The organism is Oerskovia sp. 140933 (assembly GCF_059651515.1).
Genome location: NZ_JAMXIO010000002.1, coordinates 115,344 through 227,929 on the forward strand (window position 1 = coordinate 115,344; position 112,586 = coordinate 227,929).

The following is a 112,586-nucleotide window of genomic DNA, read 5'->3' on the forward strand; positions in this document are numbered from 1 at the left end:
GTAGCGGATGCCGAGCCCGAACTGCGCCGGACCGCTCCGGCGGTGGTTGTGGCCCGATACCTGGACGGGCACGCACCCGGACTCGAGGGCCTCGTTCCCGGCCCGCGGCGTGTGGACCAGGAGCAGGTCGACCCCGTCCTGCGCGTCGCACGCGGTCTGCGCGAGCCGCTCGGCCTGCTCGGAGGGCGTCTCGGGGCGAGCCGTCTTGGAACCGGCCCCGATCCTCGTCTCGAGCGCGTCCCGGTCGCCGAGGATGCGGACGCCGTCGACCTCGACCACGTCGCCGTCGAGGATCTTGACGCCTCGCCTGCGCTCCTGCGCCGAGGTCTCGACGCTGTCGTGGTTCCCGTCCGCGACGACCATCGTGGCGCCGTCGGGCACCGCGGAGATGAACGAGTTGACGCAGAACTGCTCGACGCTCGTCCCGTTCATCGTGGTGTCGCCCGCGTTGAGGACGATGTCCGCGCCGGAGCGCAGGCCCGCGGTCCGGATGAGCGGTGTCATGCCGGTGTTGCAGTGCAGGTCGGAGATCACCAGCATCGTGACGAGGTCGTCCTCGGGCGTCGCCGTCGGCTCCTCGGTGGGGCTCGCGCCGTCCCGGGCGTCGCCCGCCTCCGTGTCCGGCGACGCCGTCGCCCCGGCGGGGCCCTCGGGACCTGCCGTCCCGTCGAGGGGCGCACCCGTCGCGCCGGTCGGGTCCTGCGTGCCGGCCCCGTCCGTGCCGTTCCCGGCGTCATCGGCGGCGTCGAGCTCGGCGGCGGCGGCCGCCTCGAGCGCGTCCCGCTCGTCCCACGCGGCCTCGAGCGCGTCGTCGGCCGCCGCGTAGAACGCCTCGTTGTCCTTGTAGGCGGTCATGAGCATGCCGCCGTAGGTGTCCACGACGCCCGCGAGCCGACCCGTGATCCTGGCCCCCTCGAGAGCGGTGCCGGCGAACACCGCGGAGGCCGGGCGGGAGCTCGTGTCCTCGGGCTCCTCGCCGGACGCCGAGACCACGCCGAAGACGAGCGAGACCACGACGACGCCCGCGGTGATCTCCCAGGTCCGCGGAGCGAGCGCCGCGGAGAGCTCGGCGCGTCGAACGCGGCCCAGCAGGAGGTAGAGCGCCGCGCCGCCCGCCGCGACCACGAGGATCGCGAGCCCCGTGCGTCGCAGCGCGTCGACGACGAGGGCACGCGCGACCTGGTCGATCGTGTCCTGCGGACCGCTGAAGAACTGGAGGTAGCCCTGGAGGTCCTGGGTGAGCGCGGCGATCGTGGTGGCCTGGTCGAACGCCGTGAGGTCCGCGGGGATCTCCTCGACCGTGATCCTGGCGCCGAGCCCGGCGGGCAGCGGCGAGTCGATCTCGAGCGTGCCGAGCGGACCCAGGTCGACCACGACGAGGCTGTCGTTCGTCACCTCGTAGCGAGCCTCGTGGGGGCCGAGGCTCAGGTCCGCGGTCGCGGTGGTGACGCCGAAGACGAGGCAGGGGATGAGGAGGGCGAGCCCGACCAGCGTGCGTCGGACCCAGCGGGGCGGGGTGTGACGGGGGCGATTCATCACCTCTCACCCTTCCTGATCCATCACCCGGATGCCAGCGGGCTCGCTCGCCGGCATCCGGGTGAATGTCACGAACGTGCCGTGCGCAGCGCGACGAGCGCGATCCCGGTCGCCACGAGCATGAGCGCGAACCCGATCCACGACGTGGTCCCGACCCCGCTGCCGAAGGCCTCGTGCGCCGAGGCGAGCAGCGCCTGCGCCTGGTCGGCGGGCAGGGTCTGCGCGACCTGGGTCGCCCCGCCGAGGGTCTCGGCGGCCGCCGTGGCGTCCGCCGCCGCCACGCCGTCGGGCACGGCGACGTTGCGGTGGTACGACGCCGTGAGGATGCTCCCGAGGACGGCCGTGCCGAGCACGGCGCCGACCTCGTACGCGGTCTCCGAGATGGCCGAGGCGGCTCCTGCCTTGTCGGCCGGCACCGCGGACACGATCAGGTCGTTCGACACCGTCTCGGCGGCACCGATCCCGATCGCGAGGATCACGAACGCCCCGACGAGGCCCATGAGGGTGCTCGCGCCCGCGCTCAGGGCGACGGCCGCGTACCCCGCGGCGGCGAACAGGAGCGCACCGGCGACGACGAGCGCGGGACGGACGCGGCGGACCACCCGGACCACGAGGAGCCCTGCGACGATCATCGCGACGAGCCCCGGCAGGAGCGCATAGCCGGCCTCCATGGGGCTCAGGCCCAGCACGAGCTGGACGTCCTGCGACACGAAGAACAGGAAACCGACGAGGGAGAACACCGACAGCAGGTTGATGACGACCGCGCCCGAGAACTCTCCGCGCCGGAACAGGCGCACGTCGATCATGGGGTCGGGACGCCCGAGCTGGCGGCGCACGAACGCCCACCCGGCGACCAGGCCGAGGACGAGGGCGCCGACCGCGAGCACGCTCGGGCCGGACTTCGCGAGGGTCTTGATGCCGAGCACGATCGGGGCCATGGTCGCCATGGAGAGCACGATCGAGACGACGTCGACCCGGCCCGGGTGCGCGTCCTTCGACTCGGGCACGAAGATCGGCGCGAGCACCAGGAGCAGCACGAGCACCGGGACGGCGAGCAGGAAGACCGAGCCCCACCACGAGTGCTCGAGCAGGAACCCGCCCGCGATGGGTCCGATCGCGTTGCCGGCCGCGAAGCCGGCCGCCCACACGGCGATCGCGAGCCGCCGCTCCTCCCGGTCGGTGAAGATGTTGCGCAGCAGCGAGAGCGTCGGGGGCATGATCATGGCGCCGAAGAACCCGAGCCCGGCCCGCGAGGCCACGAGGGCCTCGGCGCTCGGCGCGTAGGCGGCGACGACCGAGACGGCGGCGAACCCGACCGCGCCGGTCAGGAGCAGCCTGCGCCGACCGATGCGGTCGGCGAACGAGCCCATCGAGACGAGCAGGCCCGCGAGCACGAGCGGGTAGACGTCGATCATCCACAGCAGCTGGGTGCCGGTGGGTCGCAGCGCCTCGGAGATCTGGGGCAGCGCGAAGGTGAGCACCGTGTTGTCGATCGAGACGAGCAGCACGGGAAGCATGAGCACGGCGAGCGCGACCCAGCGGCGGTTGCGGGTCAGGGGCGAACCGGGGGTGCTGGTCGCGACGCCCTGCGAGGCGCCCGGGGTGCCGTGGGGGTCCCGGGGCGTCCGGTGGACCTGGACGAGAGTCACGGGAGTGTCCTTTCACGTACGAGGACGGCTGGGGCGACGCTGTGGCGTCGGACTTCCAACCGTCCAGACGGTATAGTAACCGTCCGGACGGTACACTTTCAAGATGCCGCCGCCCCCCGCTGCCCGCGCCAAGGTCCTCGAGGCGTTCGCCACGCTGCTCGTGACCCAGGGAGAACGTGCCGCCACGCTCGACGCGGTCGCCGCCGAGGCCGGGGTCTCCAAGGGAGGCCTGCTCTACCACTTCGGCTCCAAGGCGGCCCTCGCCGAGGGGCTCATGGAGCTCCTGCGCGAGCTGACCGCTGCCGACGTCGAGGCCATGCGCACGGCCCCCGCAGGCCCGGTCGACTACTTCATCCGGACCTCGGCCGACTCCGACAGCGGCTTCGAGCTCGTCTACGTCGCCGTCTCCCGGCTCGCCCAGGGCAGCTACCCGCAGGCCCGCGCCGCGCTCGACGACGCCCACGACGCATGGTCCGGAGCCGTGCTCGAGGTCGTCGGCGACCCGGTCCTGACGCGCGCGATCATGCTCATCGGCGACGGTCTCTACGCCCAGGCGAGCGACCACATCGCGAGCGGCTCCTCGCCCTCCGCGACGGAGGCGGACCGAGCGGGCTCGATCGACGACCTCCTCGACCTGATCGACGAGATGGTCGCGCTCCGCACCCACGGCTGACGCCACGGGCGGGCACCCCGGGCTCGACCTGCGCGGCGCCGTCGGGCGTCCGCACCCAGCCTGGACGTGCGGGAGGCGTCGGCCGCCCCCAGTGGCAACCGACGCCCCGTCCTCCCGCACACCTCATGCGGTCCCCCGCCCTGCACGCAGAGCAGGGAGATCCCGTACCCCACCCCGGTCCCACGGTCCGTAGCGTGGAAACCCCCGGGGCGACGCCGGTCAGGGAGTGCCCAAGGGACACCCAAGGACCAGTGTCACCCCTCACGCCCCCGTTCGCCAGACCACGTGCCCCGGCAGTTGCGCGATGCACACCGCGCCGGAGGTCGACGCACGCCGTCCTCAGCCCAGCCGCACCGCTGCGAGCCAGGCCTCGGCGAGGAGGTCGTGCCCCGCGGGCGTGGGGTGCACGCCGTCGTACGCCCAGGCCTGCGGGCCGAGCCCGCTCGTCGCCACGGCCTGCGCGAACGGGCCGTCGGTCGCGACCAGGGCGAGCCCCTGCTCCGCCGCGAGCCGCCGCACGACCTGGATCTTGGGGTCGAGGTCCTCGCGCCACCCCCACTGCTCGGCGCGGACGGGCACCAGGAAGGGCTCGACCAGGACGATCGCGGCCTGCGGAGCCCCCGCGCGGGTACGGTCCAGCAGGTCGCGGTACCCGGCCTCGAACGCCTCGGCGCTCGTCGCGTCCTCCCGGTCGTAGCGTCGCCAGGTGTCGTTGATGCCGATCTTGATCGACACGAGGTCCGGCTCGAGGGCGAGGACGTCGTCGTCCCACCGAGCCTGCAGGTCCACGACCCGGTGACCGCTCACGCCACGGTTGAGCACCTCGACCCCGTGCCGGCCGCACACGCCCGCGACCCGGGCCGCGTACCCGTGCCCCAGCCCGAACTCCCCCTCGGTGAGCCGCCCCGCGTCCGTGATCGAGTCGCCGACCAGCACCGCGCGCGAGCCCGCCACCAGCACCGGGCGGTTCACGCCGTCCCCTCCGCGGCGCCCGCCGGACGCGCGCCGCCGCGCACCGGGGCCGCGGCCGTCCGCGAGGCCTCGACCGTCGCGGCGACCTGGTGCAGCGCGTCCTGGAGCGGGGCGTAGTGCGCGATGACCGCCTCCCGGTAGGCGTCGGCGTCCCCCGCCTCGGCCGCACGGAGCATGGCCCCGTGCGCCTTCGCAGTGAGGTCGATCTGCTCGGGGGCGGGCAGCCCCAGCTTGGGCGAGACCACCTGGTGCACGTCCCAGAAGGCCGTGCCGAGCTGGGCGACGAGGAAGTTGTCGAGGTGGGCGAGCAGGTGCGAGTGGAACTCGCGGTCCTCCTCGAAGAAGTCCTCGCCCTTCTGGGCCTTGCGCTCCATCGCGGCGACGAGGCTCTCCAGGTCGGGGTTGGAGGTGCCGGCCATCTCGGTCACGATCTGCTCGGCCATCGACAGGTCGAGCGCCTGGCGCACCTCGACGACCTCCCGCAGCGCCGAGAAGTCGTCGCCCGGGATGAGGACCCCGCGGAAGACGAGCCCCTCGACGAGCGGCTTGAGCGAGAGCTGCCCCACGTAGGTGCCGTAGCCGTGCCGCACCTCGACGATGTCGAGCGCGGCGAGCGTCCTGATCGCCTCGCGGACGTTCGACCTGCTGACGCCGAGGAGCGAGCAGAGCTCGGCCTCGGTCGGCAGCAGGTCGCCGGGCCGCAGGTGGGCTCGCAGGATGTAGTCCTTGATCTGTTCGGTAGTCGTCGGGGGACGCACCCCCTGACCTCCGAAGCCCAGATGTGACACGGGCTCGGTAGCTGTCATGCGCCTTGACCTCCTCAGAAATTGCCTCTACGGTTCAACCCTACCAGCGTCAGACATCAGACGTCCTATATCTGGAGAGTTCATGGCTACCTCGATGGCGAATAGCACGAACGCGACCGACACCTCCCGCCGGAGCTTCCTCAAGCTCGCCGGCGTGATCGGCGCCGGAGCGGTGATCGCAGGCACGATCGCCGCCTGTGGCGGACCCGCGTCCACCTCGTCCGACCCGCAGACCACCCCCGCCGGCGGCGGGGCCAAGCCCAACCTCGACGGCACGATCGAGGCGGGCATCTCCTACGCCCTCTCGACCGGCTTCGACCCCATGACGACGTCCGGCGCCGTGACCATGGCCGCCAACTGGCACGTCCTCGAGGGCCTCGTCGAGCTCGACCCGGCGGCTCGCACGCCCTACGCCGCGCTCGGCAAGGAGCTGCCCAAGAAGATCGACGAGACCACGTGGGAGGTCACGCTGCGCGACGGCGCCACCTTCCACGACGGCTCCCCCGTCACGACCGACGACGTGGTGTTCAGCTTCAACCGCGTCCTCGACCCGGCGAACGCCTCGCTCTACTCCCAGTTCCTGCCGTTCCTCGCCTCGGTCACGGCCAAGGACGACAAGACGGTCACGTTCACGCTCAACTACCCGTTCGGGCTGTTCGTCGACCGCGTCTCGGTCGTCAAGATCGTCCCGAAGGCCATCGTCGAGGCCGACCCCCAGGCCTACGACTCGCTGCCCGTCGGCTCGGGCCCCTACAAGCTCACGAGCGCGACGGTCGACGACAAGATCACGTTCGAGCGCTTCGACGCGTACAACGGCGCACGCCCGGCGCTCGCCAAGACCATGACCTGGAACCTGCTGTCCGACGCCGCGGCCCGCGTGACGGCCGTCGAGTCGGGCCGTGTCCAGGCCATCGAGGATGTGCCCTACCTCGACGCCGACCGCCTCGCGAACGCCGTCACGGTCGAGTCCGTCCAGTCGTTCGGCCTGCTGTTCATGATGTTCGACTGCTCCAAGGCGCCGTTCACGGACAAGCGCGTGCGCCAGGCGTTCTTCCACGCGCTCGACATGGACAAGATCATCAGCACGGGCCTGCTCGGCAACGCGACCGCGGCGACGAGCTTCCTGCACAAGGAGCACCCGTCCTACGTCAAGGCGAGCACGGTCTACTCGCACGACCCCGCCAAGGCCAAGAAGCTCCTCGCCGACGCGGGCGTGAGCAGCCTCGCGATCACCCTCCTGACGACCGACACGAGCTGGGTCAAGGACATCGCCCCGCTCATCAAGGAGGACCTGGACGCGGTCGGGATCGCCACGACCCTCGACATCGGCCAGTCCGGCGGGCAGTACAAGAAGGTCGACGACGGCACGCTCGACGTCATGGTCGCCCCCGGTGACCCGTCGGTCTTCGGCAACGACCCCGACCTCCTGCTGCGCTGGTGGTACTCGGGCTCGGTGTGGCCGGTCAAGCGCTACCGCTGGGCCAGCACCCCCGAGTTCGCCGAGGTCACGCGCCTGCTCGACCAGGGCGCCGCCGAGCAGGACGCGGCCAAGCAGAAGAAGACCTGGGGCGAGGTGTTCGACATCCTCTCCGACGAGGTCCCGCTGTACCCGCTGCTGCACCGCAAGCTCCCGAGCGCGTGGGAGGACTCCGCGCTCGACGGGTTCAAGCCCCTGCCCGTCACGGGCCTGTCCTTCCTGGACGTCTCCCGCACCGCCTGACGTCCGTGTCCCGGGTGGCGGTGGCGCTCCCCTGCGCGCCGCCGCCACCCACCCCGACCCCGAGGAGTACCGCGTGACCGCGCTCCTACGACTGACCGGACGACGGCTGGTCGCCCTGCCCGTCATGATCCTGGGCATCACCCTGCTCGTCTTCGTCGTCATGCAGTTCGCGCCCAGCGACCCGGCGACCAACGCCCTCGGCGAGTCCGCGACCGACGCGGCCAAGGAGGCCTACCGGGCGGCCAACGGGCTCAACGACCCGATGCTCGTGCAGTACGGCAACTTCCTGGCCGGCCTCGTGCGCGGCGACCTGGGCATGACCGTCCCGCCGAGCCAGCCCGTGAACGAGCTCATCGCGAACGCGTTCCCGCTCACGCTCCAGCTCACGTTCATGGGCCTGATCATCGCCGTGGTGCTCGCGCTCGTGCTCGGCGTGACGGCGGCGCTCTACCGCGACCGCTGGCCCGACCAGGCCATCCGCGTCCTGTCGATCGCCGGCGTCGCGACGCCGTCGTTCTGGCTCGCGATCCTCCTCATCCAGCAGTTCTCGCTGCGCCTCGACTGGTTCCCCTCGGGCGGCTACACCAACCCCGCGGACGACTTCGGGAAGTTCCTCGCCTCGATGTTCCTGCCTGCGCTCTCGCTCGCGATCCCCGTCGCCGCGTCGCTGACCCGGGTGGTCCGCACCGCGATGGTCGAGGAGCTCGACCGCGACTACGTGCGCACCGCGATCGGCTCGGGCCTGCCCCGCGGCGTGGTCGTGGGTCGCAACGTGCTGCGCAACGCCCTCATCACGCCCATCACGGTGCTCGGCCTGCGCGTCGGCTACCTCATGGGTGGCGCGGTCATCATCGAGGTCATCTTCGACCTGCCCGGCATGGGCAAGCTCATCCTCAACGGGGTCACCGCGAGCGACACCGCGCTGGTGCAGGGAGTGACGCTGACCGTCGCCCTGACCTTCGTGATCGTCAACATCCTGGTCGACCTCCTGTACCTCGTCGTCAACCCTCGAATCCGGACGGTGTGACATGCGTCGGAAGCTGACAGAACGACTGTCCCGCCCGGGTATGCGCCTCGCCGCTCTCCCCCTGGGCTCCAAGATCGCCCTCGCGTTCGTGCTCCTGGTCGCGGTCCTCGCGATCTGCGCCCCGCTCGTCGCGGCGTACGACCCGCTGCAGTCCGGCACGCCGGCCCAGCCGCCGTCGGGCGAGCACTGGTTCGGCACGGACCGCATGGGACGCGACATCTTCTCCCGCATCGTCTACGGTGCCCGCTACTCGCTCGTGATCGGCCTGGGGGCCACCGCGGTCGCCCTGGTCGCCGGTGCGATCCTCGGCTCGATCGCCGCGACGGCCCACAAGGCCGTGAGCGAGACCCTGATGCGTGTCCTCGACATCATCATGGCCTTCCCGGGCATCGCCCTGGCCGTGGTCTTCGTCGCCGTGTGGGGCAAGTCCCTGCCCGTGCTCATCTTCACGATCGCGTTCCTCTACACCCCGCAGATCGCCCGGATCGTCCGGGCCAACGTGCTGAGCCAGTTCGGCGAGGACTACGTGTCCGCCGAGAAGGTCATCGGTGCGCGGACCTCGCTGATCCTCGTCAAGCATGTGGCCCGCAACTGCATCGCCCCGATCATGGTCTTCGCGACCGTGCTGGTCGCCGACGCGATCGTGTTCGAGGCGAGCCTGTCGTTCATCGGCGCGGGCGTGCAGGACCCCGAGCCCTCGTGGGGCAACGTCATCGCGTACGGCCGCAACCTGCTGCTCAACGGCGGCTGGTGGGCCACGTTCTTCCCCGGCATGGCGATCCTGCTCACGGTCCTCTCGCTCAACGTCCTGTCCGAGGGCCTGACCGACGCGATGGTCCGCCCCGCGGCCCGCAAGCCGGCCGAGGCACGCGGCGCGGCAGCCGTCGCCGCCACGTCCGCCGCCGCCGAGGACGCCGCGCACGCCACGGACCCCCTCACGGAGCACGACGCCGACGCTCCCCTCGAGTACACGGGCGCGGCCGACCTGCGCGAGCCGCGCGTGCTCGACGAGCTGGTCGCGGACACCTCGGTGATCCCCGACCCGCAGATCGCGGTCGCGGCCGCCGCCGCCCAGCGCGAGGCGCTCGCGGTCCAGCTCGACCGCCTGCGGGTCGCCGAGCAGAACCGGACGGACCGGCTGGTCTACACGGGCGACGCCGCTCCCCTGCTCGAGGTCAAGAACCTCTCGATCCGCTTCCCGGAGCGCCACGGCGACGTGGCGGTCGTGGACGACATCAGCTTCTCGGTGCGTCCCGGCGAGACCATGGCCCTGGTCGGCGAGTCCGGCTGCGGCAAGTCGCTCACGAGCCTCGCCGTCATGGGCCTGCTGCCCTCGTCGGCGCAGGTCACGGGCGAGATCCTCCTCGACGGCGTCGACCTGCTCACCACGCCACCTGCACGCCGCAACGCTCTGCGCGGCCACGAGATGGCCATGGTCTACCAGGACGCCCTGAGCTCGCTCAACCCGTCGATGCTGATCCGCTCGCAGATGGCGCAGCTGATCAAGCGGGGCGGGACGCGCACCGCGGTCGAGCTCCTCGAGCTCGTGGGCCTCGACGCGGACCGCACGCTCAAGAGCTACCCGCACGAGCTCTCGGGCGGGCAGCGCCAGCGCGTGCTCATCGCGATGGCCCTGACGCGCGACCCGCGTCTGGTCGTGGCCGACGAGCCGACCACGGCCCTCGACGTCACGGTGCAGAAGCAGGTCGTGGACCTGCTCAACGAGCTCCGTGAGGAGCTCGGGTTCGCGATGGTCTTCGTGAGCCACGACCTGGCGCTCGTCGCCTCGCTGGCCCACCGCGTCACGGTCATGTACGCGGGCCAGGTCGTCGAGTCGGCCCCCGTGCCGAGCCTGCTCATGAACCCGCAGCACGAGTACACGCGCGGCCTGCTCGGGGCGGTCCTGTCGATCGAGTCGGGCGCGGAGCGCCTGCACCAGATCCCGGGCACGGTCCCCTCGCCGCGCGACTTCGCGACGGGCGACCGCTTCGCTCCCCGGTCCTCGCGGCCGCAGGACGCGTTCGTGCCCCGGCCCCCGCTGCGCACGCTGCCGGGGACCGACCACCGCTACGCGAGCCACACCGAGACCGACAGCGGTCTCCTGGTCCAGGAAGGTGCCCGATGAGCGACGACACTCCTGTCCTGGAGCTCAAGGACGTGCACGTGGTGCACAAGGCCCGCACGGGCAAGCTCTTCCGCCCGGACCGCGTCCACGCGGTCGCCGGGGTCGACATGGCCGTGCGGCGCGGCGAGACCATCGGGATCGTGGGTGAGTCGGGCTGCGGCAAGTCGACCCTCGCCAAGGTCATGGTGGGCCTCCAGGCCCCCACGAGCGGCGACGTCGTGTTCAACGGCCGCAGCGTCCTGCGGCGCAACGCCCGGACCCGCAAGGAGTTCGGTCGCGCGATCTCGATCGTGTTCCAGGACCCGTCGACGGCCCTCAACGGACGCATGCTGGTGCGTGACATCCTGCGCGACCCGCTCGACGTGCACGGGATCGGGTCGCCGCGCGACCGCGAGAAGCGCGTGAGCGAGCTGCTCGACCTCGTGGGTCTGCCCCAGTCGGCGCTCGACGTGCTGCCGAGCCAGGTCTCGGGCGGTCAGCGTCAGCGCGTGGCGATCGCCCGTGCGCTGGCCCTCGACCCGGACGTGATCGTCGCGGACGAGCCCACGTCGGCTCTCGACGTCTCGGTGCGTGCCCAGGTGCTGAACCTCCTGACGGACCTCAAGGCCCGCCTGAACCTCGGCCTGGTGTTCATCTCGCACGACATCCAGACCGTCCGGTACGTCTCCGACCGCATCGCGGTCATGTACTTCGGGAAGGTCGTCGAGGAGGGCACGGCCGAGGAGGTCTTCGACCGTCCCACGAACGACTACACCCGGACCCTGCTCGGCGCCGCGCCGACGCTGCTCTGACGGTCCCCCATCCACCCGGCGCCGGGCGAGGCATCCCGCCCGGCGCCACCGCACCATCCTTGGAGTCCGCTGTGCCCACCACGACCACCTTCTCCGGTGTCATCCCTCCCGTCGTCACCCCGCTCACGGCGGACGGCGAGCTCGACCGCGCGTCGTTCGAGCGCCTCATCACGAGCCAGCTCGACGCGGGCGTGCACGGCCTGTTCGTGCTCGGTTCCTCGGGCGAGGTCGCGTACCTCGACGACGCCCGCCGCTCCCAGGTCATGGAGGCCGCGGTCGAGATCACGGCCGGCCGCGTGCCCGTCATGGCGGGCGTGATCGACATCTCGACGCGCCGCGTCGAGGACCAGGTCCGCCGCGCGGCCGACGCGGGCGTGGACGCCGTCGTCGCGACCGCCCCGCTGTACATCCGCACGAACGACGACGAGATCGAGCGCCACTTCCGCGGCGTGGCCGCGGCGAGCGACCTGCCGCTGTTCGCGTACGACGTGCCCGTGTGCGTGCACTCGAAGCTCGACCTGGGCATGCTGGTCCGCCTGGGCTCCGAGGGCGTCATCGCGGGCGTCAAGGACTCGAGCGGCGACGACGTCGGCTTCCGTCGCCTCGTCGCGGCGAACCGTGCCGCCGGCAGCCCGCTGCGCCTGTTCACGGGGCACGAGGTCGTGGTGGACGGCATGCTGCTGCTCGGCGCCGACGGCGTCGTGCCTGGCCTCGGCAACGTCGACCCGGCCGGCTACGTGCGCCTGTGGGACGCGGCGCAGGCGGGCGACTGGGCCGCGGCCCGCGACGAGCAGGACCGTCTCGCGGCCCTGTTCGAGATCGTCTTCCAGCCCCGCGGCTACAGCGGCGGCGCGAGCGGCCTGGGCGCGTTCAAGACGTCGCTCCAGCTCCTCGGCGTGATCGGGTCCAACGTCATGACGACCCCGGCCCCCGCCCTGGAGGGCGAGGTCGTGGACCAGATCAAGGTGATCCTCGCGGAGGCCGGGCTGCTGTGACGAGCTCCCCGATCAGCCACCGCACCGCCGTCGGGATCGACCTGGGCGGTACCAAGATCGCCGCAGGTCTCGTCCGCGACGACGGCACGGTCCTCGCCCGGGCCGGGGTCCCCACCCCGGCCCGGGAGGGGGCGGCCGCGATCCTCGACGCGGTCGCGCGCCTGGTCGCGCTCCTCCTGCCCGACGGCGCCGCCTCGCCCGGGTCGGCCGGCTCGCCGGCCGGGCTGGTCGGGGTCGGCATCGGCTCGGCCGGGGTCATCGACTCCGGCCGCGGCCGGGTCGTGGCCGCCACCGATGCCCTGACGGGCTGGGCAGGCGCCGACCTCGCGGGCGGGATCTCGTCCCGCCTCCTGGCCGCGGGCGGCCCCGCGGCGGGCCTGCCGGTGCACACCGACAACGACGTGCACGCGCACGCGCTGGGCGAGCACTGGCTGGGCGCGTGCGCGGGGACGCGGACCGCGCTCGTCGTCGCGGCGGGCACGGGCGTGGGGGCGACGCTCCTGCTCGACGGCACGCCCCAGCACGGGGCCCGGCACGTCGCCGGTCACCTGGGGCACCTGCCCGCCGCCGAGGCGGCGGGGCTGCGGTGCACGTGCTCGCGCACCGGGCACCTCGAGGCCGTCGCGTCGGGTCCGGCGCTGCACGCCCTGTACCTGCGTCTCGGTGGCGACCCGACGGTCGAGACCGCCCGGGTCGTGTGCCAGATCACCGACGTCGATCCCGTCGCCCACCAGGCGGTGGTCCTCGCGTCCACGGCCCTGGGGCGGACCGTGGGCGGCGTCGCGAACATGCTCGACCCGGAGGTCGTCGTCATCAGCGGCGGGCTCGCGGGCGCCGGGAGCCTGTGGTGGGACACCCTGAGCGAGGCGGTGGCCTCCGAGCTCATGCCCGCCCTCGACGGCCTGCCCGTCGTGGCCGCGACCCTCGGCGGCGACGCCGCCGTGCTCGGTGCCGCCCGGCTCGCGTTCCTCGCGCACGCGGGCGACGACCCGCGGGGCACGAGGGCCGCGCACGACTCGGCCGGGCTCTCGCTGCCCTACCTCGCGAGCTCGTGACCGGGGTCCCGATCCCCCGCCGACCCGCCAGCACACCCCACCCGGAGGAACTCGTGACCGACCGACCGCCGACCTCCCTCGCCGGCACCGACCCGTCCCCCGACCCGCTCGTCGCGCTGCGCGGCGGGCTGGTCGTCTCGTGCCAGGCCTACCCGGGCGAGGCCATGCGGGACCCGCGCACCATGACCCAGGTCGCGCTCGCAGCCGTCGAGGGCGGTGCGGTCGGGATCCGGGTGCAGGGCATCGAGGACATCGAGCACGTCACGCGCGCGTTCGCCGAGGCCGGCATCACGGTGCCCGTCACGGGGCTCTGGAAGGACGGGGCCGACGGCGTCTTCATCACCCCGACCCTGCGGCACGCGGTCGCGGTCGCCCGGGCGGGAGCCACGATCGTCGCGATCGACGGGACCCGGCGCCCTCGCCCCGACGGGCTGAGCCTCGCCGCGACCGTCGCCGGGCTGCGCGAGCACACGTCCGCGCTCGTCATGGCGGACTGCGGGAGCCTCGACGACGCGCTCGCTGCCCGCGACGCCGGGGTCGACGCGGTCGGGACCACGCTGTCCGGGTACACCGGAGAACGCCCCCGCACCCAGGGACCCGACCTCGAGCTGCTCGCCCAGCTCGTGGAGCGCATCGACCTGCCCGTGATCGCCGAGGGACGCGTCCACTCCCCCGCCCAGGCGCGCACCGCGCTCGACGCGGGCGCCTGGGCCGTGGTCGTCGGCACCGCGATCACCCACCCCACGACCATCACGGGGTGGTTCGTCGACGCGCTCTCGGCCTGAGCCCCGCGGGCCACGCCCGCACCGGTCGACCGGCCCACCCCACCCGATCCCCACCCGGGTCCTGCGCACCGCCGCGGAGGACCCGGGGGCACCGGGACCACGACGGTCCCGCACCTGCCCGCCCGACGCTCGCTCCGCCGTCGGGCACCTCGCACCCGGAGCACCCACAGACCGGACCCCCGCACCCGACTCGGTGCCGAGGCGGAGGTCCGCGCCGCGCCCGCCCCGCGCCGGGGCACGGCGCCGCACCCGCAGGACCGCACCGTGCACCAAGAGCTCTGACCCGACGAAGCCAGGAGTATCTGATGCCACTGCACCCATCCACCCCGACCACCCCGCCCGGCTCCCAGCCACCCGCGTGCACCCGCCGAGGGTCCCGCGCCGCGCTCGCCGCCGGGCTCTCCCTGCTCCTCGTGGTCCCGGCCGCGAGCGCCCAGGCGTTCGACCCGTTCCCGCCCGCAGCGACCGACGGTCCCGGGACCTTCTCCGAGCAGACCCTCGCGGTCGGCGGCACGGGGGGCTATGCGAACTACCGCATCCCCGCCCTGACCACCACGAACGACGGGACGATCCTCGCGTCGTACGACGGCCGCCCGTTCCACGCGGGTGACGCCCCGCAGCCCAACTCGATCCTCCAGCAGGTCAGCCGCGACAACGGCGCGACCTGGGAGCCCGCGACCGTCGTCGCGGCCGGGTACGGCACGAACTCGTCGCCCGACAAGTACGGGTTCTCCGACCCGTCCTACGTCGTGGACCGCGAGACCGGCACGATCTTCAACTTCCACGTGAAGTCGTACGACCAGGGCTTCGGCGGGTCGGCCACGGGCATCGACCCGACCAACCGCCAGATCCTGCACGCCGCGGTCAGCGTCTCCGAGGACGGCGGCCAGACGTGGGAGGGCCGCGTCATCACCGAGGGCGCCAAGGACCCGTCGTGGGCCGGCATCTTCGCGGCCTCGGGCGAGGGCATCCAGCTGCGCTACGGCGAGCACGCCGGACGACTCGTCCAGCAGTTCACGGCCCGCACGGGCGGCACGTACAAGGCGTACAGCGTGTACTCCGACGACCACGGCGCCACGTGGCAGCACGGCGAGGCGTTCGGCACGGGCATGGACGAGAACAAGTCGGTCGAGCTCTCCGACGGACGCGTCATGATGAACTCGCGCGACTCCGCGGGCAGCAAGTACCGCAAGATCGCGTACTCGACCGACGGCGGGCACACGTACGGGCCCGTGACGCTCGACCGCCAGCTCCCCGACCCGACCAACAACGGGTCGGTCTCGCGCCTGTACCCCGACGCCCCCGAGGGCTCGGCCGAGGCGAAGATGCTGCTGTTCAGCAACTCCAACAGCACCACGGGCCGCGAGAACGTGACCGTGCGCCTCTCGTGCGACGACGGCGCGACGTGGCCGGGCTTCCGGGTCGTCAACCCGGGCTCGGGCGCCTACTCGACGCTCTCGCCCATCGGCGACGGGCGCTTCGGGCTCCTGTACGAGACGCAGGGCATGAACGCGATCTCGTTCGCGAGCTTCGACCAGGAGTGGTTGAACGCGACGTGCGCCTCGACCGTCGTGCCGGACACGACCGTCGCGACGGGCGCCACCGTGCAGGTGCCCGTCCAGGTCACCAACCAGAACCAGGCGCCGCTCGCCGCGTCGCGCCTGACGATCGACGCCCCCGTGGGCTGGAGCGCGACCACGGTCGACGTGCCCGCGATCGCTGTCGGCCAGAGCGCCACGGTCCGGGTCGCGCTCACCGCGTCCGCGACCGCCGCCGCGACGACGGCGAACAACCCCGTCCGCGTCCAGAGCGTCCTGACGACGGCCGACGGCACGCAGGCGCGCGCCTACGGCTACGTGACCGTGACGGGCGGCCCTGCGGGTCCCGTGACCTCGCTCGCGGTGTTCGGGAAGTACACGACCGACCGTGACGTGGCGGCGCAGCCGTACACCGTCGGCGAGCGCGTGCCCTACTCGTTCCGCGTCTACAACACCGGGACCACGGCCTACCGCTCGACCGCGACGGGCAACCTGACGAACCTGTCCCCGGGCTGCAACTGGAGCAGCCTGCCCGCGGGCGGCACGTACCTGTGCTCGCTCGCGTACCGCGTCGTGACGGCCGACGACCTCGCGGACGGGTTCTTCGTCCCCGAGACCCGCTGGTTCATGAACGCCACCCAGGCCACGTCGGTCCCCCTCACGGGCGACCCCGTCGACCTGGTCGACCGCCGTCCCTCGCTCGCCGTCACGGCCGGCGAGCCCACGGTCGAGGACACCGACGCGAGCGGGACCGTGAACGCGGGCGACGTCGTCGTCAACGCCCTCACGGTCCGCAACACCGGGAACGTGCGCCTCACGGGCGTCGGCGCCGCGGACGTGTGCGCCGTGCCCGCGCTCGCTCCCGGGGCCGAGGCCGCGTGCGGCACGGTGCGACGCACGCTCACCGCGGCCGACGTCGCGGCGGGCTCGCTCGCGGGCCGTTCCGTCGCGGTGGCCGCCTCCAACGGCGACCGGTCCGTGACGGGGCGGGTCGACGTCGCCGCCTTCGACGTCCCTGCGCAGCCCGCCGTGCCGGTCGCGGTCACGGCGAGCGTCCAGTGCGTGGCGGGCACGGTCCAGCTCACGGGCCGGGCCGTCAACGAGGGCGACGGGGCCGTGGACGTCACGATCCGCTCGACCGCGGGCACCAAGGCGTTCGCGGCAGTCGCCCCCGGGCGCAGCGCGTCGCAGCGGTTCGCGACCCGTTCTGCCGGGGTCGGGGCGGGAGAGGTCACGTTCGAGGTGTCGTCCGCGACGCTCGGTACGCAGACGCTGACCGCGCCGTACGACGCCCGGACCTGCTGACCGGCTGAGCCGGGCGGGCGCCGTCGGCGTCCGCCCGCGCTCGTCGGCGCCACCGACCTCGGCCCTCGTCCCCATGCCGGTGGGGACGGGGGCCGAGCCCGTGCACGGACGCCGTCAGCTCGCGGGGTCGTCCAGGAACGCGCGCACCTCCTGCGCGCACCGGCACGCGGCCGCGATCCTGGCGGCCCACCCGAGCGCCTCCTCGCGCGTCGGCACCTCCAGCACCGTCCAGCCGCCGTCCAGCCCTCTCGTCCGGGGATAGGCGCCCTCGGCGACCGTGCCATCACCGTCCACCAGGACGGGCGGGACGCTCTCGTCGATGCCGCCGCCGAACACCCAGACGCCGGCGGCCTTCGCCTCCTCCACCACCGCGTGCGACGCGTCCGAGACGGCCCGCATCTGGTCGTCCGGCACGATCATGGCCTCGCTCGGGAACGAGATCAGGTACTTCGTCACGGTGTCCGCCTTCCCGTGGCCGGTGCCCTAGCTGCCGGCGAACGCGGCCCGCAGCGCGGGCATCTCGAGCTTGATCATCTGCATCATGACGCCCATCATCCGCGCCACGGCCTCCTGGTCGTCGGACTGCGCGAGCTCCTCGAACTCGACGGGCACCACCTGCCACGAGAGCCCGTAGCGGTCCTTGAGCCAGCCGCACTGCGACTCGGTGCCGCCCCCCGAGAGCAGGGCGTCCCAGTAGTGGTCGACCTCCGCCTCGTCCTCGCAGCGCACGATGAACGACACGGCCTCGCTGAACGGGAACAGGTGGTCGGGGCCGCCGTTGATCAGGTTGAAGGGCTGGCCCCGCAACGTGAAGTCGATGGTGACGAACGTGCCGTCGGGCATCTTCAGGGAGTCCCCGACGGTGCTGTCGGGGAACACCGAGGTGTAGAAGGCCACGGCCTCCTCGAGGCCGCCGTTGAACCACAGGCTCGGGACGATCGGTCGCATCGTTCTCCTCCTCCCGCGCGGCGCGCGGTGCGTCGCACTCTCCAGGTCCGACCGGCCGGGGCCGGCGAACTCATCGGTCCCCGCACCTCGAGAGACGGCGGCCCGGTCCGGCGGCGACCTTCACGCGGCGGTCCGCAGGAACGTCCCCAGCGCCTCGACCACGAGCAGGTGGTCGTCGCGCTGGGCCAGGCCGGACACGGTCACGACGCCGATCACCCCGACGCCCTCGACCCGCAGCGGGAACGCCCCGCCGTGGGCCGCGTACTCCTGGAGCGGCAGCTCGTGCTGCGCCGTGAACGTCGTGCCCCGGGCCTTGGCGCGCAGGCCCATGAGGTACGACGACGCACCGAACCGCTCGACCACGCGCACCTTGCGCTGGACCCAGGTGTCGTTGTCGGGTGTGGTGCCCTCGGTCGCGGCGTGGAAGACCTGCTGCGGCCCGCGGCGCACGTCGATCGTGATCGGCAGGGACCGGTCGGCCGCGAGCTCGACGAGCAGGCAGCCGAGCCGCCAGGCGTCGTCGTGCGTGAAGCGCGTCAGGACGAGGTCGCGCTCGTGCTGCTCGGCCTCGGCGACGAGGCGGGACAGGTCGGGGTTCTCGGGCTGGTCGTGGGTCATGGCGTCAGCCTGGCACGCCGGGGCACGTCACGCCGAGGCCTTCTTGCGGGTCGTCTTCTTCTTCGCGGGCTCCTTCGTCGAGGCGGGCGCCGTGGTCGAGGCGGCCTGGTCGTCCGAGGCGCGTGACGTCGTCGGGCGCTCGCTCTTCTTCCTCGTGGTGCCCGACGACGCAGCCTCCTTCGAGGGCTTCTCGCCCTTCGCGTCGCCCGACTTCTTGCCGCGCGAGCTCTCGACGCTGCGGCGCAGCGCCTCCATGAGGTCGATGACCTCGGCGCCCTCGCCGCCCTTCTCCTCCTGCTCGCCGAAGGTCTCCTCGGTGCTGAACGTGTCGCCTGCCTCGATCTTGGCCTCGATGAGCTGACGGAGCTGGGCCTGGTAGTCGTCCTGGTACTCCTCGGGCGTGAAGTCGGCCGCGAAGGACTCGACGAGCTGCGACGACATCGCGAGCTCCTTGGCGCTGACCTTCGCCGGCTCGTCGAGCGTCGGGAACGCGGCCTCGCGGACCTCGTCGGCCCACAGCAGCGTCTGCAGCACCAGCACGTCGTCGCGCACGCGCAGCGCCGCGAGCCGCGTGCGCTGGCGCAGCGCGAACTTCACGATCGCGGTGCGGTCGGTCTCCTCGAGCGTGCGGCGCAGCAGCACGTAGGCCTTGTTCGAGGAGGAGTCGGGCTCGAGGTAGTAGCTGCGGTCCAGCAGCATGGGGTCGATCTGGTCGGTGGGCACGAACTCGACGACCTCGACCTCGCGGCTGCGCTCGGCGGGCAGCGACCCCAGGTCCTCGGCCGTGAGCACGACCGTGCGCTCGCCGTCGTCGTACGCCTTGTCGATGTGCTCGTACGCCACGACCTCGCCGCAGACCTCGCACCGCCGCTGGTAGCGGATCCGGCCGCCGTCCTTGTCGTGCACCTGGTGCAGCGGCACGTCGTGGTCCTCGGTCGCCGAGTACACCTTGATCGGCACGTTGACGAGACCGAACGTGATGGCACCCTTCCAGATGGCCCTCATGTCTCCATGGTGCTCCCGGGGCCGGGGCCTGGCGAGTCGTCAGACGGGCTCGAGGCGGTGGTGGGGGCCGCGCGGGAGCTCGATCTCGATGCCGTCGCCGACCGTGACCGTCCCGCCGCGCGCGACCACCGACATGATCCCGATCTTGCGGACCACGCCGCCCGCGCCGTCGGGCACGATGAGCCGCTTGACCAGGCCCGAGCGGAAGTCGTTGACCTGCTGGCAGGGGCTGCGCAGCCCGGTCACCTCGAGGACGACCGTGTCGCCCAGGTGCAGGCGGGTGCGGCGCGGAAGGCCCAGGAGGTCGACCCCGCACGTCGTCACGTTCTCCCCCAGGTCGGCGGGCCCGACGTCGAAGCCCGCCTCGGCCAGCTCGGCGAACACCTCGGCGTGCAGGAGATGGACCTGACGCAGGTTGGGCTGCGACGGGTCGGCCCGCACCCTGCTGCGGTGCTTGACGGTCGCCCCGGCGTGCGCGTCGCCGACGACCCCCAGCCCCTCGACGACCCGGACGCTCGGCAGCCTGGTCTTGCTGAAGGCGTGGGTCGGGCTGGACGCCACCGCCACGACGCGGGGTGCTGGGCCGGTCACGGGCACATGATGGCGTGCCCGCCCGGACGGCGACGATGCTGTCCGGCGTGCGGACCCGCCTGTGGGCGGCGCCCGGCATCATGGGCGCATGGCCGGCACCAGGTACGAGTTCGAGGCGGAGCTGTGGCGGTGGACCGCGCGCAGCGACACGTGGGTCTTCGCGGCCCTGCCCACCGACGTCAGCGACGAGATCGCGGACTCCCCGCTGCCCCCGGCGGGGTTCGGGTCCGTCAAGGTCGAGGTCACGCTCGGCGGGTCGCGCTGGACCACCTCGGTCTTCCCCGACGCCGAGCGCAGGACGTTCGTCGTGCCCGTCAAGGCTGCGGTGCGCCGCCGCGAAGGGGTCGACGTCGGCGACACCGTGCGGATCGGCGTCGAGACGCTGCTCTAGCGGGTGGTCCCCTCGTCCTGCCTGCCCCGCAGGTACGAGTCGAGCAGCTCCCACGAGGGCGCGAACGGGCTCGGGCTCCTCTCCCCCGCGGGGTGCGCGGTCGCGGTGTCACGCGAGTGCTGGAGGACCTCCTCGTGCAGCCGCTCCATCTTGGCGTCGAGCTCGGAGGCCGCGACCGACGCCTCCCGCAGCTCGTCGATGAGGCGCTCGGGCACGGCCTTGTCGTACTTGTAGTAGATCTTGTGCTCGAGGCTGGCCCAGAAGTCCATGGCGATGGTGCGGATCTGGATCTCGACGACCACGGGCTGGACCCGGTCGGACAGGAACACGGGCACCTCGACGATGAGGTGCAGGGACTTGTACCCGTTGCCCTTGGGATGGGCGATGTAGTCGCGCTCCTCGAGGACCACGACGTCACGCTGACCCGCGATCATGTCGCGGACCGTGTAGATGTCGGACACGAAGCTGCACGTGACCCGGACGCCCGCGATGTCGAAGATCTCGGCGCGCAGCGCCTCGATAGTCAGGTCCACACCCTTGCGCCGGGCCTTCGCGAGCAGGGACTCGGGCGACTTGAGCCGCGAGGAGACGTGCTCGATGGGGTTGTACTCGTGGGCGTAGGCGAACTCGTCCCGCAGGATGGTGATCTTCGTCATCACCTCGTCCATGCCGAAGCGGTAGGTCATCATCAGCCGCGTGAAGTGCTCCCGCAGCGCTCGGAGCTCCGCCCCCACCTGGGGGTCGTCGTGCATGGGTCCTCGCTGGTCGCGCCCGTCGTCCACTGTCCCGATCCTTCGCCGTCTCGATCTCCCACGGTCGCACACCGTGGGCGGTCCGGGCGTACGCGTCCGCCGCGGCCCCGCGCGCGTCTCAGGTCGTGGCCCGGTTCTCGCGCCGGGCGGCAGGCCCAATGTCCTCGGGTCCCGGGACCAACGTCCTGACCTCGGACGGCGCTATTGACGCTGTGTCAATAGCGGTCCTAGCGTCGAGACGACAGCTCAGGAAGGGGCCACGATGACCGACGTGACGACGCGAAGGCGACGACGTTCAGCACCCGAGGTCCGCGCCGAGGAGATCGTGCACGCGGCCCGCGAGCTGTTCGCCGAGCAGGGCATCGCCCGGACCTCGACCAAGGACGTCGCGGAGCGCGCGGGCGTTGCCCGCAGCCTCGTCTACTACTACTTCCCCGACCAGGACGCCCTCGTGGACGCCGTGCTCGAGGGCTACGTCGCGGAGTTCGTCGAGTCCGTCCGGGCCTGGGACGCCGCCCGCGAGCCGGGCAACATCGACAAGGCGCTCGTCGACTGCATCGCGATGTTCCGCACCCACCTGCGGGCGGTCGCGCCGCTGCGCGACGACATGCAGCGCACCGAGAGCGCGGGCCTGTACAACCGCTTCCTCGACCAGGCCGTGCGGGCCGTCGTCGAGTGCATCGGCACGACGACGGTCGAGGCCTACGCGGCCCGGCACCGCATCCGCATCGAGAACGTCCCCGAGACGTTCTACGTCCTCGTCTACGGCCTGGTCGGGCTCGCCCGGAACACCCCCGACGTCGACGACGCGGTGCTCGTGACGATCGTGCGGCAGGTGCTGCACCTCGAGGAGGCGCGTTCCGGCACCGAGTGACGCGACGGCCCGGGTCCCGACGGTGCGCCGGGACCGGGCTCGCCCACCAGGCGCACCGTCCCCCCACCCCGGGCGGCCACCGGCCGTCCCGTCGTCCTGAGAAAGGGAGCGACGTGTTCCTCTTCGATTCCATCCCCTGGCAAGCAGCCGTCATGTGGTTCGTGGTGCTCGCTGCCCTCGTCGGCCTCAACGAGCTCGTCCGCTGGTCCAAGACCGCCGCGATCGGGATCTTCGTCGTCCTGCCGGTCCTGCTGACGATCTTCGTCTGGCCGCACACCGCGGGGGCAGGGTCCTCGACCGGCACCTGGTTCCACTGGGTCAAGGTGTACTCGGCCCTCGCCGGGTGCATCGGCTTCATGCTCATCCGCTACAACAAGCGCGTCGGGGCGATGAAGTACGCCCTGCTGTTCCCCCCGGCGATCCTCGCGCTCAACATCGCCGAGGCCGTGATCCGTGACTTCCAGGTCTACGGCATGGACGGCATGGTCGACGGCGTGTTCATGGTCGGCGGTTCGTGGAACATCATGAACGGCATCGCGGGCATCCTGAACCTGCTGACGATCTGCGGCTGGGCCGGCATCTACATCACGCGCGACCGGTTCCAGGACATGGTCTGGCCGGACATGATGTGGTTCTGGATCATCGCGTACGACCTGTGGAACTTCGCGTACGTCTACAACTGCGTGGGCGACCACGCGTTCTACGCGGGTGCCGCGCTGCTCATCAGCTGCACCATCCCGGCGTTCTTCCTGCGCAAGGGCGCCTGGCTCCAGCACCGTGCCCACACGCTCGCGTTCTGGATGATGTTCACGATGGCCGTGCCGACGTTCGTCTCGGACTCGGCCTTCGCGGTGGACTCGTCGCACGACCCCACGGCGCTGTTCGTGGTGAGCCTGGTCTCGCTGCTCGCCAACGTCGCGGTCGCGGTCTACCAGGTCAAGGTGATCGTGACCAAGCGCCGCAACCCGCTGCGCGACGAGCTGTTCACGGACCACAAGTCCTACCAGGAGCTCGCGAAGGACCGCCCGGCACCGGAGCTCGCCACCGCGGGCGCCACGACCGCCTGACGGCCCCGGACGCGACGAAGGGTCGCCCGACACGTTGTGTCGGGCGACCCTTCGGTCGTGTGCGGCAGGAGGGGGCTACCGCTCGGGACGCGTCCCGGCGCTCACGTCCTCCGTCTGCCCGACGGCGTCGCTCCCCTCGTCCGCGTCGGTCACCAGGAGCTGGCCCTCGGCCAGGGACTCCGCGGCGATCTCGTGCTCGACCGAGGTCGCGAGCGGCTTCTCGTGGACGAAGCACAGGGCGATCGCCGCGATGATCGCGAGCGGCACCATGTAGAGGAAGAGCGGCACGAGCGCCTCGTTGTAGGACTCGATCACGAGGGCGCGCACGCCGTCGGGCAGGGACTGGACCAGGTCCGGGGTGAGTGAGCCCGTCCCGCCCGCCGACCCCGTGCCCTGGGGGAACTTCTCCGCGAGGAGCGTGGTCAGACGGGCGATGAACACGCTGCCGACCACGGCCGAACCGAGCGTCGCCCCGACCTGGCGGAAGTAGTTGTTGGCCGCGGTCGCGGTCCCGACCTCGCGCAGCGGGAACGAGTTCTGCACGATGAGCGTGAGGATCTGCATGCTCCCACCCAGACCGATGCCGATCACCGCGAGGAACACGCAGATCATGGGCGTCGCGGTGTCGGCCTCGACCGTCGAGAGCAGGGCCAGGCCCACGCCGAGGATCAGCGAACCGACGATCGGGAGGACCTTGTACCTGCCGGTGCGCGAGACCATCTGGCCCGTGACGACCGAGGTGACGAGCAGCGACCCCATCATGGGGATCATGAGCAGGCCGGCGACGGTCGCGCTGGCACCGGTCGCCACTGCAGGTAGGTGGGCATGTAGCCGATCGCGCCGAACATCGCGATGCCCGTCGCGAGCGCCGCGATGGTCGTGACCGTGAAGTTGCGGTCGGCGAACAGGTGCAGCGGGATGATCGGCTCGTCGGCACGCTTCTCGACGAGCACGAACGCCACGGCGGCCACGACCGCCAGTGCGACGAGCCCGAGGATCGTCGCCGAGCCCCACGCGTACTGCGACCCGCCCCAGGTCCCGACCAGGACGAGCGCCGTGGTCGCCACGGCCATGAGGGCCATGCCGAGGTAGTCGTGGCGCACACGTTCGGCGCCGCGCGCCTTCTTGGGCAGGTGCAGGAGGAAGATCGCGGCGAGCGCTGCGACGACGCCCAGCGGGATGTTGATCCAGAAGACCCAGCGCCAGCCGGGGCCCTCGGTGAACCAGCCGCCGAGCAGCGGTCCCGCGACCGAGGAGACCGCGAAGACCGCGCCCATGATGCCCATGTACCTGCCGCGCTCCCGCGCGGGGATGACGTCGGCGATCGCGGCCTGCGACAGGATCATGAGCCCGCCGCCGCCGAGGCCCTGGACCGTGCGCCCCACGATGAGTACGTTCATGTCGCCCGCGACGGCGCCGATCACGGATCCCACCATGAACAGCAGGATCGCGGTGAGCAGCAGGGGCTTGCGGCCCAGGACGTCGGAGACCTTGCCGTAGATCGGCATGGTGATGGTCGAGGCCAGGATGAAGGCCGTGATGACCCAGCTCATGTGCTCGACGCCGTCGAGCTCGCCCACGATCGTGGGCAGCGCGCTGGACAGCACGGTCTGGTTGAGGGACGCGAGCAGCATGGTGACCATGAGGCCCAGGAACAGCAGGACGATGCCGCGGTCCCTCGGGGACGCCGGCGGGGCGTCGGGCGCAGACGGGTGCGTGGGCGCGGCGGTGGTCGCGCCCCGGGTGGGTGCCGGAGTGCTGCCGGCTCGGGGGGTGGTGGTCATAGCGTGGCCTCGAAGACTTCTCGGAAGATGATGATCGCTTCGCTGATGTCGGCCTCGGCGTCGGAGCCGCTCAGGGCCGTGCCAGGGTTGCGCGAGTACGCGAAGCGCATGATGGTTCCGGCGAGCATGAGGAGCGCTCGCGCGGTGTCGGGGCTGTCGGGCAGGCCCAGCGACGCGAGCTCGCTGAACCCCGTCCCGTCCTCGGCCCGGTCGGACAGCAGGTCGTTGACGAGCGACTCGACCTGGGAGACGGAGCCCATGGCGTGCTTGCGCAGCTCGGGGTGCTCGCGCACGAGCGCCTTGCGCTCGGCGAACGGGACGCCGGGGTGCAGCGTGGACCGCAGGATCGAGAGCAGGAACCGCACGACCCGCTCGAACGCGGGTCCCTCGGTCTCCGCACGGAAGGCCGCGAGCGCCTCGTCGGAGACTCGCGGGGGCACGAGCCCCAGGATCGCCTCCTCCTTGGTCGCGAAGTAGTTGAAGAACGTCCGTTGCGAGATGCCCGCCGCGGCGGCGATCTCCTCGACGGTCGCGTGGTGGAGCCCTTTCTCGCGGACCAGGGCGGCGGCCGCCTGGTGGATCGTGAGCCAGGTCTCGGCACGCTTGCGTTCGCGGAGGGACGTCGGAGCGGTCTGCATGACTGCACTGTATGCAGGACTGCAATAATTGCACAACTGCACGATTGTCATCGGGACGACCCCGCCGAGCGCGGCAGCCCGCCCCGGACGACCATGGACCCATGGCCCCCTCGACGGCGGCGCAGACCGTGAGCGTCGACGGTCACCGCCTCAAGCTCACCAACCTGGACAAGGTCCTGTACCCCGCCACGGGGACGACCAAGGGCGAGGTCCTGGCCTACCTCGCCGCGGTCGCCGACGTCCTGCTCCCCCACGCCTCGAACAGGCCCGCGACGCGCAAGCGCTGGCCCAACGGCGTCGAGGGCCCCGTGTTCTTCCAGAAGAACCTCGACGCCGGCACCCCCACGTGGGTCCGGCGCCGCACGATCCAGCACAAGCACAGCACCAACGCCTACCCGCTCGTCAACGACCTCGCGACCCTCACGTGGCTCGGTCAGATCGCCGCCCTGGAGATCCACGTGCCGCAGTGGCAGTTCGGCCGGACGGGGGTCCAGAAGAACCCCGACCGGCTCGTCCTCGACCTCGACCCCGGCGAGGGCGCAGGCCTGCGCGAGTGCGCAGAGGTCGCCCGGCTCGCCCGCGAGGTCCTGCGCGGCATGGGCCTGAACCCCCTGCCCGTGACGAGCGGCTCCAAGGGCATCCACCTGTACGCCGCTCTCGACGGGCGCCAGACCACCGACGAGGTCAGCGCGGTCGCGCACGAGCTCGCCCGCTACCTCGAGGCCGAGCACCCCGACCTCGTCGTGAGCGACATGAAGAAGTCGCTGCGCGGCGGCAAGGTGCTCGTCGACTGGAGCCAGAACAACGGCAACAAGACCACCATCGCGCCGTACTCGCTGCGCGGCCGCACCCACCCCACGGTCGCGGCCCCGCGCACGTGGGACGAGCTCGACGACCCCGACCTCGCGCACCTCGACAAGGACCAGGTCGTGGAACGCGTCGAGCGGATCGGCGACCCGCTCGCAGCGCTGACCGCGGGCCACCTGGCCTCGCTCGAACCCACGCCCGAGCGCATGGCGACGTTCGCGCGCAAGGGGGCGACGCCGTCGGGCGGCACGGGCTCGAGCAGCGGCGAGACCGGCACGGCGCCCCGGCGCGACCGCCTCGAGACCTACCGCGCCAAGCGCGACGCCTCCCGGACCCCCGAGCCCGTCCCCGAGGACGTCGCCCCCAGCAGCGAGGGCAGGTCCTTCGTCATCCAGGAGCACCACGCACGCCGCCTGCACTGGGACTTCCGCCTCGAGCACGACGGCGTGCTCGTGAGCTGGGCCCTGCCGCGCGGCGAGCCGACCGACACGAGGAAGAACCACCTCGCGGTCCAGACCGAGGACCACCCGCTCGCGTACGGCTCGTTCGAGGGGACCATCCCCGCGGGCGAGTACGGCGGCGGCGAGGTGACCATCTGGGACGCGGGCACCTACGAGCTCGAGAAGTGGCGCGACGACGAGGAGGTCATCGTCACGCTGCACGGCGAGCAGCACGGCACACGGCGCCTCGCGCTCATCCACACGGGAGGTCACGGTGCCTCCGACACGTCGGACCGAGCCGAGGAGAACAGCTGGCTCATCCACCTCATGGCCCCGCGCGACGAGGCCCACCCCACGGGCCACGCGGCACCTCGCAGCAAGGCGCCCCGGCAGCGCTCGTCGGAGACCGACGACGAGCCCGTCGGGGTCGCGCTGCCGCGCCCCATGCTCGCGACCGCCGGGACGGTCGAGACGCTGACCGCCGAGGGCGACCCCGACGACTGGGCCTACGAGATGAAGTGGGACGGGTTCCGCGTGGTCGCGCAGGTCACGGGCCCAGCCGACGGATCGGCCGACGGGGCCTCGGTCCGCCTCGTGAGCCGCAGCGGCAAGGACATGACGCTCACCTACCCCGAGCTCCAGGACCTTGCCGCCCGTGTCCCGCACGCCGACCTGCCCGTGGTCGTCGACGGCGAGATCGTGGCGCTCGACGCGCGCGGGCGACCGAGCTTCCGCCGCCTGCAGCAGCGCGCCAACCTCACCAAGGCAGGCGACGTCGCAGCGGCGCGCGCCAAGGTCGGGGTCGAGCTCATGCTGTTCGACGTCCTGTCCGTCGGCGGGCGCTCGCTCGTCCGGCGCACGTACGACGAGCGGCGCGAGATCCTCGAGGACCTGGTCGACCAGTCCTCGACCGTGCACGTCCCGCCCGCGTTCGACGGCGACCTCGCGGAGGCCGTGGCGACGAGCAGGCAGCTCGGCCTCGAGGGCGTGGTGGCCAAGCGGCGCACGAGCACCTACACGGCCGGGCGGCGCTCGCGGAGCTGGATCAAGGTCAAGCACTCGCACACCCAGGAGGTCGTGGTGGTCGGGTGGCGTCCGGGGCACGGGGACCGGTCGCACCTGGTGGGCTCGCTGCTGCTCGCGGTGCCCGACGACGAGGGGCTGCGCTACGTGGGCCGCGTCGGGTCGGGCTTCACCGAGAAGGACCGGCGCGACCTCGTGACGCGGCTCGGCCGGATCGAGCGGGTCACGAACCCGGCCCTCGACGTGCCCGCCGCGGACGCCTCGGACGCCCGGTGGGTCACGCCGCACCTGGTCGGCGAGGTCGACTACGCGGACTGGACGAGCGCGCCCGAGGGCGACGGCAAGCTGCGGCACGCGGTCTGGCGCGGCTGGCGCCCGGACAAGTCGCCCGAGGACGTGCGCCGGGAGGGCTGAGCCCTCAGCCGCGCGCCGGGGTCTGCGCGCGTCGCGCACGCGCCGCGTCCCGGCTCGTGCGCAGGTGCCCGACGGCGAGCCGCGCCGCCTCCTGCCCGTCGCCCGCGCGGATCGCGGCCAGGAGCCCGCGGTGCTCGTCGACCATCTGCTGCAGGTCGTCGTGCTGCCCGAGGAGCCAGCGCAGGCGGCTCGCGGTGATCGCCCCGATCTCGTCGAGGAGCGGGCTCGCGGCCGTCGCGGCCACGAGCTCGTGGAAGTCCGCGCCCGCGCGGTGGGCTGCCGTGGCGTCCTCGTCGCGGGCGGCTCGGGCCTCACGGTCGAGCACGGCCCCGAGCCGCGCGAGGCGCTCGGGCGTCCGCCGTTCGGCCGCGAGGCGGAACGTGAGGGTCTCGATCGCCGAGCGCACCTCGATGAGGTCCTCGATCTCGTCGTCGGTGAACGTGCGCACGACGGCCCACGTGCGGGGCCGCGGGGTCACGAGGCCCTCGGCGATGAGGGTCTTGAGCGCGTCGCGGACCGGGACGCGGCTCACGCCGAGCTCGGCCGCGAGGTCACGCTCGACGAGCCGGTCCCCCGGGGCCCGCTCGCCGTCGATGATCTGCTCGCGCACGATCCGGGCGACGCGGTCGGCCTCGGGCTCGAACGGCTGGTCTGCGCTCATGCGTCCATCCTCTCGGAACCCGGAGGTCAAAATGGTATACCGTTTGTGGTCGGCGGGCTGCTCAGGGGGCGAGCCCTCCGCCGGACCGTCGAGCACCACCCGTGGAAGGAACCCCCGCATGCCCCCGATCCCCACCAGCTCCCCCGCCAACGTGACCGTGCTGCGCAACGTCCGGCCCTGGGGCGGCGAGGCCGTCGACCTCCACGTCGCCGACGGACACATCACCCGGGTGACGCCGCACCTCGCGACCGACGCGGCGCCGTCGGGCAGCACGACGCCCGCGCCGGGCGAGATCGACGGGCGCGGGTTCCTCGCCCTGCCCGGGTTCGTCAACGCCCACGCGCACGTCGACAAGAGCTGGTGGGGCAAGCCCTGGGTCAGCTACGGCGGCGAGGCCACCACGCAGGGCCGCATCGCGCACGAGCGCGAGCACCGCGACGAGCTCGGCATCCCCGGCGTCGACGTCACGGTCGCGGTCCTGCGCGAGTTCCTGCGCCACGGCACGACCGCGATCCGCACCCACGTCGACGTCGACCTGGGCCTGGGCCTGCGCGGCATCGACGTGGTCCGCGAGTCGCTGTTCGTGCTGGGCGGCGCGATCGACGCCGAGATCGTCGCGTTCCCCCAGGACGGCGTCCTGCGCCGGCCCGGCGTGCTCGACCTGCTCGACGCCGCGGCCGCCGCGGGGGCCGAGCACATCGGCGGGCTCGACCCCGCCTCGATCGACCGCGACCCCGTGCGCCAGCTCGACGGGCTGTTCGAGATCGCCGAGCGCCGCGGCGTCGGGATCGACGTCCACCTGCACGACGGCGGCGAGCTGGGCGCGTTCCAGATCGAGCTCATGATCGACCGCACGGTCCGCGCAGGCCTCCAGGGCAAGGTCAACGTGGCGCACGGCTTCGCGGTCGGGCAGCTGCCGGCGACCCGCATGGCCGACCTCGTCGCGGCCATGGGCGAGGCCGGGATCAGCATGACGACCGTCGCCCCGATCGGCGCGACCCCGCTCCCGCTGGACCTGCTGCGCGAGCACGGCGTGCGCGTGGGCCTCGGCACCGACGGCATCCGCGACCTGTGGGCGCCCTACGGGACGGGCGACCTGCTCGCCCTCACGACGCGCCTGGCGCAGCTCGCACGCTTCCGCTACGACGAGGACCTGGTCCGTGCGGCCCGGCTCGCGACGAGCGACGCCGGGTTCTTCGCGGGGCACGACGTCCACGACCTGGTCGAGGGGGCGCGCGCGGACATCGTGCTGGTCGACGCCGAGAACACCCAGGACGCCGTGGTGCGCGCTCCCGCCCGCGCGCTCGTCGTGGCCGGTGGCCAGGTCGTCGCCCGGGACGGGGAGGTCCTGGTCTGACGCTCGCGCCGATGAGTTCCCCGGGGGCCACCGGTCTACACCGACGACACCCGTCCTCGCCCTGCGGGACACCGCGGCGACCCGTCCGAAGGAGCACGTCATGGCCGGAACCCAGATCTTCGTCAACCTCCCCGTCGCCGACCTCGAGAAGTCCAAGGCGTTCTACACGCAGCTCGGGTTCTCGATCAACGAGCAGTTCACCGACGAGAACGCGTCGTGCGTGGTCATCAGCGACACGATCTACGTGATGCTCCTGACCCACGAGTTCTTCCGCCGCTTCACGCCCAAGTCGATCGTCGACGCGCAGGACGCGACCGAGGCGATCAACGCGATCAGCGCCGAGTCCCGCACGGGCGTCGACGACCTCGCGGACCGTGCGCTCGCCGCGGGCGGCGCGCAGACCAACCCGCCGCAGGACGAGGGCTTCATGTACTCGCGCAGCTTCTCCGACCTGGACGGCCACCTGTGGGAGGTCATGTACATGGACCCGAGCACGATCGAGGGCTGACCTGCAGGGACGCGACGGGCGGCGATCGTCGGGGAATGCCCCGGCGCCGCCGCCCGTTGCCGCCTGCATGCGAGCCATCACCTACTCCCGCTACGGCGGAGCCGACGTCCTCGAGCTCAGCGAGCTCCCCACCCCCAAGGTCGGGCCGGACTCCGTCCTGGTCCGGGTCAGGGCCACGAGCGTGAACCCCGTGGACTGGAAGGTCCGCGAGGGCTACCTCGACGCGATCATGGACACCACGTTCCCCGTGGTACCGGGCTGGGACGTCGCGGGCGTGGTCGAGCAGGTGGGCCTGGACACGCCCGAGCTCTCGGTCGGTGACGAGGTCTTCGGCTACGTCCGCAAGGACGTGGTCTCCGGCGGCACCACGGCCGAGCTCGTCGCGGCCCCGGTCCGCACGCTGGCCCGCAAGCCCTCGTCCTGGACGTGGGAGCAGGCAGCCGGCGCGCCGCTCGCCGGGCTCACGGCCCTGCAGACGATCGACCGCGCCGGGGTGACGAGCGGCCAGACCGTGCTCGTGCACGCGGCCGCGGGCGGTGTCGGGTCGATGGCCGTCCAGATCGCGGTGACGCGCGGGGCGCGCGTGATCGGCACCGCGTCCGAGCGCAACCACGAGTACCTGCGCTCCCTGGGCGCCGAGCCCGTGACCTACGGCGAGGGCCTGGCCGAGCGCGTGCGCGCCCTCGCGCCCGACGGCGTCGACGTCGTCCTCGACTACATCGGCGGCGAGGCGCTGGCCACCACGCCCGACGTCCTGCGCGAGGGCGGCACGGTCGCCTCGGTCGTCGACGCCGCAGCCCGCGACGAGCTCGGCGGGCACTACGTCTGGGTCCGCCCCGACGTCGCGGGGCTGACCGAGCTGGCCCGCCTCGCGGACGCCGGTCAGCTCACGGTCGACGTCGCCGAGGTCTACGACCTGGCCGACGCCGCGAAGGCCCACGAGGCGAGCCGGACCGGGCACGTGCGCGGCAAGGTCGTCATCACGGTCTGACCTGCCTGGCCGCACCGTGGGTGCGGAGTTCTGGTGCGACCCGCCGGGCGTCTCGCGCACGAAGACCGCGCTCGGCGGCACGCCCGGGCCGGTACCGTGAAGCCCATGCCCGCCACCGTCCCCGCCCTCGTCGCAGCCGACACCGCACGCCTGCGGACCCGCGCAGCGCGGCACGCTCGCTCGCTCCCGCTGGCCGCAGCCGGGGTCGCCACGCTCGTGATCACCGGACTGAGCCTGCTCGCAGGCGACTGGTTGTGGCTCATGGTGCTCGTGCCGCTCGCGGCGTTCCTGCTGACGTTCCTGGCGGCTTTCGTGCTGCGACTGCCCACCGGGGTGGGGGTCGGGAGCGACGGGTACGGGATCGCGATCGTCCTGAGCGCCGTGATCGCCTTCCTGCTCCCCTCGATCAGCTTCTGGATCGGCGTGCCGTCCATCCTGGGGATGGGCCTGGCGGTCCTGGGGCTGCGCGCCTCGGACCGCTTCCTGTGGCTGGCGGGCATCGCGACGATGGCGGTGTCCTTCGTGCTCACCGCGACGGGTGACGCCCTGTTCGACCCGTCCGTGCCCACGGCGCTCGGCGGTCTCGCACTCGGCCTGGGCCTCCTCGTGGTCGCGGGCATCGCGCTCCGCGGCGAGGAGCAGACCCTCGTGTCGGGCGACGGCGCCCTGAGCATCGGCGACCCCGCGACCGACAACCTGCGCGTGCTCGCGGTGCTCGGCGACGCCGACGAGGCCGACCAGCCCGCGCTCGCCCGCCTCACGGACATCGAGGAGCGCAACCTCGCGGCCCGCCTGCACGACCTCACCGAGGCGGGATTGGTCCACGCCCGGATCACCAAGAACCGGAACTGGGCACAGATCACCCGCGAGGGTCGCGAGGAGCTGCGGACCCGGCGCGAGGCGCTGCGCGGGGTCGCCGAGCGCCGCAAGGCCTGAGACCGCACCACCCCTCCGGACCGGCAAAGGTCCACGCAGCCCGACGACGAGGAAGTGGGCCGACCTCGCGGGCCGCGCTCCGCCGTCGGGCACCCCGCTCGTCCGGCGCACCCGAGCGGCCGGTGGCAGGCTGGCCCCATGAGGGAGTTCACCGCACAGGACTTCGCCGCGCGCATCGACCGCGCGGCCGCCCAGGCCCGCGACGCAGGGCTCGCCGGGGTGCTGGTCACCCCCGGCCCGGACATGACGTACTTCACGGGGTACACGCCCACGGCCATGACCGAGCGCATCACGCTGCTCGTGGTCCCAGCTGAGGGCGAGGCGTCGATCGTGGTGCCCGTCCTGGAACAGCCTGACCTCGACCGCGCGGTCGGCGCGGCAGCTCTGCACGTGACCCCGTGGACCGACGGCGTCGACGAGTACGCGGTCACGGCCGACCTGCTCGACCCCGCCGGGCGCTACGCGATCTCCGACTCGGCGTGGGCCATGCACCTGCTGGGGCTCCAGCGCACGCTGCCGGACTCGTCGTACTCGGCCATGACGCAGGCCCTGCCCATGCTCCGCGCGGTCAAGGGACCCGACGAGATCGAGCGGCTCGCGTCCGCGGGCGCGGCGAACGACGCGACGTTCGCGGACATCGTCGAGATCCGCTTCAGCGGGCGCCGCGAGCTGGACGTCGCCGCGGACCTCGCGGGCTTCCTGCGCGACCACGGGCACTCGCAGGTCGACTTCACGGTCGTCGGCTCCGGGCCCAACGGTGCCAACCCGCACCACGAGGCGGGCGACCGGGTCATCCAGGAGGGCGACATGGTCGTGCTCGACTTCGGCGGCCTCAAGGACGGCTACGGCTCGGACATGACGCGCATGGTGCACGTCGGCGGCGACGTCACGGTCCAGCAGCGCGAGGTCTTCGAGATCGTGCGCGCCGCGCAGCAGGCCGGCGTCGACGCGGTCCGGCCCGGCGCGACGTGCCAGGACGTCGACCGCGCCGCCCGCGCCGTCATCACCGAGGCCGGGTACGGCAAGCAGTTCATCCACCGCACGGGCCACGGGATCGGCCTGACGACGCACGAGCCGCCGTACATGATCGAGGGCGAGGAGCAGCCGATCGTCTCCGGGATGTGCTTCTCGGTCGAGCCGGGGATCTATCTGTCGGGGAACTTCGGGGTGCGCATCGAGGACATCGTGGTCGCGTTCCCGGACGACGTGCCCGACGGCGCCCGTCGCCTCAACAACGCGCCGCACGACCTGCACGTGGTCGAGTAGGCGGCGCTGCGGACCCATGTCGGACGGGGTCGCCCCCGTGCGCGCCCCGACGGGCTAGGTTCGTCGCATGACTTCGGATGCATCGACCGCAGACCAGGGCACGGCCAGCACGTGGCGCGGGCTCGCGGTGTGCGGGGCGGCGACCGTCGGTGCGACGCTCGTCGGAGCCATCCCCGCTCTCGTCATCGGGCTGTCGGTGGCTCGGTTCCGCTACGTGGAGCACTGGGAGTCCGCGTCGAGCGGCCTGCTCGAGGGCGAGCGCGAGCGAGCGCTGCTCGTCCTCGGGGTCGGGGTCCTGCTCGCCCTCCTGACGACTGTCGCGGTGTTCCGGTTCGTCGCGCGTGCGGGGCGGGACACCCTGCCCGCCCCGCGGGTCGTGGCCGGGTGCATCGTGCTCGTCGCAGCGAGCGTCCTCACCGCGCTCGTCCTGGCCGTGCTCGGCTCGCCCGCCGCGTCCGGGCTCGTCGACGGGAACGTGCCCGCGGCAGGTTCGATGGTTGACCTCCTTCACTCTGCCTGACAGAGTTCACGCATGACGACCACCGCCCAGTACGTCGCCGGCCTCCAGGCACAGCAGCGCGCACTGCGCCACGCGGCGTCCCTCCCGCTCCTCGTGACGACTCTCGGCACGGGGTTCCTGGCGTGGTGCGAGATCGCCACCGACTGGTGGATCTTCCCGCAGGCGCTCGTCCCGGCGGTCGCCTTCGCGGCGCTGTTCATGGGTATGCGCGTCCAGCGGCAGCTGCTCGGGATCGGCACGGGCCGCGACGCGTACGGGCTTCTCGCGTTCGCCACGATCCTCCTGACCCTCTTCCCGGGACCCGTCCTCTCGATCTTCCTGGGGGCAGGCTTCTTCCTGGGCATCGGGCTCGTCGCGCTCGGCTGGCGTGCGCGGGACCCGTGGCTGCTGGCACCGGGGCTCGGGCTCCTGGTCGTCAGCCCGCTCGTCACGCTCGGCACGCTCGAGGGCTACCTGCCCGTCCTGGGCAGCCGCGAGGGCGGGCTGGTCCTCAGCACGGCCGTCCTGCTGCTCCTCACGGTCGCCGCCTTCGTGCGCGAGCGCCGTGTCGTGACGGCGGACCCGGCGGACCCGGCGGACCCGGCGTGAGCGCGTCGCCGGAGCAGCACCCGCTCTCGCGGCTCGACGAGACGGTCCACCAGCGCGCCCGGCTCGGCATCCTGGCGATCCTCGCCGAGACGCGCGACGCGGACTTCGCGCACCTCAAGCGCGCGCTGGGCCTCACGGACGGCAACCTCGGACGGCACCTCGAGGTCCTCGTCACGAGCGGGTACGTCGAGCTCCGCAAGGGCAGCGACGGCCGCCGGGCACGCACCTGGGCCCGCATCACCCCGCACGGACGACAAGCCCTGATCCTCGAGGTCGAGCTCCTGCACGGCCTCCTCGCGTCGGTGGGGCGCCCCACCGACGCGTCGTGCACCGAGGCGCCGGGCGCACGCCGCGGCGACGACCCTGCCGCGGACCAGGGCTCTCCTCCCTGACCCCCGGGCCACGGCCACCCGGAGCCCCATGGACCGCGCGGGCAGCGCTCACCGGCTGCCGCGACGTCCGGCCGCCTCAGGCCCCCGACGCCTCCCCGGCCGTCGCGTCCTCGCTCCCCGAGGGCCTCGGCCCGGACCTCGCGGCCACGACCTGCTCGTTGCGGATGCCCGCCCAGCTCACGAGGCCGCCCGCGACGAGCAGCGCGGCCGTGACGATCAGGGCCCGGTGGAACCCGGCGACGTCGAGCACGGGTCCGATGACGATCCCCGCGCACGCGATGACCACGAGGCCCGCGATGCGGGACACCGCGTTGTTGACGGCCGACCCGATGCCCGCGTCCGCAGCCGGGATGGACCCCAGGATGGCCGCGGTCAGGGGTGCCACGGTCACCGCGAGCCCCAGGCCGAACAGCAGGATCCCGGGCAGGATCTGCGTGACGTAGCTCGCCTCGGCGGTCGTGGTGAGCATGAGCAGGTACCCGCAGCCCGCGACCAGGGGACCCACCGTCATGAACAGGCGCGGCCCGTACCGGCCCGCGAGCGCCCCGAACCGCGAGGACAGGAACAGCATGAGCAACGTGACGGGCAGCAGGGCGAGACCTGCGAGCGTCGCGCTGTAGCCGGCGACCTGCTGGACGAACAGCGTCACGGCGAACCCGCCGAACGCGAGCGCCCCGTAGATCGCGGCCGTGGCGACGTTGCCCGCGGCGAAGTTGCGCACCGAGAACAGGGACAGCGGGAGCATGGGGTCGGGGGCACGCCGCTCCCAGGCGAGGAACGCCGCGAGCGCCACGATCCCGACGACGAGAGGCACCCACACGACGGGGCTCCCCCACCCGAAGCGCCCGTGCTCGATGAGCGCGAAGACGGGCCCGGCGAGACCGACCGCCGCGAGCACCGCGCCGCGCACGTCGATCCGCCGCCCGGTCTCGGTGTCGCCCTCCTCGAGGCCACGCAGGATCCACAGCGTCACCGCGACGGGCAGCAGGTTGATCCCGAACACCCATCGCCACGACAGGGTGTCGACGAGGACGCCCCCGAGCAGCGGACCCGCGATCATCGCCGTGCCCGTCCAGGCCGTCCAGGTCCCGATCGCCCTGGCCTGCGCGGGGCCGCTGAACGACGAGATGATCATCGCGAGCGAGCTCGGCACGAGCAGGGCCCCCGCGATGCCCTGGAGCCCGCGCGCGACCACGAGCACCACGCCCGTCGGGGCCAGGGCGCACAGCACCGACGTGACCGCGAACCCGAGGAGCCCCCACCACATGACGCGGCGCCGCCCGTGGACGTCGGACAGCGAACCGGCCACGAGGATGAGGGAGCCGAGCGTGATGAGGTACGCGTCGACGACCCACTGCTGCAGGGCGAGCCCGCCGAGCGCCCCACCGGCCAGCTCGTCCGCGATCGCGGGCAGCGCGACGTTGACCACCGTCCCGTCGAGGAAGGACACGAACGAGGCGAGGATCGCGACGAGCAGCACGCGGCGTCGAGCGGGCGTCACGCCTCCACGCTAGTCCCGTCACCGAACCGCCACCGGGTCGCGGTGTAGTCCTCGCCGCGCCCGTAGGCGTGGACCGTGACGGGGCGGACCTGGAAGACGTGGGCCTCCCCGGCGGCAGGCGGGTCGGAAGACGCGCTCTCCGAGGGCGCCTCGCTGTCCCAGAACGCCCCGTCACGCACCTCGAAGCGCCAGTCGTACTTGCACGCCCAGCGGTCGGCCAGGCGTTGGAGCACATGGTCCTCCGTGAGGCGTTCGGCGGCTCCGGCGAGCACGACGTCGAGCCCCTCGTTCATGAGGTTGGTGCCGGTGGTCAGCACGCACCAGGGGTTCTCCTCGAGGTTGCGCGCCTTGCGCTCGGTGCGGCCCGTGCAGAAGTGGAGCGCACCGTCAGCCCAGACGGTGATGAGCGGCGTGACGTGGGGGCGCCCGTCCGGGCGGACCGTGGACAGCCAGAAGATCTCGGCGGCCTGGAGCACCTTCAGGGCGTCCGCCCAGGAGGTGGGGGCCGCGCCGGGGGACGAGAAGTCCGTCATGAGCTCGCCCGCGGCGCCACCGTCGGGGGTGGGCGCCGGGTCGGGCTGCGCGATCGATGCCGTGGTCATGGAGGCCCTCCGTCTCTCGGTCGGCGCCGTCGCCGCTCCGTCCTCCTTCGACCGGCCCAGGCCCTCGAACTCATCGGTGGGGTCCGCAGATCATCACCGCCGACATCACGACGAGGACGGCGAGCGGGAAGGCCACCGACCAGGGCGGCACGACGTGCCAGACCTGCGCCAGGGCGGCAACGGTCCCCGCGGCCCCGAGCCCGGTCCCGAGGACGACGGCCGCACGGCGCACCCCCGTCCGGGCGGTCCGGAAGACAAGGTTCGCCATCGCTCCGAGCAGGCTCGCGACGAGCGCCGCGGCCGACCCCGCGAGCGCCCCGAGGAACATCGACCAGGAGGCCCAGGCGGGGTCGGTCAGCCCGAAGGCCAAGCCGGTCGCCGCCCCGATCAGCGGACCCGCCGCGAGTGACGCGACCGGTCGACGCCAGACCTCGGGCAATCCTCGGCCGGCATCGTCGACCACGGTCGGTGTCTTCGGGCCGTCGACGTTCATGGCGGCCATCCTGCACCGAGGACGCCGTGGACACGAGTCGCGGCCGCGTGCCGGTCGCTACCCGAGAGTGATGGGGTCTCACGCGTTGGGGGCGACGGACGTCCCAGGGCCGCGACGCCGGACCGTCACGCCGGTCTCGCCCGACGTGGCGCCGGCGCCGCGCGCCACGGCCGTCGTGGTGGGCTCGCCCGGGACTGCCGCGGCCCGTCCGTCACCGTCGGCCCCCTCCACCACGAACCCTCCGCCGGCGAGCAGGTCGAGGTCCGCCTGCGCGGCCTGCCCCTCGCTCGTGAGGTAGTCGCCCAGGAAGATCGAGCTCGCGATCTCCAGGGCCAGCGGCTGGAGCGAGCGCAGGTGCACCTCGCGGCCGGCCGCGAGGCGAAGCTCGGCGGTGGGGCACACGAACCGCACCATCGCGAGGATGCGCAGGCACCGCTGGGGCGTGAGGTCCCAGGTGCCCGCGAGCGGCGTGCCCTCGAACGGTACGAGGAAGTTGACGGGCACGGAGTCGGCACCCAGGGCGCGCAGCGCGAGGGCCACGTCGACCAGGTCCTCGTCGCTCTCGCCCATGCCGGCGATGAGGCCCGAGCAGGGCGAGAGGCCAGCTCCCCGCGCCCGCTCGACGGTCTCGACGCGGTCGGCGTACTCGTGCGTCGTGCAGATGTCGGCGTACGTCGCCTCGGACGTGTTGAGGTTGTGGTTGTAGGCGTCGGCGCCCGCCGCGGCCAACCGTTCGGCCTGGCCCTCGCGCAGCAGGCCGAGGCACGCGCAGACCTCGACGTCGGCATGCTCGGTCTTGATGCCGCCGACCATCGCGGTCACGCGCGTCAGGTCGCGGTCGCTCGGCCCGCGTCCGCTCGCGACCAGGCAGACACGACGCGCTCCGCCCGCGATCCCGGCCCGAGCCGCCGCGACCGCGTCCTCGGTGCTCAGCCACGAGTACTTCAGGACCTGGGCCGTCGAGCCGAGGCGCTGCGAGCAGTACGTGCAGTCCTCGGGGCACAGACCAGACTTCAGGTTGACCAGGTAGTTGAGCCGCACGCGTCGGCCGAACCACTGACGGCGGACCCGACCGGCAGCGGCCACGAGGTCGAGCAGGTCCTCGTCGGGCGTCCCCAGGACCGCCAGCGCTTGGGCGCGGGTCGCAGGCTCGCCGCGCACGCCCTGTGCGACGAGCACGTCGAACAGTGCGCGCGCGTCGTGAGCACGGTCGAGGACATCAGGTCGGGGCGTGGGCGTCTGGTTCACGACCAACGATCCTTCTCGCCGGGGCGCGCCCGCTCCCCGGCCGACCTCCACAAGGTGACCTGCTGCTCGTTGGGCGGGACCGCAGCACGTCGTCTGCTTCCTCCAAGTACCTGGCCCACGGGTTGGCGTCGACCTATCCCTCGACACCATACCTAGAGGTAGGTATGGTGTCGGCATGGACGATCCCGACCTCCCTCGCCGCGAACGCCTGCTCCGCGCGGCCCGTGACCTCTACTGGGCCCAGGGGGTCGAGGGCACGAGCCCCCGCCAGGTCCTCGAGGTGAGCGGCGTGGGGCAGGGCAGCCTGTACCACCACTTCCCCACCAAGCACGACCTCTCGCTCGCCGCGATCAGCGCGACGACGCAGGAAGCGCTGGACTCCGTCTCGGGCGAGCTCACGGACACCGACCGTCCGCCCGCGGAGCGGCTCGTGGCCTACCTCGAGCGGCCGCGCCCCGCGCTCGCCGGGTGCAAGATCGGGCGCCTGACGAGCGACCGGTCGGTCATGGCGGACGACGAGCTGCGCTCGCCCGTCCACGACTACTTCGCGGGCCTGGTCGCGCTGGTGCAGGAGGTCTTCGAGGAGACCGGCCTGCCCGACGTCGTCGCGCACGACCGCGCGTACGCGGCGGTCGCGATCGTCCAGGGCGGGTACGTGCTCGCGCGCGCCCTCGACGACCCGGCAGCGCTGAGGGCCGCGGTCGACGGGTTCGTGTCGATGCTCGAGCCGGCTCTCCAGGCCGGCACCGTGGTGGCCCGATGAACGGCGGGCCGGGCAACGACGAGGGGGCTGCGCCCGGCGACGCACGGACGGTCGGACCGACCGCGGACGCGGCGGACGGACCGAGCCTCCGCGAGCGGCTGCGCGCCCTGCCGACGTTCGGCCTTGGGCTGCCCCCGCTCGACCCGAGCGAGGCTCCGCCGGAACCCGTGACGCTGTTCCTCGAGTGGATCGGTCAGGCGATCGACGCCGGGGTGCCTCTCCCCCACGCCATGACCCTGTCCACCGCGGGCTCCTCGGGCCGGGTGACGGCACGCACCGTGATCCTCAAGGACGTCGACGCGTCGGGATGGTGGTTCGCGACCGGTTCGACGAGCCCCAAGGGCCGCGACCTCGCGGAGAACCCGAACGCGGCCCTCACGTTCCTCTGGCCTGCGCTCGGGCGCCAGGTCAGGATCGTCGGGCCTGCGCTCCCCGCCGACACCTCGACGAGCGCCGCCGACTTCCTCGCCCGCTCCGACGGTTCGCGCGCCGCCGCGCTCGTGGGTCACCAGAGCGAGACCCTCACGTCACGGCAGGAGTACTGGGACACCTTCGCCGTCACGCTCGCAGCCGTGCAGGAGGACCCAGCGCTCCTGGCACCCGCCTGGACCGCATACACGCTCGCACCCACGTCGGTCGAGTTCTGGCAGGCCTCGGACGACCGCGGACAGACCCGGCTGCGCTACCGCGCGGCAGGACACCACTGGGAGAAGGGGCTGCTCTGGCCATGACAGGGACAACGCAGGACATGACATCACCGCACGCCGTCGACCCGGCACCCACGAGCCCGCTCGACGCCCCACAGGCAGCGCCCCGCGACGACCTTCCGGCGATCCGACGTGACGCGGCAGCCGCGCTGCGCGCGCTGACCGAGGCCGTCCTGGGTCTCGACGACGAGACACTCGGGTCCCCGAGCTCGCTCGACGGATGGACCGTCGGGCACGTGCTGTCGCACGTGGCGATGGTCGGCGACGCCCTCGCCCGCCAGGCCGAGCTCGCCGCCCAGGGCGAGACCGCCGAGGTCTACGAGGGCGGGGCCGAGGGGCGCGCGGCGGGCATCGAGGCCGGCGCGCACCGTACCCGGGACGAGCACGTCGACGCGCTCACCGCTGCGGGCGCGAGGCTCGAGGCCGCGTGGTCCCTCACGGACAGCACGGGGTGGGGTGCACGCGTGACGTACCGCGACGGTACCGTCGCCGACGTCCTCGACTGCTGGTGGCGCGAGGTCCGCATCCACGCGACCGACCTCGGTGAGGTCGGCACGGTCCGAGACCTCACGCCGTCGGGAACGTGGGGCCTCGCCTTCACGGACCACCTGCTCGACTTCCTGAGCCCGCGCCTGCCCAGCCCCGCGCTCGTGGTGCGGCTCGAGGACGGGGCGCGCTCCGTCGTCGGGCCCGAGGGCGCGCGGCCTGCCGCCGAGGACGCGGGCGACGACGACCTCACCACCGTGACCGGCAGCGCGGCGGACGTCGCCGCGTGGCTCGCGGGACGCGAGACGGCCACCGACCCGACGGCACGCCGTCACGGCGAGACCGTCGACCTTCCGGCGCTCGGCCCGTGGCCGTCGGGCGTCCCCGTCCGGCGTTAGTCGCGGCTCACGCCCGGACCAGGACCGTCCCGTCCTCGACCGCCACCTCGAACGTCCGCAGCGCCTCGGGCTCCTTGCCGCTCGGGTCGAGGCACTCGCCCGTCGTCAGGTCCCACACCTGCTTGTACATCGGGGACGTGATGGTCGGGGTCTCACCCACCGAACCGACGATCCCGCGAGAGAGCACGTTCGCCCCCGAGTACGGGTCACGCTGCTGGACCGCGAGCACGCGGTCGTCGGCCAGCCGGTAGACCGCGACCTGGGTCCCCTCGACGAGCGCGGCGACTCCGCGCTCGGGGACGAGCCGCTCGAAGGGGCAGACCGTGGTCCATGCCGTCGCGCTCACTTGCGAACCTCCACCGTGCGGGCGATCACCGGGTTGTTGTCCGACGGCTCGCCGGGGCGGGCCGGGCGCACCTGCCCGCGCACGCCCACGTAGGCGAGGTCGGGGTCGTGCTGGTCGGGGGCGTTGACGAACGACACGAACCGCGACAGGCGGTCCGGGTCGTCGAGGGTCTGCGCCCACTCGTCGACGTACGACTCGACGTGCTGGGCGATCTCGGCCTCGAGGTCGGCCGCGATGCCGAGCGAGTCCTCGACCAGGACCTTGCGCAGCTCGACGATCCCGCCCGGGAAGTCCGCGACCCAGGGGGCGGTGCGCTGCAACCGGTCCGCGGTCCGCACGTAGTACGCGAGGAACCGGTCGATCACGGCCACGAGACGTTCGTCGTCGAGATCCTCTGCGAGGAGCTCGGCGTGGCGCGGGGTGAATCCGCCGTTGCCGCCCACGTAGACGTTCCAGCCCTTCTCGGTCGCGATCACGCCCACGTCCTTGCCGCGGGCCTCGGCGCACTCGCGCGCGCACCCCGAGACCCCGACCTTGAACTTGTGCGGCGAGCGCAGCCCGCGGTACCGCAGCTCGAGGCGCACGGCCATGCCCACCGAGTCCTGGACCCCGAACCGGCACCAGGAGGAGCCGACGCACGACTTCACGGCCCGCAGCGACTTGCCGTAGGCCTGGCCGGACTCCATGCCGGCGTCGACCAGCCGGCGCCAGATCTCGGGGAGCTGGTCGATCCGCGCCCCGAACAGCCCGATGCGCTGCGCACCCGTGACGCGCGTGTACAGACCGAAGTCCTGGGCGACCTGCCCGATCACGATGAGCTTCTCGGGCGTGATCTCCCCCGCCGGGACACGCGGCACCACCGAGTAGGTCCCGTCCTTCTGCAGGTTGGCGAGCGCCCGGTCGTTGGTGTCCTGGAGCGCGGCCTGCTCGCCGTCGAGGATGTACCCGCCCCACAGCGACGCAAGGATCGAGGCGACGACGGGCTTGCAGACCACGCAGCCGCGGCCCGTGCCGTGCGCCGCGACGATCTGCGTGAAGGTCCGCAGCCCGTCCTGGCGCACCAGGGCGAACAGCTCGGCGCGCGACATCGTGAAGTGCTCGCACATGGCCTTCGACACGGAGATGCCGCTCGCCTCGAGCGTCGTGTTCACGATCTTGGTGAGGATCGGTACGCAGGACCCGCAGACGGTCCCGGCCTTGGTGCACGTCTTGACCTCGCCCAGGCTCGTGCAGCCGTGCTCCGTGACCGCCCCCCGGACCGTGCCGGCCGTGACGTTCGCGCACGAGCAGACCACGACGTCGTCGGGCAGGTCACCCCCGAGCACGGGCGCCCCGCCCTCCGGGGCGAGGAACGCCGACGGGTCCGCGCCGAGCGAACGTCCGAGGAGGGGGCGCAGCGACGAGTAGAGTGCCGCGTCACCCACGAACACGCCGCCGAGCAGCGTCCGCGCGTCGTCCGAGACGACGAGCTTGCGGTAGGTGCGGGCGACGGGGTCGGCGAACGTGACCTCGAGCGCGCCGGGCGTCAGCCCGAACACGTCCCCGAAGCTCGCCGCCTCGATGTCGACGCCCTTGAGCTTGGTCCCCTCCGGCGCCGGGGAGTACGTCGCGACACCCCCGAGCAGGCGGTCCACGACGACGTCGGCCATGGCGTTGCCGGGGGCGACCAGGCCCACGCACTGGTCCTCGAACGACGCGCACTCGCCGATGGCCCACACGGCCGGGTCGGAGGTGTGGCACGCCGCACCCACGACGACGCCGCCGCGCTCGCCGATCGCCAGGCCCGCCTCGCGCGCCACGCGGTCACGCGGGCGGATACCCGTCGAGAAGATCACGACGTCGGCCGGGATGCGCGAGCCGTCGGACAGGTCCATGGTCCCCACGGCGCCGTCACCCGCGGCCGTGAGTCCCGTCGCGCCGGTCGACGTGCGGACCTCGATGCCGCGGTCGGTCACGAGGACGCGCAGCGCCTCGCCGCCCGCGTCGTCGAGCTGGACGCTCATGAGGCGGTCGGCGAACTCGACGACCGTCGCGGCCGTGCCGAGGGCCTGGAGGGCGGCCGCGGCCTCGAGCCCCAGCACGCCGCCCCCGACGACGACCCCGTGCAGCGGACGCCCCAGGCGTTCGGTGCGCAGCGCCACGTACTCGCGCAGACCTTCGAGGTCGGCCAGGGTCCGGTAGCTGAAGACTCCCGGCAGGTCGGTGCCCTCGGTGCGCGGCGTCCAGGCCCACGACCCCGTCGCCAGGACCAGGTGGTCGTACGCGAGGACGCGGCCGGAGCGGGTCGTGACGGTCTGCGTCTCGCGGTCGACGGCCGCGACGGCGTCGCCCGTGACGAGCTCGGTCCGCTGGTCCTCCCAGACGGACGGGTCCATCGTCAGGTCGTCCGCGGTGCGTCCGGTGAAGTACTCGGACAGGTGCACGCGGTCGTACGGGGCACGGTCCTCGTCGCCGACGACGGACACGTGCCACGCCCCCTCGGGCGAGCGTGCGATCATCTGGCTCACGAAACGGTGGGCGACCATGCCGGCGCCGACCACCACGACGCGGCCGGGGGTGGGTGTGCTCATGTGGGGGCCTCACGAGATGAGTCGGGCGAGTCGGACTGACCGGGTCGCCGGGGGCATTCGCGACCGTCGGGACCATCCTCGCCCATAGATACGAGAGATCTGGTCAAAACCCCAGATCAGCGTGTTGCGGTGACCTAGGAGGCGCCCCACCGGGACTTTGGTCCCGAAAAAATGTGACGCACGACCGTGACGGACCGCACAGCATGTGCACTCCTTCACAAGCGTAAAATCGAGCGGTGGCGACTAAGAAGACATCGGGTCAGAACACCATCGACGTAGCCCTCATCGGCGGCGGCATCATGAGTGCGACCCTCGGCGCCCTCCTGAAGCTCCTCGAGCCCACGTGGACCATCAAGGTCTTCGAGCGCCTCGACGCGGTAGCCCAGGAGTCCTCCAACCCGTGGAACAACGCTGGCACCGGCCACGCCGCGCTCTGCGAGCTGAACTACACCCCCGAGAAGGCCGACGGCACCGTCGAGATCGCCAAGGCGGTCGCGATCAACGAGCAGTTCGAGGTGTCGCGCGAGTTCTGGCACCACCTGCTCACCGGGGGCCACCTGCCCGAGCCCGCACGCTTCATCAGCCACACCCCGCACATGACCTTCGTGCGCGGCGCGGCCAACGTGGACTACCTCAAGCGCCGCTTCACGGCGCTGAGCGCCCACCCGCTGTTCAGCGAGCTCGAGTTCACCGACGACCCCGCGGTCATCGCGCAGTGGGCACCGCTGCTCGTCCTCGACCGCGACGGCGACGAGGCCGTCGCCGCGACCCGGGCGACGAGCGGCACCGACGTCGACTTCGGCGCCCTCACGACGCAGCTCTTCGACTTCCTCACGGCGCACGACGTCGAGCTGAACCTCCAGCACGAGGTCAACAAGCTCAAGAAGCGCAAGGACGGCACCTGGGACGTCACCGTCAAGGACGTGTCCTGGAACGCCACGCAGGGACCGCGCACGGTCAACGCACGCTTCGTGTTCGTCGGCGCGGGCGGCGGCGCGCTGCCGCTGCTGCAGAAGGCCGGCATCAAGGAGGCCAAGGGATACGGCGGCTTCCCGATCAGCGGCGAGTTCCTGCGCACCGACAACCCGGAGCTCGTCGCCCAGCACCAGGCCAAGGTCTACGGCAAGGCCGACGTCGGCTCGCCGCCCATGTCGGTCCCGCACCTCGACACGCGCGTCGTCGACGGCAAGACGTACCTGATGTTCGGCCCGTACGCCGGGTTCAGCCCCAAGTACCTCAAGAAGGGTTCGCTGCTGGACCTCTTCACCTCGCTGCGGACCCACAACATCGGTTCGATGCTCGGTGCGGGCCTCAAGAACATCGACCTCACGCAGTACCTGATCGGCCAGCTCGTCGCGAGCCCCGAGGCCAAGTTCACCGCGCTCCAGGCGTTCATGCCCACGGCGCACCCCAAGGACTGGGAGAAGATCACCGCGGGCCAGCGCGTCCAGGTCATCAAGAAGGACCCCAAGAAGGGCGGCGTGCTCGAGTTCGGCACCGAGGTCATCGCGGCCGCCGACGGCTCGATCGCCGGGCTCCTGGGTGCCTCGCCGGGCGCCTCGACCGCGGTCCCCGCGATGATCGACGTGCTCGAGCGCTGCTTCCCGCAGCAGTTCGCCACGTGGCGCCCCGCGCTCGGCGCCATGATCCCGAGCCTCGGCCAGGCCGCGTGGGAGGCCACCGAGCTCGACGCGCTCTCCGCGACCGCCGGCCCCTCGGAGGAGGCGGTCGGCGCCCGCTGACCTCGACGTCGCAGGACGCACCGGCGCCCCGGCCCCCGCACGGAGGCCGGGGCGTCGTGCTGTGAGGGACGCACCGACCGGGGGGTCGTCGCGCCCGGGCACCGCCGGGCCCTCGCACCCGGGCCGCGGCTACCGCCTCGCCTCCGCGAGCACCGCGTCGACCGCGTCCCAGAAGTCGACGCGGGCCTGGTGCGTGGCGCCCGGCGTCGCCCCCGGTTCGTCGAGGCCGAGCGGCCGGTAGGGCGCGACCACGAGGAAGTGCCCGGCATCCTCCTGCTCGACCGCCGTGACCAGCCCCTGGTCGTCGAAGCGCGGCCTCACGTCCCGCAGGAGCCCGCACGCGTCCCACTGCGGATCCGCCGTCCCGCAGGCCAGCACGACCGGGCCCTCGATCGCCTCGACCGGCACCTGGGTCTCGGGCGGCGTGCCGACCGCGCTGCCCGGCTCGCACGGCAGACCCACCCCGTCGAGCGTCCAGGCCGACACCCTCCAGTTCGGGTAGCCGCAGTACAGGCTGCCCGCACCGGTCGGTGCGAACGCGCCATGGACCTGGTCCGGATGGTTGGCCGCCAACCACAGGGCCATCTCCCCACCTCGCGAGACGCCGAACGTGAAGACCCGGTCGGTGTCGACCCCCGGCTGCTCGCGCAACCAGGAGAGCCCGGTGAGGAAGGTCTCGACCGGCACCTCCGCGAGCTCGGTCGGCTGCCCCGGGCTCTTGAAGTAGCTGATCGCCAGGGCCGGGTAGCCGAGCGCGGCCAACGAGGTGGCCGCAGCTCGGGCATTGCTCAGCCCCCCATCCGACCCGCTGAAGACGAGCACGGCCGGCAACGCGGCGTCAGCCGAGAGCCCGGCCGGCACAGCGTACGCGGCGACCATGCCGTCGTCGGTCACGTCGCGGACCTCGACGTCCGTCCTGTGCCCCGTCCTCTCGACGACCGTCTCGGCGAGGGGCTCGCCGTCGGCGCTCAACGACAGGGTCACCGAGTGGTCCGCACCTGCTGCCTCGACTCCGAGCCTGCTGCCCGTCATGGACCAGAACGGTCCCATGGCGTCGACCGTCGTCCACGACCCCTCGGTCGGGGCGGTCGTCGCGAGGTCGACCCGACCGTCGTCGTCGGCCACGAACGTCGCCCGCGACGACATCGCCGACCCGTCGATCTCCGTCGTCGCGACCAGCCGCACCTCGCGCCCCGCCCCGAGCCCGGTCAGCGTGATCGCCAGGGGGTCGAAGGCACCGTCCTGAGGGACGACCTCGATCGCCGGGTCCCGTTCGGGAGGCGCCGAGCACGCCGCGAGGGTCACCAGCGAGGCAGTCAGCAGGAGGGCAACGGCAGGGACATGGTCACGTCGTCGGCAGGCCATGCGCAAATGTCCCGTACCGCACCGATCGTGCACAACCCACCGCGCCGGGGCGGCCCGCCCGACCGACGCCTCACCCCCCGCGTCACCCCCGACGAGCCCGCGCGCCGACGACGTCGACCTGCCGGCGCGGGTCGCCCCGTCCGCCTGGCGGCAGGGTCCATCCGTCGTCCGTCCCTGCCGGGAACCGTCCCCCGACCGGCGGGCGCCGCACCGCCAGCACCACGAGCGGCGCCACGAGCGCCGCGATCACGACCAGCCTCATCACCAGCTCCACGATGTCCATGTCTCCACCCTGGTCCGGCGCCGCGCCCTCCACGAGTGGCAGGAGAGACAGGTGTCGACAAGATCCTGCCACGGGCGTAGCGTCGAAGGATGTTGCGCACAGTGGCGGCCGTCGTCGCCGACGGAGTGGCCCCGTTCGAGCTCGGCGTCGTGTGCGAGGTCTTCGGCCTCGACCGCACGGACGACGGCGTGCCCGCGATCGACTTCCGCGTGTGCGGACCCGTCGCGGGCGAACCCGTCCGCACGAGCATCGGTGCGTCCCTGGTCCCCGACCACGGCCTCGACGCGCTCGAGGACGCCGACCTGGTCGCGGTCCCCGCGCTCCGCATCCGGGACGAGTACCCGCAGGAGATCGTCGACGCCCTGCGTGCGGCCCATGCCCGCGGCGCGGTCCTGCTGAGCGTCTGCTCGGGCGCCTTCCTCCTCGCCGCGGCGGGGCTCGTGGACGGGCGCCGCATCACGACGCACTGGCGCCACACGGACGAGCTCACGGCACGGTTCCCACAGGTCGAGGTGGACCCGGACGTCCTGTTCGTCGACGACGGCGACATCGTCACGAGTGCGGGCACTGCCGCAGGGATCGACGCGTGCCTGCACATCGTGCGCAAGGAGTTCGGCAGCGCGGCGGCCAACGCGATCGCGCGCCGCATGGTCGTCCCTCCCCAGCGCGACGGTGGTCAGCGCCAGTACATCGACCGCCCCGTGCCGCGGTGCGAGGAGCAGAGCATCCGGGACGTGCTCGCCTGGATGGACGAGCACCTGGACGAGCCCCAGACGGTCGAGGACCTCGCGCGCCGCGCCCACCTGTCGACACGCACGTTCGCGCGGACGTTCGTCGCCGAGACCGGGACCACCCCCATGCAGTGGCTCGCGACCCAGCGCGTCCAGCACGCGCGCACGCTGCTGGAGGAGTCGGGGCTCGACCTCGAGGAGATCGCGCGCCTGAGCGGGTTCGGGTCGGCCGCCCTGCTGCGCCACCACTTCCGGCGGGCGGTCGGCGTCCCGCCGACCGACTACCGCCAGACGTTCCGCCACGCGTCCTGAGTCTCTCCCTGGGCGAGGCGCGCACCCGGGGGCGCGGCGCCGTCGGGCACGGTCCTCCACGTTGCACGACGGCGTCACGCGCCTAGGGTCGAGAGGGTCCGGTCCCGTCCGACGTGAGGCGCGCTCCATGACCATCCCCACCACCCTGCTGTCCTCCGGCCACCCCATGCCCCTGCTGGGCCTGGGCACGTGGCCGCTCGACGACCACGCCTCGGCGCGGGCGGTCGAGAGCGCGATCGGGCTCGGGTACCGGCTCGTCGACACCGCGTCCCGGTACGAGAACGAGGTGGGCGTAGGGCAGGGCCTCGCCGCGTCGGGCGTGGACCGCGCCGAGCTGTTCGTCACGACCAAGCTCCGCGGGTCCGACCAGGGGTACGACGCCACCCGGGACGCGCTGCACGCGAGCCTCGACCGGCTGGGGCTCGACTACGTCGACCTGTTCCTGATCCACTGGCCGCTCCCCCGCCTCGACCGGTACGTCGAGTCCTACCGCGCGATGATCGACCTCGCCGCAGAGGGCCTGGTCCGCAGCATCGGCGTCTCGAACTTCCGTGAGCACCACCTGGACCGGCTCATCGCCGAGACGAGCCACGTCCCGGCCGTGAACCAGATCCAGCTCTCGCCCGCGCTCGCACGCACGGACCTGCGGCGGTACCTCACCGAGCGCGGCATCACCGTCGAGGGCTGGAGCCCGCTCGGGCTGGAGGAGGGCGTGCTGACCGAACCCGTGATCCAGGAGATCGCCGCGGCCCACGGCCGGTCCGCCGGGCAGGTCGTGCTGCGCTGGCACGTCCAGCAGGGCATCGTGACGATCCCCAAGTCCGCGAGCGCCGAGCGCCAGCGCTCCAACGCCGAGATCTTCGACTTCGCCCTCACCGAGGACGACATGGCCCGGATCGCCGGGCTCGACCGCGGCGAGGACGCCGCGCGCGACTCCGACGAGCACGAGGAGTTCTGATGAGCGACCTGTCGACCGTCACGGTGCTGGGCACCGGGACCATGGGGACCGCGGTGGCGCACTCGCTGCTGCGCGAGGGCTTCGACGTCACGGTGTGGAACCGCACGGCGTCGCGCGCCGCTCCGCTCGCCGACGCCGGGGCGCTCGTGGCCCCCACGGCCGCGCAGGCGGCCCACGGGGCCGACGTCGTGCTGAGCATCCTGTTCGACGCGGCCGCGGTCCTCGAGGTCCTCGACGCCGCAGGGCCCTCGGTCGGCACGGGAGCCGTGTGGGTCCAGGCGTCGACGGTCGGGCGCGACGGCACGGCGCGGATCGTCGAGCGCGCGCGACAGCTCGGGGTGACCCTGGTCGAGGCCAACCTGCTCGGCACCAGGCAGCCCGCCGAGGAGGGACGGCTGGCCGTGCTCGCGGCGGGGGACCCCGACGTCCTGGCCGGCATCGCCCCGGTGCTCGACGCGATCTCGGCCAAGGTCGTGATCGCGGGCACCGAGGTGGGCCAGGGCACCGCGCTCAAGCTCGCGTGCAACGCGTGGCTCGCGACGATCACCGCAGGCACGGCACAGTCGATCGCCCTGGCGCGCGCCGAGGGGATCGACCCCCACCTGTTCCTGGAAGCCATCGCCGGCGGCGCGTCCGACTCCCCCTACGCCCACCTCAAGGGGGCCGAGATGATCGCGGGCGAGTTCGCGCCGCAGTTCGCGCTCGACGGGCTCCGCAAGGACATCGGTCTCATCTCCGAGGCAGCGGCCCAGGCGCACCTCGACCCCGCGCTGCTCGACGCGCTGGCAGACCTCTACGCGAGCGCGGCCGCGCGCGGGCACGGCGGCGACGACATCGCGGCCGTGTACACGGCATTCGGCACGGCCCGCGCGACGCCGGCGCCTCACGCCTGACGGGCCCGGTCTGCAGCGCGTCGGCGTGCCGACCGGGCCGCACGACGCCTCCGGTCCGGTGCAGACCTGGTCGGGTCCGCACCGGACCTTCGTCCTTTCTCCACGCGGATCGTGAAGTCGCACGTAGACTCGGTCCATCTGTACAACGGGCAACTCGCTCACCTCCGCGGCTGGGAAGTCGAACCCGGCCCCTGTGAGGGACTATGACCGACACTGCCGTCCGCCCCGGATTCCGCCCGACCAAGCCACGTACCGGCGACGGGACCAGCGTCACCAGCACCTACACCGAGCTGTCCAAGCGCATCCGTGAGGCGGGTCTGCTCGAGCGCACGCACGGCTACTACGGCTGGGTCGCGGCGATCCTGACGGTCGCGCTGGGCGGGGCCGTCGCCGGGTTCGTCCTGCTGGGCGACTCGTGGTTCCAGCTCCTCATCGCGGGCGCGCTGGGCCTGATCCTCACGCAGTTCGCGTTCCTCTCGCACGAGGCCGCGCACCGCACCATCCTCACGTCGGGTCCTGCGAACGACCGCGTGGGGCGGTTCCTGGCCAACGGCGTCGTCGGCATCAGCTACTCGTGGTGGATGAACAAGCACACGCGTCACCACGCGAACCCGAACCGGGTCGGCAAGGACCCGGACATCGAGACCGACACCATCTCCTTCCTCGAGGAGAGCGCGGCCGAGCAGAAGGGCTTCCTCGCCCTCATCACCCGCCACCAGGGCTGGTTGTTCTTCCCGCTGCTCACGCTCGAGGGCATCAACCTGCACATGATCTCGATCCGCTCGCTGCTCGCGTCGGCGAAGAGCCGCGCCCGGACCCTGGAGCTCGTCACGATCGCGCTGCGCCTCACGCTCTATGTGGGAGTCGTCTTCTGGTTCCTGCCGATCGGCATGGCGTTCGCGTTCCTCGGTGTACAGCTCGCAGTGTTCGGTGTGTACATGGGGGCGTCGTTCGCGCCCAACCACAAGGGCATGGCGATCATCCCCGCCGACAGCAAGCTCGACTTCCTGTCCAAGCAGGTCCTGACCTCGCGCAACATCACGGGCGGGCGCGTCATGAACGTCCTCATGGGCGGGCTCAACTACCAGATCGAGCACCACCTGTTCCCGAGCATGCCCCGGCCCCACCTCGCCAAGGCCCGGCTCATGGTCCGCGAGCACTGCGCACGCCTGGGCATGCCGTACACCGAGACCAACCTCGTCGCGTCCTACGCGATCGTGGTCCGCTACCTCAACCGGGTGGGCCTCGCGGCGCGCGACCCGTTCGACTGCCCCATGTTCAACCAGCTCCGCAAGGTCTGAGCACTCCCCCGGTCCGCGCCAGGACGAGCGGGGCACGGGGCTCGTGCCTCCTGACGCGACCCGTCATGCCCCGTCGAGCGCACGCACCGGTTGCCGCAGCACCGTCCTGAGCTTCTCGGGTGCAGTCCTGCGCACGTCGCTCAGGTAGATCTCGTGGTGCGGCCCGTTGAACGTCAGCCCGTGCGCCGGCAGGTATTCGTCGTGCAGCCGCGCGAGCGTCGGCGCCTCGTCGTCGTACGAGCCGACGTGCAGGACCTGCACCGAGTCGCCCTCGTCGTACGTCACGAACCGGACCCGGTCGAGCGCGGGCAGCCCCTTCTTGCGACGCGTCGCCCGGGCCACGTCCGCGACGAACGCGTCGGTGAGCCAGTCCGGCTGCAGGATCATGAGCGTCCAGGACCACGCGTCCTTCTCGCGACGCACGAACGTCCCGGGATCCTCCGCGGTCCACAGCCCCTCGAGCGGCCCGACGACGTAGTCCCTGCCCAGGTCCTTCTTGCTCGCGAACTTCACGGCGTACGCGAGCGGGAACAACGCCTCGACCGCCTCCGTGTACGCCGGAGCCGTGTTGGGATCCCCCTCGCCGTCGATCTGCAGGTAGCGCAGCGGCGGGACCACGACCCGCACGAACTCGCGCGGCGGTGAGTACAGCTCGCGGTGCACCGCGCGCAGGTCGACCTTGTCCATGGGGTCCTCCGGGCTGTCGGGCTGTCGGGACCATGCTCACCCCGTGCGGACGGCACGGCGAGCGGACGGCCCGCGGTGGGCGCCGCCGTCGGGCCGTGGACTCCCGGAGGACGTCGAAGAGGTGAGCCACGTCGCCCTGCCTGACGACGTCGCTCACCTCCTCCCCCTTGCGTCCGGCGCGGGTTCGCACTCCCGCGCCGGACCTCAGAGCGCCTGGATGATGTGGTCGACCTGATCCTTGGCGTCTCCGAAGAGCATCGCGGTGTTGTCCTTGAAGAACAGCGGGTTCTGGACTCCCGCGTACCCCGTGGCCATCGACCGCTTGAACACGATCACCTGCTTGGCCTTCCAGACCTCGAGCACGGGCATGCCTGCGATGGGTGAGCCCGGGTCGTCGAGCGCCGCAGGGTTGACCGTGTCGTTGGCCCCGATGACCAGCACGACGTCGGTGTCCGACAGGTCGTCGTTGATCTCGTCCATCTCGAGCACGATGTCGTACGGGACCTTGGCCTCGGCGAGCAGGACGTTCATGTGCCCGGGCAGGCGACCCGCGACCGGGTGCACCCCGAACCGGACCTCGATGCCGCGCTCGCGCAACCGTCGGACCAGGTCCGCGACCGGGTACTGCGCCTTGGCCACCGCCATGCCGTAACCCGGCGTGATGACGACCGTGCGCGCGTGCTTGAGCAGGTCCGCGACCTCGGCCGCCTGCACCTCGCGGTGCTCGCCGTAGTCCTGGTCAGAGGCGACGACCTGTCCGCCCTCCGCTCCGAACCCGCCCAGGATCACGCTGATGAACGACCGGTTCATGGCCTTGCACATGATGTAGCTGAGGATCGCACCCGAGGAGCCCACCAGGGCTCCCGTGATGATGAGCAGGTCGTTGCTGAGCATGAAGCCCGCTGCCGCCGCGGCCCACCCGGAGTACGAGTTGAGCATCGAGACGACGACAGGCATGTCGCCGCCGCCGATCGAGGCGACCAGGTGCCAGCCGAGCGCGAGTGCGACGACCGTCATGAGGATGAGCGGCAGCAGCCCGTGGCCCGCGATGAACCAGGCCATGAGGCCGCCCGAGGCGACGAGCGCCCCGAGGTTCCACCAGTTGCGCCCCGGCAGCATGAGCGGGTTCGACCGGATGCGCGCCGACAGCTTGAGGTAGGCCACGATCGAGCCCGTGAACGTCACGGCGCCGATGAGCACCCCGAGGAAGACCTCGACCAGGTGCACCACGTCGCCCTGTTCGGTCAGGTACGAGTTGAACCCGACGAGGACCGCAGCGAGGCCCACGAAGCTGTGCAGGAGCGCGATCATCTCCGGCATCTGCGTCATCTCGACGCTGCGCGCACGCCACGTCCCGACGACCGCGCCGATCACGAACACCATCGCGATGAGGAGCAGCGTCACCATGACCGGACGCTCGCTGTCCTGCAGCGCGAGCGCGACCGTTGCCACGAGGGCGAGCCCCATGCCCGTCATGCCGAGCAGGCTGCCGCGACGGGCAGTCTCCTGCTTGGACAGGCCCGCGAGGCTCAGAATGAACAGGACGGCTGCGATGACGTAAGCAGCCTGGACCAGGGAGGTCAGCACGGGTCAGGCCTCCTTCCGGAACATGCCGATCATGCGGTAGGCCACGAGGAACCCACCGAAGATGTTGACGGAGGCCAGGGCGGCCGCGACGAAGGCGATCGTGGTGACCACCCAGCTCGAGTCGCCGATCTGCAGGAGCGCGCCGACCAGGATGATCCCGGAGATCGCGTTCGTCTGGGCCATGAGGGGGGTGTGCAGCGAGTGGCTCACGTTCGAGATCACGTAGTAGCCCACGACCACCGCGAGCGCGAACACCGTGAAGTGCCCCACGAACGCGGGCGGGGAGAACGTGATGGCGAGCGCGGCCAGCACGGCGGCCAGGGCGTACCCGACCGCCCGGCGGGTGCCGCGCCGTCGGGCCTCGTCGAGGGCCGTCGCGGCGTCGAGTGCAGCCTGGGCCTCGTCGACCACGGGAGCGGCCGGGGCCGCGGGGGCCGCGGCCGAGACCGCGACCGGGGGCGGGGGCCACAGGACCTCGCCCGTGCGCGCGACCGTCATGCCGCGCAGCACCTCGTCGTCGAGGTCGAGCACGACCTGTCCGTCGCCGCCGGGCGTGAGGAGCTTGAGCAGGTTGACGATGTTCGTGCCCACGAGCTGCGACGTGTGCTTGGGCATGCGGCTCGTGAGGTCCGTGTAGCCCAGGATCACGACGCCGTTGTCCGTGACGACGCGCTCCCCAGGCACCGTGAGCTCGCAGTTGCCGCCGCCCGAGGCCGCGAGGTCCACGATCACGCTGCCGGGCCGCATCGCGGCCACCATGTCGGCGCTGATGGTGCGCGGCGCACGGCCCCGCACGAGCGCCGTCGTGACGACGATGTCGGCGCGTGCCGTCTCGGCCGCGTACATCTTCGCGGTCAGACGCTCCTGCTCAGCGGTCAGCGCGCTCGCGTACCCGTCGGTGCTGACCTCCTGGCGCGCGCCCTCGGCCTGGACGAACTCCGCGCCCATGGACTCGATCTGCTCGCCGACCTCGGGACGCACGTCGAACGCGCGCACCTGCGCGCCCAGGCTCGCGGCCGTGCCGATCGCCGCGAGGCCCGCGACGCCGGCGCCGATCACGAACACGTTCGCGGGCGCCGTCTTGCCCGCCGCGGTGACCTGGCCGGCGAACATGCCGCCGTACTCCTCCGCGGACTCGATCACGGCGCGGTACCCCGCGACGTTCGACATCGCGCTGAGCACGTCGAGCGACTGGGCACGCGAGATGCGCGGCACGGCGTCGAGCGCCAGGGCCGTGACACCGCGCTCCGCGAGCTGTTGAACCAGGTCCTCGTTCGAGCCGGGGGCCAGCATCGCGATCAGGGTCGCACCCTCCGACAGCGACGCGACCTGCTCGGCCGACGGGCTGTTGACGGCCGTGACGACGTCCGCGCCCCACGCCTGCGCCGCGTCGCCCAGGCTCGCGCCGGCCTCCGCGTACGCCTCGTCGGGGTAGCTCGCGCGCTCACCGGCGCCGCGCTCGACCACGACGTCGTACCCCAGCCCCACGAGCTGGGCCACCGTACGGGGCGTCGCGGCGACGAGCCGCTCGCCGGGACGGGTCTCTCTGGGCACGCCGATGCGCATGCTGACCTCCTTGCTCGGATGGCTGCACGGTATCGGTACGGCAAAGGATCCGCCGCAAGGCACGCATCGTGGACGGATGTCGTCCATGCGGATCACGGTCCGGGAGGCGAGACGGGCGCCCCCGCGCCGGCTGCCCCTGCCCGACGGCGTCAATCACCTGGCGTGGGCTGTGCGCCCTTGGCTACGGTCGCCGCATGAGCAGATCCGGCCCGCCCGACGCCCGCGGGCGACTCGTCGAGGACCCGTTCGACCACCGCGTCACGGCGTCCGGGACCGTCCTCGCCTACCGGGGCGGGCGGCTCGTCGCGACGATCTCCGGCGCCCGGGCCGAGCGGCTGGTCGCGGCTCTCGAGACCGCCGACGAGGACCGGACACAGCACCTTCTGGCGCGGGCGACCGGGAACTACCGTCGGGGCAACGAGCGGCGGTGAGCCCTTGAGGCGGCGATGGCCCGACCGCCACGGCACCACACGGCAGACTTCCGGTCAATGTGGGTCAGGCCAACGCCGCGAGCACCTCGTTGAACCCCTCGGTCGAGGACGGGTGGGTGTAGATCGCGTCGCGCAGGTCGGCGGCACTGACGCCGTGCCGCATCGCGAGCGCGACCGTGTTGATCAGCTCCTGGGAGTCCACGCACAGGAGCGCGGCGCCCAGCACAAGACCGCTCCCTGCGTCCACGACGAACTTCATGAGGCCGTCGGTCTGCTCGACGATCCGCGCCCTCGGCATCGCGGCGAGGGAGGCGACCGCCTTGCTCGCGACGAGCACGTCGTGCGCTGCCTTCCGCGCCTCCCGCTCCGTGAGTCCCACGCGTGCGAGCGGCGGCGAGATGAACACCGTGTACGACACGGCGACCCGGTCCGCGGTCGAGCGCTCGCCCGTCCCGAAGAGCTGGTCGAGCAGGATCCGCGAGTCGTCGAGGGAGATGTACGTGAACTGCGGGCCGCCGTTGACGTCACCGACGGCGTACACCCCGGGGACATTCGTCCGCAGGTGGTCGTCGACCTCGACCGCACCCCGGTCCGTGGTGCGGATCCCCGCGACGTCGAGCCCCAGCCCTGCGGTGACGGGACGCCTCCCCAAGGCGAGTAGGACCAGGTCGCCCGTCACCGCGCCCCCGCCGGCATCCCCCGGCCCCGCACCCTCGTACGACACGGTCGCGCCGTCGTCGGCGTCCCGGATCGAGGTCGCCCGCACCCCGGTGAGGAACGTGACGCCCTGACGCTCGAGGATCTCGCGTGCGGCGGCCGCGACGTCGTCGTCCTCCCGGCCGAAGACCCGCTCCGCGGACTCGAGGACCGTGACCTGCGACCCGAACTGTGCATACATGCCCGCCAGCTCGATCCCCACGTACCCGCCGCCGATGACGACGAGCCGCGCCGGGAGATCCTCGGTCGCGATGAGCGTCGTGCTCGTCGTCACGCGCGGGTTGTCGTGCACGCCCGGGATATCGGGGATCACGGGCTCCGAGCCCGTGTCGATCACCACCGTCTCCGCGCGGATCCGCAGGAGGTCGGTTCCCGCCCGGACCTCGACCTCGCGCGGCCCGGCGAACGTCGCCCGCCCCGTCACGACGGTCACGGAGTCGATCACGTCGAGCATGTCGAAGTTCTTGCCCCGCAGCAGCGCGGTCAGGTCGGCCTTGCGGGTGACCGCGCGCGCATACCAGTCCGCCGGAGAGTCACCCGGTCGGCGAGACTCGGCGTCGTGGACCAGCGCCTTGGTCGGCACGCACCCGACGTTGATGCACGTCCCGCCGTACATCTGCTCGGACTGCTCGACCATCGCCACGCGCAGCCCGCGCCGACCCGCCGCGGCGGCGATCGTCTTGCCACCCTTGCCGAAACCGATGACGAGCAGGTCGACGTGCACGGTGTCCATGGGGCTTCCTCCTTGGCGAACGCTCGGTGCCGTGTCCACGGCCCCGTCCACCCGAGTCAACCAGGAAGCCCGTGAGCGGGCAGCCTCTACCCGAACCCTTCTCGATGAAGCCCCGAGATCGCGCCTTCCTCAAGGTCGATCGTGCCGGCGTCTGCCATGGTGAGAAGGTCTGCTCGGACGGATGCGTAGTTGACGTGGGCCGGCACATCGATCGCCCAGAGGAAGATTCCTGGCGGTCCCACCTCCCACTCGCAGTCCGCAGCGCGCAGCATGGCACCGACCTCCTCTTCTGCCTGTGCCTCCCTGAGGATGATGCGCATCGTCGAGTTCCCGGACTCCGAGATCAGCTCCTCGAAGACGAACTCCCTGCGCTCATGGTCGGGCCTGACGCGCACGACATCACCGAAGGCGATGCCCCTCACGTAGAAGGGGACGTTCAGGACGCGCATCTCTAGCCTGCCTGACTTCTCGGCCCAGAGTCGCTCCACGCCGATCCCGGTTCTGCACGCAATCCGTTCCGGTAGGTCGAAAGCCACCCGGTACAGGTGTTCGCTCATCCGATTCCCCTACTCTCCAGCCGTCGTCCGTTCGCATCGCTCCGAGCCCACTCACGCGTTTCCGGTCGGTGGGACGTATCACTTCCAACCCGTCGGGCCCGGACTCCAGGATCATCGGATAGCGCCGCGACGCCGCGGGAGCGTTTGATCAGCACGACGTCACCCCCAGGGGTCGTCGCTCGCAAGCGACACCGGCGGTCTGGGCTCGTCCATCCGGCTTCCGTCGAGCTGTCCAGCCACCCACGAGACGGATCGTGGGCGCTCCCCGGAGTCCTCCATGACGAACTCGGCCAGCACCTCCCGTACCTGGCTGATCGGCAGGACGCTTCGTTCGGAGAAGAACGTCGGGACGTGCGGGTCCGCCACGACGTCCGCACGCACAGGACCCTGCGCACCACCGTCCGACACCCAGACCTGACCAGCCGTGGCGCCGTGCCGCTCGTGCGCCGTGCCGGCCATCCACACGACCCCGCCCGACGCCGTCTCGCAGTTGGCGCCCACGCGCAGCAGACCGAGATCGACTCCGAGGGGCATCTCCGGGGAGTCGGCCAGCGACCCTGGTGAGGGGGCCGCTGCCACCCACAGCCACGCGTCAGACCACAGCTCAAACTTCCCACGACGAACAGGCCGCCTCATCACGTGCGCCACAGCAACCTCAGTCATCCGACGCCGGCAGCTCAACGTCACCGCCGAGTACCAGACCTCTCCGCACAGGATCACGAAACCTCTCCTCGGCCGCACACGCGTCATGTACCCGCGGCGCGTCGGCCCGAGGTCGCCGTCAAGACGACCGAGAGCCCCACCGACAGCACTGCCCGTGGGGCTCTCGAATTCACGCCGCGAAACTACTTCCTCGGCATCAGGAGAACGTTCTGAAGATCACCCTCAGCGAGCCATTCCTCAGATTCGTGATACTCGACAAGCTTGCGAATCGCAAGCCGAACCTCCGGATCGATTGACCGAATGGCTTCATTGAAGGCGCCCACGGCCACCGAGCCGGCCCGGACCAGGATTAGCAGAACATTCCCGCTGTTATCACGAGGGATGGACAGAAGTTCCTTCGCCGCATCGGCCACCCCCAGCCCGAGGTCCACTTGAGGGAATCGATCCAAGGCCGCGTGCGCCGCTTGATAGGCCCCGTAGTCCTCGTCGGCCTTCAACGAAGAGACGATCGCAGCAACGCCAGCCGGACCTTCGTCGCCGGTCACCGAATCAGCCAGCTCGACATATCGATTCCACCGGCGCTCCGCCTCGCCGGGGGGAGCAACCTCGTCATCATCTTGCACCAGGTCACCGCACTCGGCAATCTCGATTCTCCAGTCCAACGACACCCGAATCTCACCTCTTTCTGATACGTCTAGGGTTTCTGTTGTTCTGCGGCCCATTTGCGAAGAGCCTTATTTTGGCTCAGACTCATCCACATCTCCACGATCGCATCATCGTATTTGCTTCCAAAACGGGAGCGAATGTCGTCAATGTCCATTTGCATGGCACCGCGGAAATCTCCGGCATCTATCAATTCACTCTGTCTCATTCGCCAAGCTATAGAGGCGTGCGATGATCCAGTGCTATAAAGTGCGCGATGGTCGTCGTATTCCATCCGAATCGACGGGCCGCTGTGCTTGCTGAGAGGGCTCGATGCGTTGGCGGGGATATGGTTGATCTCATTTCCCGCTCCAGCGGGCCGCAGATCCCCATACCTTCCGCCGTTCGCGATCGGGCAGTTGTGAACAAGGACCGCCGTAGCCCCCGCCAGCACATAGTACGTGTGGTCGGTGGTGACGGTGAGGTTGTACGCGGGCGCGTGGACCGTGTTGCCGAGGTCGATCCCGTCGACGGTCACCGTAGCCCCGGTGGCGGTCAGGACGGCCTCGCCGGCTTCGAGCTCGTCGGCGCGCTCGAAGCGCTGGTCGGTCACGGACCAGAACGGGTGGTCCTCAGTCGTCGTGATCGACGCTCCTGCCACGACGAGAGTGATCATGACGTCGTCGTGCACGTGCTGAGCAACGACCTCACCGGTTCCGGCAGGCGCCCCCTGCCCACCAGCTTCTTCTGGGGTCGAAGCAACCTTGTCCCCCGGGCCGACCTGATCGATCCGCTTCGCCGATCCATCCGCCATCAGAACGGCCGTCGCACCACTGAACGAGCACTTTGCTCCAGCTGACGGTCCGCCGGGCCGCGCGTTCGACGCCCCACTCGTCGCCATCTGCGGCCTGGGCGTGCTCGCCTGGATCGGCTTCGTTCGGACGACCTGCGCCACACTGGCCTGGGCCTTGCTCACCACGCCCCGCGCAGCGGACGCGACCCCTTGCCCAGCCTTCGAGGTACTCGCCCGCGCAGCAGCCACGGCACCCTGCACTGCACGGTTCGCCACTGGCGCGATCCACCGCGAGGCCGCGGCACCGATACCGAACCCCAACAGCCCGCCAGCACCACCGAACGCCGTCTCTACCGCCAACGACTTCCACGAGAACGGCTTCCCCGATGACGACTGGCGGATCGTGTTCGTGATCGCCCCGGCCAACGCCCCGCCGGCCACCGCACACGCCACCGACCCCCAGCCGACCGTGAGCGCAGCACACCCGACCCCCACGACGGTGCCCACGACACCGCCGATGATCTCGGCCTTGTTCTTGCTGGCCCACTTTCCGACCGCCGACGCGCCCTTCTTGACGCTCGACCACGCGCCCTTCCAGGACAGCAGCCCCGTCGGGTCCGACCACGTCACCGGGTTGTTGTTGGCGTACGTGTAGGCCGACCACTGCTGCGGATCACCCAGGTCCATCACCGGGTCGACCGACACGAACCGGCCCAGCCCCGAGTCGTAGTACCGCGCGCCCACGCTCGTCAGCCCCGTGGTGTCCTCGACCTTGCCCAGGAACCCGCGGTCCCCGGGGGTGTCCAGCACCTCGCCACGGCGACCGCCGAACGGGTCGGCGAAGTTGCGGGTCAGCGTGTACTTCGTGTTGTGTACCACGGCGAGCGCCGTGCCGTGCACGTCGTTGACCAGGCTGGACACCCCGCCCAGGCCCCTGCCGTCACGCACGGCGACCGTCTGGCCGCCGAACCCGTAGTAGCGGGTCGCGGTCGTCGTGCCCGCAGCCGAGCCGGCCGTGTGGTGCGTCAGCTCCTGCCCGCCAGGCAGGTACAGGGTCGTTCCCGACGCGTCCTTGCGGACGATCCGCTCGCCGTCGGCGGAGTAGACGAACGACGCCTCACCGGCGGTCAGCTGGTTCTCCCCGGCGCCTCCGGCACCGGACGTGACGATCTGGGCCAGACGCCCCTCACCGTCCCACCCGAGCACCTGGGCGCCTGTGCCGAACGGCCGGTTGACGGTGTTGCCCGCGGCGTCGTAGACGTACGACGCCGTGGTCGACGCACCGCCCGCCGTCGTGGTCGCGACCCCTGTCAGGGCGTGGACCCCGGCGTCGGGGTCCGCCGTCGACGGTCCGTAGGTGTAGGCGGCCGTGACGTCACCGCTCGCCCGGTGCGACGTCATCGACGTCCGGTTGCCGACCGTGTCGTACGCGTAGTCGGTCCAGTACGCTGCCGGACCGCCCAGCGCTCGGGTCGAGGGCGCCGCGGAGCACGATCCCGTGGACGGTGTCCACGCCGACGTCAGCCGTCGCAGCGCGTCGTACGTGAAGCACTGGTTGTCGTCGGCGGTGCCGGCAGCGGTCGGGTCGTCCTTCGCGGAGAGGATGTTCCCCGCGACGTCGTACCCGTAGCGCACGTCCAGCTCGGTGCCGTTGACCCGCTCACGGTCGAGGCCGATCCGCACCAGGCGGTGCGTCGCCTGCTGGTACTCGTAGGAGACGACCGTCCCGAACGTGTTGCCCAGGTCGAGGACCGACTTCTCGCCGAACGCGGTGTACCGCGCGTCGGCGACGTACGCGCCCCAGCCGAACCCGGACCCCATCCACTCGGGCATCCCCCGCTCGTCGTACCGGGTCGTGACCTCCTCCGCGCCGAGACCACCCGCCGCGGGCAGGGTCACCGTCTCCGGGAAGCCACCTGCGGTGTAGGAGTACGCGGTCGTGAACGACGACGTCCCCCCGGCCGCGCCCCCGAGCACCGAGGCCGGGACCGTGACCGTCTGGCCCAAGGGCCGGTAGGCGACGTCGTACCCCGTGACCGCGGTCGTGTACCGCGCGCCGTCGAGGACCCGCGTCGAGGACGTGGCCAGGCCCGAGCAGATGAGGGAGCGGCGATCATGACCTACGTCACACCTGCTCCGTCGCAGGGCGAACCTCGTCGCTCGAGAACGACGAAAGCCGCCTCCCTGAGGGAGACGGCCTTCGTGTCGGGTGGAGCTGAGGGGACTCGAACCCCTGACCCCCTGCATGCCATGCAGGTGCGCTACCAGCTGCGCCACAGCCCCGAGAACCATTGCTGGTCCCGCACTTCCTTGAGGTTTTCCCCCTCGGAAGCATCGCTAGTTTATGCCGAAGTCGGCTGGAAAATCCAATCGGGTCCGGAGCTCCACTCATCGAGCGAAAAGTCCGCCCCGACGTTGTGCGCGACGAGCCTCCACGCGGGGTGGGCGTTCGCTCCCGAGCGCTGCAGCTGGGACCAGTGGACGTTGTTCAGTCCCGAGATCCCCCGCCAGCCCGTCGGGTCCAGACCGAGCATGGCCGTGATGGCCAACGTGATCGCCGCACCGTGCGAGACGACGACGAGCGTGTCCTTCTCGTCCAGTGCGTCGGCGTGCTCGGTGACGGCCGCGACCATGCGCGCCGCGACGTCGGCCCGCGACTCGGCGCCCGCACGAGCGGGCTCCTCGCCACGGCGCCACGCCGCGTACTCGTCGGGCCAGCGCTCGGAGAGCTCCTCGCCCGTCATGCCCTCCCACTCGCCGAACCCGCGCTCGCGCAGACGCTCGTCGAGGGAGACGGGCATGCCCGTCGCCTTCCCGTAGTACCCGGCCGTCTCGGCCGCACGCGTCAGGTCCGACGCGACGACGAGCGTCGGGGAGTGCGCGGCCGCGAGCGACCGTGCCCCCTGCTCGGCCTGCCAGTGCCCGACGGCGTCCAGCGGGATGTCGACCTGCCCCTGGAGGCGCATGGCCGCGTTGTACTCGGTGCGCCCGTGGCGCAGGAAGACGACGGTGCGCGCGCTCACGCCTGCGAGTCCTCCGCGAGGTAGATGGCGCCGTCGTCCGCGGCGTCGGTGACGTCGGTGCTCGACGTCCCCTCTCCGCCCCGTGCGTCCTCGGGGAGCTCGATGACCGGGCAGTCCTTCCAGAGGCGCTCGAGCGCGTAGTAGACCCGGTCCTCGGCGTGCTGGACGTGCACGACGATGTCGCCGAAGTCGAGCAGGACCCAGCGGGCCTCCGACTTTCCCTCGCGGCGGATGGGCTTGACCCCGACCTTGTGCAGCTCTTCCTCGACGGCGTCCACGATCGCGGACACCTGCCGTTCGCTCGTTCCCGAGGCGATCAGGAAGACGTCCGTGAGCACGAGCTGCTCACTGACGTCCAGGGCGATGATCTCTTCGGCCTTGCGGTCCGATGCGGCGCGGGCCGCGATCACCGCAAGCTCGACAGCGCGTTCCGTTGCAGTCACGACTCTCCGTGGGGTTGTCTCGAGGCCTGTCAGAAGGACAGGCCGTGGTGGTTCGTGGGGCTCGAGGTCAGGGCCTCGAGACCGACCGGTGCGAGCGCCTCGGCGACGCTCGCACTGTCACCCAGCAGCAACCGCCAGATCAGCAGCCCGAGCACGAAGGCCACGGCGATGAGGATCAGGTAGTGCAGCCAGGTGTACGCGTGCCCGGGCGGGCGCTCGTCGTACGCGTCGTCCTCGTCGTCGTCGGCCGTCCGCGACGCGGGGCCAGGACGCGTGGCACCCGCGACGGGGAAGGGTGAGTCCTCGACGGCCCCGGGGAAGGGTGACGCCTGGGCGGCCGCCGGGGTCGCGGCCGGCGGCTGCGTCTCCCACGGGAGGGCAGGGCGCGCGGACTCCGGGGCCTGCTGGGCGAGGGAGCTCGGCGCGGTGCCCTGCTCCCACGGCAGCGGCGCGGGGGCCGGTGCCGGGGTCGCGGCGGCCCGCGGGGTGTCCGGGCCGGGGGTCCGCGACGACACGGACTCTCGCGCCGGTGCCGACTGCGCGGGCGGGAAGGGTAAGGGCTGCGCCGGGGGGAACGGCGCCGGCGCGCTCTGGGGCGCGGGCTCGGGAGATGCGGGACGAGGGGCCGCGCCGAACGGCGAGGGCGCCGTCGACGGGGCGCGCATGCTCTGCCGCACGGGCGGGGTCGTCCCTGGGGGCGGCGACTGCGCGGGGCGGAGCGGGACGCGCTCGGCGGTCTCCTGGATCGGGGTGAGGCGGCCGGTCTCGTCGACACCGCGCATGCCCCCCGTCATCGACGGAGGCCGGACGACGGGCGCCTGGTTCGAGTACCCCTCGGAAGGGGTCGGGGCGGAGACGTCCCGCATCGATCGCCGTGACGGCGGCGGGGCAGCAGGAGCTGCGGGTGCGGGCGGGGTGTACCCGCCCGGGGCGGACGGTGCCGCGCCTGCGGCCTGCTCGGCTGCGGCGGCCTCACGCTCCCGGATCTCCCGGCGCGTCAAGGGGCGGACGGGCTGCATGCTCCCGTGCTGATCACTCATGATGCTGATCCTCTGTACAGGCCGTGCTTCGCGATGTACTGGACGACGCCGTCCGGCACCAGGTACCAGACCGGTTGGCCGGTCTCCGCCCGTTGTCGACAGTCGGTCGACGAGATGGCGAGGGCCGGGATCTCCAGCGTGGAGACGACTCCGGGCGGCAGACCGTCGACGTTGAGCCGGTGTCCCGGACGGGAGACCGCCACGAAGTGTGCCATCTTCCAGAGGTCGTCGGCATCCTTCCACGTCAGCATCTGCTCGATCGCGTCGGCGCCGGAGATGAAGTAGAGGTCCGCCTCGGGGCGTTGCTCACGCAGGTCGCGCAGCGTGTCGACCGTGTAGGTGAGCCCCGGCCGGTCCACGTCGACCCTGCTCACCGTGAAGCGCGGGTTCGAGGCCGTCGCGATGACCGTCATGAGATAACGGTGCTCGGGCGCGGTGACCTTCTGGTGCTGCTTGAAGCTGGGCTTCCCGGTGGGGACGAAGATGACCTCGTCGAGACCGAAGCGGGCCGCAGCCTCGCTCGCCGCGACGAGGTGCCCGTGGTGGATGGGGTCGAACGTGCCACCCATCACCCCGAGCCGGGGGCGTCTGCTCGCCGTCATCTCCGCAGGATCCACCAGGGCCGGGGTCAGTGGCGGGTACCGACGCTACGGAAGGCGTAGGTCACGAGGAGGAGGCCGACGAGCACCCCGAAGGCGACGATGCCGAACCCGACGGGCGGGATCGGGAGGTGGGTGACGGCTTCGGTGTTCTCCTGGGCGACCTGGACGGCAGCAGCGAGCACGATGTCCTCCTACGAGTTCTTGAGCGTGGTGCGTGGGACGGCGGGTGATCAGGCCGGGCGCTGATCGTCGTCCAGTCTCTCACGGTCGTGCTGGACGACGAGCAGCATGTGATCAGGGACGCACGTGGCCGTCGCCGTGCACGACCCACTTGGTCGTCGTCAGCTCCGCGAGCCCCATGGGGCCTCGCGCGTGGAGCTTCTGGGTCGAGATGCCGATCTCCGCGCCGAGCCCGAACTGGGCCCCGTCGGTGAAACGGGTCGACGCGTTGACCATGATCGCGGCGGAGTCGAGCTCGGCGACGAAGCGCTCGGAGGCGGCCAGGTCGCGCGTCACGATGGCCTCGGTGTGCCCCGAGGTCCAGGTGCGGATGTGCTCGATCGCGGCGTCCAGGTCCGGGACGACGCGCACCGCGATCTCGGGAGCGAGGTACTCGCGTGCCCAGTCGTCGTCGGTCGCGTCGAGGACGGGGACCCCCTCGGGCGCGAGCGCGGCGGTCCGGGGGTCGCCGTGCAGCACGACGCCGGCCGCGTCGAGGGCCGCGAGGGCCGCCGGCAGGAACTCGGCTGCCGCGTCGGTGTGAACGAGCAGCGTCTCGGCCGCGTTGCAGACCCCGACGCGCTGCGTCTTGGAGTTGAGCAGGATCTCGAGGGCGCTCGTCAGGTCTGCCGAGGCGTCGACGTAGACGTGGCAGTTGCCGACGCCGGTCTCGATCACGGGCACCGTGGACTCGCGCACGACGGTCTGGATGAGGTCGGCTCCCCCGCGCGGGACGAGCACGTCGACCAGGCCGCGTGCGTGCATGAGCGCGACGGCGCCGGGACGGCCGTGGCGGTCGATCGACTGGACGAGGTCGGCGGGCAGCCCCTGAGCGGCGAGCGCCCGGCCCAGCACGTCCACGATGACCTCGTTGGAGGCTGCGGCGGCCGAGCCGCCGCGCAGGATCACGGCGTTTCCGCTCTTGAGCGCCAGGCCGGCCGCGTCCACGGTCACGTTGGGGCGCGCCTCGTAGATCATGCCGACGACCCCCATGGGCACGCGCACCTGGCGCAGGCGCAGGCCGTTGGGGAGCGTCGAGCCGCGCACGACCTCGCCGACGGGGTCCGGGAGCGTCGCGAGCTCGCGCAGCGCGTCGGCGATCGCGACGATCCGCTCAGGAGTGAGGGCGAGCCGGTCGAGGAGCCCGGCCGAGGTCCCGTTCTCCCGGCCGCGCTCGAGGTCGACCGCGTTGGCCGCGACGATCTCCGCGGTGGCCTCGACCAGGGCGTCGGCCAGCGCGTGGAGCGCGGCGTCCTTGGTGGCCCGCGTCGCGGTCGCGAGGGTGCGCGAGGCCTTCTTGGCGCGCCGCGCGGTCGCCTCGACATCCTGCGCGACCGAGCCGTCCGCGGCGGACGACGCGACGGTGGGCGCGGCGGGCGGCGTCTGCGGGCCGCCGGTCGCGGTCGTCGCGGTCGGGTCGAGGTCGGAGGCGTGGCTGAGCGCAGTCATGCGACGAGCCTACGCCGCACGGGTGGCGCGTGTCTGCGGCGTCCGAGGACAGAGGCGGGCCCGACGGCGTCACGCACGTTCCGGCGTCGGGCCCGCCCTGAGCGACCCGCCGGGCGTGCTCGCGGGGTCCCCTCAGGACGCCTTGCGGCGGCGCCCCACGAGCACGAGGTCGTCGCGGTGCACGATCTCGCGGTCGTACCCCTCGCCCAGCCGGTCGCGGAGCTCGTGCGTCGAGCGGCCCAGCAGGTCCGGGATGTCGCTCGAGTCGAACGCGACGAGGCCCCGGGCGACGACGCGTCCGTCGGGGGCGACGAGCTCGACGGGGTCGCCCGCGTCGAAGTCCCCGGTGACACCGACCACGCCCGCGGGCAGCAGGGACGCGCGTCCGCCGAGGACCGCGGCGACCGCGCCCTCGTCGAGCTCGAGCCGGCCCCGGGTGCGCGCGGCGTGCGCGAGCCACAGGCGTCGGCGCGTGGTGCGCTTGCCCGTCACGGCGAACCACGTCCCGACCTCACGACCCGCGAGGGCGCCCTCGGCGTTCGCTGCCTTGGTCAGGACGACCGGGATGCCCGAGCCCGTCGCGATGCGCACGGACTCGAGCTTGGTGAGCATGCCGCCGGTCCCGATCGAGCTGCCGCGTCCCGTGACCTCGATGCCCTCGAGGTCCAGCGCGGACCGCACCTCGCGGATGCGCTGGGTGCCGGGGCGCGAGGGCGGTCCGTCGTAGAGGCCGTCGACGTCGGTCAGCAGGACCATGACGTCGGCGCGGACCAGGTGCGAGACGAGCGCGGCGAGGCGGTCGTTGTCGCCGAACCGGATCTCGTCCGTGGCGACCGCGTCGTTCTCGTTGACGACGGGCACGATCCCCAGGTCGAGGAGGCGTTCGAGCGAGCGCTGCGCGTTGCGGTAGTGCCCGCGGCGGATGGTGTCCTCGGCCGTGAGGAGCACCTGGCCCACCCGGATGCCGTACTCGGCGAAGGCCTGCGCGTACCGGGCGACCAGGAGTCCTTGCCCCACGGAGGCCGCTGCCTGGGCCGTCGCGAGGTCGCGCGGTCGCGCGCTGAGGCCCAGGGGGCCGATCCCCGCGGCGATGGCCCCCGACGTCACGAGGACGACCTGCCCGCCCGCGGCGTGCCGCGCAGCGATGACCTGCACGAGCGCCTGGAGGGCCGGGACGCTGAGGTGCCCGTCCGGTCCGGTCAGGGACGAGGAGCCGATCTTGACGACGACCCGGTGAGCCGTGGCGACCTGGGAGCGTGCGGAGAGCGCATTCACGGTGCCATCATCCCGCGGGGAGCCCTCGGAGGGCGTGTCGTTCCACCGTGTGACACCTCACGGTGGGACGCGGCGACCGGCCGGTGACGGGTCCCCCGGCCCGACGACGTCGCTCCCCTCCCCGCCCGGCTCGCCCCGGCGCCGGGTCGGCACCGTCCGGGGACGCCGCAGGGCGGGCACGACCCGAGGGCCGTACCCGCCCTGCGGGCGGAGCACGCTTCTCCGACGGAGGTGGTCCGCCGGTCATCCGGCGGGCCGTCGGCCGTGCGCGGGTGGTCAGTCCTGGTCGGGGTCCGTCCAGTGCCCGGACTCGCGCTCGGTCCAGAGCTCGGCGCGGGCCTCGGCCTTGGCGTCCATGCGCTCGGTGTACTCGCGGCGCTTGTCCGAGCGCGTGGGGCGCGAGGTGTCCTCGAGCCGCAGGTCGGACCCGCGCGGTCCGCCGAGGAGCTCGGAGCCCGTGATGAGCGTGGGCTCCCAGTCGAACACGACGGCGTTCTTGTCCGAGCCGATGCGCACCTCGTCCCCTGCGACGGCGCCGGCCTTGAAGAGCCTCTCCTCGACACCCAGGCGGGCGAGGCGGTCGGCGAGGTAGCCGACGGCCTCGTCGTTCGAGAAGTCGGTCTGGCGGACCCAGCGCTCGGGCTTGGAGCCACGCACCTCGAAGTAGAAGCCGGTCTCTGCGCCACCCTTGCGGGTCACGGTGAAGCCTGCGTCGTCGACCGCCTTGGGGCGCAGGATCGTGCGGGCCGGGGCCGGAGCCGGGGCGTCGCGGCGGGCCTTGTCGACGAGCTCGGCGAGCGCGAACGTCAGGGGGCGCAGGCCTTCGTGGCTCGCGGTCGAGATCTCGAAGACCTTGAGGCCGCGGGCCTCGAGGTCGGGCCGTACGAGCTCGGCGAGCTCGCGGGCCTCCGGGACGTCGATCTTGTTGAGGACCACGAGGCGCGGGCGCTCGTTGAGCGGCACCCGGGCGCCCTCGATGTCGAGGTCGCCCGCGTAGGCGTCGAGCTCGGCCTCGAGCGCCTCGAGGTCGGAGATCGGGTCGCGGCCGGGCTCGAGCGTCGCGCAGTCGAGGACGTGCACGATCACGGCGGTGCGCTCGATGTGGCGCAGGAACTCGAGCCCGAGCCCCTTGCCCTCGCTCGCGCCGGGGATGAGCCCGGGGACGTCGGCGACGGTGAAGCGTGAGTCGCCTGCCTGGACCACGCCGAGGTTGGGGACGAGCGTCGTGAACGGGTAGTCCGCGATCTTGGGCCGAGCAGCGGAGATCGCGGCGACGAGCGAGGACTTGCCCGCGCTCGGGAAGCCCACGAGCGCGACGTCGGCGATGGACTTCACCTCGAGGACGAAGTCGGCCTCCTCGCCGGGCTCACCGAGCAGCGCGAAGCCGGGGGCCTTGCGGCGCTGGGACGCGAGGGCGGCGTTGCCGAGCCCTCCGCGGCCGCCCGCCGCGGCGACGAACTCGGCGCCGTCACCGACGAGGTCCGCGAGGACGTTGCCGTCGAGGTCCTTGATCACGGTGCCGTCGGGCACGCGCAGGACGAGGTCGCCACCGTTGGCGCCCGCGCGGTGGTCGCCCATGCCCTGGGTGCCGGAGGTCGCGTGGCGGTGCGGCGAGTGGTGGTAGTCGAGGAGCGTCGTGGTCTGTGCGTCCACGACGATCCGGACGCTCCCGCCATCACCCCCGTTGCCGCCGTCGGGGCCGGCGAGCGGCTTGAACTTCTCCCGGCGGATGGAGGCGCAACCGTTGCCGCCGTCACCGCCGGAGGCGTGCAGGACGACGCGGTCGACGAACGTGGCCATGGAAATGGTCCTCTCAAGCAGGGGGGAAGAACACCAGGAGGGGCGCACCGCGTCGGTGCGCCCCTCCTGTCAAGCGTGCTGCGTCGTGGATCAGGCCTCGGCCGAGACGATGTCGACGACCTTGCGTCCGCGGCGCGTACCGAACTGGACGGCACCGGCGGTCAGGGCGAACAGCGTGTCGTCGCCACCGCGACCGACGTTGTTGCCCGGGTGGAAGTGGGTGCCGCGCTGGCGGACGATGATCTCGCCGGCGCTGACGACCTGGCCACCGAAGCGCTTCACACCGAGGCGCTGGGCGTTGGAGTCACGACCGTTGCGCGAGGAGCTCGCGCCCTTCTTGTGTGCCATGTCGAACCTGCTTTCGTGCTGGAAGAAGAGGGGGTGGGATCACCTGCGGCGACTCTCACGAGCCGCCGAGGGAGGTCACTTGATGCCGGTGACCTTGAGGCGCGTCAGCTGCTGACGGTGCCCCTGGCGCTTGCGGTAACCGGTCTTGTTCTTGTACTTGAGGATCGTGATCTTCGGGCCCTTTTCGTCCCGGACGACCTCAGCAGTGACCTTGACCTTCGCGAGCGCCGCAGCGTCGTGGGTCACCTTCTCCCCGTCCACCAGCAGGATCGCAGGAAGCTCGACGGACTGTCCGGCACCGGCCGACAGACGGTCGACGACGACGATATCGCCGACGGACACCTTCTCCTGGCGGCCACCGGCCTTGACGATCGCGTACACCACGTTGTTGCTCATCTCTTCTAGTCTTGGCGTGCTCGCCATGTCCGGTCGTCTTGGCAGGACTCAACACACCGTGGCGTGCGAGTGCGACCTGACCATGGGCACACGGGACCAGTGCGCACCGAGCGCACCGACGTTCAAGGTTACGGAATCCCTGACGCAGGGTCAAATAGCCGCCCGCCGGGCCGGGGGTCAAGTCGGCGCGCGGTGCGGGGCCCCCGTCAGTCGAGGACGAACGTGACCTCGAGCGCCACCTGCCAGGCGACGATCTTCCCGTCCCTGACCTCGACCTTCTGCTCCTTGACCCACGCTCCGGTGAGGTTGCGCAGCGTCGCGCTCGCCCTCTCGATCCCGGTCTTGACCGCGTCGTCGAAGCTCACGTCGGACCGCGCGCTGATCTGCGTGATACGTGCCACCGAGCCGCTCATGGCGTCCTCCGCCGTCCAGGGCGGACGCCTCGTCGCGTCCGCGCACCCCTCCACGATCCCCCGTGGCGTGCTGGTCCGCCAGCCCGGCGCCGCCGGTCGACGGTCTCGTCCGCCGACGCCGTCGGCCGCACGGCAGGACGTCCGGCAGCGCAGCGGAGGGACCACCCGCCCGGCACGCAGAAGGACCCCGGCCGGGGCCGGGGTCCTTCGGTGAGGCTGCGCGGTCGGTGCGTCAGGCGTTGGCCTGACCGTTCGAGCCGGCGGCCGTCGCCTTCGCGATCTGTGCGCGGACGTCGTCCATGTCGAGGCCCTTGACGGCCTCGACGACCTGCTCGAGCGCGGGTGCGGGCAGCGCACCGGGCTGCGAGAAGACGAGCACGCCCTCACGGAACGCCATGAGCGTCGGGATCGAGGTGATGTTCGCCGCGGCCGCGAGGCCCTGCTCCGCCTCGGTGTCGATCTTGCCGTGGACGACGTCGGGGTGGTTCTCCGAGGACGCCTCGAACACCGGGGCGAACTGGCGGCACGGCCCGCACCACGATGCCCAGAAGTCCACCAGGACGATGTCGTTGTCCTTGATGGTCTGCTCGAACGTGGCGCCGGTGAGTTCCTGGGTTGCCATGAAGGTCCTTCCTGAGGGGTTCACCAGGTGCAGCAACGGGTCCCCGGGAGGTATTCCCGGCCCGCGGGCGAACATACGCCCGGTCCCCGGGCGGCGCCTCCCGAGCGCAGAGCTCCTCGACCTCCCCGACGGTGACGGAGGTCACCTCTAGGCTGTGGCGCGTGGAACGCCTCAGGCCGCGCACGATCGCGGGATATGCCATCGGCTCGGTCGGCACGGGTGGGTTCGGCACCCTGCCCGGCCTCATGCTGCTCTACTACCTGACGGACGCCCTCGCGGTCCCGGCCGCGGTCGCGGGCCTGGTCGTCACGGGCGCCAAGGTGTGGGACGTCGTGATCGACCCGTTCATCGGGTACGGCAGCGACCGCGACCTGGTCCGGACGGGCTCGCGGCGGCGTTTCATGACGATCGGCGCGGTCGCGATCCCGGTGTTCTTCGCGCTGACGTTCGCCGTGCCGGCAGGGGCGTCGACCGTGGCCGCCTCGATCTGGGTCCTGGTCGCGTTCCTGCTCGCGGCCACGGCGTTCTCGATGTTCCAGGTCCCGTACATCGCGCTGCCCGCGGAGATCGCCCCGACGTACGACGAGCGCACGCGCCTGATCAGCTGGCGCGTGGCGACGCTCGCGTTCGCGATCCTGCTGTTCGGGGCCGGGGGCCCGGTGCTGCGCGGCGAGACGAGCTCGCTGTCGGGCTACCTGACGCTCGGCGTGGTCGCGGGCCTGGTCATCGGGGCGGGCATGCTCGTCGCCTCGCGGGTGGCGCCGCGCGGGGCGCGGGGTGCGAGCCCGACGGCGGCGCTCCCCCCGGGTGCGCACGCCGCGGCTCCTGCTGCGGCGGGCTCCGCGCTCGGTGCGTTCCGTCTGGCTGTCGCCGAGGCCGTCGCGACGCTGCGCCGCAGCCAGCCCTTCCGCGTCCTGCTCACGGCCTTCTTCCTCCAGGCCCTCGCGACGGGTCTCATGCTCGCGGCCGCGAACTACGTCGCGACGTACGTGCTCGAGTCGGACCTCGCGGTGAGCCTGCTGTTCGCGGCCCTCATCGCTCCGGCCCTGCTCGTGATGCCGCTCTGGAACCGGCTCGCGCGGCGGGTCGGCAAGGAGCGCAGCTTCGTCCTGGCGAGCTCGCTGTTCGCGCTCGCGACGCTGTGCATGGTGCCTCTCGCGTGGGCACCGGGCGCGTGGGTGTACCTGCCGACCGCGCTCGCGGGCATCGGGTACGCGGGCATGCAGGCGCTGCCGCTCGCCATGCTGCCCGACGTGATCGCGCACGACGCCCGCACGACGCCCGTGACGGGCCAGGGCGCGTCCGATCGCGGCGGGGCGTTCAGCGGGGTGTGGACCGCGGGCGAGACGACGGGCATGGCGTTCGGCGCCGGGCTGCTGAGCCTCGTGCAGTGGGCCACGGGCTACCGGTCGTCGAGCGCGGGCGTCACGCCCGAGCAGTCCGCGGCCGCCGTCGACGGCATCGCGCTGTCGTTCTCGCTGGTCCCCGCGCTCCTGGTCGCGCTGAGCCTGCTCGCCCTCGTACGCTATCGACTGCGCAGGGGCGACATCGACGTGCCCACCGAGGAGCCCGCTGCGCATGAGCGCCCATGACGTCACCCCCCTGCCCGCTTCCCCCGTCCTGCGGACCGAGGGCATCCTCGACCGCCTCGCAGCGCTGCGTGCGGCCGACGCCCCGACGCACGGCGGCCGTGTCCTGTCCTACGTCTACGACCCGGACCTCAGCGAGCTCGACGTGCTCGCGGGCGAGGCCATCCGCGCGGTGCAGCCGCTCAACGGCCTCGACCCGACCACGTTCTCGTCGGTCGCGGTCATGGAGCGCGAGCTCGTGGCCTTCGCCCGCGACGTCCTGCACGGGAGCGGTGCGCAGGACGCGAGCGGCGTCGTCGGGACCGTGACGTCCGGCGGGACGGAGAGCTGCGTGCTCGCCGTGAAGACGGCCCGTGACGCGTTCCTCGCGGCGCAGCCGCCGCTGCCGGACGGCGCGCCGCGCACGCTCGCGACGCTCGGGTTCGTGCCGAGGGTCGTGGCCCCCGCCACGGTGCACGCCGCGTTCCACAAGGCCGCGGCCTACCTGGGGCTCGACCTCGTCCTGGTCCCCGTGGACCCGACGACGTGCCGGGCGGTCCCCGCCGCCATGGCCGCGGCCGTCGGCGACGGGCACGACGTCGCGCTCGTCGTCGTCTCCGCGCCGTCGTACCCGCACGGGGTCGTGGACCCGGTCGAGGAGGTCGCGGCGTCCGCGAGCGCCGCGGGCGTCCCGGTCCACGTGGACGCGTGCGTGGGCGGGTGGGTGCTGCCCTTCTGGCCCGACGACGCCGAGCAGGTCCCGCTGTTCGACTTCCGCGTCCCGGGGGTCACCTCGATCTCGGCCGACGTCCACAAGTACGGCTACTCCCCCAAGGGCGCCTCCCTGCTCCTGACGCGTGACCGCGACCGGCAGCGTCACCAGCTCTTCGCGACGACGCGCTGGCCGGGCTACCCGGTCGTGAACTCGACGATCATGGGGTCCAAGTCCGCGGGCCCGCTCGCCGCGGCCTGGGCCGTGACGCAGGCGCTGGGCGTGCCGGGGTACCGGGCGGTGACCGCGCGCTGCGCGGCCGCGACGGGCAGGTTGCGCGCGGTGCTCGACTCGGTCGAGGGGCTGCGCGTGGTCGGGACGCCCGTGGGACCGCTCGTCGCGGTCGCCGCCGACGAGTCGTTGCCCGCCGACCGGCAGGTCGACCCGCACGTGTGGTCGGACGCGGTGCGCGCGAGCGGGTTCGTGCTCCAGCCGCAGCCGGGGTACACGCAGCCGGACGGCTCGCGCCTGCCGCACACGACGCACCTCACGGTGACCCCGGTGACGGCGGGCGTGGTCGAGGAGCTCGGTGCGGCGCTCGTCGCGGCGGCCGACGCCGTGCGCGGGGTGCCGCGTCCGGACCCGCACGAGGTCCTGGGCGCCCTGGTCGCGACGCTGGCCCCGGGCGTACCGACCGGGGAGGTGCTCGCAGCCCTCGGGTCGCTCGACTCCCGGGCGGCCTGGGACCTCGTGCAGGCGGCGGTGCTCGGCGGAGAGGACCGGCGCGGCGGCGGTGCCCCCGAGCCGGGGACGGGGCCCATGGCGCCGCTGCTGGCCCTGGTCGAGGCGCTGCCCGCGACCGTGAGCGAGCGTCTGCTGGTCGAGCTCATCGCGCGGCTCGCCGAGCCCGTGGACCAGGCGCCGAGCCTGCCCGGGGAGCGGTCGGCCACCCCCTGACCTCGTCGTCGGCCGGGACGCGGGGCAGGCGGCGGGTGCGCTGCGGGGTGAGGGCGGGCGGGCCGCGGGCGGGGCGCCGTCCCGCGCACCGTCGCGCCCGCCGGTCGGGCGCGAGTCCGGGCCGTGGGTGGTAGAACAGTCAGGTGACGGACACCGCCGACTTCCCGCCCGACGACTACTCCCGCGAGATCCCCCAGCCGGCCGGGTGGCTGAGCGCGGAGGACCTCGCGGCCGCCAGGTCTCAGCTGCCGCTCGTCTACGTGGACGCGGTCCCGGTGCGGGTCGACGACTCGGGCGACGTGGTCGCCGTCGGGCTGCTGCTGCGGGTGACGCCCGAGGGGCAGATGACGCGGGCGCTCGTGTCCGGCCGCGTGATGTACCACGAGCGCATCCGTGACGCCCTGCTCCGCCACATCGAGAAGGACCTGGGCCCGGTGGCGCTCCCCCGCATCCCCGCGTCCCCGCAGCCCTTCACGGTCGCCGAGTACCTGCCGACCCCCGGCATCACGGGGTACCACGACCCTCGCCAGCACGCGGTCTCGCTCGCGTACGTCGTGCCGGTCGCGGGCGACTGCCAGCCTCAGCAGCAGGCGCTCGAGCTCGCGTGGCTCACGCCCGAGCAGGCGTGCAGCGACCAGGTGCAGCTCGAGATGCACGGCGGGCAGGGCACGCTCCTGCGCCAGGCCATGGCGTACGTCGGCCGCCTCTCGTGACCCCGGACGCCCCGACCTCGCGGGCAGCGACCGGACGGGGCGGACGTCTGCGCGGGACGGTCGCGGCCCGCTGGTGGCACGGCGTCGTGGCCGCCATGGCGCTCACGGGGGTCGTGTGGGAGCTGTTCGGCACCCTCGGGCGCGGGCCGCTCCCGGGAGGCACGACCACGGACGTCGTCGTGCACTTCTTCAGCTACTTCACGATCCTGTCGAACATCCTGGTCGGGGTCACGTGCCTCCTCCTGCTCGTGGATCCCCGGCGGGACGGGCGCGTCTTCCGCGTCGCGCGGCTCGACGCGCTCCTGTGCATCGCCGTGACCGGCATCGTCTACAACACCGTCCTCGCGGGACTCCAGGAGCTCAGCGCCGCCGGGCTCGTCACGAACCTCCTGCTGCACCAGGCCGGTCCCCTGCTGGCCGTGCTCGGGTGGCTGGTCGTGGGGCCGCGACCGCGCATCGACGCCGCGACGATCTGGTGGTCGGTCGTCGCGCCGCTCGCGTGGATCGTCTACGTGTTCGCCCAGGGCGCGTTCACCCGCTGGTACCCGTACCCCTTCATGGACGTGACCGAGATCGGCTACCCGCAGGCGTTCCTCAACACAGGCGTCGTGGCCGTCGTGTTCCTGCTGCTCGCCGCGGGCCTGGGGTGGGTCGACCGGCGCCTGCCGCCCGCCCCGGCCTCGCCTCCCGTCCGGGGCTGAGCCCCGGCCCGCAGGGCTCGTCGCACCTGCCGCGCCCGCCACCGAGGCGGTAGCGTGACGCCATGTCGCAGACGACGAAGAAGAAGTCGAAGAAGACGAAGAAGGGCCAGCAGCCCTCCCTCCCCCGCGCGGTCTACGAGGCCGAGCTGTTCCGGCTGCAGGCCGAGCTGGTCAAGCTCCAGCAGTGGACCCAGGCCACCGGGGCCCGTGTGGTCGTGATCTTCGAAGGCCGTGACGCGGCCGGCAAGGGGGGCGTGATCAAGCGCATCACGCAGTACCTGAGCCCTCGCGTCGTCCGGATCGCAGCGCTGCCCACGCCGACCGACCGCGAACGGTCCGAGTGGTACTACCAGCGCTACATCGCCCACCTGCCCGCCGCGGGCGAGATCGTGCTGTTCGACCGCTCCTGGTACAACCGGGCCGGGGTCGAACGGGTCATGGGCTTCTGCACGCCCGAGGAGTACGACCTCTTCATGCGGCAGACCCCGGCCTTCGAGCAGATGCTGATCGACGACGGGATCCTGCTGCGCAAGTACTGGTTCTCCGTCTCCGACGCCGAGCAGCTCAAGCGCTTCCGCTCCCGCCTCTCGGACCCCGTGCGCCAGTGGAAGCTGAGCCCCATGGACCTCGAGTCGATCCACCGGTGGGAGGACTACTCGCGCGCCAAGGACGACATGATGGCGCACACCGACGTTCCGGAGAGCCCCTGGTTCGTCGTCGAGTCGGACTCCAAGAAGAACGCGCGGCTCAACATGATCTCGCACCTGCTCTCGACCATCCCGTACGTCGAGGTGCCGCACGACAAGGTCGTGCTGCCCGAGCGCCCGCCGGCGTCGGGCGACTACGTGCGCCCTCCGCGCGAGCTCGCGAACTACGTGCCGGACCACGTGGCCCAGCTCCTGGGCGACCCCGAGAACGGGTTCTGAGCGGCGCCGACCGTCCGCCGACGGCTCGAGCTCCCCGCGGCAGAGCCGGTCGACCTCCCGGAGCGCGACCGGGATCCGATGGTCGCCCGCCATGCCTTCCCGCGCTAGAGCTCGAGCGTGGGCCAGTCCGCGAAGTCCTCGCGCATCCGGCGGTCGTGGGTCGCGACGACCACGGCCGCAGGGGTGACACGCAGCGCCTGGGTCAGCTCGTCGACCAGGTCGATCGAGAGGTGGTTGGTCGGCTCGTCGAGCAGCAGGACGTGCGGCACGGCGAGCAGCGCGCGGGCCAGGTCGAAGCGACGCCGCTGCCCGGCGGACAGCTCGCGCAGCGGCCGGTCCAGGTCCTCCTCGGTCAGCAGCCCGAGGAACGCGACGGGCACCAGGTGGTCCGGGTCGAGCGTGCCCGCCGAGAGCAGGTCGAGCGCCTCCTGCGCGTACTCCTCGAACCCTGTGCGCTCCTCGGCGCCCGCGGGGAGCGCGGGCCCTTCCTGCGCGACGATCCCGACCCGCACGCCCTCGGCGACGGTCCGCGTGCCGCGGTCGAGCCGGACCGTGCCGGCGAGCGCCGCCAGCAGGGTCGACTTGCCCGAGCCGTTCGGCCCGGTGATCAGCAGCCGGCCCGACGGCGGTATCGCGATGCGCGTCCCGGGCAGGTCGAGCCGTGCCCCGGTGACGGGTGCGCCCGCGGGAGCGACGTCGTCGGGCAGGTCTCCTGGTGCGTCTCCCGGGGTGGCGGCGACGCGCGGGCTGCGCACCTCGAGCAGCGGATGGTCGGGTGACCACCCGGGCGACATGGCCAGCAGGTCCGGGAAGCGCAGCTCGAGCGGCGGGACGGGGACCTCGACGGCCTCGGCCTCGAGCTTCTGCACGAGCCGGTCGGCGGCCTTGACGTGGATGCGCGCGTGCGTCGCGCGACGGTGCTTCTGGCTGCCCTTGGCGGGACGCCACTCGTCGGACAGACCCTCGTAGGACGCGTCGAGGCGCTCGGCGAGCTTCTCGGCGCGCTTGCGCTCGGCCCGGTAGCGCTGGCGCCACCGGTGCAGGGCCTGGTTCTTGGCGAAGCGGTAGGCGAGGTAGCCCGGCTGCCCGTACAGGACGGGCTTGCCGTCCATCGCGGGGTCGAGGTCGAGGATCTCGGTCGCGACGTCGTCGAGCAGCTGGCGGTCGTGCGTGACCATGACGATCCCGCCGCCCCACGCCACGATCTCGCCCGTGAGGAAGTCGATGCCGCTCGTGTCGAGGTGGTTGGTCGGCTCGTCGAGGAGCAGCAGGTCGCTGCGCTCGGCCAGGCGGCACGCGAGGCGTACGCGGTAGCGCTCGCCGACCGAGAGCGTCGCGAGCTCACGGTGCGGGTCGCGACAGGCGCCCAACCGGGACAGCGCGACCTCGACGCGACGGTCGGCGTCCCACACGGCCAGGTGCTCGGCTCGCGCCAGCACGTCCGAGAGCTCGGCGAGGCTGCCGTGCTCGTGGTCGAAGTCGCGCGTCACGGCGTCGAGCTCGGCGCCCACGGCCCGCACGGTCGCGAGGCTCTCGCGGACCAGGTCGCCCACGGTCTGACCGGGCAGCGGGACGAGCTCCTGCTCGACGACGGCGAGCGAGCCCTGACGACGCACCTCGCCCCCGCTCGGGGTCAGCGTCCCGGCCAGGACGCCCAGGAGCGTCGACTTGCCCGTGCCGTTCTCGCCGACCACACCCAGGCGCGTGCCGGCGCCCACGCGCAGCGAGACCCCCGAGAGGACGGGGCGTCCGGGGTAGGAGAAGGAGAGGTCGTCGACAGCCAGGTGCACAGGTCAACCCTAAAGGGAGCGGGTGGACGGGCGCCCCACCCCGCTCCGAGCCCTGCGTCCCGTTCCCCGGACGCGGTACGCGCACCACCTGGCCCGCGCGGGCTCGGGGGCCGTGCTCCGGTAGCGTCGTGGCCATGACCTCGACGCCCGCCACCGCCCCGAGCCCGCCCCGCCCGACCGTCCGGACGGGCGTCGTCGCCCTGGCCGTCGTGCTCGACGTCGTCGCGGTCCTCGCGTTCGCGACCGGCGGGCGGGCGACGCACTCCGCCGACAGCCCCCTGACCGCGATCCTGACGATCGCGTGGCCCTTCCTCGTGGGGCTCGCGGTCGGGTGGGTCCTGCTGCGCGCCTGGCGGTGGCCGCTCGCGGCCTGGCCGACCGGGGTCGTGCTGTGGGTCACGACGTGGGTCGTGGGGATGGCGCTGCGCTGGGCCACGGGCGAGGGGCTCGCGACCGCGTTCCTCGTGGTGTCCGCGGCGTTCCTGCTCGCGACGCTCGTGGGCTGGCGGCTCGTCGCCCTCCTGGTGCTCAAGGTGCGCGGGCGTCTCTCGACGTCCTGAGCCCCCCTGGTACCGAGAACGAGGTTGAGGTCGTTCTGCCCGCCTTGGCGACCGCAACCTCGTGGTCGAGCGCACGGAACGTCGTTCTCGACGTGCGGCGCGACGCCCGGGCGAGCGCGACCCGGAGGTCACGCTCGCTCGGACGTCCTCGGCCGATCCGTCCAGGGGTCTGGCACGGGCCACCACCTGCGACCAGGCGGGACCCGGCAGGGAACCGCTCAGGCGAGCGGCTGGGCCTGGGGTTCGTCGACCGTCGTCCCGGTGAGCACCGCGACGACCTGCGGCGCGATCGCACGGAACGCCTTGCCGCGGTGGCTGATGGCGTTCTTCTCCGCGGCCGACAGCTCGGCGGCCGAGCGGGTCTCGCCGTCGGGCAGGAGGATCGGGTCGTAGCCGAACCCGCCCTCGCCGCGCGGAGCGGTCAGGAGCGTGCCGCGCATCTCGCCCGTCCGCACCCACTCCTCCCCGTCCGGCGTCACGAGCGCGGCCGCGCACACGAAGCCCGCGGCGCGGTGCCCCGCGGGGACGTCGCCCAGCTGTGCGAGCAGCAGGTCGAGGTTCGCCTGGTCGTCGCCGTGACGACCGCACCAGCGCGCCGAGAAGATGCCCGGCGCACCGCCCAGGACGTCGACCGCGAGCCCGGAGTCGTCGGCCACGGCAGGCAGACCGGTCGCCGCGGCGAGGGCCCGGGCCTTGATGAGCGCGTTCTCCGCGAACGTCACGCCGTCCTCGACCGGCTCCGGGGCGCCGACGTCGCGCGCCGAGACCACGGCCTCGGGCGGCAGGTCCAGACCGGGCTGGGCCGAGAGGATCGCGCGCAGCTCGGCGAGCTTGCCCACGTTGTGGGTCGCGAGGACGAGCCGTGCCCCCGCGGGGACGGTCACACCGGGCGCGGCGCTCATCGCGACGCCTCGTCGAGCGCGAGCTGCTGGATGATCGCGAGCTCGGAGGTCCCGTGGAGCGCGAGGTCCAGCAGGACGTCGAGCTCGGTGCGGTTGAACGGCGCGTGCTCGGCCGTCCCCTGCACCTCGACGAAGTCGCCCGAGCCCGTGACCACGACGTTCATGTCGGTGTCCGCGCGCACGTCCTCGACGTAGGGCAGGTCCAGCATGGGCGTGCCGTCGATGATGCCCACGCTCACCGCCGACACCGAGTCCGTGAGGACCTTCTTGCCGCCCTTGATCGCGCCGTGCTTCTTGCCCCAGGTCACGGCGTCCGCGAGCGCGACGTACGCGCCCGTGATGGCCGCGGTGCGCGTGCCGCCGTCGGCCTGCAGGACGTCGCAGTCGAGCACGATCGTGTTCTCGCCGAGCGCGGAGACGTCGATCACCGCGCGCAGCGACCGGCCGATGAGGCGCGAGATCTCGTGCGTGCGCCCGCCGATGCGGCCCTTGACCGACTCGCGGTCGCTGCGTGTGCTGGTCGCGCGCGGCAGCATCGAGTACTCGGCCGTGACCCAGCCCTGGCCCGAGCCCTTGCGCCAGCGCGGCACGCCCTCGGTGAACGAGGCGGCGCACAGGACGCGCGTGCGCCCGAACTCGACGAGCACGCTGCCCTCGGCGGCGTCGAGCCAGTTCCGGGTGATCGTGACGGGACGGAGCTCGTCGGGCGCGCGGCCGTCCGCGCGGACGGTCTGGGAGGTGGAGGCTGAAGTCATGGAGCCAGCCTATCCGGGGCTCAGAGCGTGAAGACCCGACCCGTCGCGGCGAGGTCGACCGGGCCGGCGTAGACCGCGGTGGCCTCGTCGCGGGCCGCCTGCCGGTCGTTCCAGGCCGGCAGGTGCGTCAGGACCAGCCGCCGGGCACCGGCTGCGGTCGCGACCTCGCCCGCCCGCTTGCCCGTCAGGTGGATCCCGCGGTCGACCGCGTCGTCCCGGCCCTCCTGGAACGCCGCCTCGGCCAGCAGCAGGTCCGCGTCGCGCGCGAGATCGACGACCCCGTCGCACGCGTCGGTGTCCCCCGTGTAGGCGAGCGTGACGCGCTCGCCCGGGACCAGGCTCGACGGTCCCGTGACCCGCATGCCGTAGGCCTCGACCGGGTGGTAGACCCGGTACGGCTCGATCTCGAGCGGGCCCACGGTCACGACCTGCCCCGGCTGCCACGTCCGGAAGTCGAACTGGGAGTCCATGGACTCACCGGCCTCCAGGCCGTACGTGGCACCGATGCGGTCGGCCGTCCCGGACGGCCCCCAGACGGGCAGCACGCCGTGGGCTGCGTGGGCCGCCGGGTGGTCCGGGCCGCGCGCGGGGTCGGCCGCCCGGTCGGGGTGGTACTTGAGGTAGACGTACAGGCCGCACACGTCGACGAAGTGGTCGGGGTGCAGGTGCGACAGACCGATCGCGTCGAGACGGCGCGGGTCGACGACCCGCTGCAGCGCACCCAGCGCGCCGTTGCCCATGTCGAGCAGGAGGTTCCACTCCCGCCCGTCCGGTGAGACGTCGTCGGGCACCTGGACGAGGTACGAGGAGGCCGGGGACTCGGGGCCCGCGAACGAGCCCGACGAACCGACGACGACCAGGCGCATCAGCGGGCCTCCACGAGCGAGACCTCGGGTCCGAGGAAGCGGCGCGCGAGGCGGTCGAACGGCTGGGCGCTGCCCGTCGCGCGGAAGCGGTGCTGCGGCGCCCCCGCCTCGCGCGACCGTTCCAGGCCGTGCGCGACGAGCGTGCGGTACACGTCCTTCGCGGTCTCCTCGGCGCTCGAGACGAGCGTGACCTCGTCACCCATGACGTAGGAGATCGCTCCCGCGAGCAGGGGGTAGTGGGTGCAGCCGAGCACGAGGGTGTCGACCCCCGCCGCCCGGACCGGCGCGAGGTACTCGTGCGCGATCTCGAGGACCTCCGGCCCCGACGTCACGCCGGCCTCGACGAGGCGCACGAACTCGGGGCACGCCTGGGACGTCAGACGCAATCCGGGCGCGACCGCGAACGCGTCGTCGTACGCGCGCGACTCGATGGTCCCCCGCGTCCCGATGACACCGATGTTCCCCGTGCGGGTCGCGGCCACGGCGCGCCGTGCCGCGGGCAGGATCACCTCGATGACCGGCATCCCGTAACGGGCCGTGTACCGCTCCCTGGCGTCGCGCAGCACCGCGGACGACGCCGTGTTGCAGGCGATGACCAGCATCTTGACGCCCTCGTCGACCAGCTGGTCCATGATCGAGAGCGCCATGGCTCGCACGGCGGCGAGCGGCTTGGGCCCGTACGGGCTGTTCGCCGTGTCCCCGATGTACAGCAGCGACTCGTTCGGCAGCTGGTCGAGGATCGAGCGGGCGACGGTGAGTCCCCCGACTCCCGAGTCGAAGATGCCGATGGGTGCGTCGTTCACGGGACCGAGCCTAGTGCGGGTCGCCCGGATCGGGTGGCCCGACCACCCCGCCGGACCTGTGCGTCCCACCACAGCACGCCGCCCAGGTCCCCGCAGCGTGCGTGCCCGGACACGACGAAGGGCGCCGCACCTGCGTGCGACGCCCTCGGTCCGGACCACCGGGCCGCCAGCCGTGAGGCGGCGGCCCGGAGACCTAGACCCTCGCCTTGCCCCGCCCGATCAGCCCCAGCACGAGGCTGACGACGAGCACGATGATGCCGATCCAGATCAGGAACTTCGCTGCTTCGACTGCCACACCGAACACGAGCAGCACGACTCCGACGAGCAGGATGATGAGCCACGTAGGCATGGTGTTCCTCTTTCTCTCGGCCAGGACGCGGACGTCCCGGTTCAACCAGGACAATCGTGGCACTACTTCACCCCGCGCGCATCTTGACACAAAACGAGCGAGAGACGTATAAGCGTGATATCCGGGCTGCGGACGAGGTCGGGACGCCTCACCGCGGGGCGCGACGCACCTCCGCGAGCATCAGCTCGACCAACGACTCCTGCAGCCACCCGGACATGAGGAACACGCTCGCCAGGAAGCGACGCGCAGCGTCCGGAGCATCCTCGTCAGGCTCGGAGCCCTGCTCCTCGCGGGACAGGACCTCGTCGTGCAGCTCTTCGACCTGGTCGTCCGTGCGCAGGTCCAGACGTTCCGCGAGGACGACGCGCACGTCCGTCAACGCGCCCGCGACCCGGCGCGCGTCGTCGGGCCGGACGATCAGAGGAGTGAGCGCCTCCGCGTCCTGGGGGTCGCCCGCGAGCAGCAGGTCCGCCAGGAGCAGCAGTCGTTGGGCCTTCTCGGCCGCGAGGTCCCCCTGCGTGAACCGCCGGAACTCCGTCGAGACCTCGGCGTCCTCGCGCGACGCGTCCGGCAGGAGCCGACGCACCGCCGGGTCCGCGGGCACGCGCACCTCGTCCGGAGGAGCCGACAGCGGGGCGACGCCCTCGATCCGGGAGGCGTCCGAGCCCTCCGGCGGGACCGTCGCGGTCTGCTCCTGCAAGAGCTCGACGACGTCGCCCACCACGTGCGCGAGCACGAGCCGCTCCGAGGCGCTCAGCTCCGCCACGTACCCGCGCCGCGCCCGGCGGAACGGCCGCACTACTCCCCGCTCCGCTGCATCGTGGCCCACAGCCCGAACTCGTGCATCGCCTGGACGTCCACCTCGACCTTCTCCCTGCCGCCCGAGGAGACGACCGCACGCCCCTCCTGGTGCACCTGCAGCATGAGCGTCCTCGCCTTCTGCTGCGAGTACCCGAAATAGCTCTCGAAGACGTACGTCACATAGCTCATGAGATTCACCGGGTCGTTCCACACGAGAGTCACCCAGGTGTCCGCGAGGGAGAGCGCCTCCCGCGTGTCGATCTCCTCGTCGAGGCGGGGCCCCGCGGTCGCCGTTCCAGTCACTCCCCCACTCTATGGGGTGGGTGAAGTCCGGCCACGCCGTGTCCACCGCCTGGTGGCCCGGGCCGCGTCCACCAGCGGCCTTCCGCCCGCCGCAGCGTCGCCCTCTGCCCTAGGTTGGGCACATGAGTTCCGCAGACCACCCGGGCACGGGCGCCCCGGCTGCCCCGCACGCCCAGCCCGCCCCGTTCGCCCCTTCCGCGCAGACGTCGCTGCTCACGGACCGCTACGAGCTCACGATGCTCCAGGCAGCCCTCGCCGACGGGACCGCGGACCGCCACTGCCTGTTCGAGGTCTTCACGCGCCGCCTGCCCGCCGGCCGGCGCTACGGGGTCCTCGCCGGGACCGGCCGCGTCCTGGAGTCGCTCGCCACGTTCCGCTTCACGGACCTCGAGCTCGACTGGCTCCGTGAGGCCCGGGTCGTCGACGAGCGCACGCTCGACTACCTCGCCGGCTACCGGTTCACCGGATCGATCACCGGCTACGCCGAGGGGGACGTCTTCTTCCCCCAGTCCCCCGTGATGGTCGTCGAGGGCACGTTCGCCGAGGCCGTGCTGCTCGAGACACTGATCCTGTCGATCCTCAACTACGACTCCGCGGTCGCGTCGGCCGCCTCCCGCATGACGAGCGCAGCCGTCGACCGGCCGTGCCTCGAGATGGGGTCGCGCCGGGCGAGCGAGACGGCGGCCGTCGCCGCAGCCCGGGCGGCCGCGGTCGCGGGCTTCGCCGGCACGTCGAACCTCGAGGCCGGGCGCCGGTACGGCATCGACACGATCGGCACCGCCGCGCACGCCTTCACCCTCCTGCACGACGACGAACCGTCCGCCTTCGCGGCACAGGTCGCCTCGCTCGGGGTGGGCACGACCCTGCTCGTCGACACGTACGACGTGCGCCAAGGAGTGCGGAACGCCGTCGCCGCCGCCGGGACCGACCTCGGCGCCGTCCGCCTCGACTCGGGGGACCTCGGCATCCAGGCCGTCGAGGTCCGCAAGCAGCTCGACGGGCTCGGGGCGACCGGCACCCGCATCACGGTCACCTCCGACCTCGACGAGTACGCCATCGCCGCGCTCGCGGCCGCGCCCGTCGACTCCTACGGCGTGGGCACCTCGCTCGTCACGGGATCGGGCGCACCGACGTGCGGCATGGTCTACAAGCTCGTCGCACGCTCCGACGCCGACGGCGTGCTGCAGCCGGTCGCCAAGGCGTCGACGCTCAAGACCAGCACGGGCGGCCGCAAGTCCGCGGCGCGGCTGTTCGGCGACGACGGACGGGCCGTCGCGGAGGTCCTCGTGACCGGGGCCGACGACGTCGTGTCCGCCTGGGAGCCGGGCGACGACGAGGACCTGCGCCCCCTGCACGTCCCGCTCGTCGTCGACGGCGCGGTCGACTCCCGCTGGATCGGCGCCTACGGGGTGCACAACGCCACGCAGCGGCACGCCGAGGCACGGGCCGAGCTGCCCCGCGGAGCGCGCCGGCTCTCCGCCGGGGACCCCGCCCTGCCGACCGTGACCCGCCGGGTCGACTGACCTCCGTGCGGCTGCCGCCCCCGCAGGGCAGGGACGGTGTCGCCCGTGGAGGTACGCGTGAGGCCTGCACCCTCGTCGAGGGTGCAGGCCTCACGCGTACCTGCGGGTGCCGGGCCGACCTGCCCCGGCTACTTCTTGCCGACGAACCAGCCGCGCAGCACGGCGACGCGCGCGTCGAGCTGGGCCACGGTCGCGAGCGGCACCTCCGGGCCCCCGCACCGACGCCGGAGCTCGGTGTGCACCGTGCCGTGGGGCTGCCCGCTGCGTCGCGCCCACGCGCCCACGAGCTGCGACAGCTCCTTGCGCAGCTCGGCGGCACGACGGTGGTCGAGCTCGCTGCGGTCCACCTCCGCCCCCCTGGCCTTCTTGGACCGGGCCGACATCTGGTCCGCCTGACGCTGGCGCAGCAGGCTCGTCACCTGGTCCGCATCGAGCAGCCCCGGCAGTCCCAGGAAGTCCTGCTCCTCGTCCGAGCCGACGTCCGCCTCGGTACCGAACTCGCCCCCGTCGAAGAGCACGCGGTCGAAGGACGCCTGCGCCTCGAGCGCCTGGAACGTCCCCTGCATCCCGTCCGCGAGGCCGTCGGACGCCTTGTCCTCCCGGTTCGCCGCGGCCATGAGCGCGTCCTCGGGGTTGTACATGTCCCCCTGCTCCTCGGCCGTGAGCGGCCGGTCGAGCGCGTGGTCACGCTCGAGCTCCAGGCCGTTCGCGAGCGCGAGCAGGTGCGGCACGCTGGGCAGGAAGACCGACGCCGTCTCTCCCCGACGCCGGGCGCGGACGAACCGCCCCACGGCCTGCGCGAAGAACAGGGGCGTCGCGGTCGACGTCGCGTAGACACCGACGGCGAGCCGGGGCACGTCGACCCCCTCCGAGACCATCCTCACCGCGACCATCCACCGACCGTCGCCGTCGGAGAACTCGTCGATGCGACCGCTCGCACCGTCGTCGTCCGACAGCACGACCGTCGGCGACCTGCCCGTGATGCGGGCCAGGTGCCCGGCGTAGGCGCGCGCGTCGGTCTGGTCGGTCGCGATGACCAGGCCACCCGCGTCCGGGATCGCCCGGCGGACCTCGGTCAGGCGCTTGTCCGCCGCAGCGAGCACCGACGGGATCCACTCGCCGTCCGGATCGAGGGCCGTGCGCCAGGCCTGGCCCGTCATGTCCTTGGTCAACGCCTCGCCGAGCCGAGCGCTGACCTCGTCGCCCGACTTGGTGCGCCAGCGCATCTGGCCCGAGTACGACAGGAAGATCACCGGACGCACGACATGGTCGCGCAGCGCGTCACCGTACCCGTAGGTGTAGTCCGCGGCCGAACGACGGATGCCGTCGGCACCGCGCTCGTAGGTCACGAACGGGATCGCGGCGGTGTCCGAGCGGAACGGCGTACCGGTCAGCGCGAGACGCCGCGTCGCGGGCTCGAACGCGTCTCGCACGGCTTCGCCCCAGGACAGCGCGTCACCACCGTGGTGGACCTCGTCGAGGATGACCAGGGTCCGCTCGGCCTCCGTGCGCGCCGTGTGGAGCGCTGGCTTGGCCGCGACCTGGGCGTACGTCAGGGCGACCCCGTCGTAGCTGGAGCCGTGCCGCCCCTGGCTGTTGCGGAAGTTCGGGTCGATCCGGATACCGACGCGCGCCGCCGCATCGGCCCACTGGTGCTTGAGGTGCTCCGTGGGGGCGACGACCGTCACACGCCGGACGACCCCCTGCTCGAGGAGCTCGGTCGCGACACGCAGGGCGAACGTCGTCTTGCCCGCGCCCGGGGTCGCGACGGCCAGGAAGTCACGAGGGGCGCGGACCCGGTAGAGCTCGAGCGCCTCGGCCTGCCAGGCGCGCAGCTTGGAGGCCGTACCCCACGGGGCACGGCGCGGGAAGGCGGGCGACAGGTGCGAGGCAGCGGCCGAGGAGGCCCCCAGCGGGGCCGAGGGTGGGAGGTTCGAGGACGGGCGAGCGGACGAGTTCGAGAGAGGCTGCCCACTCACTTGCCGGAATCACCCTCGCCGTCCTGCGGGGCACGAAGGCCGTCGTAGATCTCCTTGCAGGTGGGGCACACCGGGAACTTGTTGGGGTCACGGCCCGGAACCCAGACCTTGCCGCACAGCGCGATCACCGGCTTGCCGGACAGGGCCGACTGCATGATCTTCTCCTTGCGCACGTAGTGCGCGAACCGCTCGTGGTCCCCGGGCTCGACCTCTGCCGTGGTCTCCGTGCGCTCGAGGACGCTCGTCGACGTCCCGCCGTTCGGGTCGGTGTCCGGGACGATCGGTTCCGGTCCCGACGGGCTGCCTGCCGCGGGTCCGTCGGTGGGGAGGGTCAAGGGTTCGATCATGAACTCGAGTCTACGTCGGGGAACGCGAAACCCGTCGGCTCCGACCAGGGGCGTGGTCGGAACCGACGGGCGGCTGAGTGCTCGCACGGGCCGGTCGGCCCGTCGAACGAAAGGGCTACAGGCCCTGCCACTCCGGCTTGGAGAGGAAGGTCTGACGGTAGTAGTCGCCGAGCTGCAGGCGAGACGCCGCGGCGTCGTCCACCAGGACGGTCGCGTGGGGGTGCATCTGCATGATCGTCGCCGGCCACATCGCGGACACCGGGCCCTCGACGAGCTGGTGCACGGCCTCCGCCTTGCCCTTGCCCGAGGCCAGGAGCACGAGGTGCTTGGCCGACATGATGGTCGCCAGCCCCTGCGTGAGGCAGTGCTGCGGCACCTGCGCGAGGTCGTCGCCGAAGAAGCGCGCGTTGTCCTCGCGGGTCTGGGCCGTCAGGGTCTTGATCCGCGTCCGCGAGGCGAGCGACGAACCGGGCTCGTTGAACGCGATGTGCCCGTCCGTGCCGATCCCCAGGATCTGCAGGTCGACGCCGCCGGCGTCCACGATCTTGCGCTCGTAGTCGGCGCACGCTGCGACCAGGTCGTCAGCGTTCCCGTCGGGTCCCTGCACCGCGTCCGGCGCGAAGTCGACGCGCGAGGCGATCTCCTTCTCGATCACGTTGCGGTAGCGCTCCGGGTGGTCCTCCGCGATGCCGACGTACTCGTCGAGCATGAAGGCCTTGGCCTGTGCGAACGACAGTCCGTCCTCGGTGTGTCGGCGCACGAGCTCGTCGTACACCTTGAGGGGGCTCGACCCGGTCGCCAGTCCGAGCACCGAGGTCGGCTTGGCTCGAAGCAGCTTGTCGATCGCCTCGGCGGCGAGCACCGCGAGCTGATCGGCGGGCGCAATCACAACTTCCATCAGGACACCTTCCTACGGCCGGCGATGGCTGCTCCCACCGCGGCGACGGGTACATCACTGGGTGCGAGAGAGACACGCTTCTCCAGCTCCAGCGAGGACAAGAACGGCGACGTGCTCGCCTGGTCGACCAGGGCCTCCTGCACGGCGTCCAGGAGCGGCTGACCGAGACCGGTCACACCACCCCCGAGGACGACGTGCCGGACGTCGACCGTCAGCTCGAGGATACGGACGGCGCTCGCGACCGCGGTCGCGAACTCCTTCTTGATCCTGAGCGCTTCGGGGTTCCCGGCAGCCGCCGCCTCGAAGAGCTCGAGCGGGGCCGGTCGGCCGAACTGCGAGGGCCACCGGGCGCTGAGCGCCGTCCCCGAGGCGTAGGTCTCGACGCAGCCCCGCTGACCGCACGCGCACAGCGGGCCCCTCGGGTCGATCGGGATGTGGCCGATCTCGCCGGCCGCACCGCTCACTCCCCGGCGGAGCCGGCCACCCAGGACGATCCCCGCGGCCAGCCCCGTGCCCAGCGCGAGGAAGGCCAGGTCCTGGCCTTCCTCCCCCATGGCGTGGGACGCGCCGAGGGCAGCCACGTTGAGGTCGTTGTCGACGTCCACGGGGATCCCCCCGAACATCGTCGACAGCTCGTGGGCGAGCGCGAAGGGCTCCCCCTCGATCCCGAGGTTGACCGCGTGCATCACCGAACCGCTCTGCGGGTCGACGAGCCCCGGCACCCCGAGTCCCAGCCCTGCCAGCGCGGCGGGCCCGATGCCCGCCGCCTCCGTCAGGGACCGGACGGCCTTGGCGGCGCTGGCGACGACTCCTCGCGGCCCTCGAACGGTCGGGAGCTTGACCGACCCTTCGATCGAGCCGTCCGGACCGAGCAGCACGCCGAGGACCTTGGTCCCTCCGACGTCCAGGCCGACCGAGTGTCCCCCCGGCAGTGCGGCTGCCTCGCCGAGCGACGAGGCAGCCGTGCTCACCTCACTCACGTCAGCCCTTCACCGCACCCGAGACGAGCCCACCGGTCATACGACCCTGGACGATCAGGAAGAAGATGACGACCGGGATCGCGATGAGGACCGAACCGGCCATCAGACCGCCCCAGTTCGTCGCCTGGGTCGCCTGCTGGAACGTCCGGAGCCAGAGCGGGAGCGTCATCGACTCGGGACGGGTCATGATGATCAGCGCCATCACGAACTCGTTCCACGCCTGGATGAACGCGAAGACTCCGGTCGCCACGAGGCCGGGGGCCAGCAGCGGGAACGTGATCTTCCAGAAAGCCTTGGAGCGCGAGCAGCCGTCGATCATGGCGGCCTCCTCGAGCTCGGCAGGGACTCCTGCGACGAAGCCACGCAACGTCCAGATCGTGAAGGGAAGCACACCGGACAGGTAGACGATGCCCAGACCGATGATGGTGTTGAGGAGCTGCCAGCCGTCGACGATCCGGAAGATCGAGATCATCATGGCCTCGCCGGGGATCATCTGCACCGCGAGGATCGCGATGATGAACGCCTTGCGCCCCTTGAAGTTGAACCGGGTCACCGCGAGCGACGCCATGAACGCGAGGATCATCGACACGATCAGGACGAAGAACGTGACCATGACCGAGTTGCCCAGCGCGGGCAGGAACGGCGCGCGCTCCTGGTTGAAGATCGCGTCCTCGTAGTTCTTCAACGTGAACGAGGACCCAGGGAAGAACGTCAGGTCCTTGTTGCGGATGAGGTTCGTCGGCAGGAAGGACGAGTTGATCATCCAGTAGACCGGGAACGCCGAGCAGGCGAAGACGACCACGGCGATGACGCTGTAGACGACGTTCGACACCTTCTTGCGCTGGCCCTCGCGGGTCTTGCGCGGGCCGCTCCCGGAGGACCGGGGAGCCGTCGTGGCGGTTCCCGCGACGGTCGGGTTGAGGGTGCTCACAGCTGTTCCTCCTTGACGGTCTGGCGCACGTAGTAGTACGAGATCCCCATCATGATGAACACCAGGATCACGGCGATGGCGCTGGCCGTGCCGTAGTGCCCCTGGGCCATGCCCATCTGGTAGATGTACACGCCGATGGTGTTCGTCTTGTCGGCGATACCGCCGATGCCCTGGAGCACGAAGATCTGGGTGAACACGCGCAGGTCCCAGATGATCGACAGGATGATGAGCACCACGATGATGCTCCGCACGTACGGGACCATGATCAGACGGAAGCGCTGGGCAGGGGTCGCGCCGTCGAGCGACGCGGCCTCGAGGACCTCACCCGGGACCTGCGTCAGCCCCGCGTACATGGTGAACGCGACGAACGGGACGCTCTGCCAGACGATGACGAGGGTGGCCACGATGTAGAACATCAGCGGGTTGATGAGCCACGAGTGGCCCATCCAGTTGTCGCCGGTGATCTTCGTCAGGAGGTTGTTGACGATGCCGTACTGGGTGTCGAAGATCCAGCCCCACACGATCACGGCGGCGAGAGCGGGCATGGCCCAGGCGAGCAGCAGACCGACCGACACGAGCAGGCGGAAGAACTTGTTGAGTCGCATCATGAGCAGGGCGAGCAGGATGCCGATCGCCATGGTCAGGAACACGCAGACGACCATGAAGGCGAAGCTGCGCGCGAGGACCGTCCAGAACACCGGGTCGGTCAGCGTGTCGGTGTAGTTCTGGAAGCCCACCCATTCGGCGGGGACTCCCATGAGCTGCGCACGCTCGTACTTCTGGAACGACATGATGAAGAGGTTGACCAGCGGGTACCCGACCATGATGGCCAGGACGACGAGGCTGGGGGCCAGCAGCAGCCACGGCAGCTTGACCGACGGCTTCTTCGGGGGCTTGAGAGTGTCCTTCAGCTCGACCGCTGGGGACGACTCGAGGGTGGATGAGCTCATTTTCTCACTCCGTCGAGGGCTTGCACGGTTCGAGCAGGACCGTGCGGAGGCAGGTGGTGCGAGGGGTCCAGTCATGCCGAGGGGTGGGAGCTCCGCGGAACTCCCACCCCTGCGGCACCTGGGCGGTGACCTCTCTCACGAGAGGGTCACCCGGGGATCAGCTGTTGAGCGTCGACTCGATCTGCTCGTCGAGCTTCGTGGCGATCGCCTGGACGTCGCCGCCCTGCGCGAGCTGGACGAAAGCGTCCTGGAGGTAGCGCTTGGCCTCGACGTCGGCCCACTTCGGGGAGGCCGGCGTCAGCTTCGCGGCCGCGGCAGCGGCTGCACCTGCCTGCGTGATCTCGTCGTCGCCGAGGAACTTGGCCTGCGAGACCTTGGCGGGGATCAGGCCCTTCGAGGCCATGATCTCCTGGTAGCCGTCGCTCAGCATGATCTCGAGAGCGCTGAACGCGAGGTCCTGGTTCTTGGACTTCGACGCGATGGCGATGTTCGAGCCACCGGCCATGACCTGGGCGGCCTTGCCGGCCTCCTTGCCCGGCAGGGCGAAGGCGTGCAGGTCGGAGCCGTAGGTCGTGGCGCAGCCCGGCGCCTCAGCGGTCTCCTCGGCCTTGATGCTGCCCGAGACCCACGTCGGAGCCGAGAGGAAGCCGATCTCACCAGCGCAGAAGGGGATCTGCTGGTCCGTCTCCTGGCCGTCCTTGGGCGCCTTCGAGGCCGTCGCCATGACGTCCTGGATCTGCGTGAGGCCCTTGATGCCGCCCTCGGAGGAGAAGCCGGCCTCCCACTTGTCGCCCTTCTTCTCGGCGATGAAGCCACCGTTCTCCCAGATGTAGGGGAGACCGTTGTACCAGTCCTGGCCAGGCCAGTAGATGCCCGAGCGGGTGTCCGTCGTGAGGGCCTTGCCCGCCGTGACGTACTCGTCGAGCGTGGTGGGGACGGTGAAGCCGTCGCCGACGATCTGCTGCGAGTAGAAGACCGCGCGTGCGCCCGAGTAGTACGGGGCGGCGTAGAACTTCTTGTCGTACGAGCCGGCCTCGACGAAGCCCTCGAGCATGTCGTCGCCGCCGAGCGTCTCGTACTTGTCCGTCAGGTCGGTGAAGAAGCCGGACGACGTGAACGCGGCTGCCTGGGTGTTGCCGACCTCGACGACGTCAGGGCTGTCGGAGCTCGCGAGCGACGTCGTGAGCTTGTCGACCAGACCGGTCCACGACTGCTCCTCGATGGTGAGGGTCGAGCCCTCGTTCTCGGACTCGAAGGTCGTCTTCAGGTACTCGCGGGCTTCCTTCGGCGTGTCCGTGCCGACGAGCCAGACGCGGATGTCGCCGGATGCTGCGGCGTCGCCGGAGTCGCCGGAGCCGGAGTCGCCGGAGCCACAGGCCGTCAGCGCGAGCGCCAGGGTGATCGTCGAAGCCACCGTGGTGGCGACGAGGCGGTTCCTCTTCACTGGGGTACTTCCTCTCGGTAATTCGAAGTGGCGGCGTCGATGACACCACCTGAGGTGATACGGGAGGTTCTGCGTACTGCTACTGGGATTACTGCAGGACCAGTTCAGCCGGACGGGAGCTCACGAGACGTGCTCACGAGACCCCCAGCTGGCCGGACAGGATGAGGACGGCTGCTCCCGCGAGGACGACGTCCTCGTCGAGCGAAGCCATCCGCAGCTCGAGGCCGGAGTTGATGGCCGGCATGGTTCGAGCGTTGATGGTGTCGATCGCCGCATCGCGTAGAGGACCGTCGAGCAGGTCCGCCGGACCGCTGATGAGGATCTCGCCGAGGTTGAGCGCTGACACAACAGGCGCCAGGGCTACGCCCAGGAGCCTGCCGACCGACGCCAGGACGGCGTCGGAAGATTCCTTGTCGAGCCCGTCCACGGCACGGCGCAGCGCCGGCACCGAGAGGACGGTCTCGAGACAACCCGATCGCCCGCAGGCGCAGGGCAGGCCGTCGTCGACGACCGTGACGTGGCCGAGCTCGCCGGCTGCGTCGGCAGCCCCGCGCACCCGGGAGCCGTCGAGCATGATGCCGGCACCGACACCTTCTCCGACCGTGAGCACCATGAGGCCCGTGCCGTCCGCTCCCCCGAAGGTGAACTCGCCGAGGGCCGCGATGTTCGCGTCGTTGGCGACGTGGACCGGCAGGGCGAGGCTCTCGGTGAGCTCCTCGGCGAGCGCGACGTCGTACCACCGACGGTTCGGCGCCTCGACGATGCGGCCGTCGCTGTCCACGACCCCCGGCGACCCGATGCCCACGCCCAGCACCGGACGCGTCGCGACGGCGATGAGACCGCGGCAGAAGCGCGTCAGGAGATCGACCAGCTCGGCTCCCGCCCGCCCCTCGATGGGCAGGCTCTGCCGGACCACGAAGTCACCCGTCAGGGACATCACCGCACCGCGCATGAGGGCGTCGTCGGTCAGGTCGACGGAGACGATCTGGTAGGCGCTCGTCCGCATCCCGATGAGGATGGCGGGCTTGCCGACCCTCTGGCCGGGCCGGATGCCGAGCTCCTCGACGAGCCCCTCGGCGATGAGCACCGAGACCAGGTCGGAGATCGTGACTCGCGTCAGCGACGTCGCCCGGGCCAGGTCCGCACGCGAGGTGGGTCCTTCGTGGAAGAGGTGCTGGAGGACGAGCGAGCGGTTGTGCGCACGAGCGTGCTCGGGGAGCACCTTGGAGGTGGGCCTGAGGCCTGTGCTCAGACCTCTCCGTGTGCCTGCGCTTCGCGTGACCGCCGTTGTCATGTTTGTTAGTAGACCTCCTTTACTAAGCGCATGTCAACCCGCCCGGGGCGTCGTGTCCAAACCGTTGTACTTCACCCCCGGAGGGGCCCGCCCAGGGTCGGACGACTTGAGGTCAGGCCACACGGGATCAGCACGATCCTGCCGATCACGGCACGCCAGGAGCCCCTCACGCCCCGATCCAGCCCCGCGCTCCCTCGTACGTCACCGAGCGCGACGCGACGACAGCGGCCGCCGACAGGGCGCTCGCAAACGACCTCCCCCGAGCCACCTCGGCCGCGAAGGCGCCGTGGAGCACGTCGCCCGCGCCCAGCGTGTCCACGACGGCCGCGGCATCCACCGTCGGCGCACCGACGCTCGACCGGCGCCCGGCGTCGAGCACCTCCAGGGGAGCCGGCCCGCGCGAGCGGGCGACGAACGAGGGGCCGAGGCGGGCGACGGCCTCGAGCGTGCCGTCGGCCGCCACCCCCGGCATGCGGAAGTCGGCCGAGAGCACGACCGCGTCGCACAGCGCGACGAGGTCGGCGCTGCCGGCCTTCCAGGAGCCGCCGTCGAGCACGACGAGGAAGCCCGCCTCGCGCGCGCTGGACGCCAGGGCGAGCGCGAGCGGGGCGTGATGACCGTCGAGCAGGAGGACGTCGCGCCCGGACTCGCCACCGGTGCCCGCGTCCACCCCCGCGCGGGACCGGGACGGCCCGGACGGCCCGAGCGCGCGGTCGACCACGGTCCGGTCCGTCACGGCAGCGGGCCGGTCGGTGGCGTTGGTGCTCACCACGGCCCGCTCCCCCGTCCCCGCTGTCACCAGGACGGTCGAGACCGCAGGTCCGGTCGCCCGCGAGCCGTCCCCCGCGCTCCGCGCGGTCGTCACGTCGAGCAGCTCGACCCCGGCGTCCGCGATCTCTGCACGGACCACGTCGGCGAGGACCCCCGCTCCGACCGCCGTGACGAGCCGGGTCTGCACACCGAGCGCGACGGCCGTCGCGGCCGCGTTCGCCGCGGGCCCGCCGAAGGTCGCCCGCTGCGAGGTCGCGACGACCTTCTGGTCGGGCCCCGGCAGGGCGTCGACCACCTGGGTGATGTCGAGGGTCGTGAGGCCGCAGCAGATCAGCACGCCTCATCCTCGCGCACCGGACGAGGAATATCTCCCCGCTCCATGCGTTTGCATCTACATGCGACTCGGCTTCTACACCTTCGGCGACAACGCCCCCGACCCGACGACCGGCGAGCAGATGCCGGTCTCCCGACGCCTGCGTGACGTGCTCGAGCGGATCCGCCTCGCGGACGAGGTGGGGCTCGACTACGCCGGCATCGGTGAGCACCACCGACCCGACTACGCGATCTCCTCCCCGTCCACGATGATCGCCGCAGCGCTCGCGCAGACCGAGCGGATCACCGTGGGCAGCGCGGTGACTGTCCTCTCGACCGAGGACCCCGTCCGCGTCTACCAGCAGTTCGCGACCATGGACCAGCTCTCGGGCGGGCGCGTCGAGCTGCTCGCCGGGCGCGGCTCCTTCATCGAGTCCTACCCCCTCTTCGGCGCCGACCTGGACGACTACGACGCGCTCTACGACGAGAAGATCGTCCTGCTGCGCCTGCTCGACGAGGGCAACCCCGTGACCTGGTCGGGGAAGTTCCGCCCGCCGCTCGAGGACGCCGTGATCCTCCCCCGGCCGTTCGACAAGCCCGGGCGGGGAGAGCACCTCGACATCGCGATCGCCACCGGTGGCAACCCGCAGTCGTCGGTGCGCGCGGGCGTCCTCGGCCTGCCCGTCAACTACGCGATCATCGGCGGCAAGCCTGCGCAGTTCGCGCCTCTGGTCGATCTCTACCGTCGAGCCGCCACGCAGTCCGGGCACGACGCCGCGGGCCTCGAGGTCTCGGTGTCGACCATGGGCTTCCTCGCCGACGACGGCAAGAAGGCCCGCGACTTCTTCTACCCCTACTACCTGCAGAACATGAAGAAGATCTCGGCCGAACGCGGCTTCCCGATGCCCAACCGCGTCTCCTACGAAGCGACCGCCGCACGCGGCGGGGCCTACTTCATCGGCGCGCCCGAGGAGATCGCCGAGCGGGTCGTCGAGCTGCACGGAGCCCTCGGCCACGACCGTCAGATCTTCCAGATGGACCTCTCGGGGGTGCCGCAGAAGGAGTCGTTGCGCGCGATCGAGCTCCTCGGGACCGAGGTCGCCCCTCTGGTCCGCGAGGCGCTCGGCTGACGGCCCCGCAGGTCGTGCCCTGCGGGAGCACCACAGCCCGACTCTGACATGGGAGCGTTCCCGCAGGTCAGGGGCGTCCCGACGCCCCTGGCCCGCGGCGCGCACGGAACCCGGTCCCGTGTCTCGGTGCGGTGACGGCGAGTTCACAACACGGTCACGATCCGCACGAACCCTCCCTCTTCGGACGGCGCCCCACCTAGGGTCGGTGCATGCGCTCCTCGCCCCGCACACCGACGATCGTCGCGATCGCCCTCCTCGGCAGCCTTCTGCTCGCGGGGTGCTCCTCCACCGGCGGCGAGGCCGAGGTCTCCGACGCCGCAGGCTCGGCCGACCGTGCGAGCCTCGCGATCGAGGCCGAGGACTCCGCAGCGGGCGCGTCCGGTCTGCAGGTCGGCTCGTCCGCCCCGGGCGAGGACCGGGAGATCATCACGACCGGCGCGCTGACCGTCGTGGCTGCCGACCCGCGGGCGGCCGTCCAGTCGATCAGCGAGCTCGTCGAGGCGGCGGGCGGCCGCGTCGAGAGCCGTGCGGAACGGGTCGGCGAGGACGAGCGTGCCGTCGGGAGCCTCACCGTCCGGGTCCCCGCCGACAAGGTGACGGCGACCGTCGACGCCCTGGACGGGATCGGCGAGGTCCGGGACGTCTCGCTCGACGCCGAGGACGTGACGGCGACGGCGATCGACCTGGACGCTCGCATCCAGGCGCTCGGCACGTCGGTCGGGCGCCTGCAGACCCTCATGGCGGAGGCGTCGACCACGGCCGACCTGCTCGCCGCCGAGAAGGAGCTCACGGTCCGGCAGGCCGAGCTCGAGAGCCTCCAGTCGCAGCGCGCATCGATCAGCGACAAGGTCGACATGTCGACCCTCACGATCGAGGTGCTCTCGCAGGCGCCCGCCGCCCAGATCCGTCCTGGGGGATTCCTCGGGGGGCTCTCGGCGGGCTGGGGGGCGCTCCTCGTCGCCCTCAACGCCGTCGTGGTCGCCGCCGGCGCCCTTCTCCCCTGGCTCGTGGCCGCCGCCCTCGTCCTGCTCGTCGTGCGGGCCGTGCTCCGCGTGCTGCGGCCGGGCTCGAGCGGGGCTCCCCGCAGCGGTCCCGGGTCCCCGCCGCCCTCCGACGGCCCCGCCGGGCCGGACGGCCCCGGCGACGACTCGGGCCCGCAGGAGACCGCCCCCCTCGTCGGGTCGGGTGGCCGCCGTGGATGAGCCGGGCGCGCGCCTGGACACGCGGCTGGAGCCCTACCGGCGGCGCATCGGTCGCCTGTACGACGACGGCGGCGCCGTGGGCCACCTCGTCACCCGGGTCTGCACGCACTGGGAGACGGTGGGACCGCACTCCTTCCCGTCGTACGTCAATCCCGAGGAGCGCCTGCAGTGGAGGGTCCACTTCGACGACCCGGACCGTGCGGACGCTTTCAGCGACGACGGCGACCAGGACACCACCGTGATCCGGGGCCGCGAGACCGACACCTGGGAGGACGAGCGCCTCGAGATCGCGGGTCGTTCCCTGCGCATCGAGTGGCTCGACGGCGACGACGCGGCGGTGGCCTGGCGGACGAACGGCTGGTGACGGCCCCACCCGAGGGCGCCCGCGACCGGAGGGCCCACGGCGTGGCTCCGGCGTAGCCTGGGGATGGAGACCCGGGACGGACCCGAGGAGGACACTCATGCGTCGACGAGACGCACGACCGGAACGGTCCGTCGAGTTCGACCTGACGCGGGCGCTCGACGACGGCGGAGAGGTCCTCCTCCCCGCCACCGGACCGTCCTCGGGCCCCGGGACCACGGCACCGGTCACGGGCCGACGCGCTCGCACCGCCGTGGTCCTCGCAGCGGTCGGTGGCGCCCTCGCCGGTGCGGTCGTCACCTGGGGCGTCGTCCACCTGACGTCCGGCTCGCCGGTCGTGACCGAGTCCGCGGAGGTCACCGCCCTGCGCCAGATCGAGCGCGCGCGGCTCGAGGACCTGGTCGGCGCCGACGAGGACGCGACAGGGTTCGCGGGCCGCCTCGCCGAGGACTTCGTCCTGGTCGACGTGTCGGGCACCGACATGAGCAAGAGCCAGCTGGTCGAGGCGGTCGCCGCCGGCGAGCTCGACTTCAGGTCCTACGATCCCGCGGAGGGTGTCGACGTCCGGCTCCACGGGCCGACCGCAGTCGTCCAGCACCGGTCCGACGTCGAGATCGCGCTCGAGGGGGTCGGCACGTTCCGTCACCCGATCGTCACGACCGTCTTCTACGAGCAGCAGGACGGACGGTGGCTCGTGGTCCGCGAGAGCAGCACCTCGGTCGGCCCGCTGCCCGAGCCGGTCCAGGACTAGGCCCCCCGCCGGCGCCGCGACTGGCCGACCGCCATCCCCGACGGGTCGACCGGGCACGACGAAGGGCCGCCCCGGTGGGGCGGCCCTTCGTCGTGACAACTGGGGTGATGCGCCGTCCGAGGACGGCGTGGTGGAGGTGCGGGGAATCGAACCCCGGTCCGGTGACGCAGATCCAGGTCTTCTCCGGGCGCAGTCTGCTGTTGATTTTCTCGGCCCCAGCACTCACGCAGACGAGGTGCTGACGGGCTCAGTCATCTAAGAGTCCCTACGCCGCCAATGACGAGCGTCGTAAGCAGTGGCTCTCTGTCTGACGCCAGGAACCGGGGCGAGAGCAACCCCGGGCTGACGGACTTCGAAGACTCGCTCAGGCGGCGAGTGCGAAGTCGGTGCGCTTGGAATCGGCACCTATTGGTTTGCAGACGTCGTTTACGAGATAAGTCTGCATCCTCGGCCCGCTTCTCCTCGAAGCACGACCACCGTCGAAACCGATCACCCCCTGTGCAGTTGTCAATCACCGACCCAGCCCGCCGTCCGTCCGCCGAGGCGTCCGGCCGTGCACCGGGTCAGTGGTACCAGCCTACGGGATCAACACCGCAGCGGGCGAACCTATTTCCTGGGCTACTTCTTGCGGGTCAGCGCGTCGACCAGCAGGCCGCCGGCGATTCCCAGCAAGAAGACGTCCTTGGCGAGGCCGACTCCCTGAGGAGTCGGTCGGATCCCGTCCTTCTCGGTCATCCCCGGCGTCTTGAGGTACATCGCGACGAGGCCCGCCGAGAAGGTGCCCAGCCCGAGCGCGACCACGCCCGTCGGGACGAACGGGACGAGCAGGGCGGTACCCAGGGCGATCTCGGTCGTGGAGAGCGTCTTGGTGAACTGCACCGGGTCCTGGTCCTCGAGGAAGGGGAACGTCCCGGCGGCCATCCCGTGGATCCCCTGCGCGGTCGCCTCGTCGGCGCCCCGCTTCGTGAGGCCTGAGTTGAGGATGAACGCGCCTGCTGCGACGCGCGGGATGTACTGACGGAGCTTGACCACGGGGCCTCCTCGGGAAGGTGACGACGACTACCCTGCGACGCTACGTCGTCGGGCAGGAGCTTGCATCCTCATCCGGCGTGTCCCCGGCCACGTCCTCGTCGCACGGCGCTCCCTGCCCGACGGCGTCGCTCACCTCGCCGGGCAGGTCACCTGTTCTGGCGGTGACGCATGGCGCGCTGCGCCTCACGGTTGTCCTGCTGCTCGCGCAGCGCCTGACGCTTGTCGTACTCCCGCTTGCCCTGTGCGAGGGCGATCTCGACCTTCGCGCGACCGTCGAGGAAGTAGAGCGAGAGCGGCACGATCGTGTAGCCCTTCTCGCGAGACTTCGCCTCGAGCCGCAGGATCTCCTCCTTGTGCAGCAAGAGCTTGCGCTTGCGGCGAGGGGCGTGGTTGTTCCACGTCCCCTGCGAGTACTCCTGGATGTGGACGTTCTCGAGCCACGCCTCACCGCCGTCGACCGCCACGTAGCCGTCCAGCAACGACGCACGGCCCTGACGCAGGGCCTTGACCTCGGTGCCGCTCAGGACGAGCCCGGCCTCGAACACGTCGACGATGAGATAGTCATGGCGGGCCTTGCGGTTGCTGGCGATGATCTTGCGGCCAGTCTCCTTCGCCATGAGGGCAACATCCGATCTGCTCGTGCTCCGTGGTGCACCCATTCCGGGCCCACCCGCGCCGTGGGGCGCGACGTCCCAGGTTACGCGATGTCGTCCCACGACCAGAAGGTGATTACTATCCCAGCCACTTCGCCGGGTCGACCGGCGTGCCGTTCTCGTAGACCTCGAAGTGCAGGTGGCAGACCTGGCTCGTGCCTGTCGTGCCCGAGTAGCCGACGAGGGTCCCCTTCGAGACGCTCTGCCCGGAGGACACCGCGAACCGCGAGAGGTGGTTGTAGCTCGACATGAGGTTCTTCCCCCCCACAGTGCCGTGGTTGAGCACGACCTGGTTGCCGAGCCCCGCGATGAAGCGGGAGAACTGGACCGTGCCGCCCGCCGCAGCGTAGATCGGGGTCCCGCAGTAGGCACGCAGGTCCATGCCGGCGTGCAGCCGGGTCACGGGGAGGAAGGGGTGCTTGCGCATCCCGAACCTCGAGGTGATGTGCGGGACCGCGGTCGGGTAGGACAGGAAGCCGTTCGCGACGGCGCCACCTCCACCACCACCAGCGGAACCACCGCCACCGCCACCGCCCGACCCTCCGGACCCGCCGCCCGTCGCGGGCGGCGGAAGCTTCGCCGCTTCCTCCGCGGCCTTGCGGTCACGCTCCGTCTGGGCCGCGATGATGCCCTGGAGCTCGCTCGTCAGGTCCGTCTGGGCCTTCTCGTTGACGGCGATCTGGGCGAGGGCCGCTTCCTTGCGCGACTCGATCGTGACCTTCTTCGCCTCCTGCTCGACGATCAGACTCTCGATCTCCGCCTTGCGCTCCGCAGCAGCGGCGCGGGCGGCGTCCGCCGCGACGACGTTCTGGTCCGCCTGGACCTTGAGGTCTGCGATCGTCTCGCGGATCGCGGTGAGGCGGGCCTCCCGGTTGCGCGCGATCGACTCCGCCTCCTGCAGGTCCGTCAGCGCGCGGGCCTGTGTCCGGGCCGCGGTCGAGGTCATGGCGTACTGCTCGATGAAGTCCTCGGTGCTCTGCGCACCGGTCACGATGCCGAGCCCGCTGACCTCGCCCTGGCCTCGGTACGCCTGCCGGGCCATCTCCGCGATGCTGGACTTCGCCGAGCTGACCTTGCCCGCGGACTTCTCGATGTCCTCGCTGATCGCGGCCTCCTCGGCCTGCGCGTCCTCGAGGCGGACCTCCAGCTGGGCGGCCTCGCGCTGCGTGCGCTCGAGCTCTGCCTCCGCCGTGTCGAGCTCTGCCTGAGCCACCGGCAGCCGCCCCTCGATGACCTGAAGGTCGAGGATCGCCTGGGCCAGCTCCGCGTCCGTGCCCTCGAGCTCGGACTCGAGCCCTTCCCGGGCCGCGCGCGCCTCGCTCTGCCGACGCTCGGCGGCCGCACGCTGGTCGTCGAGGTCGTCGGCCGTCGCGGCGACACCGGTCCCCAGGAGGAGCAGGAGCGCGGTACCGCCCGCGGCGAGGCGTCTGGTCAGCTGGGACATGTCACACCCTCGTGTATCGGCTGAGCGTCACGACCGACGAGATCGCCGCCAGGAAGAACGCGATGAGGAGCAGGAGCGGGGCGATCCGCAGGACGTCCGCCTCCGAGATGTACGCGATCCAGCTCACCGAGCTCTGGAGCCAGTCCGTCACGAGGTACTTGACCCCGAGCCAGAGCCCCCCGACCGCGAGGAACGCTCCGACCACCGCGGCGATCGCCCCCTCCAGGATGAAGGGGAGCTGGATGAAGAGCTTGGACGCCCCGACGAGCTTCATGATCTCGGTCTCGCGCTGACGGCTCATGGCGGACAGCCGGATCGTGGTCGTGATGAGGAGCACCGCGGCGAGCATCATCACGACCGCGAGCCCGCCGGACATGAGCGAGGCGCGGTTCAGGGCCAGGAACAGCGAGTCGAAGATCCGCCGCTGGTCCTCGACGGCCTCCACGCCGGGTCGACCGGTCACGACGTCGTTGACGACCTCGTAGTTCTCCGGGTTGGTCAGCTTGAGGCGGAACGAGGACTGCATGTCGTCGACCGTGAGCTGGGTTCCGTTGTACCCGTCGGGGAACCGCTCCTCGAAGGAGGCGAACGCGTCCTCCCTCGACTCGAAGTACACCGTCTCGACCTCGTCGCCGAGCTCGCTCGCGAAGAGCGTCTCGAGCGCCTCGACCTGCTCGGGCGAGGCCTCGCCACCCGCGCACGTCGGGTTGGGAGAGTCGATCGGGCACAGGAAGACCGAGACCTCGACGCGGTCGTACCAGTCGTCCTTGAGCTTGCCGATCTGGAGCTGCAGGAGCGCGGACGCACCGACGAAGGTCAGGGACACGAAGGTCACGAGGATGACGGAAATCGTCATCGCGAGGTTGCGGCGCAGGCCGGAACCGATCTCGGCCAGGATGAACTGGGCGCGCACCAGCTACCACTCCCCCTGGCTCGACGGCTGCACCCGCACCGTGCCGGTGACGCCCTGGGCGTGCGCCGGCGACTCGAGAGCCGGCACCGGCCGAACCTCGACCGGCGGCGACCACGGCCGTTCCGCGAGGTGACCCGACGGCTCACGGAGAGCGTCGTCGTCGGGCATCGGGACCCCCGCACCGTAGACGCCGTCCTTCTGGTCGCGGAGCACGACGCCGTTCGAGAGCTCGATGACCCGCTGGCGCATCTGGTTGACGAACCCCGAGTCGTGCGTGGCCATGACGACCGTGGTCCCCGTGGCGTTGATCCGCGACAGCAGGTTCATGATCCCGAGCGAGGTGTTCGGGTCGAGGTTTCCCGTGGGCTCGTCCGCGAGGAGGATCGACGGTCGGTTGACGAACGCGCGCGCGATCGCGACGCGCTGCTGCTCACCGCCCGAGAGCTCGTGCGGGCGCCTCTTCTCCTTGCCCTGCAGACCGACCGTCTCGAGGACCTCGGGGACCGTCACGGCGATCATGTGGCGTGGCTTGCCCGTGACCTGGAGCGCGAACGCGACGTTCTCGAAGACCGTCTTGTTCTGCAGCAGCCGGAAGTCCTGGAAGACCACACCGATCTGTCGCCGCAGCGACGGTACCTTCCAGCTCGACAGGGTCGACAGGTCACGGCCTGCCACGAAGACCTTGCCCTGGGTGGGCCGCTCCTCGCGCAGCGCGAGGCGCAGGCAGGTCGACTTCCCGGAACCGGACGCGCCGACGAGGAAGACGAACTCGCCACGCTCGATCTCGGCGGACATGCCGTTCAGGGCAGGTCTGGCGCCACGGGCGTAGACCTTCGAGACGTTCTCAAAACGGATCACAAGGCTTGACCAGTCTCTCGTTGGGGGAAGCGAAAATCGTTCGCTGGTCGCCCACGAGAGTAGGCACGTCCGAAACTCCTGACCCCGCTGACACGCCGGGTGCGGCCGGATCGGACGTGCCGGTCGACCGATTCACCCCGGGACCCGTGACCGCCGGGGAACGCAGTCCCCGGAGGCGCCGTCAGGCCTGGTCAGCGCTGCGACGCCACCGGATCCCGGCCTCGATGAACCCGTCGATGTCGCCGTCGAAGACACCCGAGGTGTTGCCGACCTCGTACTCCGTGCGCAGGTCCTTGACCATCTGGTACGGGTGCAGGACGTACGAGCGCATCTGGTCGCCCCAGCTGGCCTTGATGTCACCGGCCATGGCCTTCTTCGCCGCGCTCTCCTCGGCCTGACGCTGCAGGAGCAGGCGCGACTGGAGCACGCGCAGGGCGGCCGCACGGTTCTGGATCTGCGACTTCTCGTTCTGCATCGACACGACGATCCCCGTGGGGATGTGCGTCATGCGCACGGCCGAGTCGGTCGTGTTGACGGACTGGCCGCCGGGGCCCGACGACCGGAACACGTCGACCTTGATCTCCGACTCCGGGATCTCGACCGAGTCCGTCTGCTCGATGAGCGGGATGACCTCGACCGCGGCGAACGACGTCTGGCGGCGCCCCTGGTTGTCGAACGGCGAGATGCGCACCAGGCGGTGCGTGCCGGCCTCGACCGACAGGTGCCCGAAGGCGTACGGCGCCTTGACCTCGAACGTCGCCGACTTGAGCCCCGCCTCCTCGGCGTAGGACGTGTCGAGGACCTGCGTCGGGTAGCCGTGGCGCTCGGCCCAGCGCAGGTACATGCGCATGAGCATCTCCGCGAAGTCGGCCGCGTCGACGCCGCCCGCGCCCGCGCGGATGGTCACGACCGCCTCGCGCGCGTCGTACTCGCCCGAGAGCAGGGTCTTGACCTCGAGCACCCCCAGGTCCTTGCGGATCTGCTCGAGCTCGGAGGCCGCCTCGGCGAGGGTCTCGGCGTCGCCGTTGTCCTCCGTGGCCATCTCGACCAGCGTCTCGAGGTCGTCGATCCGGTCGCTCATGCTCGTGATGCGGTCGAGCTCGGACTGGGTCTGCGACAGCGCGGTCGTGACCTTCTGGGCCGCGTCCGGGTCGTCCCAGAGGTCCGGCGCCGACGCCTTGTCCGACAGCTCGGCGATCTGGACGCGCAGGGCGTCCGGGTCGCTCACGGCGCTGATGGTCGCGAGGGTCGAACGGAGAGCGCGGATCTCGTGCGGGAAGTCGATGGTGGCCACGGTCCTCAAGGTTACGCGACGCGGACGGACCGCACGGTCCCGTCCTGCGTCCGAGGTTCGTCCGGTGGGCCGTCAGCCGCCCGACGACGCCGCCCGGGGCCCGTCCGGGACGTCGCCGCCGGTCGCGGCGACCGCTGCGGGAGCGGGATCGACGACCGCCGCCGGATCAGGCTCGGCGGCCCCGGTGCCGGCCGGCGAGGCCGCGGTCGTGGGCGCGGTCGTGGGCGCCGTCGGGGCCGCTGCGGGGGCGGGACGCGCGGTTGCCGCCGCGAGCCCCTCGGCGCGCGCCTTCGCCAGGAGAGCCTCGAGGCGCTGCTTCCTGCGCTTGCGGTTGTCCCGGACCCCGAGCACGACGAGCACCGCCACGGCGACGAGGAGCAGGTGGACCCACGGGATCGCCCACGTCGTGACCGACACGACCACCGGCGCGAGGTCCGCCGTCGGGACGTCGGTGGCGCCTGCCGTCGTGTCCGTCGAGACGGGCGTCGGCGTGACGACGACCTCGGTCGTCACAGGGCCGACGGGCCAGATGCCGGCGACCGTGACGGTCGTCGTGCGTGAGGTTCCCGGGATCAGCTCCTCCACGCCCTCGACGCCCCGGTCGACCGTCGTGTCGCCGATCCCGAAGACGCCGGACGAGCGGACCGACTGCTCGGCGCCGACCGTCAGGTTGCCGTCGTTGGTCACCTCGTAGGCGACCCGGACGTCTCCCGGGGCGAACGGGTTCCACGAGGGCGTGTAGGTGGCCGTCACCCGGTCGAGCGCGATCGAGGGGACCACCTCCCCGGGTACCCGCAGGTTGACCCGCACCCCCACCCTGCTCTCGACCCCGACCCCAGGACCTGCCGCCGAGGAAGCGGTCGTGACCGTCGCGACGATCCCGGCAGGATGGTCGCCCGGTGTCACGTTCTCCGGCACGGTGATGGTGAAGGGCACGACCACGGTCTCCCCCGCCGGGACGTCGACGGTCGGCTGGACCTCGAACCAGCCACCGGAGTCCTGCGGTTCCTGGTCGGAGGTCCGGATGTCGAAGTTGCCCATGGGCGTGAAGATGCCGTCGTTCGTCACCATCGCGAACGTCACGGGGACGGCCCCGTGGTTGGAGACGGCGACCTGGTCCTGGATCTGCGCCCCCGGCTCCGCGACGAAGTCGAAGATCCGGCGGTCGTCGGGCCCCTCGGGAGAGGCGGTGCTGACCGAGAACCGGATGTCCCCCGGATCCTGCTCGCCCGCGTGCGCCGTGCCGACCGCACCCAGGAGCGCGAGCGTCAGGGCGCCCACCCCCGCGAGCCCTCGACGCAACCTGCCGGGCGGCCGACCGCCCGACTCACGTGCCTTCTTCATGTCCTTGCTCACCGCGACTTCCGATCCACCTCGAACGGGCACCCTGCTCCGGAGACGCTACAGGGCCGACGGGGTTCCGCCGGCCCTGCAACGTCTCCGTCCATGACACGAGGTCACGGAGAACTGTCAGCCCTCCATGAGCGTGAGCGTCAGCGTCGACGCGTACGCACCCGAGGGCGTGTTCTTCGGGACGGTGAGGTTCAGCCCGGCCTTGACGCCGAAGGACTGGCCGTTCGCCTCGGCCGAGTCACCGGCCGAGACCAGGAGGTCACCCACCTGGATGCCGCCCTCGAGCCAGCTGCCACCGGGGCCCGGCTCGTCCGGGACCTCCTGGAGCTCGCCGGCGACCGGCAGGCCGGGCGAGACGTTGAAGTCCCCGGGGACCGGGTTCGCCAGCTCGGGGACCCAGCCCAGGTGGTCGTGGGTGATGTCGGGCAGGCCCGCCGCGGTGAAGTCGCTGACCTGGCCCGTGACGGCCCAGCCCGCGCCGTCGGCCACGTCGTTGCGGTCGTCGCTGACGCTGACGCCGTCGAGGACGCCCGTGAACTCACGGTTCCCTGCAGCCCAGATCTCGGGGCTCGTCGACTCGCCGAGGGTCACGGACGGGTTGGCGACGTTGAGCGTGAGCGCCCCCACCGGCGTGACGGCGACCTCGATCTGGACGTCCTCCTCACCGTGGGTCACCTCGTCGGCGGTGGCTGCAGAGGCCATCGCCACGGACCCCAGGAGCATCGCCCCGAGGGCTCCGCCCGCGATCCACTGCTTCTTTGCACGTACGTTCATGTAAGTCTCCGTCGTTGGAGGGGTGTCGGACCGGATCACCATAGCGGCGAAGTGTAAGTTTTCGCAGCCACCAGGCAAAAGGTGCATTTTTTGTTAACAAAGTGAACGATCGGGCGGCCGATCACGGGGTGGTCCACCGGTCGCGACGACGCGTCGGCCACCCGCTCCGCTCACCAGGCGCGCGCGCTCGCCCGGGCCTGCACGACGATGCCCTCGGACCACGCCTGCGTGACCCAGCTGACGAGGACGGGCCGAGACCATCCGGCGAGGCGGACCTCGGCGGTCCGCCCGTCCGGCGTCGACGCCTCGACGATGGTGACACCGTGCAAGCCGTCCAGCATCTCGGGGTGCGCGGCCACGAACGACTCGACCGAGGCCCGCACCTCGACGTCGCTCAGCACGAGCACCGCCTCCCGCTCAGGGTCGGCCATCCCGCCCTCGTAGAACGTGTCCTGCCCCATCGAGTCCGCGGCATCGAGGGCGGCCGCGTCGGCGACGTCGAACAGGCGCTTGCGATCGAGATGGACCCCGGTCGCCGAGACCACGACCGTCACGAGAAGGAGCGCGAACGCGACGAAGGCACTGGTGAGGAGCATGATCTGCCCGCTCTCCCCCGCTGCTCGGGAGGCTCCCACGCTGCCCGACCGCAGGTCCCGGCCGCGGAGGAGCCTCACGAGCGCACCCCCGCGTAGACGTCGACGGGCGACACGTGGACCGCCTCGACCGGGACCGCCAAGGGCACCCACGTGCGGACCGCAGGAGGGACGAACGGCAGGGGGACCTCGTAGCGGACGACCGTCGTGACCTCGGACCCCGGGGCGAGGCACCGTGTGCTGGAGCACGAGATGGTCAGCACGTCAGCCGGACGGACATCGGCGAACCCTTGGTCGTCCAGGGCCAACGAGACCGCGATCCCCGCACGCGCCTCCCCCTGCGCGACGGAGTCCGCCGTCACGAACGCCCGGCCCGACTCCTTGGCCGCGCCCTCGACGGCGAACATCGCCGCCTGGATCCGGCCGAGCGTCAGCGCGAGGTACATCACCGGCAGGAGGAGGATGAGCGCGGCCCCGAGGAACTCCACGATCGCGTTCCCCTCCTCCCTCCCGCGACGGCGTCCGGTCAACCGCCGGGCGGCCCTGGCGTGCGCCGCGCGCACCCCCCGGAGACCCGAGATCCTGGGCGCCTCAGGTGCGGTGCGCCCCCGCCGCGAGGCGCACGGGCGAAGGGACATCGTCCCCACGGCGCCGTTCACCGCTCCTCCTTCAGCGCGTGGCCCTCCACCGTGACGACCCCGGCCGGGCCCAGCAGGCCGACCACGGGGAGCGGTGTCGTCACGGTCACCTCGATGACACGCACACCCTCGTGATCGATCTCCCGCGCCGTGACGTCCTGCGAGAAGCGCTTGGAGAGCGAGGCGTCGATCAGCGCGCGGGTGCGCGCCACCCCGTCCGCCGGGTCCCCGCCCGCCCGACCCGCGACCCGGGCCCCCTCGGCCGCGCTGTCGATCACGACCGCCCGGACGTGGACCGCGAGGACGACCTGGAGGATGCCGAGGAACAGCACGAGCAGCAGCACCGAGACGAGCACGAAGTCCACGACCGCCGAGCCCTCCTCCCGCTCGGGGGGCGCAGAGCCGCAGACCGGGGCACGGCGTGGCGGCCGGTTCGTCACGGACCGCCGACGCTCTTGATGGCGTTCGTGAAGGTCGAGGTCAGCGCGGGGCCCGCGACGGCCCACAGCGCGATGACCAGCCCGGCCGTCATCAGGGTCACCAGGACCCAGCCCGGGACGTCCCCCCGCTCGGCTCCGTTCGCGACGAGGCGGCGTCGGCCGCGCTCGATCCAGGTCGTCAGGTGTCTCGTCATCATGCTCCTCGTCGGTCGGCCGCGTCGTTCGACGCGTCGGTGGTCCAGGTCGTCCGTCCGCCGTTCGCGGGCGGGGCTTCTTGTGCGCAGCAGGCGGTCCTTACCCGGCCCTCCGCTCGGCGTCCGCCCGGTCAGAGGCCGACCTGCAGCGTCGTGATCGACGGGAAGATCGCGAACACGACCGTCACCGGGAGGATCAGGAAGACCACGGGAATCATCATGAGCACCTCCTTGCGTCCTCCCGATTCCATGAGGGAGCGTCGGCTCGCCTCCCGCACGTCCTGCGCCTGGGCACGAAGCACCTCCGCGAGCGGGGTACCCCGCTCGACGGCCACCGCGACGCCCTCGGCGAAACGCGTGAGGCTGGCCAACGACGTCCGGTCCGCGAGCCCCTCGAGCGCGCGGGCCAGGGGCGCGCCCGAACGGACCATCGAGAGCGTCGTCGACAGCTCTCTCGACATCTCGCCCCGCGCCATGGCCGCGACACGCTCCATCGCTGCGACAGGACCCTCCCCGGCGCCGACCGACAGGGCGAGCAGCTCCGCGATCGTGGGGAACTCCATGAGCATCCGCTCCTCGCGACGGGTGACCTGCCGTGAGAGCAGGTGGTCGCAGCCGAGGAAGCCTCCCAGACCGCAGAACGCGACGAGCGCCACCAGGGCGACGGGTGACGACCCGCGGGTCGTGGCCAGGAGCAGGGCGACGAGCACGCCTCCGACGAGTCCCAGCACGGCCCAGACCACCTGCTGCGCGCGGAACTGGTCGACGCTCTCGGTACGTCCTGCCTGGTCGAGCCGACGGCGGAGAGCCGGACGCGTCGAGCCGAACCTCTCGAGGGTCCTCCCGACCTCCGTGAGCCACGGACCGACGAGGCGGTCGAGGGTCGGGAACGTGGGACGCGCCGTCGACTCCTCGAGCAGCGCCGACGTCGTCCCGAGCACCCGCAGGTACGGGCCGACGCGCTCGTCGAGACGAGCCCTCCTCGCCGCGAGGCGACCGACGACGACCAGGACCCCCCACGCGAACATCGCCCCCGCGACGGCCCCGAGCCACTCGAGCAGGCTCGGCCCGGCGCCGCTCACCGCAGCACCCGCACTTCCTCGGGCAGTCGCCCGATCCGGCGCATGATCTGGTAGGCGACGACGGACGTGAGCGCACCGCAGCCCAGCACCACGGCGCCCTGGAGAGAGTTGTAGGCCTGCGCCGTCTCAGGCCTGGTGGCGAGCAGCGCGAGGACCACCCACGGCCCCGCCGCAGCGAGACGCGCGCCGTTCACGGTCCACGACTGTCGCGCCTCGAGCTCGCCCCGCGTCCTCGCGTCCTCGCGCAGGAACGTCGCGAGCGTCCTCAGCAGCCTGCCGAGGTCCGTGCCGCCCACCTCCCTCGTCATGCGCAACGACTCGACGATCCTGTCCGCGACAGGGTCCGCCAACCGTGCCTTCAAGGCGTCGAGGCAGTCACCGAAGCGCCCGCTCGCACGGAAGTCCTGCGCGAACCTGCTGAACGGCTCGCGCAGCTCGACCGGTCCCCGCTCCCCGAGCTGCCCCACCGCCTCCGGCAGCGAGAGACCTGCGCGCACCCCGGACGCCAGGTGGTCGACGACCTCTGGCCACACGTCGCGCAGGCTCACACGTCGGCGCCGGGCCCGCGAACGCACGAGCGCGGTGGGCAGCGCAGCGGCCATCGATGCGAAGCACGCGGCCACCGGCAGGGCCCGGGTGAGCGCGAGCGTGACCAGGAGGACCAGCGCTCCGAGCACCGTGCTCGCGGTGACCAGCGCGCGGGGCGTCAGCGAGGGGACGCCTGCGAGCACCAGGAGGTCCTGCGTCCTCGCCGACCACCCGTCGGTCCGACGAGGTGCACGCGGACCCGGTTCCCACCAGGACCACCAGACGCAGAACGCTCCGACCCCGAGCAGCAGGCCCGCCGCGACGCCCATCTCAGCCCGCCTCGCCGGCTCGTGGACCCGCCATCAGCGCGGCGAGGTCGATGCCGGCCCGAGCGAACCGGTCGCCGGCCGGTGGGAACCCGTCGCCCCGTACGAGGGCACCGGCGGCCCGGTGGAAGAGGTCCGAGACCTCGACCACCCCCTGCTCCACCCGGCCGGGGACCCCGACGATCTCCCGGACCTCTCGCCGACCGTCCACGGTCACGCCCAGGTGGACGACCACGTCCACGGCACCCGCCACCGTCGGGACCACGAAGCGGTCGGAGACGTTCTCCCCCGCGAGCAACGGCAGGGTGCACATCTTCGAGACCGCCTCGCGGGCGGAGTTGGCGTGGATCGTGCACATGCCTGGAACCCCCGCGTTCAGAGCGATGAGCAGGTCGAAGGCCTCCGCCTCCCGTACCTCACCGATGACGATCCGGTCCGGACGCATGCGCAGAGCCTCCTTGACGAGGCGTCGCAGCGGGATCTCGCCCGTGCCCTCCAGGCTGGGCTGGCGGCACTGCATCGAGACGAGGTCCCGCACCGCGAAACGCAGCTCGAACACCTCCTCGCACGTGATGACCCTCTGGTTCGGTGGGATCGATCCGGCGAGGGCGTTGAGCATGGTCGTCTTGCCC

At 71.9% G+C, this 112,586-nt stretch carries 115 protein-coding genes, 1 tRNA gene and 1 other RNA gene (2 of these 117 cut by a window edge); 41 read left to right on the forward strand and 76 right to left on the reverse strand.

Annotation, left to right across the window (positions count from 1 at the left end; translation table 11 throughout):
- Positions 1-1,536, reverse strand: partial view of a metallophosphoesterase family protein gene (locus tag NHG27_RS01725; RefSeq protein WP_497014544.1) — the 5' portion only. It extends 396 nt beyond the left edge of the window; the window shows 1,536 of its 1,932 coding nt (coding positions 1-1,536); the start codon lies at positions 1,534-1,536; its stop codon lies beyond the left edge, outside the window.
- Positions 1,537-1,604: 68 nt separating this feature from the next.
- A complete protein-coding gene (locus NHG27_RS01730) occupies positions 1,605-3,092 on the reverse strand; it encodes an MFS transporter (protein ID WP_497014617.1) in 1,488 nt (495 codons plus the stop codon).
- A gap of 196 nt (positions 3,093-3,288) precedes the next feature.
- On the opposite strand from NHG27_RS01730, the gene NHG27_RS01735 reads away from it, so the two are divergent.
- A complete protein-coding gene (locus NHG27_RS01735; RefSeq protein WP_193719218.1) occupies positions 3,289-3,858 on the forward strand; it encodes a TetR/AcrR family transcriptional regulator in 570 nt (189 codons plus the stop codon).
- A gap of 339 nt (positions 3,859-4,197) precedes the next feature.
- Here NHG27_RS01735 and NHG27_RS01740 read toward each other — a convergent pair whose 3' ends face one another.
- Entirely contained in the window at positions 4,198-4,830 is a 633-nt protein-coding gene (locus tag NHG27_RS01740) for an SGNH/GDSL hydrolase family protein (protein ID WP_497014545.1), read from the reverse strand.
- Positions 4,827-5,636, reverse strand: a complete 810-nt coding sequence (locus tag NHG27_RS01745) for a FadR/GntR family transcriptional regulator (RefSeq protein ID WP_193719219.1) — start codon at positions 5,634-5,636, stop codon at positions 4,827-4,829. Before NHG27_RS01745 ends, NHG27_RS01740 begins: the two co-directional genes overlap by 4 nt.
- A 94-nt stretch (positions 5,637-5,730) precedes the next feature.
- On the opposite strand from NHG27_RS01745, the gene NHG27_RS01750 reads away from it, so the two are divergent.
- The 8 genes from NHG27_RS01750 to NHG27_RS01785 all read left to right on the forward strand — a co-directional run bounded on the left by NHG27_RS01750 (position 5,731) and on the right by NHG27_RS01785 (position 16,977).
- Positions 5,731-7,356: an ABC transporter substrate-binding protein gene (locus tag NHG27_RS01750; protein WP_227748272.1), complete on the forward strand. Its 1,626-nt coding sequence runs from the start codon at positions 5,731-5,733 to the stop codon at positions 7,354-7,356.
- A 73-nt stretch (positions 7,357-7,429) separates the two neighbouring features.
- Positions 7,430-8,383, forward strand: coding sequence for an ABC transporter permease (locus NHG27_RS01755; protein ID WP_193719221.1), 954 nt, complete (start codon positions 7,430-7,432; stop codon positions 8,381-8,383).
- Position 8,384: 1 nt separating this feature from the next.
- A complete protein-coding gene (locus NHG27_RS01760; protein ID WP_193719222.1) occupies positions 8,385-10,508 on the forward strand; it encodes a dipeptide/oligopeptide/nickel ABC transporter permease/ATP-binding protein in 2,124 nt (707 codons plus the stop codon).
- On the forward strand, positions 10,505-11,299 hold the full coding sequence (locus NHG27_RS01765; RefSeq protein ID WP_193719223.1) for an ATP-binding cassette domain-containing protein: 795 nt from the start codon (positions 10,505-10,507) through the stop codon (positions 11,297-11,299). The genes NHG27_RS01760 and NHG27_RS01765 overlap by 4 nt, the downstream gene beginning before the upstream one ends.
- A gap of 71 nt (positions 11,300-11,370) precedes the next feature.
- Positions 11,371-12,294, forward strand: a complete 924-nt coding sequence (locus tag NHG27_RS01770) for a dihydrodipicolinate synthase family protein (protein ID WP_193719224.1) — start codon at positions 11,371-11,373, stop codon at positions 12,292-12,294.
- Positions 12,291-13,349 (forward strand): ROK family protein, encoded by a 1,059-nt coding sequence (locus NHG27_RS01775; RefSeq protein ID WP_497014546.1) that lies wholly within the window; start codon positions 12,291-12,293, stop codon positions 13,347-13,349. Before NHG27_RS01770 ends, NHG27_RS01775 begins: the two co-directional genes overlap by 4 nt.
- A gap of 53 nt (positions 13,350-13,402) precedes the next feature.
- Complete coding sequence (locus NHG27_RS01780; protein ID WP_193719225.1) at positions 13,403-14,134, forward strand: N-acetylmannosamine-6-phosphate 2-epimerase; 732 nt, start codon at positions 13,403-13,405, stop codon at positions 14,132-14,134.
- Between the two features lie 305 nt (positions 14,135-14,439).
- Entirely contained in the window at positions 14,440-16,977 is a 2,538-nt protein-coding gene (locus NHG27_RS01785; RefSeq protein ID WP_497014547.1) for an exo-alpha-sialidase, read from the forward strand.
- A gap of 114 nt (positions 16,978-17,091) precedes the next feature.
- Here NHG27_RS01785 and NHG27_RS01790 read toward each other — a convergent pair whose 3' ends face one another.
- The 5 genes from NHG27_RS01790 to NHG27_RS01810 all read right to left on the reverse strand — a co-directional run bounded on the left by NHG27_RS01790 (position 17,092) and on the right by NHG27_RS01810 (position 20,139).
- On the reverse strand, positions 17,092-17,433 hold the full coding sequence (locus NHG27_RS01790) for a YciI family protein (protein WP_497014548.1): 342 nt from the start codon (positions 17,431-17,433) through the stop codon (positions 17,092-17,094).
- A gap of 27 nt (positions 17,434-17,460) precedes the next feature.
- Complete coding sequence (locus NHG27_RS01795) at positions 17,461-17,925, reverse strand: VOC family protein (RefSeq protein WP_497014549.1); 465 nt, start codon at positions 17,923-17,925, stop codon at positions 17,461-17,463.
- A 120-nt stretch (positions 17,926-18,045) separates the two neighbouring features.
- On the reverse strand, positions 18,046-18,543 hold the full coding sequence (locus NHG27_RS01800) for a heme-degrading domain-containing protein (RefSeq protein WP_497014550.1): 498 nt from the start codon (positions 18,541-18,543) through the stop codon (positions 18,046-18,048).
- A gap of 27 nt (positions 18,544-18,570) precedes the next feature.
- Positions 18,571-19,548 (reverse strand): non-homologous end joining protein Ku, encoded by a 978-nt coding sequence (ku, locus tag NHG27_RS01805; protein WP_497014551.1) that lies wholly within the window; start codon positions 19,546-19,548, stop codon positions 18,571-18,573.
- Between the two features lie 39 nt (positions 19,549-19,587).
- Entirely contained in the window at positions 19,588-20,139 is a 552-nt protein-coding gene (locus tag NHG27_RS01810) for an MOSC domain-containing protein (protein ID WP_497014552.1), read from the reverse strand.
- An 88-nt stretch (positions 20,140-20,227) separates the two neighbouring features.
- On the opposite strand from NHG27_RS01810, the gene NHG27_RS01815 reads away from it, so the two are divergent.
- A complete protein-coding gene (locus NHG27_RS01815; protein WP_497014553.1) occupies positions 20,228-20,530 on the forward strand; it encodes a DUF1905 domain-containing protein in 303 nt (100 codons plus the stop codon).
- On the opposite strand, the gene NHG27_RS01820 is transcribed toward NHG27_RS01815, so the two are convergent.
- Positions 20,527-21,282: a GTP pyrophosphokinase gene (locus tag NHG27_RS01820; RefSeq protein ID WP_497014554.1), complete on the reverse strand. Its 756-nt coding sequence runs from the start codon at positions 21,280-21,282 to the stop codon at positions 20,527-20,529. The two genes, NHG27_RS01815 and NHG27_RS01820, sit on opposite strands and share 4 nt — an antisense overlap.
- Positions 21,283-21,553: 271 nt before the next feature.
- On the opposite strand from NHG27_RS01820, the gene NHG27_RS01825 reads away from it, so the two are divergent.
- Both NHG27_RS01825 and NHG27_RS01830 read left to right on the forward strand, forming a co-directional pair.
- Complete coding sequence (locus NHG27_RS01825) at positions 21,554-22,156, forward strand: TetR/AcrR family transcriptional regulator (RefSeq protein ID WP_193719233.1); 603 nt, start codon at positions 21,554-21,556, stop codon at positions 22,154-22,156.
- Positions 22,157-22,269: 113 nt separating this feature from the next.
- Positions 22,270-23,223, forward strand: coding sequence for a DUF5692 family protein (locus NHG27_RS01830; protein WP_497014555.1), 954 nt, complete (start codon positions 22,270-22,272; stop codon positions 23,221-23,223).
- 75 nt (positions 23,224-23,298) lie between these two features.
- On the opposite strand, the gene NHG27_RS01835 is transcribed toward NHG27_RS01830, so the two are convergent.
- From NHG27_RS01835 to NHG27_RS01845, 3 genes are read right to left on the reverse strand one after another with little or no spacing between them, the layout of a single operon-like run.
- Positions 23,299-24,033, reverse strand: a complete 735-nt coding sequence (locus NHG27_RS01835) for an MFS transporter (protein ID WP_497014556.1) — start codon at positions 24,031-24,033, stop codon at positions 23,299-23,301.
- Entirely contained in the window at positions 23,991-25,007 is a 1,017-nt protein-coding gene (locus NHG27_RS01840) for an MFS transporter (protein WP_497014557.1), read from the reverse strand. The genes NHG27_RS01835 and NHG27_RS01840 overlap by 43 nt, the downstream gene beginning before the upstream one ends.
- Positions 25,004-25,645 carry a TetR/AcrR family transcriptional regulator gene (locus NHG27_RS01845; RefSeq protein WP_497014558.1) on the reverse strand — a complete coding sequence of 214 codons (642 nt, stop codon included), beginning with the start codon at positions 25,643-25,645 and terminating at the stop codon, positions 25,004-25,006. Before NHG27_RS01845 ends, NHG27_RS01840 begins: the two co-directional genes overlap by 4 nt.
- Positions 25,646-25,746: 101 nt before the next feature.
- Between NHG27_RS01845 and NHG27_RS01850 the strand changes: the two genes are divergently transcribed.
- Entirely contained in the window at positions 25,747-28,329 is a 2,583-nt protein-coding gene (locus NHG27_RS01850; protein ID WP_497014559.1) for an ATP-dependent DNA ligase, read from the forward strand.
- Between the two features lie 4 nt (positions 28,330-28,333).
- Here NHG27_RS01850 and NHG27_RS01855 read toward each other — a convergent pair whose 3' ends face one another.
- Positions 28,334-28,990 carry a GntR family transcriptional regulator gene (locus NHG27_RS01855; RefSeq protein ID WP_193719237.1) on the reverse strand — a complete coding sequence of 219 codons (657 nt, stop codon included), beginning with the start codon at positions 28,988-28,990 and terminating at the stop codon, positions 28,334-28,336.
- 118 nt (positions 28,991-29,108) lie between these two features.
- Between NHG27_RS01855 and NHG27_RS01860 the strand changes: the two genes are divergently transcribed.
- From NHG27_RS01860 to NHG27_RS01895, 8 genes are all read left to right on the forward strand, one after another.
- The gene (locus tag NHG27_RS01860; protein WP_497014560.1) at positions 29,109-30,347 is read left to right on the forward strand and encodes an amidohydrolase family protein; all 1,239 of its coding nucleotides are present in this window, start codon (positions 29,109-29,111) and stop codon (positions 30,345-30,347) included.
- 100 nt (positions 30,348-30,447) lie between these two features.
- Positions 30,448-30,855 (forward strand): VOC family protein, encoded by a 408-nt coding sequence (locus NHG27_RS01865; protein WP_497014561.1) that lies wholly within the window; start codon positions 30,448-30,450, stop codon positions 30,853-30,855.
- Between the two features lie 67 nt (positions 30,856-30,922).
- Positions 30,923-31,846, forward strand: coding sequence for an NADP-dependent oxidoreductase (locus tag NHG27_RS01870; RefSeq protein ID WP_193719240.1), 924 nt, complete (start codon positions 30,923-30,925; stop codon positions 31,844-31,846).
- Positions 31,847-31,951: 105 nt separating this feature from the next.
- Positions 31,952-32,782, forward strand: a complete 831-nt coding sequence (locus NHG27_RS01875) for a hypothetical protein (RefSeq protein ID WP_497014562.1) — start codon at positions 31,952-31,954, stop codon at positions 32,780-32,782.
- Between the two features lie 138 nt (positions 32,783-32,920).
- Entirely contained in the window at positions 32,921-34,048 is a 1,128-nt protein-coding gene (locus tag NHG27_RS01880; RefSeq protein WP_497014563.1) for an aminopeptidase P family protein, read from the forward strand.
- Between the two features lie 67 nt (positions 34,049-34,115).
- Positions 34,116-34,568 (forward strand): hypothetical protein, encoded by a 453-nt coding sequence (locus tag NHG27_RS01885; protein WP_497014564.1) that lies wholly within the window; start codon positions 34,116-34,118, stop codon positions 34,566-34,568.
- A gap of 12 nt (positions 34,569-34,580) precedes the next feature.
- Positions 34,581-35,156, forward strand: a complete 576-nt coding sequence (locus NHG27_RS01890; protein ID WP_497014565.1) for a hypothetical protein — start codon at positions 34,581-34,583, stop codon at positions 35,154-35,156.
- Positions 35,153-35,548, forward strand: a complete 396-nt coding sequence (locus NHG27_RS01895) for a transcriptional regulator (protein ID WP_497014566.1) — start codon at positions 35,153-35,155, stop codon at positions 35,546-35,548. Before NHG27_RS01890 ends, NHG27_RS01895 begins: the two co-directional genes overlap by 4 nt.
- A gap of 76 nt (positions 35,549-35,624) precedes the next feature.
- On the opposite strand, the gene NHG27_RS01900 is transcribed toward NHG27_RS01895, so the two are convergent.
- From NHG27_RS01900 to bioB, 4 genes are all read right to left on the reverse strand, one after another.
- On the reverse strand, positions 35,625-37,049 hold the full coding sequence (locus NHG27_RS01900) for an MFS transporter (RefSeq protein WP_497014567.1): 1,425 nt from the start codon (positions 37,047-37,049) through the stop codon (positions 35,625-35,627).
- A complete protein-coding gene (locus tag NHG27_RS01905; RefSeq protein WP_497014568.1) occupies positions 37,046-37,651 on the reverse strand; it encodes a pyridoxamine 5'-phosphate oxidase family protein in 606 nt (201 codons plus the stop codon). The genes NHG27_RS01900 and NHG27_RS01905 overlap by 4 nt, the downstream gene beginning before the upstream one ends.
- 70 nt (positions 37,652-37,721) lie before the next feature.
- Positions 37,722-38,144: a hypothetical protein gene (locus tag NHG27_RS01910; RefSeq protein WP_193719246.1), complete on the reverse strand. Its 423-nt coding sequence runs from the start codon at positions 38,142-38,144 to the stop codon at positions 37,722-37,724.
- 78 nt (positions 38,145-38,222) lie between these two features.
- Complete coding sequence (gene bioB, locus NHG27_RS01915) at positions 38,223-39,332, reverse strand: biotin synthase BioB (RefSeq protein WP_227748290.1); 1,110 nt, start codon at positions 39,330-39,332, stop codon at positions 38,223-38,225.
- Between the two features lie 235 nt (positions 39,333-39,567).
- Between bioB and NHG27_RS01920 the strand changes: the two genes are divergently transcribed.
- Genes NHG27_RS01920 through NHG27_RS01930 form a run of 3 tightly spaced genes read left to right on the forward strand, consistent with a single transcriptional unit; the run spans position 39,568 to position 41,746 of the window.
- On the forward strand, positions 39,568-40,155 hold the full coding sequence (locus NHG27_RS01920) for a TetR/AcrR family transcriptional regulator (RefSeq protein ID WP_497014569.1): 588 nt from the start codon (positions 39,568-39,570) through the stop codon (positions 40,153-40,155).
- Entirely contained in the window at positions 40,152-40,886 is a 735-nt protein-coding gene (locus NHG27_RS01925) for a pyridoxine/pyridoxamine 5'-phosphate oxidase (protein ID WP_193719249.1), read from the forward strand. Before NHG27_RS01920 ends, NHG27_RS01925 begins: the two co-directional genes overlap by 4 nt.
- 17 nt (positions 40,887-40,903) lie before the next feature.
- On the forward strand, positions 40,904-41,746 hold the full coding sequence (locus NHG27_RS01930) for a maleylpyruvate isomerase family mycothiol-dependent enzyme (RefSeq protein ID WP_497014570.1): 843 nt from the start codon (positions 40,904-40,906) through the stop codon (positions 41,744-41,746).
- Positions 41,747-41,753: 7 nt separating this feature from the next.
- Here the strand turns inward: NHG27_RS01930 and nirD are convergent, their stop codons facing one another.
- Together nirD and nirB are read right to left on the reverse strand one after the other, a co-directional pair.
- On the reverse strand, positions 41,754-42,092 hold the full coding sequence (nirD, locus tag NHG27_RS01935; RefSeq protein ID WP_068708463.1) for a nitrite reductase small subunit NirD: 339 nt from the start codon (positions 42,090-42,092) through the stop codon (positions 41,754-41,756).
- On the reverse strand, positions 42,089-44,662 hold the full coding sequence (nirB, locus tag NHG27_RS01940) for a nitrite reductase large subunit NirB (RefSeq protein ID WP_497014571.1): 2,574 nt from the start codon (positions 44,660-44,662) through the stop codon (positions 42,089-42,091). The genes nirD and nirB overlap by 4 nt, the downstream gene beginning before the upstream one ends.
- Before the next feature lie 236 nt (positions 44,663-44,898).
- On the opposite strand from nirB, the gene NHG27_RS01945 reads away from it, so the two are divergent.
- Complete coding sequence (locus tag NHG27_RS01945; protein WP_193719253.1) at positions 44,899-46,404, forward strand: malate:quinone oxidoreductase; 1,506 nt, start codon at positions 44,899-44,901, stop codon at positions 46,402-46,404.
- A 129-nt stretch (positions 46,405-46,533) separates the two neighbouring features.
- Here the strand turns inward: NHG27_RS01945 and NHG27_RS01950 are convergent, their stop codons facing one another.
- Both NHG27_RS01950 and NHG27_RS01955 read right to left on the reverse strand, forming a co-directional pair.
- On the reverse strand, positions 46,534-47,709 hold the full coding sequence (locus NHG27_RS01950; protein WP_497014572.1) for an acyl-CoA thioesterase/BAAT N-terminal domain-containing protein: 1,176 nt from the start codon (positions 47,707-47,709) through the stop codon (positions 46,534-46,536).
- Between the two features lie 142 nt (positions 47,710-47,851).
- On the reverse strand, positions 47,852-48,052 hold the full coding sequence (locus tag NHG27_RS01955) for a hypothetical protein (RefSeq protein WP_193719255.1): 201 nt from the start codon (positions 48,050-48,052) through the stop codon (positions 47,852-47,854).
- Positions 48,053-48,141: 89 nt separating this feature from the next.
- Between NHG27_RS01955 and NHG27_RS01960 the strand changes: the two genes are divergently transcribed.
- From NHG27_RS01960 to NHG27_RS01975, 4 genes are all read left to right on the forward strand, one after another.
- A complete protein-coding gene (locus NHG27_RS01960; RefSeq protein WP_497014573.1) occupies positions 48,142-49,095 on the forward strand; it encodes a helix-turn-helix domain-containing protein in 954 nt (317 codons plus the stop codon).
- A 127-nt stretch (positions 49,096-49,222) separates the two neighbouring features.
- Complete coding sequence (locus NHG27_RS01965) at positions 49,223-50,053, forward strand: aldo/keto reductase (protein WP_193719257.1); 831 nt, start codon at positions 49,223-49,225, stop codon at positions 50,051-50,053.
- Positions 50,053-50,946: an NAD(P)-dependent oxidoreductase gene (locus tag NHG27_RS01970; RefSeq protein ID WP_193719258.1), complete on the forward strand. Its 894-nt coding sequence runs from the start codon at positions 50,053-50,055 to the stop codon at positions 50,944-50,946. The genes NHG27_RS01965 and NHG27_RS01970 overlap by 1 nt, the downstream gene beginning before the upstream one ends.
- Positions 50,947-51,149: 203 nt before the next feature.
- Positions 51,150-52,247, forward strand: a complete 1,098-nt coding sequence (locus NHG27_RS01975; protein ID WP_193719259.1) for a fatty acid desaturase family protein — start codon at positions 51,150-51,152, stop codon at positions 52,245-52,247.
- A 63-nt stretch (positions 52,248-52,310) separates the two neighbouring features.
- Here NHG27_RS01975 and NHG27_RS01980 read toward each other — a convergent pair whose 3' ends face one another.
- The 3 genes from NHG27_RS01980 to NHG27_RS01990 form a co-directional block, all read right to left on the reverse strand.
- On the reverse strand, positions 52,311-52,934 hold the full coding sequence (locus tag NHG27_RS01980; RefSeq protein WP_497014574.1) for a GyrI-like domain-containing protein: 624 nt from the start codon (positions 52,932-52,934) through the stop codon (positions 52,311-52,313).
- Positions 52,935-53,138: 204 nt separating this feature from the next.
- Entirely contained in the window at positions 53,139-54,521 is a 1,383-nt protein-coding gene (gene pntB, locus NHG27_RS01985; RefSeq protein ID WP_497014575.1) for a Re/Si-specific NAD(P)(+) transhydrogenase subunit beta, read from the reverse strand.
- A 3-nt stretch (positions 54,522-54,524) separates the two neighbouring features.
- Positions 54,525-56,087 (reverse strand): Re/Si-specific NAD(P)(+) transhydrogenase subunit alpha, encoded by a 1,563-nt coding sequence (locus tag NHG27_RS01990; RefSeq protein WP_497014576.1) that lies wholly within the window; start codon positions 56,085-56,087, stop codon positions 54,525-54,527.
- Between the two features lie 194 nt (positions 56,088-56,281).
- Between NHG27_RS01990 and NHG27_RS01995 the strand changes: the two genes are divergently transcribed.
- Positions 56,282-56,518, forward strand: coding sequence for a hypothetical protein (locus NHG27_RS01995; RefSeq protein ID WP_497014577.1), 237 nt, complete (start codon positions 56,282-56,284; stop codon positions 56,516-56,518).
- A gap of 64 nt (positions 56,519-56,582) precedes the next feature.
- Here NHG27_RS01995 and NHG27_RS02000 read toward each other — a convergent pair whose 3' ends face one another.
- The 18 genes from NHG27_RS02000 to trxA all read right to left on the reverse strand — a co-directional run bounded on the left by NHG27_RS02000 (position 56,583) and on the right by trxA (position 72,253).
- Positions 56,583-57,968: a dihydrolipoyl dehydrogenase family protein gene (locus tag NHG27_RS02000; protein WP_497014578.1), complete on the reverse strand. Its 1,386-nt coding sequence runs from the start codon at positions 57,966-57,968 to the stop codon at positions 56,583-56,585.
- A gap of 86 nt (positions 57,969-58,054) precedes the next feature.
- Complete coding sequence (locus NHG27_RS02005; RefSeq protein WP_497014579.1) at positions 58,055-58,525, reverse strand: DUF4265 domain-containing protein; 471 nt, start codon at positions 58,523-58,525, stop codon at positions 58,055-58,057.
- A gap of 159 nt (positions 58,526-58,684) precedes the next feature.
- A complete protein-coding gene (locus tag NHG27_RS02010) occupies positions 58,685-59,059 on the reverse strand; it encodes an Imm1 family immunity protein (protein ID WP_497014580.1) in 375 nt (124 codons plus the stop codon).
- A gap of 311 nt (positions 59,060-59,370) precedes the next feature.
- A complete protein-coding gene (locus NHG27_RS02015; protein WP_497014581.1) occupies positions 59,371-59,856 on the reverse strand; it encodes a hypothetical protein in 486 nt (161 codons plus the stop codon).
- 26 nt (positions 59,857-59,882) lie between these two features.
- The gene (locus NHG27_RS02020) at positions 59,883-62,630 is read right to left on the reverse strand and encodes an RHS repeat-associated core domain-containing protein (protein ID WP_497014582.1); all 2,748 of its coding nucleotides are present in this window, start codon (positions 62,628-62,630) and stop codon (positions 59,883-59,885) included.
- Between the two features lie 203 nt (positions 62,631-62,833).
- Positions 62,834-62,906 (reverse strand) — tRNA-Ala (locus tag NHG27_RS02025).
- A gap of 59 nt (positions 62,907-62,965) precedes the next feature.
- Positions 62,966-63,646 carry a histidine phosphatase family protein gene (locus NHG27_RS02030; protein WP_193719269.1) on the reverse strand — a complete coding sequence of 227 codons (681 nt, stop codon included), beginning with the start codon at positions 63,644-63,646 and terminating at the stop codon, positions 62,966-62,968.
- A complete protein-coding gene (gene rsfS / locus NHG27_RS02035) occupies positions 63,643-64,089 on the reverse strand; it encodes a ribosome silencing factor (protein ID WP_193719270.1) in 447 nt (148 codons plus the stop codon). Before rsfS ends, NHG27_RS02030 begins: the two co-directional genes overlap by 4 nt.
- Positions 64,090-64,118: 29 nt before the next feature.
- Positions 64,119-65,129, reverse strand: a complete 1,011-nt coding sequence (locus tag NHG27_RS02040; protein WP_497014583.1) for a hypothetical protein — start codon at positions 65,127-65,129, stop codon at positions 64,119-64,121.
- The gene (gene nadD / locus NHG27_RS02045; RefSeq protein WP_193719272.1) at positions 65,126-65,731 is read right to left on the reverse strand and encodes a nicotinate-nucleotide adenylyltransferase; all 606 of its coding nucleotides are present in this window, start codon (positions 65,729-65,731) and stop codon (positions 65,126-65,128) included. Before nadD ends, NHG27_RS02040 begins: the two co-directional genes overlap by 4 nt.
- Positions 65,732-65,757: 26 nt before the next feature.
- Positions 65,758-65,913: a hypothetical protein gene (locus tag NHG27_RS02050; RefSeq protein ID WP_193719273.1), complete on the reverse strand. Its 156-nt coding sequence runs from the start codon at positions 65,911-65,913 to the stop codon at positions 65,758-65,760.
- 112 nt (positions 65,914-66,025) lie between these two features.
- Positions 66,026-67,399 carry a glutamate-5-semialdehyde dehydrogenase gene (locus tag NHG27_RS02055; RefSeq protein WP_193719274.1) on the reverse strand — a complete coding sequence of 458 codons (1,374 nt, stop codon included), beginning with the start codon at positions 67,397-67,399 and terminating at the stop codon, positions 66,026-66,028.
- A 132-nt stretch (positions 67,400-67,531) separates the two neighbouring features.
- Entirely contained in the window at positions 67,532-68,674 is a 1,143-nt protein-coding gene (gene proB / locus NHG27_RS02060; protein ID WP_193719275.1) for a glutamate 5-kinase, read from the reverse strand.
- A gap of 276 nt (positions 68,675-68,950) precedes the next feature.
- Complete coding sequence (gene obgE / locus NHG27_RS02065) at positions 68,951-70,474, reverse strand: GTPase ObgE (RefSeq protein ID WP_193719276.1); 1,524 nt, start codon at positions 70,472-70,474, stop codon at positions 68,951-68,953.
- Positions 70,475-70,564: 90 nt separating this feature from the next.
- Positions 70,565-70,822: a 50S ribosomal protein L27 gene (rpmA, locus tag NHG27_RS02070; RefSeq protein WP_030151568.1), complete on the reverse strand. Its 258-nt coding sequence runs from the start codon at positions 70,820-70,822 to the stop codon at positions 70,565-70,567.
- Positions 70,823-70,897: 75 nt separating this feature from the next.
- The gene (gene rplU, locus NHG27_RS02075; RefSeq protein WP_191789147.1) at positions 70,898-71,206 is read right to left on the reverse strand and encodes a 50S ribosomal protein L21; all 309 of its coding nucleotides are present in this window, start codon (positions 71,204-71,206) and stop codon (positions 70,898-70,900) included.
- Between the two features lie 218 nt (positions 71,207-71,424).
- Positions 71,425-71,631 (reverse strand): dodecin family protein, encoded by a 207-nt coding sequence (locus NHG27_RS02080; RefSeq protein WP_193719277.1) that lies wholly within the window; start codon positions 71,629-71,631, stop codon positions 71,425-71,427.
- 232 nt (positions 71,632-71,863) lie between these two features.
- Complete coding sequence (gene trxA, locus NHG27_RS02085; RefSeq protein ID WP_193719278.1) at positions 71,864-72,253, reverse strand: thioredoxin; 390 nt, start codon at positions 72,251-72,253, stop codon at positions 71,864-71,866.
- Positions 72,254-72,414: 161 nt separating this feature from the next.
- Between trxA and NHG27_RS02090 the strand changes: the two genes are divergently transcribed.
- The 5 genes from NHG27_RS02090 (at position 72,415) to ppk2 (ending at position 77,830) form a co-directional block, all read left to right on the forward strand.
- Complete coding sequence (locus NHG27_RS02090) at positions 72,415-73,845, forward strand: MFS transporter (protein WP_497014584.1); 1,431 nt, start codon at positions 72,415-72,417, stop codon at positions 73,843-73,845.
- Positions 73,832-75,490: a pyridoxal phosphate-dependent decarboxylase family protein gene (locus NHG27_RS02095; RefSeq protein WP_497014585.1), complete on the forward strand. Its 1,659-nt coding sequence runs from the start codon at positions 73,832-73,834 to the stop codon at positions 75,488-75,490. Before NHG27_RS02090 ends, NHG27_RS02095 begins: the two co-directional genes overlap by 14 nt.
- A 143-nt stretch (positions 75,491-75,633) precedes the next feature.
- Positions 75,634-76,203 (forward strand): NUDIX hydrolase family protein, encoded by a 570-nt coding sequence (locus NHG27_RS02100; RefSeq protein WP_193719280.1) that lies wholly within the window; start codon positions 75,634-75,636, stop codon positions 76,201-76,203.
- Positions 76,200-76,904: a Pr6Pr family membrane protein gene (locus NHG27_RS02105; protein ID WP_497014586.1), complete on the forward strand. Its 705-nt coding sequence runs from the start codon at positions 76,200-76,202 to the stop codon at positions 76,902-76,904. Before NHG27_RS02100 ends, NHG27_RS02105 begins: the two co-directional genes overlap by 4 nt.
- A 62-nt stretch (positions 76,905-76,966) precedes the next feature.
- The gene (gene ppk2, locus NHG27_RS02110) at positions 76,967-77,830 is read left to right on the forward strand and encodes a polyphosphate kinase 2 (RefSeq protein ID WP_497014587.1); all 864 of its coding nucleotides are present in this window, start codon (positions 76,967-76,969) and stop codon (positions 77,828-77,830) included.
- 104 nt (positions 77,831-77,934) lie between these two features.
- Here the strand turns inward: ppk2 and NHG27_RS02115 are convergent, their stop codons facing one another.
- Entirely contained in the window at positions 77,935-79,620 is a 1,686-nt protein-coding gene (locus tag NHG27_RS02115; protein ID WP_497014588.1) for an ABC-F family ATP-binding cassette domain-containing protein, read from the reverse strand.
- Positions 79,621-79,754: 134 nt separating this feature from the next.
- On the opposite strand from NHG27_RS02115, the gene NHG27_RS02120 reads away from it, so the two are divergent.
- Positions 79,755-80,180, forward strand: a complete 426-nt coding sequence (locus NHG27_RS02120; RefSeq protein ID WP_193719283.1) for a DUF3054 domain-containing protein — start codon at positions 79,755-79,757, stop codon at positions 80,178-80,180.
- A 218-nt stretch (positions 80,181-80,398) separates the two neighbouring features.
- Here NHG27_RS02120 and rdgB read toward each other — a convergent pair whose 3' ends face one another.
- The 7 genes from rdgB to clpS all read right to left on the reverse strand — a co-directional run bounded on the left by rdgB (position 80,399) and on the right by clpS (position 84,917).
- A complete protein-coding gene (gene rdgB / locus NHG27_RS02125; RefSeq protein ID WP_193719284.1) occupies positions 80,399-81,082 on the reverse strand; it encodes an RdgB/HAM1 family non-canonical purine NTP pyrophosphatase in 684 nt (227 codons plus the stop codon).
- Entirely contained in the window at positions 81,079-81,837 is a 759-nt protein-coding gene (gene rph, locus NHG27_RS02130) for a ribonuclease PH (RefSeq protein WP_056650494.1), read from the reverse strand. Before rph ends, rdgB begins: the two co-directional genes overlap by 4 nt.
- A gap of 20 nt (positions 81,838-81,857) precedes the next feature.
- On the reverse strand, positions 81,858-82,703 hold the full coding sequence (locus tag NHG27_RS02135) for an MBL fold metallo-hydrolase (protein ID WP_497014589.1): 846 nt from the start codon (positions 82,701-82,703) through the stop codon (positions 81,858-81,860).
- Positions 82,703-83,506 (reverse strand): glutamate racemase, encoded by an 804-nt coding sequence (gene murI / locus NHG27_RS02140; RefSeq protein WP_193719286.1) that lies wholly within the window; start codon positions 83,504-83,506, stop codon positions 82,703-82,705. Before murI ends, NHG27_RS02135 begins: the two co-directional genes overlap by 1 nt.
- 193 nt (positions 83,507-83,699) lie before the next feature.
- Positions 83,700-83,855: a hypothetical protein gene (locus NHG27_RS02145; protein WP_193719287.1), complete on the reverse strand. Its 156-nt coding sequence runs from the start codon at positions 83,853-83,855 to the stop codon at positions 83,700-83,702.
- A 148-nt stretch (positions 83,856-84,003) separates the two neighbouring features.
- Positions 84,004-84,684 carry a DUF2017 family protein gene (locus NHG27_RS02150; protein ID WP_497014590.1) on the reverse strand — a complete coding sequence of 227 codons (681 nt, stop codon included), beginning with the start codon at positions 84,682-84,684 and terminating at the stop codon, positions 84,004-84,006.
- The gene (gene clpS, locus NHG27_RS02155) at positions 84,654-84,917 is read right to left on the reverse strand and encodes an ATP-dependent Clp protease adapter ClpS (protein ID WP_407671859.1); all 264 of its coding nucleotides are present in this window, start codon (positions 84,915-84,917) and stop codon (positions 84,654-84,656) included. Before clpS ends, NHG27_RS02150 begins: the two co-directional genes overlap by 31 nt.
- Before the next feature lie 164 nt (positions 84,918-85,081).
- On the opposite strand from clpS, the gene NHG27_RS02160 reads away from it, so the two are divergent.
- Positions 85,082-86,482, forward strand: coding sequence for a nicotinate phosphoribosyltransferase (locus NHG27_RS02160; protein ID WP_193719290.1), 1,401 nt, complete (start codon positions 85,082-85,084; stop codon positions 86,480-86,482).
- Positions 86,483-86,610: 128 nt separating this feature from the next.
- Here NHG27_RS02160 and NHG27_RS02165 read toward each other — a convergent pair whose 3' ends face one another.
- The 9 genes from NHG27_RS02165 to NHG27_RS02205 form a co-directional block, all read right to left on the reverse strand.
- Positions 86,611-88,395, reverse strand: coding sequence for a DEAD/DEAH box helicase (locus NHG27_RS02165; RefSeq protein ID WP_227748300.1), 1,785 nt, complete (start codon positions 88,393-88,395; stop codon positions 86,611-86,613).
- Positions 88,396-88,457: 62 nt separating this feature from the next.
- Positions 88,458-88,808 carry a DUF3039 domain-containing protein gene (locus NHG27_RS02170; protein ID WP_193719292.1) on the reverse strand — a complete coding sequence of 117 codons (351 nt, stop codon included), beginning with the start codon at positions 88,806-88,808 and terminating at the stop codon, positions 88,458-88,460.
- A gap of 115 nt (positions 88,809-88,923) precedes the next feature.
- Complete coding sequence (gene nagB / locus NHG27_RS02175) at positions 88,924-89,706, reverse strand: glucosamine-6-phosphate deaminase (RefSeq protein WP_497014591.1); 783 nt, start codon at positions 89,704-89,706, stop codon at positions 88,924-88,926.
- Positions 89,706-90,686, reverse strand: a complete 981-nt coding sequence (locus tag NHG27_RS02180; RefSeq protein WP_497014592.1) for an ROK family protein — start codon at positions 90,684-90,686, stop codon at positions 89,706-89,708. The genes nagB and NHG27_RS02180 overlap by 1 nt, the downstream gene beginning before the upstream one ends.
- Before the next feature lies 1 nt (position 90,687).
- Entirely contained in the window at positions 90,688-91,617 is a 930-nt protein-coding gene (locus NHG27_RS02185) for a carbohydrate ABC transporter permease (protein ID WP_497014593.1), read from the reverse strand.
- Complete coding sequence (locus NHG27_RS02190) at positions 91,614-92,567, reverse strand: carbohydrate ABC transporter permease (RefSeq protein WP_497014594.1); 954 nt, start codon at positions 92,565-92,567, stop codon at positions 91,614-91,616. The genes NHG27_RS02185 and NHG27_RS02190 overlap by 4 nt, the downstream gene beginning before the upstream one ends.
- Positions 92,568-92,724: 157 nt before the next feature.
- Complete coding sequence (locus NHG27_RS02195; protein WP_497014595.1) at positions 92,725-94,011, reverse strand: extracellular solute-binding protein; 1,287 nt, start codon at positions 94,009-94,011, stop codon at positions 92,725-92,727.
- A gap of 133 nt (positions 94,012-94,144) precedes the next feature.
- Positions 94,145-95,305 (reverse strand): ROK family protein, encoded by a 1,161-nt coding sequence (locus tag NHG27_RS02200; protein ID WP_497014596.1) that lies wholly within the window; start codon positions 95,303-95,305, stop codon positions 94,145-94,147.
- Positions 95,306-95,471: 166 nt separating this feature from the next.
- Positions 95,472-96,413, reverse strand: a complete 942-nt coding sequence (locus NHG27_RS02205; protein WP_497014597.1) for a PfkB family carbohydrate kinase — start codon at positions 96,411-96,413, stop codon at positions 95,472-95,474.
- A 58-nt stretch (positions 96,414-96,471) separates the two neighbouring features.
- On the opposite strand from NHG27_RS02205, the gene NHG27_RS02210 reads away from it, so the two are divergent.
- From NHG27_RS02210 to NHG27_RS02225, 4 genes are all read left to right on the forward strand, one after another.
- On the forward strand, positions 96,472-97,518 hold the full coding sequence (locus NHG27_RS02210) for an LLM class flavin-dependent oxidoreductase (RefSeq protein ID WP_497014598.1): 1,047 nt from the start codon (positions 96,472-96,474) through the stop codon (positions 97,516-97,518).
- Positions 97,519-97,727: 209 nt separating this feature from the next.
- Positions 97,728-98,720: a DUF4349 domain-containing protein gene (locus NHG27_RS02215; RefSeq protein ID WP_497014599.1), complete on the forward strand. Its 993-nt coding sequence runs from the start codon at positions 97,728-97,730 to the stop codon at positions 98,718-98,720.
- Positions 98,713-99,084 carry a hypothetical protein gene (locus NHG27_RS02220; RefSeq protein ID WP_497014600.1) on the forward strand — a complete coding sequence of 124 codons (372 nt, stop codon included), beginning with the start codon at positions 98,713-98,715 and terminating at the stop codon, positions 99,082-99,084. The genes NHG27_RS02215 and NHG27_RS02220 overlap by 8 nt, the downstream gene beginning before the upstream one ends.
- Positions 99,085-99,181: 97 nt before the next feature.
- On the forward strand, positions 99,182-99,832 hold the full coding sequence (locus NHG27_RS02225; protein ID WP_497014601.1) for a nuclear transport factor 2 family protein: 651 nt from the start codon (positions 99,182-99,184) through the stop codon (positions 99,830-99,832).
- A gap of 128 nt (positions 99,833-99,960) precedes the next feature.
- On the opposite strand, the gene ssrA is transcribed toward NHG27_RS02225, so the two are convergent.
- The 16 genes from ssrA to NHG27_RS02305 form a co-directional block, all read right to left on the reverse strand.
- Positions 99,961-100,329, reverse strand: a transfer-messenger RNA (tmRNA) gene (ssrA, locus tag NHG27_RS02230).
- 121 nt (positions 100,330-100,450) lie between these two features.
- Positions 100,451-100,864 (reverse strand): hypothetical protein, encoded by a 414-nt coding sequence (locus tag NHG27_RS02235; protein ID WP_193719299.1) that lies wholly within the window; start codon positions 100,862-100,864, stop codon positions 100,451-100,453.
- A gap of 146 nt (positions 100,865-101,010) precedes the next feature.
- Positions 101,011-101,481, reverse strand: a complete 471-nt coding sequence (smpB, locus tag NHG27_RS02240; RefSeq protein WP_193719300.1) for an SsrA-binding protein SmpB — start codon at positions 101,479-101,481, stop codon at positions 101,011-101,013.
- A 115-nt stretch (positions 101,482-101,596) separates the two neighbouring features.
- Positions 101,597-102,961, reverse strand: a complete 1,365-nt coding sequence (locus NHG27_RS02245; protein WP_497014602.1) for a peptidoglycan DD-metalloendopeptidase family protein — start codon at positions 102,959-102,961, stop codon at positions 101,597-101,599.
- Between the two features lies 1 nt (position 102,962).
- Entirely contained in the window at positions 102,963-103,874 is a 912-nt protein-coding gene (gene ftsX, locus NHG27_RS02250; RefSeq protein WP_497014603.1) for a permease-like cell division protein FtsX, read from the reverse strand.
- A gap of 3 nt (positions 103,875-103,877) precedes the next feature.
- The gene (gene ftsE, locus NHG27_RS02255) at positions 103,878-104,732 is read right to left on the reverse strand and encodes a cell division ATP-binding protein FtsE (RefSeq protein ID WP_193719303.1); all 855 of its coding nucleotides are present in this window, start codon (positions 104,730-104,732) and stop codon (positions 103,878-103,880) included.
- Positions 104,733-104,913: 181 nt separating this feature from the next.
- A complete protein-coding gene (gene prfB, locus NHG27_RS02260) occupies positions 104,914-106,026 on the reverse strand; it encodes a peptide chain release factor 2 (RefSeq protein WP_193719304.1) in 1,113 nt (370 codons plus the stop codon).
- 72 nt (positions 106,027-106,098) lie between these two features.
- Complete coding sequence (locus tag NHG27_RS02265) at positions 106,099-107,382, reverse strand: hypothetical protein (RefSeq protein WP_497014604.1); 1,284 nt, start codon at positions 107,380-107,382, stop codon at positions 106,099-106,101.
- A gap of 114 nt (positions 107,383-107,496) precedes the next feature.
- The gene (locus NHG27_RS02270; protein WP_193719306.1) at positions 107,497-108,153 is read right to left on the reverse strand and encodes a hypothetical protein; all 657 of its coding nucleotides are present in this window, start codon (positions 108,151-108,153) and stop codon (positions 107,497-107,499) included.
- A 170-nt stretch (positions 108,154-108,323) separates the two neighbouring features.
- On the reverse strand, positions 108,324-108,749 hold the full coding sequence (locus NHG27_RS02275; protein ID WP_193719307.1) for a pilus assembly protein TadG-related protein: 426 nt from the start codon (positions 108,747-108,749) through the stop codon (positions 108,324-108,326).
- 74 nt (positions 108,750-108,823) lie between these two features.
- Positions 108,824-109,234: a pilus assembly protein gene (locus tag NHG27_RS02280; RefSeq protein ID WP_321575321.1), complete on the reverse strand. Its 411-nt coding sequence runs from the start codon at positions 109,232-109,234 to the stop codon at positions 108,824-108,826.
- A 167-nt stretch (positions 109,235-109,401) separates the two neighbouring features.
- Entirely contained in the window at positions 109,402-109,749 is a 348-nt protein-coding gene (locus NHG27_RS02285; RefSeq protein ID WP_321575322.1) for a TadE/TadG family type IV pilus assembly protein, read from the reverse strand.
- 71 nt (positions 109,750-109,820) lie between these two features.
- Positions 109,821-110,018 carry a hypothetical protein gene (locus NHG27_RS02290; protein ID WP_193719310.1) on the reverse strand — a complete coding sequence of 66 codons (198 nt, stop codon included), beginning with the start codon at positions 110,016-110,018 and terminating at the stop codon, positions 109,821-109,823.
- 131 nt (positions 110,019-110,149) lie between these two features.
- The gene (locus NHG27_RS02295; RefSeq protein WP_497014605.1) at positions 110,150-111,100 is read right to left on the reverse strand and encodes a type II secretion system F family protein; all 951 of its coding nucleotides are present in this window, start codon (positions 111,098-111,100) and stop codon (positions 110,150-110,152) included.
- Positions 111,097-111,957 carry a type II secretion system F family protein gene (locus NHG27_RS02300; protein WP_193719311.1) on the reverse strand — a complete coding sequence of 287 codons (861 nt, stop codon included), beginning with the start codon at positions 111,955-111,957 and terminating at the stop codon, positions 111,097-111,099. The genes NHG27_RS02295 and NHG27_RS02300 overlap by 4 nt, the downstream gene beginning before the upstream one ends.
- Before the next feature lies 1 nt (position 111,958).
- On the reverse strand, positions 111,959-112,586 hold the 3' portion of the coding sequence (locus tag NHG27_RS02305; RefSeq protein WP_497014606.1) for a TadA family conjugal transfer-associated ATPase. Its footprint extends 620 nt past the window's final position; the window shows 628 of its 1,248 coding nt (coding positions 621-1,248); its start codon lies beyond the right edge, outside the window — the gene reads right to left on this strand; the stop codon is at positions 111,959-111,961.

Excerpts from the sequence above, each read along its gene's own strand:
- NHG27_RS01735 (WP_193719218.1), top strand. The coding sequence starts at position 3,289 with ATGCCGCCGCCCCCCGCTGCCCGCGCCAAGGTCCTCGAGGCGTTCGCC.
- NHG27_RS01745 (WP_193719219.1), bottom strand. The coding sequence starts at position 5,636 with ATGACAGCTACCGAGCCCGTGTCACATCTGGGCTTCGGAGGTCAGGGG.
- NHG27_RS01750 (WP_227748272.1), top strand. The coding sequence starts at position 5,731 with ATGGCGAATAGCACGAACGCGACCGACACCTCCCGCCGGAGCTTCCTC.
- NHG27_RS01760 (WP_193719222.1), top strand. The coding sequence starts at position 8,385 with ATGCGTCGGAAGCTGACAGAACGACTGTCCCGCCCGGGTATGCGCCTC.
- NHG27_RS01765 (WP_193719223.1), top strand. The coding sequence starts at position 10,505 with ATGAGCGACGACACTCCTGTCCTGGAGCTCAAGGACGTGCACGTGGTG.
- NHG27_RS01785 (WP_497014547.1), top strand. The coding sequence starts at position 14,440 with ATGCCACTGCACCCATCCACCCCGACCACCCCGCCCGGCTCCCAGCCA.
- NHG27_RS01795 (WP_497014549.1), bottom strand. The coding sequence starts at position 17,925 with ATGCGACCGATCGTCCCGAGCCTGTGGTTCAACGGCGGCCTCGAGGAG.
- NHG27_RS01800 (WP_497014550.1), bottom strand. The coding sequence starts at position 18,543 with ATGACCCACGACCAGCCCGAGAACCCCGACCTGTCCCGCCTCGTCGCC.
- ku (WP_497014551.1), bottom strand. The coding sequence starts at position 19,548 with ATGAGGGCCATCTGGAAGGGTGCCATCACGTTCGGTCTCGTCAACGTG.
- NHG27_RS01815 (WP_497014553.1), top strand. The coding sequence starts at position 20,228 with ATGGCCGGCACCAGGTACGAGTTCGAGGCGGAGCTGTGGCGGTGGACC.
- NHG27_RS01820 (WP_497014554.1), bottom strand. The coding sequence starts at position 21,282 with ATGCACGACGACCCCCAGGTGGGGGCGGAGCTCCGAGCGCTGCGGGAG.
- NHG27_RS01840 (WP_497014557.1), bottom strand. The coding sequence starts at position 25,007 with ATGACCACCACCCCCCGAGCCGGCAGCACTCCGGCACCCACCCGGGGC.
- NHG27_RS01845 (WP_497014558.1), bottom strand. The coding sequence starts at position 25,645 with ATGCAGACCGCTCCGACGTCCCTCCGCGAACGCAAGCGTGCCGAGACC.
- NHG27_RS01850 (WP_497014559.1), top strand. The coding sequence starts at position 25,747 with ATGGCCCCCTCGACGGCGGCGCAGACCGTGAGCGTCGACGGTCACCGC.
- NHG27_RS01855 (WP_193719237.1), bottom strand. The coding sequence starts at position 28,990 with ATGAGCGCAGACCAGCCGTTCGAGCCCGAGGCCGACCGCGTCGCCCGG.
- NHG27_RS01860 (WP_497014560.1), top strand. The coding sequence starts at position 29,109 with ATGCCCCCGATCCCCACCAGCTCCCCCGCCAACGTGACCGTGCTGCGC.
- NHG27_RS01865 (WP_497014561.1), top strand. The coding sequence starts at position 30,448 with ATGGCCGGAACCCAGATCTTCGTCAACCTCCCCGTCGCCGACCTCGAG.
- NHG27_RS01870 (WP_193719240.1), top strand. The coding sequence starts at position 30,923 with ATGCGAGCCATCACCTACTCCCGCTACGGCGGAGCCGACGTCCTCGAG.
- NHG27_RS01875 (WP_497014562.1), top strand. The coding sequence starts at position 31,952 with ATGCCCGCCACCGTCCCCGCCCTCGTCGCAGCCGACACCGCACGCCTG.
- NHG27_RS01880 (WP_497014563.1), top strand. The coding sequence starts at position 32,921 with ATGAGGGAGTTCACCGCACAGGACTTCGCCGCGCGCATCGACCGCGCG.
- NHG27_RS01885 (WP_497014564.1), top strand. The coding sequence starts at position 34,116 with ATGACTTCGGATGCATCGACCGCAGACCAGGGCACGGCCAGCACGTGG.
- NHG27_RS01890 (WP_497014565.1), top strand. The coding sequence starts at position 34,581 with ATGACGACCACCGCCCAGTACGTCGCCGGCCTCCAGGCACAGCAGCGC.
- NHG27_RS01905 (WP_497014568.1), bottom strand. The coding sequence starts at position 37,651 with ATGACCACGGCATCGATCGCGCAGCCCGACCCGGCGCCCACCCCCGAC.
- NHG27_RS01910 (WP_193719246.1), bottom strand. The coding sequence starts at position 38,144 with ATGAACGTCGACGGCCCGAAGACACCGACCGTGGTCGACGATGCCGGC.
- NHG27_RS01920 (WP_497014569.1), top strand. The coding sequence starts at position 39,568 with ATGGACGATCCCGACCTCCCTCGCCGCGAACGCCTGCTCCGCGCGGCC.
- NHG27_RS01925 (WP_193719249.1), top strand. The coding sequence starts at position 40,152 with ATGAACGGCGGGCCGGGCAACGACGAGGGGGCTGCGCCCGGCGACGCA.
- NHG27_RS01930 (WP_497014570.1), top strand. The coding sequence starts at position 40,904 with ATGACATCACCGCACGCCGTCGACCCGGCACCCACGAGCCCGCTCGAC.
- nirB (WP_497014571.1), bottom strand. The coding sequence starts at position 44,662 with ATGAGCACACCCACCCCCGGCCGCGTCGTGGTGGTCGGCGCCGGCATG.
- NHG27_RS01955 (WP_193719255.1), bottom strand. The coding sequence starts at position 48,052 with ATGGACATCGTGGAGCTGGTGATGAGGCTGGTCGTGATCGCGGCGCTC.
- NHG27_RS01960 (WP_497014573.1), top strand. The coding sequence starts at position 48,142 with ATGTTGCGCACAGTGGCGGCCGTCGTCGCCGACGGAGTGGCCCCGTTC.
- NHG27_RS01965 (WP_193719257.1), top strand. The coding sequence starts at position 49,223 with ATGACCATCCCCACCACCCTGCTGTCCTCCGGCCACCCCATGCCCCTG.
- NHG27_RS01970 (WP_193719258.1), top strand. The coding sequence starts at position 50,053 with ATGAGCGACCTGTCGACCGTCACGGTGCTGGGCACCGGGACCATGGGG.
- NHG27_RS01975 (WP_193719259.1), top strand. The coding sequence starts at position 51,150 with ATGACCGACACTGCCGTCCGCCCCGGATTCCGCCCGACCAAGCCACGT.
- NHG27_RS01980 (WP_497014574.1), bottom strand. The coding sequence starts at position 52,934 with ATGGACAAGGTCGACCTGCGCGCGGTGCACCGCGAGCTGTACTCACCG.
- NHG27_RS01990 (WP_497014576.1), bottom strand. The coding sequence starts at position 56,087 with ATGCGCATCGGCGTGCCCAGAGAGACCCGTCCCGGCGAGCGGCTCGTC.
- NHG27_RS01995 (WP_497014577.1), top strand. The coding sequence starts at position 56,282 with ATGAGCAGATCCGGCCCGCCCGACGCCCGCGGGCGACTCGTCGAGGAC.
- NHG27_RS02000 (WP_497014578.1), bottom strand. The coding sequence starts at position 57,968 with ATGGACACCGTGCACGTCGACCTGCTCGTCATCGGTTTCGGCAAGGGT.
- NHG27_RS02005 (WP_497014579.1), bottom strand. The coding sequence starts at position 58,525 with ATGAGCGAACACCTGTACCGGGTGGCTTTCGACCTACCGGAACGGATT.
- NHG27_RS02010 (WP_497014580.1), bottom strand. The coding sequence starts at position 59,059 with ATGCCCCTCGGAGTCGATCTCGGTCTGCTGCGCGTGGGCGCCAACTGC.
- NHG27_RS02040 (WP_497014583.1), bottom strand. The coding sequence starts at position 65,129 with ATGAGTGATCAGCACGGGAGCATGCAGCCCGTCCGCCCCTTGACGCGC.
- nadD (WP_193719272.1), bottom strand. The coding sequence starts at position 65,731 with ATGACGGCGAGCAGACGCCCCCGGCTCGGGGTGATGGGTGGCACGTTC.
- NHG27_RS02055 (WP_193719274.1), bottom strand. The coding sequence starts at position 67,399 with ATGACTGCGCTCAGCCACGCCTCCGACCTCGACCCGACCGCGACGACC.
- obgE (WP_193719276.1), bottom strand. The coding sequence starts at position 70,474 with ATGGCCACGTTCGTCGACCGCGTCGTCCTGCACGCCTCCGGCGGTGAC.
- rpmA (WP_030151568.1), bottom strand. The coding sequence starts at position 70,822 with ATGGCACACAAGAAGGGCGCGAGCTCCTCGCGCAACGGTCGTGACTCC.
- NHG27_RS02080 (WP_193719277.1), bottom strand. The coding sequence starts at position 71,631 with ATGAGCGGCTCGGTGGCACGTATCACGCAGATCAGCGCGCGGTCCGAC.
- trxA (WP_193719278.1), bottom strand. The coding sequence starts at position 72,253 with ATGGCAACCCAGGAACTCACCGGCGCCACGTTCGAGCAGACCATCAAG.
- NHG27_RS02095 (WP_497014585.1), top strand. The coding sequence starts at position 73,832 with ATGAGCGCCCATGACGTCACCCCCCTGCCCGCTTCCCCCGTCCTGCGG.
- ppk2 (WP_497014587.1), top strand. The coding sequence starts at position 76,967 with ATGTCGCAGACGACGAAGAAGAAGTCGAAGAAGACGAAGAAGGGCCAG.
- NHG27_RS02120 (WP_193719283.1), top strand. The coding sequence starts at position 79,755 with ATGACCTCGACGCCCGCCACCGCCCCGAGCCCGCCCCGCCCGACCGTC.
- rdgB (WP_193719284.1), bottom strand. The coding sequence starts at position 81,082 with ATGAGCGCCGCGCCCGGTGTGACCGTCCCCGCGGGGGCACGGCTCGTC.
- rph (WP_056650494.1), bottom strand. The coding sequence starts at position 81,837 with ATGACTTCAGCCTCCACCTCCCAGACCGTCCGCGCGGACGGCCGCGCG.
- NHG27_RS02135 (WP_497014589.1), bottom strand. The coding sequence starts at position 82,703 with ATGCGCCTGGTCGTCGTCGGTTCGTCGGGCTCGTTCGCGGGCCCCGAG.
- NHG27_RS02145 (WP_193719287.1), bottom strand. The coding sequence starts at position 83,855 with ATGCCTACGTGGCTCATCATCCTGCTCGTCGGAGTCGTGCTGCTCGTG.
- NHG27_RS02160 (WP_193719290.1), top strand. The coding sequence starts at position 85,082 with ATGAGTTCCGCAGACCACCCGGGCACGGGCGCCCCGGCTGCCCCGCAC.
- NHG27_RS02170 (WP_193719292.1), bottom strand. The coding sequence starts at position 88,808 with ATGATCGAACCCTTGACCCTCCCCACCGACGGACCCGCGGCAGGCAGC.
- nagB (WP_497014591.1), bottom strand. The coding sequence starts at position 89,706 with ATGGAAGTTGTGATTGCGCCCGCCGATCAGCTCGCGGTGCTCGCCGCC.
- NHG27_RS02190 (WP_497014594.1), bottom strand. The coding sequence starts at position 92,567 with ATGAGCTCATCCACCCTCGAGTCGTCCCCAGCGGTCGAGCTGAAGGAC.
- NHG27_RS02200 (WP_497014596.1), bottom strand. The coding sequence starts at position 95,305 with ATGACAACGGCGGTCACGCGAAGCGCAGGCACACGGAGAGGTCTGAGC.
- NHG27_RS02210 (WP_497014598.1), top strand. The coding sequence starts at position 96,472 with ATGCGACTCGGCTTCTACACCTTCGGCGACAACGCCCCCGACCCGACG.
- NHG27_RS02215 (WP_497014599.1), top strand. The coding sequence starts at position 97,728 with ATGCGCTCCTCGCCCCGCACACCGACGATCGTCGCGATCGCCCTCCTC.
- NHG27_RS02225 (WP_497014601.1), top strand. The coding sequence starts at position 99,182 with ATGCGTCGACGAGACGCACGACCGGAACGGTCCGTCGAGTTCGACCTG.
- smpB (WP_193719300.1), bottom strand. The coding sequence starts at position 101,481 with ATGGCGAAGGAGACTGGCCGCAAGATCATCGCCAGCAACCGCAAGGCC.
- NHG27_RS02245 (WP_497014602.1), bottom strand. The coding sequence starts at position 102,961 with ATGTCCCAGCTGACCAGACGCCTCGCCGCGGGCGGTACCGCGCTCCTG.
- NHG27_RS02270 (WP_193719306.1), bottom strand. The coding sequence starts at position 108,153 with ATGAACGTACGTGCAAAGAAGCAGTGGATCGCGGGCGGAGCCCTCGGG.
- NHG27_RS02275 (WP_193719307.1), bottom strand. The coding sequence starts at position 108,749 with ATGCTCCTCACCAGTGCCTTCGTCGCGTTCGCGCTCCTTCTCGTGACG.
- NHG27_RS02290 (WP_193719310.1), bottom strand. The coding sequence starts at position 110,018 with ATGACGAGACACCTGACGACCTGGATCGAGCGCGGCCGACGCCGCCTC.
- NHG27_RS02300 (WP_193719311.1), bottom strand. The coding sequence starts at position 111,957 with ATGGGCGTCGCGGCGGGCCTGCTGCTCGGGGTCGGAGCGTTCTGCGTC.